The 115343-nt window shown below is 41.5% G+C and carries 99 protein-coding genes, 1 other RNA gene and 1 riboswitch (1 of these 101 cut by a window edge); of the genes, 79 read left to right on the top strand and 21 right to left on the bottom strand.

From position 1 onward, the window contains the following. The first annotated feature begins 36 nt into the window (after positions 1-36). The 6 genes from HMPREF1125_RS04845 to HMPREF1125_RS04820 all read left to right on the top strand — a co-directional run bounded on the left by HMPREF1125_RS04845 (position 37) and on the right by HMPREF1125_RS04820 (position 5925). Positions 37-1737: an acetolactate synthase large subunit gene (locus tag HMPREF1125_RS04845; protein WP_000411741.1), complete on the top strand. Its 1701-nt coding sequence runs from the start codon at positions 37-39 to the stop codon at positions 1735-1737. After that, complete coding sequence (gene ilvN / locus HMPREF1125_RS04840) at positions 1730-2206, top strand: acetolactate synthase small subunit (RefSeq protein ID WP_001253813.1); 477 nt, start codon at positions 1730-1732, stop codon at positions 2204-2206. Before HMPREF1125_RS04845 ends, ilvN begins: the two co-directional genes overlap by 8 nt. 65 nt (positions 2207-2271) lie before the next feature. Further along, on the top strand, positions 2272-3294 hold the full coding sequence (gene ilvC / locus HMPREF1125_RS04835; protein WP_000290683.1) for a ketol-acid reductoisomerase: 1023 nt from the start codon (positions 2272-2274) through the stop codon (positions 3292-3294). Positions 3295-3373: 79 nt separating this feature from the next. Further along, positions 3374-4624, top strand: a complete 1251-nt coding sequence (gene ilvA / locus HMPREF1125_RS04830; RefSeq protein ID WP_000947306.1) for a threonine ammonia-lyase IlvA — start codon at positions 3374-3376, stop codon at positions 4622-4624. Between the two features lie 82 nt (positions 4625-4706). Next, positions 4707-5603, top strand: coding sequence for an SPFH domain-containing protein (locus tag HMPREF1125_RS04825; protein WP_000244063.1), 897 nt, complete (start codon positions 4707-4709; stop codon positions 5601-5603). 106 nt (positions 5604-5709) lie between these two features. Beyond that, positions 5710-5925 carry a hypothetical protein gene (locus HMPREF1125_RS04820; protein ID WP_000241003.1) on the top strand — a complete coding sequence of 72 codons (216 nt, stop codon included), beginning with the start codon at positions 5710-5712 and terminating at the stop codon, positions 5923-5925. A gap of 92 nt (positions 5926-6017) precedes the next feature. On the opposite strand, the gene HMPREF1125_RS04815 is transcribed toward HMPREF1125_RS04820, so the two are convergent. Together HMPREF1125_RS04815 and HMPREF1125_RS04810 are read right to left on the bottom strand one after the other, a co-directional pair. After that, positions 6018-6758 (bottom strand): amino acid ABC transporter ATP-binding protein, encoded by a 741-nt coding sequence (locus tag HMPREF1125_RS04815; RefSeq protein WP_000193353.1) that lies wholly within the window; start codon positions 6756-6758, stop codon positions 6018-6020. After that, entirely contained in the window at positions 6755-8323 is a 1569-nt protein-coding gene (locus tag HMPREF1125_RS04810; protein WP_000732037.1) for an ABC transporter substrate-binding protein/permease, read from the bottom strand. The genes HMPREF1125_RS04815 and HMPREF1125_RS04810 overlap by 4 nt, the downstream gene beginning before the upstream one ends. Before the next feature lie 132 nt (positions 8324-8455). Between HMPREF1125_RS04810 and HMPREF1125_RS04805 the strand changes: the two genes are divergently transcribed. Beyond that, on the top strand, positions 8456-10345 hold the full coding sequence (locus HMPREF1125_RS04805) for a DUF2207 domain-containing protein (RefSeq protein ID WP_000750669.1): 1890 nt from the start codon (positions 8456-8458) through the stop codon (positions 10343-10345). A 59-nt stretch (positions 10346-10404) separates the two neighbouring features. After that, on the top strand, positions 10405-11250 hold the full coding sequence (locus HMPREF1125_RS04800) for an undecaprenyl-diphosphate phosphatase (protein WP_000280789.1): 846 nt from the start codon (positions 10405-10407) through the stop codon (positions 11248-11250). A gap of 33 nt (positions 11251-11283) precedes the next feature. On the opposite strand, the gene dinB is transcribed toward HMPREF1125_RS04800, so the two are convergent. Next, complete coding sequence (gene dinB, locus HMPREF1125_RS04795) at positions 11284-12345, bottom strand: DNA polymerase IV (RefSeq protein ID WP_000904544.1); 1062 nt, start codon at positions 12343-12345, stop codon at positions 11284-11286. 236 nt (positions 12346-12581) lie between these two features. On the opposite strand from dinB, the gene pflB reads away from it, so the two are divergent. Then, the gene (gene pflB / locus HMPREF1125_RS04790; RefSeq protein WP_025172329.1) at positions 12582-14897 is read left to right on the top strand and encodes a formate C-acetyltransferase; all 2316 of its coding nucleotides are present in this window, start codon (positions 12582-12584) and stop codon (positions 14895-14897) included. 393 nt (positions 14898-15290) lie between these two features. Further along, positions 15291-17396 carry an ATP-dependent Clp protease ATP-binding subunit gene (locus tag HMPREF1125_RS04785; protein WP_001063358.1) on the top strand — a complete coding sequence of 702 codons (2106 nt, stop codon included), beginning with the start codon at positions 15291-15293 and terminating at the stop codon, positions 17394-17396. A gap of 57 nt (positions 17397-17453) precedes the next feature. Here the strand turns inward: HMPREF1125_RS04785 and HMPREF1125_RS04780 are convergent, their stop codons facing one another. Further along, positions 17454-17936, bottom strand: coding sequence for an S-ribosylhomocysteine lyase (locus tag HMPREF1125_RS04780; protein WP_000032557.1), 483 nt, complete (start codon positions 17934-17936; stop codon positions 17454-17456). A 263-nt stretch (positions 17937-18199) separates the two neighbouring features. Between HMPREF1125_RS04780 and HMPREF1125_RS04775 the strand changes: the two genes are divergently transcribed. The 5 genes from HMPREF1125_RS04775 to HMPREF1125_RS04755 are packed head-to-tail and all read left to right on the top strand — an operon-like array spanning position 18200 to position 22128. Beyond that, entirely contained in the window at positions 18200-18907 is a 708-nt protein-coding gene (locus HMPREF1125_RS04775; RefSeq protein ID WP_000400708.1) for an ABC transporter ATP-binding protein, read from the top strand. 1 nt (position 18908) lies between these two features. After that, positions 18909-19697 (top strand): ABC transporter permease, encoded by a 789-nt coding sequence (locus HMPREF1125_RS04770; protein WP_000665374.1) that lies wholly within the window; start codon positions 18909-18911, stop codon positions 19695-19697. Continuing rightward, positions 19697-20419, top strand: a complete 723-nt coding sequence (locus HMPREF1125_RS04765; protein WP_000588283.1) for a lantibiotic ABC transporter permease — start codon at positions 19697-19699, stop codon at positions 20417-20419. The genes HMPREF1125_RS04770 and HMPREF1125_RS04765 overlap by 1 nt, the downstream gene beginning before the upstream one ends. Positions 20420-20431: 12 nt before the next feature. Further along, complete coding sequence (locus HMPREF1125_RS04760) at positions 20432-21130, top strand: response regulator transcription factor (protein ID WP_000404917.1); 699 nt, start codon at positions 20432-20434, stop codon at positions 21128-21130. After that, positions 21097-22128, top strand: a complete 1032-nt coding sequence (locus tag HMPREF1125_RS04755; protein WP_001007867.1) for a sensor histidine kinase — start codon at positions 21097-21099, stop codon at positions 22126-22128. The genes HMPREF1125_RS04760 and HMPREF1125_RS04755 overlap by 34 nt, the downstream gene beginning before the upstream one ends. A 134-nt stretch (positions 22129-22262) precedes the next feature. On the opposite strand, the gene HMPREF1125_RS04750 is transcribed toward HMPREF1125_RS04755, so the two are convergent. After that, positions 22263-23747 carry a DUF1846 domain-containing protein gene (locus tag HMPREF1125_RS04750; protein ID WP_000743587.1) on the bottom strand — a complete coding sequence of 495 codons (1485 nt, stop codon included), beginning with the start codon at positions 23745-23747 and terminating at the stop codon, positions 22263-22265. Positions 23748-23899: 152 nt separating this feature from the next. On the opposite strand from HMPREF1125_RS04750, the gene HMPREF1125_RS04745 reads away from it, so the two are divergent. From HMPREF1125_RS04745 to rfbB, 23 genes are all read left to right on the top strand, one after another. Further along, positions 23900-25510: a glycoside hydrolase family 13 protein gene (locus HMPREF1125_RS04745; RefSeq protein WP_001156796.1), complete on the top strand. Its 1611-nt coding sequence runs from the start codon at positions 23900-23902 to the stop codon at positions 25508-25510. A gap of 169 nt (positions 25511-25679) precedes the next feature. Then, the gene (locus HMPREF1125_RS04740) at positions 25680-27647 is read left to right on the top strand and encodes a peptide ABC transporter substrate-binding protein (protein ID WP_001256758.1); all 1968 of its coding nucleotides are present in this window, start codon (positions 25680-25682) and stop codon (positions 27645-27647) included. Between the two features lie 147 nt (positions 27648-27794). After that, positions 27795-29756, top strand: coding sequence for a peptide ABC transporter substrate-binding protein (locus tag HMPREF1125_RS04735; RefSeq protein WP_000571828.1), 1962 nt, complete (start codon positions 27795-27797; stop codon positions 29754-29756). A gap of 191 nt (positions 29757-29947) precedes the next feature. Beyond that, on the top strand, positions 29948-31393 hold the full coding sequence (locus HMPREF1125_RS04730) for an LCP family protein (protein WP_000091228.1): 1446 nt from the start codon (positions 29948-29950) through the stop codon (positions 31391-31393). Position 31394: 1 nt separating this feature from the next. Continuing rightward, on the top strand, positions 31395-32126 hold the full coding sequence (gene cps4B / locus HMPREF1125_RS04725; protein WP_000565339.1) for a capsular polysaccharide biosynthesis protein Cps4B: 732 nt from the start codon (positions 31395-31397) through the stop codon (positions 32124-32126). A gap of 8 nt (positions 32127-32134) precedes the next feature. Then, a complete protein-coding gene (gene cpsC / locus HMPREF1125_RS04720) occupies positions 32135-32827 on the top strand; it encodes a capsular polysaccharide biosynthesis protein CpsC (RefSeq protein ID WP_000664131.1) in 693 nt (230 codons plus the stop codon). A gap of 9 nt (positions 32828-32836) precedes the next feature. Beyond that, the gene (locus tag HMPREF1125_RS04715; RefSeq protein WP_001142497.1) at positions 32837-33520 is read left to right on the top strand and encodes a tyrosine-protein kinase; all 684 of its coding nucleotides are present in this window, start codon (positions 32837-32839) and stop codon (positions 33518-33520) included. 22 nt (positions 33521-33542) lie between these two features. Next, positions 33543-34910, top strand: a complete 1368-nt coding sequence (locus HMPREF1125_RS04710; RefSeq protein ID WP_000391465.1) for a sugar transferase — start codon at positions 33543-33545, stop codon at positions 34908-34910. A gap of 3 nt (positions 34911-34913) precedes the next feature. Next, positions 34914-35315, top strand: a complete 402-nt coding sequence (gene tagD / locus HMPREF1125_RS12720; RefSeq protein ID WP_000756020.1) for a glycerol-3-phosphate cytidylyltransferase — start codon at positions 34914-34916, stop codon at positions 35313-35315. A gap of 22 nt (positions 35316-35337) precedes the next feature. After that, the gene (locus HMPREF1125_RS04705) at positions 35338-36159 is read left to right on the top strand and encodes a LicD family protein (protein ID WP_000129020.1); all 822 of its coding nucleotides are present in this window, start codon (positions 35338-35340) and stop codon (positions 36157-36159) included. Positions 36160-36188: 29 nt separating this feature from the next. After that, the gene (gene pssD / locus HMPREF1125_RS0102160) at positions 36189-36638 is read left to right on the top strand and encodes a PssD/Cps14F family polysaccharide biosynthesis glycosyltransferase (protein ID WP_025172328.1); all 450 of its coding nucleotides are present in this window, start codon (positions 36189-36191) and stop codon (positions 36636-36638) included. Then, a complete protein-coding gene (locus HMPREF1125_RS04700; protein WP_000578431.1) occupies positions 36638-37117 on the top strand; it encodes a glycosyltransferase in 480 nt (159 codons plus the stop codon). Before pssD ends, HMPREF1125_RS04700 begins: the two co-directional genes overlap by 1 nt. A gap of 31 nt (positions 37118-37148) precedes the next feature. Further along, the gene (locus HMPREF1125_RS04695; protein WP_000697446.1) at positions 37149-38240 is read left to right on the top strand and encodes a glycosyltransferase family 1 protein; all 1092 of its coding nucleotides are present in this window, start codon (positions 37149-37151) and stop codon (positions 38238-38240) included. A gap of 7 nt (positions 38241-38247) precedes the next feature. Continuing rightward, a complete protein-coding gene (locus tag HMPREF1125_RS0102155; RefSeq protein ID WP_001027045.1) occupies positions 38248-39174 on the top strand; it encodes a glycosyltransferase in 927 nt (308 codons plus the stop codon). Between the two features lie 48 nt (positions 39175-39222). Continuing rightward, a complete protein-coding gene (locus HMPREF1125_RS04690; RefSeq protein WP_152904969.1) occupies positions 39223-40398 on the top strand; it encodes a hypothetical protein in 1176 nt (391 codons plus the stop codon). Continuing rightward, positions 40370-41098: a glycosyltransferase family 2 protein gene (locus HMPREF1125_RS04685; RefSeq protein ID WP_000624386.1), complete on the top strand. Its 729-nt coding sequence runs from the start codon at positions 40370-40372 to the stop codon at positions 41096-41098. The genes HMPREF1125_RS04690 and HMPREF1125_RS04685 overlap by 29 nt, the downstream gene beginning before the upstream one ends. Then, entirely contained in the window at positions 41098-41853 is a 756-nt protein-coding gene (locus HMPREF1125_RS04680; RefSeq protein ID WP_000453238.1) for a DUF4422 domain-containing protein, read from the top strand. Before HMPREF1125_RS04685 ends, HMPREF1125_RS04680 begins: the two co-directional genes overlap by 1 nt. A 119-nt stretch (positions 41854-41972) precedes the next feature. Then, complete coding sequence (locus tag HMPREF1125_RS04675) at positions 41973-43388, top strand: flippase (RefSeq protein ID WP_000698079.1); 1416 nt, start codon at positions 41973-41975, stop codon at positions 43386-43388. Position 43389: 1 nt separating this feature from the next. Next, positions 43390-44388 carry an acyltransferase gene (locus HMPREF1125_RS04670; protein WP_001234099.1) on the top strand — a complete coding sequence of 333 codons (999 nt, stop codon included), beginning with the start codon at positions 43390-43392 and terminating at the stop codon, positions 44386-44388. Positions 44389-44401: 13 nt separating this feature from the next. After that, positions 44402-45502 carry a UDP-galactopyranose mutase gene (gene glf, locus HMPREF1125_RS04665; RefSeq protein WP_000272523.1) on the top strand — a complete coding sequence of 367 codons (1101 nt, stop codon included), beginning with the start codon at positions 44402-44404 and terminating at the stop codon, positions 45500-45502. A gap of 27 nt (positions 45503-45529) precedes the next feature. Next, positions 45530-46399, top strand: coding sequence for a glucose-1-phosphate thymidylyltransferase RfbA (gene rfbA / locus HMPREF1125_RS04660; RefSeq protein ID WP_000676129.1), 870 nt, complete (start codon positions 45530-45532; stop codon positions 46397-46399). Then, positions 46400-46993, top strand: coding sequence for a dTDP-4-dehydrorhamnose 3,5-epimerase family protein (locus tag HMPREF1125_RS04655; protein ID WP_000131474.1), 594 nt, complete (start codon positions 46400-46402; stop codon positions 46991-46993). Between the two features lie 18 nt (positions 46994-47011). Next, complete coding sequence (gene rfbB / locus HMPREF1125_RS04650) at positions 47012-48058, top strand: dTDP-glucose 4,6-dehydratase (protein ID WP_000141512.1); 1047 nt, start codon at positions 47012-47014, stop codon at positions 48056-48058. Between the two features lie 60 nt (positions 48059-48118). Here the strand turns inward: rfbB and rfbD are convergent, their stop codons facing one another. Continuing rightward, entirely contained in the window at positions 48119-48973 is an 855-nt protein-coding gene (gene rfbD, locus HMPREF1125_RS04645; protein WP_000600922.1) for a dTDP-4-dehydrorhamnose reductase, read from the bottom strand. Between the two features lie 249 nt (positions 48974-49222). Here rfbD and HMPREF1125_RS04640 point away from each other — a divergent pair, with 249 nt between their 5' ends. The 3 genes from HMPREF1125_RS04640 to HMPREF1125_RS04630 all read left to right on the top strand — a co-directional run bounded on the left by HMPREF1125_RS04640 (position 49223) and on the right by HMPREF1125_RS04630 (position 66332). Further along, positions 49223-51205: a peptide ABC transporter substrate-binding protein gene (locus HMPREF1125_RS04640; protein WP_000842598.1), complete on the top strand. Its 1983-nt coding sequence runs from the start codon at positions 49223-49225 to the stop codon at positions 51203-51205. A 269-nt stretch (positions 51206-51474) separates the two neighbouring features. Next, positions 51475-57942 carry a SpGH101 family endo-alpha-N-acetylgalactosaminidase gene (locus HMPREF1125_RS04635; RefSeq protein WP_000360686.1) on the top strand — a complete coding sequence of 2156 codons (6468 nt, stop codon included), beginning with the start codon at positions 51475-51477 and terminating at the stop codon, positions 57940-57942. Positions 57943-58082: 140 nt separating this feature from the next. Further along, entirely contained in the window at positions 58083-66332 is an 8250-nt protein-coding gene (locus tag HMPREF1125_RS04630) for an SIALI-17 repeat-containing surface protein (protein WP_000373812.1), read from the top strand. Positions 66333-66499: 167 nt separating this feature from the next. Here HMPREF1125_RS04630 and pbp1a read toward each other — a convergent pair whose 3' ends face one another. Both pbp1a and recU read right to left on the bottom strand, forming a co-directional pair. After that, the gene (pbp1a, locus tag HMPREF1125_RS04625) at positions 66500-68674 is read right to left on the bottom strand and encodes a penicillin-binding protein PBP1A (RefSeq protein ID WP_001041851.1); all 2175 of its coding nucleotides are present in this window, start codon (positions 68672-68674) and stop codon (positions 66500-66502) included. Then, the gene (gene recU / locus HMPREF1125_RS04620; protein WP_000248754.1) at positions 68671-69267 is read right to left on the bottom strand and encodes a Holliday junction resolvase RecU; all 597 of its coding nucleotides are present in this window, start codon (positions 69265-69267) and stop codon (positions 68671-68673) included. The genes pbp1a and recU overlap by 4 nt, the downstream gene beginning before the upstream one ends. Before the next feature lie 66 nt (positions 69268-69333). Here recU and HMPREF1125_RS04615 point away from each other — a divergent pair, with 66 nt between their 5' ends. The 17 genes from HMPREF1125_RS04615 to tig all read left to right on the top strand — a co-directional run bounded on the left by HMPREF1125_RS04615 (position 69334) and on the right by tig (position 85120). After that, positions 69334-69861, top strand: coding sequence for an SLOG family protein (locus HMPREF1125_RS04615; protein ID WP_000205318.1), 528 nt, complete (start codon positions 69334-69336; stop codon positions 69859-69861). 69 nt (positions 69862-69930) lie between these two features. Next, on the top strand, positions 69931-70257 hold the full coding sequence (gpsB, locus tag HMPREF1125_RS04610) for a cell division regulator GpsB (RefSeq protein WP_000146528.1): 327 nt from the start codon (positions 69931-69933) through the stop codon (positions 70255-70257). A 23-nt stretch (positions 70258-70280) separates the two neighbouring features. Continuing rightward, positions 70281-70662, top strand: an RNA gene (gene rnpB, locus HMPREF1125_RS12490) — RNase P RNA component class B. A gap of 83 nt (positions 70663-70745) precedes the next feature. Then, positions 70746-71903, top strand: a complete 1158-nt coding sequence (locus HMPREF1125_RS04605) for a THUMP domain-containing class I SAM-dependent RNA methyltransferase (RefSeq protein ID WP_000662903.1) — start codon at positions 70746-70748, stop codon at positions 71901-71903. A gap of 12 nt (positions 71904-71915) precedes the next feature. Continuing rightward, entirely contained in the window at positions 71916-73340 is a 1425-nt protein-coding gene (gene mapZ, locus HMPREF1125_RS04600) for a cell division site-positioning protein MapZ (RefSeq protein ID WP_000039113.1), read from the top strand. Between the two features lie 75 nt (positions 73341-73415). Then, positions 73416-74840 carry an NADP-dependent phosphogluconate dehydrogenase gene (gene gndA, locus HMPREF1125_RS04595; RefSeq protein WP_000158772.1) on the top strand — a complete coding sequence of 475 codons (1425 nt, stop codon included), beginning with the start codon at positions 73416-73418 and terminating at the stop codon, positions 74838-74840. A gap of 11 nt (positions 74841-74851) precedes the next feature. Continuing rightward, positions 74852-75541 (top strand): response regulator transcription factor, encoded by a 690-nt coding sequence (locus HMPREF1125_RS04590; RefSeq protein ID WP_000518005.1) that lies wholly within the window; start codon positions 74852-74854, stop codon positions 75539-75541. Between the two features lie 98 nt (positions 75542-75639). Next, complete coding sequence (cbpF, locus tag HMPREF1125_RS04585) at positions 75640-76677, top strand: choline-binding protein CbpF (protein ID WP_000713619.1); 1038 nt, start codon at positions 75640-75642, stop codon at positions 76675-76677. A gap of 116 nt (positions 76678-76793) precedes the next feature. Then, positions 76794-77672 (top strand): mevalonate kinase, encoded by an 879-nt coding sequence (mvk, locus tag HMPREF1125_RS04580; RefSeq protein ID WP_000163309.1) that lies wholly within the window; start codon positions 76794-76796, stop codon positions 77670-77672. Then, positions 77654-78607, top strand: a complete 954-nt coding sequence (gene mvaD, locus HMPREF1125_RS04575; RefSeq protein ID WP_000375377.1) for a diphosphomevalonate decarboxylase — start codon at positions 77654-77656, stop codon at positions 78605-78607. Before mvk ends, mvaD begins: the two co-directional genes overlap by 19 nt. Next, positions 78594-79601 (top strand): phosphomevalonate kinase, encoded by a 1008-nt coding sequence (locus HMPREF1125_RS04570; protein ID WP_000562390.1) that lies wholly within the window; start codon positions 78594-78596, stop codon positions 79599-79601. The genes mvaD and HMPREF1125_RS04570 overlap by 14 nt, the downstream gene beginning before the upstream one ends. Beyond that, positions 79585-80586 carry a type 2 isopentenyl-diphosphate Delta-isomerase gene (gene fni / locus HMPREF1125_RS04565; RefSeq protein ID WP_000210641.1) on the top strand — a complete coding sequence of 334 codons (1002 nt, stop codon included), beginning with the start codon at positions 79585-79587 and terminating at the stop codon, positions 80584-80586. The genes HMPREF1125_RS04570 and fni overlap by 17 nt, the downstream gene beginning before the upstream one ends. Before the next feature lie 166 nt (positions 80587-80752). Beyond that, positions 80753-81451, top strand: coding sequence for a cell wall-active antibiotics response protein LiaF (gene liaF, locus HMPREF1125_RS04560; protein ID WP_000714494.1), 699 nt, complete (start codon positions 80753-80755; stop codon positions 81449-81451). Further along, positions 81448-82443, top strand: a complete 996-nt coding sequence (locus HMPREF1125_RS04555; RefSeq protein ID WP_000744933.1) for a sensor histidine kinase — start codon at positions 81448-81450, stop codon at positions 82441-82443. Before liaF ends, HMPREF1125_RS04555 begins: the two co-directional genes overlap by 4 nt. Positions 82444-82456: 13 nt before the next feature. Continuing rightward, positions 82457-83089, top strand: coding sequence for a response regulator transcription factor (locus HMPREF1125_RS04550; RefSeq protein ID WP_000698404.1), 633 nt, complete (start codon positions 82457-82459; stop codon positions 83087-83089). Continuing rightward, positions 83090-83746 carry a DNA alkylation repair protein gene (locus HMPREF1125_RS04545; RefSeq protein ID WP_000050037.1) on the top strand — a complete coding sequence of 219 codons (657 nt, stop codon included), beginning with the start codon at positions 83090-83092 and terminating at the stop codon, positions 83744-83746. It abuts the gene before it with no gap. A 90-nt stretch (positions 83747-83836) separates the two neighbouring features. Beyond that, a complete protein-coding gene (gene tig, locus HMPREF1125_RS04540) occupies positions 83837-85120 on the top strand; it encodes a trigger factor (protein ID WP_000116507.1) in 1284 nt (427 codons plus the stop codon). Between the two features lie 47 nt (positions 85121-85167). Here the strand turns inward: tig and HMPREF1125_RS04535 are convergent, their stop codons facing one another. The 3 genes from HMPREF1125_RS04535 to rnhC form a co-directional block, all read right to left on the bottom strand. Then, positions 85168-87537 (bottom strand): ATP-dependent RecD-like DNA helicase, encoded by a 2370-nt coding sequence (locus tag HMPREF1125_RS04535; RefSeq protein WP_000454459.1) that lies wholly within the window; start codon positions 87535-87537, stop codon positions 85168-85170. Between the two features lie 128 nt (positions 87538-87665). Next, entirely contained in the window at positions 87666-88280 is a 615-nt protein-coding gene (gene lepB, locus HMPREF1125_RS04530) for a signal peptidase I (protein WP_001083990.1), read from the bottom strand. A gap of 3 nt (positions 88281-88283) precedes the next feature. Beyond that, positions 88284-89165 (bottom strand): ribonuclease HIII, encoded by an 882-nt coding sequence (gene rnhC / locus HMPREF1125_RS04525; protein WP_000146844.1) that lies wholly within the window; start codon positions 89163-89165, stop codon positions 88284-88286. 87 nt (positions 89166-89252) lie between these two features. Between rnhC and zapA the strand changes: the two genes are divergently transcribed. The 6 genes from zapA to HMPREF1125_RS04495 all read left to right on the top strand — a co-directional run bounded on the left by zapA (position 89253) and on the right by HMPREF1125_RS04495 (position 95908). Beyond that, on the top strand, positions 89253-89555 hold the full coding sequence (zapA, locus tag HMPREF1125_RS04520) for a cell division protein ZapA (RefSeq protein WP_000002028.1): 303 nt from the start codon (positions 89253-89255) through the stop codon (positions 89553-89555). After that, positions 89552-90100, top strand: coding sequence for a CvpA family protein (locus HMPREF1125_RS04515; RefSeq protein WP_000623527.1), 549 nt, complete (start codon positions 89552-89554; stop codon positions 90098-90100). Before zapA ends, HMPREF1125_RS04515 begins: the two co-directional genes overlap by 4 nt. A gap of 113 nt (positions 90101-90213) precedes the next feature. Next, positions 90214-92550 (top strand): endonuclease MutS2, encoded by a 2337-nt coding sequence (locus HMPREF1125_RS04510; protein ID WP_001092927.1) that lies wholly within the window; start codon positions 90214-90216, stop codon positions 92548-92550. A gap of 168 nt (positions 92551-92718) precedes the next feature. Further along, a riboswitch (glycine riboswitch) is annotated at positions 92719-92807 on the top strand. Between the two features lie 89 nt (positions 92808-92896). Next, positions 92897-94219 (top strand): alanine/glycine:cation symporter family protein, encoded by a 1323-nt coding sequence (locus HMPREF1125_RS04505; protein ID WP_000891443.1) that lies wholly within the window; start codon positions 92897-92899, stop codon positions 94217-94219. Positions 94220-94350: 131 nt separating this feature from the next. Beyond that, complete coding sequence (locus HMPREF1125_RS04500) at positions 94351-94899, top strand: carboxymuconolactone decarboxylase family protein (RefSeq protein WP_000206777.1); 549 nt, start codon at positions 94351-94353, stop codon at positions 94897-94899. 109 nt (positions 94900-95008) lie between these two features. Beyond that, on the top strand, positions 95009-95908 hold the full coding sequence (locus HMPREF1125_RS04495; protein ID WP_000735938.1) for a TDT family transporter: 900 nt from the start codon (positions 95009-95011) through the stop codon (positions 95906-95908). Positions 95909-95931: 23 nt separating this feature from the next. Here the strand turns inward: HMPREF1125_RS04495 and serS are convergent, their stop codons facing one another. The 3 genes from serS to HMPREF1125_RS04480 form a co-directional block, all read right to left on the bottom strand. Then, positions 95932-97206: a serine--tRNA ligase gene (gene serS, locus HMPREF1125_RS04490; RefSeq protein ID WP_000884210.1), complete on the bottom strand. Its 1275-nt coding sequence runs from the start codon at positions 97204-97206 to the stop codon at positions 95932-95934. Positions 97207-97419: 213 nt separating this feature from the next. Continuing rightward, complete coding sequence (locus tag HMPREF1125_RS04485; protein ID WP_000079373.1) at positions 97420-97791, bottom strand: DUF956 family protein; 372 nt, start codon at positions 97789-97791, stop codon at positions 97420-97422. A gap of 2 nt (positions 97792-97793) precedes the next feature. Further along, positions 97794-99158, bottom strand: coding sequence for an aspartate kinase (locus HMPREF1125_RS04480; protein WP_000864451.1), 1365 nt, complete (start codon positions 99156-99158; stop codon positions 97794-97796). Positions 99159-99440: 282 nt separating this feature from the next. Here HMPREF1125_RS04480 and HMPREF1125_RS04475 point away from each other — a divergent pair, with 282 nt between their 5' ends. The 15 genes from HMPREF1125_RS04475 (at position 99441) to HMPREF1125_RS04400 (ending at position 111080) form a co-directional block, all read left to right on the top strand. Beyond that, positions 99441-100226, top strand: coding sequence for an enoyl-CoA hydratase (locus HMPREF1125_RS04475; protein ID WP_001015589.1), 786 nt, complete (start codon positions 99441-99443; stop codon positions 100224-100226). A gap of 90 nt (positions 100227-100316) precedes the next feature. Further along, positions 100317-100751 carry a MarR family winged helix-turn-helix transcriptional regulator gene (locus tag HMPREF1125_RS04470; RefSeq protein WP_000386336.1) on the top strand — a complete coding sequence of 145 codons (435 nt, stop codon included), beginning with the start codon at positions 100317-100319 and terminating at the stop codon, positions 100749-100751. Further along, positions 100751-101725, top strand: a complete 975-nt coding sequence (locus tag HMPREF1125_RS04465; protein ID WP_000852967.1) for a beta-ketoacyl-ACP synthase III — start codon at positions 100751-100753, stop codon at positions 101723-101725. The genes HMPREF1125_RS04470 and HMPREF1125_RS04465 overlap by 1 nt, the downstream gene beginning before the upstream one ends. Before the next feature lie 56 nt (positions 101726-101781). Next, entirely contained in the window at positions 101782-102006 is a 225-nt protein-coding gene (locus tag HMPREF1125_RS04460) for an acyl carrier protein (protein ID WP_000257840.1), read from the top strand. Positions 102007-102123: 117 nt separating this feature from the next. Then, on the top strand, positions 102124-103098 hold the full coding sequence (gene fabK, locus HMPREF1125_RS04455) for an enoyl-[acyl-carrier-protein] reductase FabK (RefSeq protein WP_000857447.1): 975 nt from the start codon (positions 102124-102126) through the stop codon (positions 103096-103098). Beyond that, positions 103091-104011, top strand: a complete 921-nt coding sequence (gene fabD, locus HMPREF1125_RS04450) for an ACP S-malonyltransferase (RefSeq protein WP_000167617.1) — start codon at positions 103091-103093, stop codon at positions 104009-104011. Before fabK ends, fabD begins: the two co-directional genes overlap by 8 nt. 44 nt (positions 104012-104055) lie before the next feature. Then, positions 104056-104787: a 3-oxoacyl-[acyl-carrier-protein] reductase gene (fabG, locus tag HMPREF1125_RS04445; protein ID WP_001176202.1), complete on the top strand. Its 732-nt coding sequence runs from the start codon at positions 104056-104058 to the stop codon at positions 104785-104787. 28 nt (positions 104788-104815) lie between these two features. After that, positions 104816-106051 (top strand): beta-ketoacyl-ACP synthase II, encoded by a 1236-nt coding sequence (gene fabF / locus HMPREF1125_RS04440; protein ID WP_000774046.1) that lies wholly within the window; start codon positions 104816-104818, stop codon positions 106049-106051. 2 nt (positions 106052-106053) lie between these two features. Beyond that, complete coding sequence (gene accB / locus HMPREF1125_RS04435) at positions 106054-106542, top strand: acetyl-CoA carboxylase biotin carboxyl carrier protein (RefSeq protein ID WP_001052310.1); 489 nt, start codon at positions 106054-106056, stop codon at positions 106540-106542. Further along, positions 106539-106961 (top strand): 3-hydroxyacyl-ACP dehydratase FabZ, encoded by a 423-nt coding sequence (fabZ, locus tag HMPREF1125_RS04430; RefSeq protein ID WP_000565515.1) that lies wholly within the window; start codon positions 106539-106541, stop codon positions 106959-106961. Before accB ends, fabZ begins: the two co-directional genes overlap by 4 nt. An 11-nt stretch (positions 106962-106972) precedes the next feature. Beyond that, the gene (accC, locus tag HMPREF1125_RS04425) at positions 106973-108340 is read left to right on the top strand and encodes an acetyl-CoA carboxylase biotin carboxylase subunit (RefSeq protein WP_000488665.1); all 1368 of its coding nucleotides are present in this window, start codon (positions 106973-106975) and stop codon (positions 108338-108340) included. A gap of 35 nt (positions 108341-108375) precedes the next feature. Continuing rightward, positions 108376-109242 carry an acetyl-CoA carboxylase, carboxyltransferase subunit beta gene (gene accD / locus HMPREF1125_RS04420; protein WP_001173374.1) on the top strand — a complete coding sequence of 289 codons (867 nt, stop codon included), beginning with the start codon at positions 108376-108378 and terminating at the stop codon, positions 109240-109242. Beyond that, complete coding sequence (locus HMPREF1125_RS04415; protein ID WP_001017379.1) at positions 109239-110006, top strand: acetyl-CoA carboxylase carboxyl transferase subunit alpha; 768 nt, start codon at positions 109239-109241, stop codon at positions 110004-110006. The genes accD and HMPREF1125_RS04415 overlap by 4 nt, the downstream gene beginning before the upstream one ends. 160 nt (positions 110007-110166) lie before the next feature. Then, positions 110167-110352: a biofilm-regulating peptide BriC gene (gene briC, locus HMPREF1125_RS04405; RefSeq protein WP_004181710.1), complete on the top strand. Its 186-nt coding sequence runs from the start codon at positions 110167-110169 to the stop codon at positions 110350-110352. A gap of 17 nt (positions 110353-110369) precedes the next feature. Further along, the gene (locus tag HMPREF1125_RS04400) at positions 110370-111080 is read left to right on the top strand and encodes a CPBP family intramembrane glutamic endopeptidase (RefSeq protein WP_025172327.1); all 711 of its coding nucleotides are present in this window, start codon (positions 110370-110372) and stop codon (positions 111078-111080) included. Positions 111081-111129: 49 nt separating this feature from the next. Here the strand turns inward: HMPREF1125_RS04400 and nusB are convergent, their stop codons facing one another. From nusB to gatB, 7 genes are all read right to left on the bottom strand, one after another. Next, a complete protein-coding gene (gene nusB, locus HMPREF1125_RS04395; protein WP_000203659.1) occupies positions 111130-111552 on the bottom strand; it encodes a transcription antitermination factor NusB in 423 nt (140 codons plus the stop codon). Further along, positions 111545-111934, bottom strand: coding sequence for an Asp23/Gls24 family envelope stress response protein (locus tag HMPREF1125_RS04390; protein WP_000510584.1), 390 nt, complete (start codon positions 111932-111934; stop codon positions 111545-111547). The genes nusB and HMPREF1125_RS04390 overlap by 8 nt, the downstream gene beginning before the upstream one ends. A gap of 21 nt (positions 111935-111955) precedes the next feature. Beyond that, on the bottom strand, positions 111956-112516 hold the full coding sequence (gene efp, locus HMPREF1125_RS04385; protein ID WP_000568642.1) for an elongation factor P: 561 nt from the start codon (positions 112514-112516) through the stop codon (positions 111956-111958). Between the two features lie 81 nt (positions 112517-112597). Then, complete coding sequence (locus HMPREF1125_RS04380; protein WP_000505811.1) at positions 112598-113725, bottom strand: SPFH domain-containing protein; 1128 nt, start codon at positions 113723-113725, stop codon at positions 112598-112600. Positions 113726-113733: 8 nt separating this feature from the next. Continuing rightward, the gene (locus tag HMPREF1125_RS04375) at positions 113734-114678 is read right to left on the bottom strand and encodes a zinc-ribbon domain-containing transport protein (protein WP_000715059.1); all 945 of its coding nucleotides are present in this window, start codon (positions 114676-114678) and stop codon (positions 113734-113736) included. A gap of 99 nt (positions 114679-114777) precedes the next feature. Beyond that, complete coding sequence (locus tag HMPREF1125_RS0102150; protein WP_001031997.1) at positions 114778-115173, bottom strand: hypothetical protein; 396 nt, start codon at positions 115171-115173, stop codon at positions 114778-114780. A gap of 57 nt (positions 115174-115230) precedes the next feature. Further along, positions 115231-115343, bottom strand: the 3' portion of a protein-coding gene (gene gatB, locus HMPREF1125_RS04370) for an Asp-tRNA(Asn)/Glu-tRNA(Gln) amidotransferase subunit GatB (protein WP_001008635.1). 1333 nt of this gene lie beyond the right edge of the window; the window shows 113 of its 1446 coding nt (coding positions 1334-1446); its start codon lies off the right edge, out of view; the stop codon is at positions 115231-115233.

Below are 115343 nucleotides of genomic sequence, written 5' to 3'. Positions count from 1 at the left end.
TAACAAGCTATTTTTAAGAGAAGAGAAAGGGGAACAATGGAGAAAATCAGTTTAGAATCTCCTAAGACGGGGTCAGACCTAGTTTTGGAAACACTTCGTGATTTAGGAATTGATACCATATTTGGCTATCCTGGTGGTGCAGTCTTGCCTTTGTATGATGCGATATATAATTTTAAAGGCATTCGCCACATTTTAGGACGCCATGAGCAAGGTTGTTTGCACGAAGCTGAAGGATATGCCAAATCAACTGGAAAGTTGGGTGTTGCTGTCGTCACGAGTGGACCGGGAGCTACAAATGCCATTACAGGGATTGCAGATGCCATGAGTGATAGCGTTCCCCTTTTGGTCTTTACAGGTCAGGTGGCGCGTGCAGGGATTGGGAAGGATGCCTTTCAGGAGGCAGACATCGTGGGCATTACCATGCCAATCACTAAGTACAATTACCAAGTTCGTGAGACGGCAGATATTCCTCGCATCATTACGGAAGCTGTCCATATCGCAACGACAGGTCGTCCAGGGCCCGTCGTGATTGACCTACCAAAAGACGTATCTGCCTTAGAGACAGATTTCATCTATTCACCCGAAGTGAATTTGCCAAGTTATCAACCAACGCTAGATCCGAATGACATGCAAATCAAGAAAATTTTGAAGCAATTGTCTAAGGCTAAGAAACCTGTTTTGTTAGCAGGTGGTGGTATCAGCTATGCGGAAGCTTCTGAAGAGCTTAATGAATTTGCAGAACGTTACCAAATTCCGGTCGTGACTAGTCTTTTGGGACAAGGTACCATTGCAACGAGTCATCCGCTCTTCCTAGGAATGGGAGGGATGCATGGTTCTTTCGCAGCTAACATTGCCATGACGGAAGCGGACTTTATGATTAGTATTGGTTGCCGTTTCGATGACCGCTTGACTGGAAATCCTAAGACCTTTGCTAAAAATGCTAAGGTTGCTCATATCGACATTGATCCAGCCGAGATTGGTAAGATTATCAGTGCAGATATTCCTGTGGTGGGCGATGCTAAGAAAGCCTTGCAGATGCTTCTGGCAGAACCAACTGTTCATAACAATACTGAAAAATGGATTGAAAAAGTCACCAAGGACAAGAATCGAGTTCGTTCTTATGATAAGAAAGAACGTGTGGTCCAACCGCAGGCAGTTATTGAACGTATCGGCGAGTTAACGAATGGGGATGCCATTGTGGTAACTGACGTAGGTCAACACCAAATGTGGACAGCTCAGTATTATCCTTACCAAAATGAGCGTCAGTTAGTTACTTCAGGTGGTTTGGGTACCATGGGATTCGGAGTGCCCGCAGCTATCGGTGCCAAGATTGCTAATCCAGAAAAAGAGGTTATTCTCTTTGTCGGTGATGGCGGCTTCCAAATGACCAACCAAGAACTAGCCATCCTAAACATCTACAAGGTACCCATTAAGGTCGTGATGCTGAATAACCACTCACTAGGAATGGTTCGTCAGTGGCAGGAGTCCTTCTATGAGGGTAGAACTTCAGAGTCAGTCTTTGATACCCTTCCTGACTTCCAGCTGATGGCACAGGCTTATGGCATCAAAAACTATAAATTTGATAATCCAGAGACGATAGAGAAGGATCTAGAAGTCATTCTGGAGGATGTGCCGATGTTTATCGAGGTGGATATTTCTCGTAAGGAACAGGTCTTACCGATGGTACCAGCTGGTAAGAGCAATCATGAGATGTTGGGGGTGAAGTTCCATGCGTAGAATGTTAACGGCTAGATTGCAAAACCGTTCAGGAGTTTTGAATCGTTTTACAGGAGTCCTTTCTCGTCGCCAAGTCAATATTGAGAGTATCTCAGTTGGTGCGACGGAGAATCCCAATGTATCTCGCATTACCATCATTATCGATGTGGCCTCTCATGATGAAGTAGAGCAAATTATTAAACAACTCAATCGTCAGATTGATGTAATTCGCATTCGAGATATCACAGACAAACCACACTTGGAAAGAGAAGTTATCTTGGTGAAGGTATCTGCTCCTGCTGAAAAGCGTGCAGAAATCTTGGCCATTATCCAACCTTTCCGTGCAACGGTAGTAGATGTGGCTCCAAGCTCCATCACTATCCAGATGACTGGAAATGCTGAGAAGAGTGAAGCTTTATTGCGAGTGATTCGACCATACGGTATTAAAAATATCGCTCGTACGGGTGCAACTGGATTTACCCGCGACTAAAAATCCAACTTAAATTTGTTAAACCAGCCTATGAGGCAATAAAAAATAGAAAAGAGAGAAAAACTATGGCAGTTCAAATGGAATACGAAAAAGATGTTAAAGTAGCAGCGCTTGATGGTAAAAAAATCGCCGTAATCGGTTATGGTTCACAAGGACATGCGCATGCGCAAAACTTGCGTGACTCAGGTCGTGATGTCATCATCGGTGTACGTCCTGGTAAATCTTTTGACAAAGCAAAAGAAGATGGATTTGACACTTATACAGTGGCAGAAGCAACTAAATTGGCTGACGTTATCATGATCTTGGCACCAGATGAAATCCAACAAGAATTGTACGAAGCAGAAATTGCTCCAAACTTGGAAGCTGGAAATGCTGTTGGATTTGCACATGGTTTCAACATTCACTTCGAATTTATCAAAGTTCCTGCAGATGTTGATGTCTTCATGTGTGCCCCTAAAGGACCAGGACACTTGGTACGTCGTACTTACGAAGAAGGATTTGGTGTGCCAGCTCTTTATGCAGTCTACCAAGACGCTACAGGAAATGCTAAAAACATTGCTATGGACTGGTGTAAAGGTGTTGGAGCAGCTCGTGTTGGTTTGCTTGAAACAACTTACAAAGAAGAGACTGAAGAAGATTTGTTTGGTGAACAAGCCGTACTTTGTGGTGGTTTGACTGCCCTTATCGAAGCAGGCTTTGAAGTCTTGACAGAAGCAGGATACGCCCCAGAATTGGCTTACTTTGAAGTTCTTCATGAAATGAAATTGATTGTTGACTTGATCTATGAAGGTGGATTCAAGAAAATGCGTCAATCAATTTCTAACACTGCTGAATACGGTGACTATGTATCAGGTCCACGTGTGATTACTGAGCAAGTCAAAGAAAATATGAAAGCTGTTTTGGCAGATATCCAAAATGGTAAATTTGCAAATGACTTTGTAAATGACTACAAGGCTGGACGTCCAAAATTGACTGCTTACCGTGAACAAGCAGCTAACCTTGAAATTGAAAAAGTTGGTGCTGAATTGCGTAAAGCAATGCCTTTCGTTGGTAAAAACGACGACGACGCATTCAAAATCTATAACTAATTCTTGTGAAGAAAAACAGAAGGCGAGTTGGGGGTACCTGACTCGCTTTTTATCTTAAAAAGTATTTGAGGAGGAGACAATGCTAAGTGCAAAAGACGTGGTGAAAGCCCACAAAGTATTGAGTGGTGTAGTAGTCAATACTCCACTTGATTATGATCATTATTTATCGGAGAAGTATGGTGCTAAGATTTATTTGAAGAAGGAGAATGCCCAGCGTGTTCGTTCCTTTAAGATTCGCGGAGCCTATTATGCCATTTCTCAATTAACAAAAGAAGAACGTGAGCGTGGTGTAGTCTGTGCCTCTGCAGGAAATCACGCCCAAGGTGTCGCCTATACTTGTAATGAGATGAAAATTCCTGCAACCATCTTTATGCCCATCACAACACCTCAACAAAAGATTGGACAGGTCCGCTTTTTTGGTGGTGATTTTGTGACAATTAAGTTAGTTGGGGATACCTTTGATGCTTCTGCTAAGGCAGCACAAGAATTTACAGTTTCTGAAAGCCGCACCTTCATTGATCCTTTTGATGATGCGCATGTTCAGGCTGGTCAAGGAACAGTAGCTTATGAGATTCTTGAAGAAGCCCGTAAAGAGTCTATTGATTTTGATACAGTACTTGTACCAGTAGGCGGTGGCGGATTGATTGCCGGTGTTTCTACTTATATTAAGGAAACCAACCCGACTATTGAAGTGATTGGGGTAGAAGCCAATGGAGCCCGCTCTATGAAAGCTGCCTTTGAGGCTGGGGGACCAGTTAAACTCAAAGAAATTGATAAGTTTGCTGATGGGATAGCTGTACAGAAAGTTGGACAATTAACCTATGAAGCGACCCGTCAGAATGTTGAAACGCTGATTGGGGTGGACGAGGGCTTGATTTCTGAAACCTTGATTGATCTTTATTCCAAACAAGGAATTGTAGCAGAACCAGCCGGGGCTGCTAGTGTTGCAGCCTTGGAAGTTTTATCAGACTATATCAAAGGCAAGACGATTTGTTGTATTATTTCTGGAGGAAATAACGATATCAACCGCATGCCAGAGATGGAAGAACGTGCCTTGATTTACGATGGAATCAAGCATTACTTTGTAGTGAATTTCCCACAGCGTCCAGGAGCTCTCCGAGAGTTTGTAAATGACATTTTGGGGCCAAATGATGACATCACTCGTTTTGAATATATCAAACGAGCAAGCAAGGGGACAGGCCCTGTATTGATTGGGATTGCTCTTGCCAATAAGCATGATTATGCTGGATTGATTCATCGTATGGAAAAGTTTGACCCGTCTTATATTAATTTGAATGGAAACGAAACATTGTATAACATGTTAGTTTAAACTAAAATAAAATTATTATCATATTATTTGCGTAATGATAACGATGGTGTTATAATGAGGGTGATGAAAGGGGGAGATTCCCATGGTTTTACAAATTTTACTTGTTTTATTGTTTTTAGTGGTGATTGCATCAGTGATTACGATTAGTTCTGTATATGTGGTTCGACAACAATCTGTCGCTATCATAGAACGCTTTGGTAAATACCAAAAGTTGAGCAATAGTGGTATTCATTTGCGGGCTCCCTTTGGGATTGATAGGATTGCGGCAAGAGTTCAACTACGCTTGTTGCAAAGTGAGATTGTTGTAGAGACAAAGACGCAAGATAATGTATTTGTGACGATGAATGTGGCAACTCAGTATCGAGTGAATGAAAATAACGTCACAGATGCCTATTATAAATTGATGCGTCCAGAAGCCCAAATTAAATCCTATATTGAAGATGCTTTGCGTTCATCTGTACCAAAGCTAACCCTAGATGAGTTGTTTGAGAAGAAGGATGAAATCGCCTTAGAAGTTCAAAAACAAGTGGCTGAAGAAATGTCTACGTATGGGTATATCATTGTCAAAACGCTGATTACTAAGGTTGAACCTGATGCTGAAGTAAAACAATCCATGAATGAAATTAACGCAGCTCAACGTAAGAGAGTTGCAGCGCAAGAACTTGCTGAAGCAGATAAGATTAAAATTGTGACCGCAGCAGAAGCAGAAGCAGAAAAAGATCGCCTACATGGTGTAGGGATTGCAGAGCAGCGTAAAGCAATTGTTGACGGACTAGCTGATTCTATCAAAGAGTTAAAGGGAGCTAATGTTGAGCTAACTGAAGAACAAATCATGTCTATCCTATTAACGAACCAGTATTTAGACACATTGAATAATTTTGCAGAAAAAGAAGGAAATAATACAATCTTCCTACCAGCAAATCCTAATGGAGTTGAAGATATAAGAACTCATATATTATCGGCTTTAAAAGCCAAATAAAAATATGCAGAATAATATAGTTGTGACGAATATATGTTTTTTTATTGACAGATAAAATAAAAACGTATACAATTAGGAATTGTAAAGAATAATTCAGGAGAAGAACATGGTTAAGTCAAACTTTGAAAAGGTAGAAGCAGTTGTTGGCTGGGTTCGTGATAAGAAGATCACAGGTTACCGTATCTCTAAAGAAACGAATGCGCGTGAAATGTCTATCATTGCCCTAGCGCAAGGACGCGCAAAAGTTAAAAATATTTCATTTGAAACAGCTCTTAGTTTAATCGATTTCTATGAAAAAAATCATGAAAAATTTGAAGATTGAACTGTGGTTACAGGCAGATTTCTGAATCGAGTCTGCCTTTCCTTTACAATTACAAACTAAAAAGACTGCATTCTGTATGCAGTCTTTATTTATTAATTGAGATAACGCTGAAGGAATTCTTTTGTCCGTTCTTCTTTAGGGTTCGTGAAGAGTTCTTCAGGTTTACCTTCTTCTGCAATGATTCCCTTGTCCATGAAGATGACACGATGGGAGACGTCGCGAGCAAATTCCATTTCGTGGGTTACAACAATCATGGTCAAGCCTTCTTGAGCTAGGTCCTGCATAATTTTGAGGACTTCTCCGACCATTTCGGGGTCAAGGGCAGATGTTGGTTCGTCGAAGAGAATGGCGTCAGGATTCATGGAGAGTGCACGAGCGATAGCTACACGTTGCTTTTGTCCACCTGAAAGTTGCTTCGGCTTGGCTTGCCAGTAACGTTCTCCCATACCAACTTTTTCAAGATTCTCTTTGGCAATTTTTTCAGCTTCAGAGTGGTCACGTTTGAGTACTGTCGTTTGGGCGACGATGGTATTTTCGAGGACATTCAGATTTTCAAAGAGATTGAAAGATTGGAAAACCATACCGAGCTTTTCACGATAATGGGTGAGGTTATAGCCTTTTTCCAGGACATTTTCTCCGCGATAGAGAATCTCTCCTCCTGTAGGTGTTTCTAGTAAATTAATCGAACGAAGGAAGGTTGATTTTCCGCTTCCCGAGCTTCCGATGATGGAAATAACCTCTCCTTTATGGACGGTGAGAGAAATGTCTTTTAGCACTTCATTTTGTCCATAGGATTTTTTTAGGTGTTTGATTTCAAGGATTGGTTGTGTCATTTTTTCAAATCCCCCGTTTGCATTTGGTTAGCACCTGTAGTGTAAGTGTCCATGTCCATATAGCGTTCGATAAAACGTAGGACACGGGTCACAGTGAAGGTGAGGACAAAGTAAATCACTGCAATGATGGTAAAGGTCTGGAAGTATTGATAGGTTTGAGTCGCTACAGTATTTCCTGAGAAATAAAGCTCGACAACTGAAATAACGTTCAATACAGAGGTATCTTTGATATTGATGACAAACTCATTACCAGTAGCAGGTAGAATATTACGGACAACCTGAGGAAGGACAATCTTACGCATGGTTTGATTGTGGGTCATACCAAGAGCAGTTGCAGCTTCGAACTGTCCCTTGTCAACTGCTAGAATACCACCACGAACGATTTCTGTCATGTAGGCACCCGTGTTGATTGAGACGATAAAGATAGCAGCCAGTGTCCGGTCGAGATTGATACCGAAAGCTTGAGCAGTCCCATAGTAGATAACCATGGATTGAACAATCATCGGTGTACCACGGAAGATTTCAATATAGACATTGAGGATCCAGCCGACTAGTTTTTGTAGGCTGTAAATGGCTTTGTTTTCCGAGAGAGGAGCAGTACGGAAGACACCAATGGCAAGACCGATAATGAGACCTACGATAGTTCCGATGATTGAGATTAAAAGAGTGACTCCTGCACCACGCAAGAGCTGTTGCCAGTTTTCAGAAAGAATTTTAGCAACTTGGTTGAAGAAATTACTGCTGCTTTCTTCAGTCGTTGTGGCTTCGGCAGGTTGCTCCTGAATCATACGATCCATCAGAGCAACTTGTTCATCTTTGGAGATGGTTTCAATACTAGCATTGATTTGGCTGATGCGGCTGTCATCTTTACGAAGTCCAATGGCGATAGCTGTATCTTCTTCTCCAGTTTTGAAACCGGGTTCTACTTGGACCATCTTGAACTTAGAGTTAGCGGCTTCAGCAGTCAGTGCTTCGGGGCGTTCCGAAACATAGGCATCAATGACACCGGCTTCCAGAGCTTGACGCATTTGAGCGAAGTCGCCCATAGCTGTTTCTTTTTTGGCACCTGGAATTTGAGAAATCAAATCATAAAGGTAAACACCTTGTTGAGACGTGATTTTTGCTCCGCTAAAATCTTTCAAAGATTTGGCATTCGCGTAGGCAGAGTCCTTTTTGACCAATAGAACTGGCTCGCTAGTATAGTAACTGCTTGAAAAAGCAATTTCTTGTTTGCGTTCAGCGGTTGGGCTCATACCGGCAATGATCATATCGATTTTGCCAGAAGTAAGGGCTGGAACAAGTCCTTCCCACTTGGTTTTCACGACCAAAGGTTCCTTACCCAGATCTTTGGCAATCTTTTTAGCGATTTGAACATCATAGCCGTTGGCATATTGGTTGGTACCGTCGATTTTAACAGCACCATTACTATCGTCGTCTTGGGTCCAGTTAAAGGGAGCGTAAGCTGCCTCCATCCCGATGCGTAAATATTCGTCGGCTTGGACTTGGCTAGCTAGTCCTAATATAAGGGCTAGGCTAGCAAGAATAGATAAGCATAATTTTTTCATGTTTTCTCCTATTTCTAGTCTAAAAATGACTTCTCTCTATTGTATCTAAAAATGGTGAGATTTTCAATACAAGTAAGCCTTTACTTATAAAAAATGATATAATGATAGCAAAGATAAAAAGGGGATTGTGTTATGAAAAAGACTTTTTTCGTGCTTTTATTTAGCTTGTTTTGTATTTTACCACTCTCTGTTTTTGCGGTTGATTTTAAGATTCGCTCTTATCAAGGTGATTTGTATATTCATGCAGATAATACGGCAGAATTTAGGGAGAAAGTAGTCTATTATTTTGATGAAGACTTTAATGGACAACTAGTAGGACTTGGCCGTTCTGGTAAGATGCCAAAGGGCTTTGAAATAGATCCCAGTCCGAAGGTTCAGGTATGGAAAAATGCTAGCGCCATTGAAAATGTCAATAGTGAAGTAATAGAAGGAACAGAAGGGTATACTGTAAAAGTGTATAATCCAGGCCAAGAAGGGGATACCGTTGAAGTGGTAATCACATGGCAACTAAAAAACCTCCTATTTCTATATGATGATATCGCGGAACTTAATTGGCAACCCTTGACAGATAGTTCAGAACCTATCGAAAATTTTGAGTTTCGGGTAACAGGCTTTAATGGAGCTGAAAAACTTTTCTTTCATACAGGGAAACTCTTTACAGAGGGCAAGGTAGAGAAGACAGGTGGTGATTATCGTGTTCATTTGCAGAACCTACCTCGTCAGCGTGGGGTTGAATTGCATGCCTATTGGCCTAGAAAAGATTTTGGAACTGATTTGAATCAGGGATTGAAGGGCAATCGTTTAGCAGAATTTAAAAAAATAGAGGAATCCATTACTGCTGAAAAAGCTCAAAGTAAAGCTCTGGTTACGTGGATTATCCCTTTGCTACTCTCGCTTTCTTTAGTCTTTAGTGTTATTTTCTACTGCATTTACAGAAGAAAAACCTCCCCATCGAAGAAATATGCCAAAAATCACCGTCTCTATGAACCGCCAATGGACTTAGAACCGATGGTTTTATCGGAAGCTGTTTACTCCACTTCTTTAGAGGAAGTCAGCCCCTTGACCAAGGGAGGAGGGAAGTTCACTTTTGACCAACTCGTTCAGGCAACTTTATTGGATGTGATCGACCGTGGAAATGTTTCGATCATCTCAAATGGAGATGAGGTCCGTCTAAAAGTCATAAAAGAAAAAGGATTGGAAAGTTTTGAAAAAGATTGCCTTAATTTGGCTTTTTCAGGAAGAGAAGAAGTGCTTGTTTCAGATTTGTTTGCAGATTACCAAGTGTCAACTAGTCTTTACCAAGGTGCAAAAGCAGCTGATGAAAAACGAATTCAGAAAACAGGACGTAAGCTTAAGTCGTCTTTTGAGCAAGCTCTGAAGCAGATGCAGGATGGAGTGAGAAAGCGGGTTTCCTCTTTGCAACTTCCAGATTATTATCGTTCACTGAGTAATGGTGAAAAAATCCTGCGATTGACGATAGGTGTCTTTACGATTTTACCTGCTTTCGTTGGTTTTGGCTGGTTCTTGTATAGTTTGGATGCCCACGGGTATCTTTCTCTGCTACTTCTTATCCTTGGATTTGCAGGCTTGATGTTAGCTGTCGTCTATTATTGGACAACCCGATTTGATACTCGTGATGGTGTTTTAAATGAAGATGGACTAGAAGTGTACTATCTCTGGACTAGTTTTGAAAACATGCTTCGCGATATCGCCCATCTAGACAAGGCAGAATTAGAGAGTATTGTTCTTTGGAATCGCCTCCTTGTCTATGCTACTTTATTTGGTTATGCGGACAAGGTGAGTCATTTGATGAGATCTTATCAGATTCAGGTCGAGAACCCAGATATCAATCTTTATGTAGCTTATGGCTGGCACAGTATGTTTTATCATTCAACTGCTCAAATGAGCCACTATGCTAGTATTGCAAACACAGCTAGCAACTACTCCGTATCTTCTGGAAGTGGTTCTTCAGGTGGAGGATTCTCAGGAGGCGGAGGCGGTGGTAGCATCGGTGCCTTCTAAAAAACCTATCGCAGAATCTGAAATTATGTTATAATAGAGGACAGAAAAAGGAGTAATACATGTATCTTATTGAAATTTTGAAGTCGATCTTTTTTGGGATTGTTGAAGGAATTACAGAATGGTTGCCCATTTCAAGTACGGGTCACTTGATCTTGGTTGAAGAATTTGTACAATACAAGGACCAAAATGAAGCCTTCATGTCCATGTTTAATGTTGTCATTCAGCTCGGTGCTATCTTAGCGGTTATGGTGATTTACTTTAACAAGCTCAATCCGTTCAAACCTGGCAAAACTAAGGTGGAAGTCCGTCGAACTTGGCAATTGTGGTCAAAAGTCCTCGTTGCGACCTTGCCTTTGCTATTGGTCTTTAAATTAGATGATTGGTTTGATGCCAACTTCCATAACATGGTTTCAGTTGCGATTATGTTGATTATCTATGGTGTTGCCTTTATCTATCTCGAAAAACGAAATAAGGCGCAAGCCATTGAACCAACAGTAACAGAGCTAGACAAGTTGCCTTATAAAACAGCTCTTTACATCGGACTCTTTCAAGTCCTCGCCCTCTTCCCAGGAACGAGCCGTTCTGGTGCAACTATCGTTGGTGGTTTGTTAAATGGAACGAGTCGCTCTGTCGTAACAGAGTTTACCTTCTACCTTGGAATTCCTGTGATGTTTGGAGCCAGTGCTTTAAAGATTTTCAAATTTATAAAAGCAGGCCAACTCTTGAGTTTTGGACAACTGTTCTTGCTTTTGGTTGCTATGGGAGTAGCCTTCGCGGTCAGCATGGTTGCTATTCGCTTCTTGACCGGTTATGTGAAGAAGCACGATTTTACCCTCTTTGGTAAATACCGTATCGTACTCGGTAGTGTCTTGTTGCTCTATAGTTTTGTGCGTTTATTTGTATAAGAAAAAGCTTGAGGGAATCTTCCTTCAAGCTTTTTAAAATCCTGTTACTGTGACTCCTAGCAAACGAATGCCTTTTTCTTTTTCAGCTAGTTCTTCGTAGAGTTGAAGGGCAGTTTGAGAAATCTGACTAGCATCCTGTGTTGCTTGTGGGAGGCTTTTTCGTCTAGTTAGAGTAGAGAAGTCAGCATATCGTATTTTTAGGATAATGATTTTTCCAGCTTTGCCTTGTTGGCTGAGATTGTGAGCTACCTTTTCTGAGAGAAGAGTCAGCTCTTTTTTGATGTCTTCTTCTACGCGCAGGATTTTTCCGTAGGTTTTTTCCTTGCCAATAGACTTTCGAATACGATTAGCCTTGACCGGTGAATTATGAATGCCCCTAGCCTTTCGATAAAGATCAAAACCGAGTCTGCCAAACCGATCGATTAAAGTGACTTCAGAAACAGCCAATAAGTCTTCACCAGTATAAATGCTCATTTCATGAAGCCGTTCAACTGTTTTTTTGCCCACACCGTGAAATTTAGCAATGTCCATTTGTTTGAGAAAATCCTCAGCCTGATCTGGGAGGATGACTGTTAAACCATGTGGTTTTTGATAGTCACTAGCCATTTTAGCTAAAAATTTGTTATAAGAGACGCCTGCAGAAGCAGTCAGATGTAGCTCCTGCCAGATATCTTGTTGGATGAGGCGGGCTATTTTGACAGCTGACTTGATACCGAGTTTATTTTCCGTTACATCCAAGTATGCCTCGTCAATACTCATAGGTTCGATCAAATCAGTGTAGCGTTTAAAAATAGCACGAATCTCAAGTCCCACAGCCTTATACTTTTCATAATTTCCTGAGATAAAGATAGCTTGGGGACAGCGCTCATAAGCTTCTTTAGAGCTCATGGCTGAATGAACGCCAAAAGCTCGTGCCTCGTAGCTACAGGTAGAAACGACACCTCGACCACCTGTTTGTCTGGGATCACTCCCAATGATAACAGGTTTGCCCTTTAACTTGGGATTATCTCTGATTTCCACCGCAGCAAAAAAGGCATCCATGTCGATATGGATGATTTTTCTGGACAAATCATTTATCAATGGAAATATGAGCATTCCAATCCCTTTCTAGAGTCATTTTCTATTTATTATACCCTTTTTTCTGAAAAAATGGGAAAGTTCAACCTGACTTTCAAAAATATAATACAGATTAGAGCAAAAAAGGGGCTGTAGTATAAAAGAAAGCGTCTAAAATGCCGGTTTTCTCTTGTTGAAATCGGTTACTGTATGGTATACTGGTCTCATGAATGTAACAGATGACTGTTGCTAGAAAGAAAAATGAGGACATTAACATGGTTGTTAAGACAGTTGTTGAAGCACAAGACATTTTTGACAAAGCTTGGGAAGGCTTCAAAGGCGTAGATTGGAAAGAAAAAGCAAGCGTTTCTCGCTTCGTTCAAGCTAACTACACACCTTACGATGGAGATGAAAGCTTCCTTGCTGGACCAACAGAACGTTCACTTCACATCAAAAAAATCGTAGAAGAAACTAAGGCTCACTACGAAGAAACTCGTTTCCCAATGGACACTCGTCCAACATCTATTGCTGATATCCCTGCTGGATTTATCGACAAAGAAAACGAAGTTATCTTCGGTATCCAAAACGATGAACTCTTCAAATTGAACTTCATGCCAAAAGGTGGTATCCGTATGGCTGAAACTACTTTGAAAGAAAATGGATACGAACCAGACCCAGCTGTTCACGAAATCTTTACTAAATACGTAACAACAGTTAACGACGGTATCTTCCGTGCCTACACTTCAAACATTCGTCGCGCTCGTCACGCTCACACTGTAACTGGTCTTCCAGATGCATACTCACGTGGACGTATCATCGGTGTTTACGCACGTCTTGCTCTTTACGGTGCAGACTATTTGATGCAAGAAAAAGTAAACGACTGGAATGCAATTAAAGAAATTGATGAAGAAACAATCCGTCTTCGTGAAGAAGTAAACCTTCAATACCAAGCATTGCAACAAGTTGTTCGCTTGGGTGACCTTTACGGAGTTGATGTTCGCAAACCAGCGATGAACGTTAAAGAAGCGATCCAATGGGTTAACATCGCCTTCATGGCTGTCTGCCGTGTGATCAACGGTGCTGCTACATCTCTAGGGCGTGTGCCAATCGTACTTGATATCTTTGCAGAACGTGACCTTGCTCGTGGTACATTTACTGAATCAGAAATCCAAGAGTTCGTTGATGATTTCGTTATGAAACTTCGTACAGTTAAATTTGCTCGTACAAAAGCTTATGACCAATTGTACTCAGGTGACCCAACCTTTATCACAACTTCTATGGCTGGTATGGGTAACGACGGTCGTCACCGTGTTACTAAGATGGACTACCGTTTCTTGAACACTCTTGACAACATCGGTAACTCTCCAGAGCCAAACTTGACAGTTCTTTGGACTGACAAATTGCCATACAACTTCCGTCGCTACTGTATGCACATGAGCCACAAACACTCTTCTATCCAATACGAAGGTGTAACAACAATGGCTAAAGATGGATACGGAGAAATGAGCTGTATCTCATGCTGTGTGTCACCACTTGACCCAGAAAACGAAGATCAACGCCACAACATCCAGTACTTCGGTGCTCGTGTAAACGTTCTTAAAGCCCTTCTTACTGGTTTGAACGGTGGTTACGACGATGTTCACAAAGACTACAAAGTATTTGACATCGATCCTATCCGTGACGAAGTTCTTGAATTCGAATCAGTTAAAGCGAACTTTGAAAAATCTCTTGATTGGTTGACTGACACTTATGTAGATGCTTTGAACATCATCCACTACATGACTGACAAGTACAACTATGAAGCTGTTCAAATGGCCTTCTTGCCAACTAAACAACGTGCTAACATGGGATTCGGTATCTGTGGATTTGCCAACACAGTTGACACATTGTCAGCGATCAAATACGCTACAGTTAAACCAATCCGTGATGAGGATGGCTACATCTACGATTACGAAACAATCGGTGAATACCCACGTTGGGGTGAAGATGACCCACGTTCAAACGAATTGGCAGAATGGTTGATCGAAGCTTACACAACTCGTTTACGTAGCCACAAACTTTACAAAGACGCAGAAGCTACAGTATCACTTTTGACAATCACATCTAACGTTGCTTACTCTAAACAAACTGGTAACTCACCAGTCCACAAAGGTGTATACCTCAACGAAGATGGTTCTGTGAACTTGTCTAAACTTGAATTCTTCTCACCAGGTGCTAACCCTTCTAACAAAGCTAAAGGTGGATGGTTGCAAAACTTGAACTCACTTGCTAGCCTAGACTTTGGTTACGCAGCTGACGGTATCTCATTGACAACTCAAGTTTCTCCACGTGCTCTTGGTAAGACTCGTGATGAGCAAGTTGATAACTTGGTAACAATCCTTGATGGTTACTTCGAAAACGGTGGACAACACGTTAACTTGAACGTTATGGACTTGAACGATGTTTACGAAAAGATCATGTCAGGTGAAGATGTTATCGTGCGTATCTCTGGATACTGTGTAAACACTAAATACCTCACTCCAGAACAAAAAACTGAATTGACACAACGTGTCTTCCACGAAGTTCTTTCAATGGATGACGCATTGAGCTAATATTCAATTAGAATAGAAAGAAAGCCAGTCGATATGACTGGCTTTTTTGTCTTTCAAAAAAATTTTTTAAAATAGTCAAATTTGGTCAAAAAATTATTGACTTTTACTGACTAATGTGATATAGTAGAAACATAAGGAAAATGAATTCCTTAAAAAGCTTATTTTCAAGAAATTAGTCTTTGAGAATGAGCTATAGAATCCCAAGAAAGGGGTGAGGCCTATGTTAAATCTAACAGACTTTGAAAAGAAAATGATAAAAGGCTTATTTAAAAAAGAAAAACCAGAAATTATTCTTAGGGTAGCAGGTTAGCTAGTCTAAAATTTTTAAAACAAAGGTCAAAGATAGTCAATATCAGAGATCGCAAATAATTAACAATAAACGAGGTAAAGAATATGAATAACAACTTTAATAACTTTAACAACATGGATGATTTATTTAACCAATTGATGGGTGGTATGCGAGGATATAGTTCTGAAAACCGTCGCTACTTGATTAATGGACGAGAAGTGACACCTGAGGAATTTGCTCATTATCGTGCAACTGGTCAATTACCAGGAAATGCAGAATCTGATGCGCAAATGCAACAACACGCTTCAGGTATGAAACAAGACGGTGTCCTTGCTAAACTAGGTCGAAACTTGACCGCAGAAGCTCGCGAGGGCAAGTTGGATCCTGTTATCGGACGAAACAAGGAAATTCAAGAAACAGCTGAAATCCTCTCACGTCGTACCAAGAACAATCCTGTACTTGTCGGAGATGCAGGTGTTGGTAAGACAGCCGTTGTCGAAGGTCTAGCACAAGCTATTGTGAATGGAGATGTTCCAGCTGCCATCAAGAACAAGGAAATTATTTCTATTGATATCTCAGGTCTTGAGGCTGGTACTCAATACCGTGGTAGCTTTGAAGAAAACGTTCAAAACTTGGTCAATGAAGTAAAAGAAGCAGGAAATATTATCCTCTTCTTTGATGAAATCCACCAAATCCTTGGTGCTGGTAGCACTGGTGGAGACAGTGGTTCTAAGGGGCTTGCGGACATTCTCAAGCCAGCCCTCTCTCGTGGTGAATTGACCGTTATTGGAGCGACAACTCAAGACGAATACCGTAACACTATCTTGAAAAATGCAGCTCTTGCTCGTCGTTTCAACGAAGTGAAGGTCAATGCTCCTTCAGCAGAGGATACCTTTAAAATCCTTCAAGGAATTCGTGACCTCTATCAACAACACCACAATGTCATCTTGCCAGATGAAGTCTTGAAAGCAGCAGTGGATTATTCTGTCCAATACATTCCTCAACGCAGCTTGCCAGATAAGGCTATTGACCTTGTCGATGTAACGGCAGCTCACTTGGCAGCTCAACATCCAGTAACAGATGTTCATGCTGTCGAACGGGAGATTGAGGCAGAAAAAGACAAGCAAGAAAAAGCAGTTGAAGCAGAAGACTTTGAAGCAGCTCTCAATGCCAAGACACGCATTGCAGAATTAGAAAAGAAAATCGAAAACCACACAGAAGATATGAAGGTGACTGCAACTGTCAATGATGTGGCCGAGTCCGTAGAGCGTATGACCGGTATTCCAGTATCACAAATGGGAGCGTCAGACATCGAACGTCTCAAGGATATGGCTCATCGTTTGGAACACAAGGTTATCGGCCAAGATAAGGCAGTAGAAGCAGTGGCTCGTGCTATCCGTCGTAACCGTGCTGGTTTTGATGAAGGCAATCGCCCAATCGGTAGCTTCCTCTTTGTAGGGCCTACTGGGGTTGGTAAGACGGAGCTTGCTAAGCAATTGGCGCTCGATATGTTTGGAACCAAGGAGGCTATCATTCGATTGGATATGTCTGAATACAGTGACCGCACAGCTGTTTCTAAATTGATTGGTACAACAGCTGGTTATGTGGGTTATGATGACAATAGCAATACCTTGACAGAACGTGTTCGTCGCAATCCTTACTCTATCATTCTCTTGGACGAGATTGAAAAGGCTGATCCGCAAGTAATCACCCTTCTCCTCCAAGTCCTAGATGATGGTCGTTTGACTGATGGTCAAGGAAATACCGTTAACTTTAAAAATACTGTCATTATCGCGACATCAAATGCTGGATTTGGCTATGAAGCCAACTTGACAGAAGATGCGGACAAACCAGAATTGATGGATCGTTTGAAACCATACTTCCGTCCAGAATTCCTTAACCGCTTTAACGCAGTTATCGAGTTCTCACACTTGAACAAGGAAGACCTTTCTAAGATTGTGGACTTGATGTTGGCTGAAGTCAACCAAACCTTGGCTAAGAAGGACATTGATTTGGAAGTCAGCCAAGCAGCTAAGGACTTTATCACAGAAGAAGGTTATGACGAAGTTATGGGTGTTCGTCCTCTCCGTCGCGTGGTTGAACAACAAATTCGTGATAAGGTGACAGACTTCCACTTGGATCATCTAGATGCCAAACATTTGGAAGCAGATATGGAAGATGGCGTTTTGGTCATTCGTGAAAAAGCCTAACTCGAGATTTTGAGAATAAAAAATAAGGAACTAGCTAAAAGCTGGTTCCTTTTGTGTTTAGATGACATGGCGCTCAAAGGCATCATCTGAGATTCCTTGTTCCAAGATGAGTTTTGCCCATTCTTTAGCAGAAAAGAGGCTGTGGTCCTTGTAGTTTCCGCAAGATTCGATGGTTGTTCCAGGGACATCTTCCCAAGTAGTGGTCTCAGCAATTTCCTTGAGCGAATCTTTGATAACAGCTGCAATTTCAGCGCTAGTATGGCGTCCCCACATAATCATATGGAAGCCTGTACGGCAACCAAATGGTGAACAGTCAATCATGCCGTCAATACGGGTACGAATGAGTTTGGCTAAGAGATGCTCAATGGTGTGAAGGCCAGCGGTAGGGATTGAGTCTTCGTTTGGTTGCACCAAGCGAATATCAAAGTTGGAGATGACATCTCCCTTTGGCCCTGTTTCTTCCCCAATCAAGCGGACATAGGGTGCTTTGACAATGGTGTGGTCAAGTTCAAAACTTTCAACAATAACTTCTTTTGACATGATAGTTCCTTTCAGTTTTCTTCTTTCATTATATCATAAAGACTGCTCTTGATGAAGTTTGATAAATGACTTTTTGAGACTAGCATTATAACAAAGTCTCCATACAAAACTCGCAGAATTATAAAGAAAAACTGAGTTCTTTCTAATGAAGCTAGAGCGACTTTTGAAAGGTGGAGTCAACATTTAGAATTTTTGCTTGATTTCTGAACTAATTCTGAACTAGATTGGATATACTGTAGAAAATAAAGATAAAGGAGTTCAGTATGGAACATATGGTGAAAATAGAAGGCGTTTGCAAAAAGCATGGCAGTAAGCAGATTTTAGAAGATATTTCTTTTACAGCTAGAAGCGGGCGGATTACAGCTTTTTTGGGCCCGAATGGTGCAGGGAAAAGTTCGACCTTGAGGATTCTCTTGGGGTTAGATCGGGCGACAGCAGGAGCGGCGACTTTTGATGGGCAAACCTATCAGTCAATGATCTATCCGCTCAGAACGGTAGGTGCAGCCTTTGACGGCATTGGCGGTTTGCCAAATCGAAAGGTCTATGACCACTTGAGAATTATTGCGGCGAGTAATGCTATTCCCAAGTCTCGGATTGATGAGGTTTTGGAGATGACTGGAATCGCTCATAAGAGGAAGGAGCTCTTGTCAAGCCTGTCTCTGGGGGAGGGTCAGCGGTTGGGTTTGGCAGCAGCTTTGCTAGGTGATCCTCAGTTTCTTATATTAGATGAACCGACCAATGGACTGGATCCAAGTGGGATTAAGTGGTTTAGAAAGTTCATCCGTCAGCAGGCTGATTTAGGGAAAACGGTACTTCTATCATCCCACATCCTGTCAGAGGTGCAAATGGTGACAGATGATGTGGTCTTGATTCATCATGGGCGAATTATTGAGCAAGGACGATTGGAAGAGGTGCTGCAAGATTCAGACAGTCTAGAAGATCTCTTCTTTGATTTGACAGAGGAGGTTTAAGATGAAAGAAACGATGTCTTTATTGCATTCAGAATGGTTGAAAATCCGCTCAATCAAGGCTTTCAAAGTGAGTGTGGCCTTCATGCTGCTATTGGTGCCTATCGTATCCTGGTTGGAGGGCCGACAGTATCTGTCTATCGGCTTGGATGCTACGCCTGAGACGGTTCCTAATCTGATAAATGCCATTGATCCGCTGGAATATCTAGGTCTCAACGGGGCTTCTATGGCGGTCATGGTTTTGGTCATTTTAGCTGGAATTTTGGGAGCTATGGAATTTCAGTCTCATAGCTTGAGAACCAGTCTCTTGGCCTGTAATAACCGCCTGAAGTTGCTTGTGGGGAAACTCATGACCTTTACTTGCTTTTCTCTTGCCACTAGCTTTTTATCAATCTACTTTAGTTATATGGTCATGCATCTCGCTTTAGGAAAGGAAGGACTTGATCCGATTCTGCTCAATCAGGCAGCTTGGAGTTTGATTTTGTGGAAAACCTTATCTCTGACCTTATTGGGAATCCTTTCGTTTTTGTTAGGTTTATTGGCTCGGACCATGCTAGTTCCTCTGCTTTTTCTCGTACCACAGATCTATAATCTGGGAAACTACCTGGCAGCTCACACGAGTTGGGGGACTTATTTGCCACAGCCAGCAGGAGAGTTGTTTGCTGCAACGCCAACTTCCCAATATGCTAACAATCCCTTGCAAGGGCTGTTGATACTTGGTGCATGGTTGCTAGTCATCGGCGGCATGGCTTCTCTGCGCTTTTTGAAGACGGATTTAGGAGGGCGATACTGATGATAAAAGCTCTGCTTAGAAGTGAATGGATTAAGTTCCGTTCTTATTATCTCGCTCTTGGTGCAGCCTTAGTGGCTATGGTAGCTGTTCCATTTTTTCTGATGAATCTTGACTACAGTCAGACAGCAGTTGGTCAGACGAAGGCTCTGAGCGAGGTTTTGCATGCCCTCTATCTGGCGCAGTCTGTCATCGTCATCTTTACTTCTCTCTATTTTGCCCAGGAGTTTGTCAAGTCTGGGATGCGAACGAATTTTCTAACCGTATCAAATAGAAAGGCTTGGTTGGCTGGAAAATTCCTCTTTCTGGACTTGCTGCTCTTGGTTCTCTACAGTGTCATGATAGGCAGCTGTTTCCTTGTTATGCTGGCTCGTTTTGACCTAAGCTTTAGCTGGTCCTTACTAGAGAAATTCCTCTATTACAGCTCTTTTGGTCTTCTCAGCAATATTTTTCTGGCTTTTTTAACTGCTGGCCTCGCTTTGCTATTTCAATCTTGGGTTGTGCCGGTGTCGGTGCTCTTTCCTCTCTTGATTGGCCTCAGCCGTTTATTGGCGACTTTCATCAAAGAAGCAAAATACCTGCCCGATCTGGCTACGCTAAATCTTTTTGAGTATGAAGGACTTCAGCATTCAATAGATCTCTCAGGGCTGGGAATACAGCTGTTATGGTTAGCTTTGGTTTGGAACTCTGCTATATTCTTAACCTTGAAACGAGATGTTCGCTAGAGGTATGCTATAATGGAAATCATGAGACAGTATCGTATTTTGGTGGTTGATGACGACCAGAGCATTTTGAAGCTGGTGAAAAACGTCCTAGAGCTAGATGCTTATGATGTGACGACGCTTGATCGGATAGAAGACCTAGAGCTGACGTATTTTGTAGAATATGACTTGATTCTGCTGGATGTGATGATGGAGCCTGTTAATGGTTTTGAGCTGTGTTCCTACATTCGTCCTCATCTTTCGTGTCCAATCATCTTTCTGACGGCTAAGGAATTGGAGGCGGACAAAGTGGAAGGGCTCTTTCGCGGAGCAGATGACTATATTGTCAAGCCTTTTGGAACCAAAGAATTGCTGGCGCGTGTCAGAGCTCATCTTCGGCGGGAGGAAAGACGTGAGGAGCGATATTCTGAAATTGCTTCTTGCCAATTTTATCCAGAGCGCTACGAAGTTGCCTGTTTTAGTAAAGTCTTGAAATTTTCAGAGCGGGAGTTTAAGCTGCTGCATTTACTAGCTAGCAATCCCAAGCAGACCTTTTCAGCTGAACGTCTTCATACCTTGCTTTATCCAGAAAGCTCAGAAACACAGCTTCGATCCATCTCAGAATACGTATATCAGATTCGTCAAAAATGTAAACAAGAAGGGCTACGAGCAATCGCAACAGTGAGAGGAGTAGGCTATAGATGGCAATTAGAACCCTTAATTTCAAAAGCCTAGTCTGGACAACCAGTTTAAAAATCGTCTTTTTCCATGTTTTGATTTTTGTGCTTATAGGTTATGAATTTACGCAAGGAAGTGATCACGTTCTTTTCACCTTGTTCTTTTGGGCAGGGAGCTTGCTGCTGATTACTTTTTATCATATTTTGAAATTGCTCCGAAAAATCGACAGGGAAATCAAAATGCTAACGAGCAAGAAGCTTTTAGAAGAAAATCAAAGCCAGCTTTTTCGGATCGAGGAAATGCTCGAAGTCTATAGCGATTTACGGAGCAGCCACCAAGAAAATGCTCGTCTTCTAGAAAAAGAGCAGCAGCATAATCAGGAGTTGATTTTACAGCTATCAGCGACATCGCACGATTTGAAAACGCCCCTAACTGTGATTAAGGGTAATGCTGAGCTCTTGGAAATGGCGCAGTTAGGCCAGCCACAGGCAGACTATGCTGCTGAGATTTTGCAGGCTAGTTACAAGATGGAAGAATATTGTGGCTCTCTTATTGATTACGCTAAGGCTTTTCAGATTGATTCTAATCAGTTCAGTCAGCTTTCCTTAGAGGACTTTTTGGCCTATCTCCAGGACGATTGGGCACTGTTCAGTAAACAGGAAAGCTATCGTTTTTATCTCCAAGAAGATTGTGATCTTAGTCTGATTTTGTCGATTCATTTGGACTATCTCAAACGGGCTTTGCTCAATATTTTACTGAATGCGCTTGAACATGCAGACCAGGATCAAAAGGAAGTCAAGCTAACGGTATCAGTGCAGCAGGACCAGTTGGTTTTTGCTATCTGGAATAACGGCCCTTCATTTTCAGAGGAGATGCTGCTGGGAGCGGAACGGCTCTTTTATCAGAGTGACCAAAGCCGCAATTCAGCTAATCCCCATCATGGTATCGGCTTAGCCTTTTCTAAGCAGGTCGCTCTCTTGCATGGTGGTTGTCTAACCCTGCTCAATCCAGCCCAAGGAGGAGCCTGTGTCGAGTTGACAATTTCATTGAAATAAATGAGAATGGAAAATCATAAAAACGCATAATACCAAGTGTCCAAAAGACTTGATATTATGCGTTTGATTTTTTTATTATGTAAAGATTTACTGGATTTTTCTCTCAAATTGAGTTTTTGTCCAGCCTTGTTTATTTACTTACGATACAAGCGATCGTATTGGTAGTAAGGGTCGAAGGTTACGTTGATGCCTAGTTTGCGAAGGACGTTCTTGTCTTCATCGGTCAAGATGATGGTTGAGTGGGCTTCGCTTCCTTTGAGATTGCCAAGTTCTTCCATGGCACGCGCAGCATCAGGATTTTCCATAGCTGTGATGGCTAGAGCAATCAAAATTTCATTTGAGTGGAGGCGCGGATTGCGACTGCCTAGATGGTTAATCTTGAGACCTTGAATTGGTTTGACGACTTCAGGCTCGATTAATTTTACTTCCTTAGCGATGTCAGCTGATTTTTTGATGGCGTTGATCAAGGCGGCAGCTGTAGGGCCAAAGAGTTCTGAGTTTTTACCAGTGACAATGTCACCAGATGGCAATTCGAGAGCAAGGGCAGGCCCGCCGGTTTCTTCAGCTTTTTGACGTGCAGCGACAGCAACCTGACGGTCTGCAGGTGTGATACCGAGGTCGTTCATGAGCAACTCGATTTTCTTGACAGCAGATTCCCCAACTTTTTCGGCTTTGAAATCAAGAACTGTCTGATAGTAGCGGCGGATGATTTCTTGTTTTGAAGCTTCGATAGCAGCTTCGTCATCAGTAATAGCGAAACCAACCATGTTGACACCCATGTCTGTTGGTGAAGCGTATGGAGATTCACCGAGAATGCGCTCCAACATACGTTTGAGCACCGGGAAAATTTCGATATCACGATTGTAGTTGACAGTGGTTTCTCTGTAGGTTTGGAGATGGAAGGGGTCAATCATGTTGACATCATCAAGGTCTGCTGTGGCAGCTTCATAAGCCAAGTTGACTGGATGATGAAGGGGAAGATTCCAAACTGGGAAGGTTTCAAATTTAGCGTAGCCAGACTTGATGCCGTTGATTTGGTCGTGGTACATATTGGACATACAAGTTGCCAATTTTCCAGACCCAGGTCCAGGAGCGGTTACGACAATCAAGTTGCGACTGGTTTTGATGTAGTCGTTTTTCCCCATACCCTCTGGAGAAATGATGTGGTCCATATCAGTCGGGTATCCTTTGATCGGATAATGAAGATAGGAATCAATCCCGTTTTTATCTAACTGGTTGCGGAAGGCATCTGCAGCGGGTTGGCCAGCGTATTGTGTGATGACAACCGAACCAACAAAAATTCCCAGCTCATTGAATTTGTCAATCAAACGAAGAACTTCTTGGTCATAAGAAATGCCTAGGTCGCCACGTGCTTTGGAATGCTCGATATTGCTAGCATTAATAGCAATCACAACCTCAACCTGTTCTTTCAATTCTTGCAAGAGCTTGATTTTATTGTCAGGCTCATAACCAGGAAGTACACGAGCAGCGTGGAAATCTTCTAACATTTTGCCGCCAAACTCCAGGTAAAGCTTGCCATCAAATTGGTTAATGCGCTCTAAAATGTGGTCGCGCTGTAGATTCAAATATTGTTCAGAACTAAAAGCTTGTTTTTTCATTTTTTTACCTCTGACCTCTATTATAATAAAAAATTGGAAGTTAGGAAACTATGGAGTTAAAAAAGAAATTAAAAAGATTAAGCAAACGCTTGCACAAAATTTTAAAAAGCGCTATCATAGAGTATAGATTATTAAAATAATGAGGTAAACAGATGCAAGAAAAATGGTGGCACAATGCCGTAGTCTATCAAGTCTATCCAAAGAGTTTCATGGACAGTAACGGAGATGGAATTGGCGATTTGCCAGGAATTACTAGTAAGTTAGACTACCTAGCTAAGTTAGGAATTACAGCGATTTGGCTTTCTCCTGTTTATGACAGTCCTATGGATGATAATGGCTATGATATTGCTGATTATCAAGCGATTGCAGCTATTTTTGGGACTATGGAGGACATGGACCAACTCATCGCAGAAGCTAAGAAGCGGGATATTCGAATTATCATGGACTTGGTGGTCAATCATACCTCGGATGAACACGCCTGGTTTGTTGAGGCCTGTGAAAATCCTGGCAGCCCCGAGCGAGACTACTATATCTGGCGGGATGAGCCCAATGATTTGGAGTCTATCTTTAGTGGGTCTGCCTGGGAATACGATGAAAAATCGGGTCAGTACTATCTCCACTTTTTCAGCAAGAAACAGCCTGATCTCAACTGGGAGAATGAAAAACTTCGCCAGAAAATTTACGAGATGATGAACTTCTGGATTGATAAAGGTATCGGTGGTTTCCGTATGGATGTCATTGATATGATTGGTAAGATTCCTGATGAGAAAGTAGTCAATAACGGTCCTATGCTCCATCCCTATCTCAAGGAAATGAATCAGGCGACCTTTGGAGATAAGGATCTCTTGACAGTAGGGGAGACCTGGGGAGCAACGCCCGAGATTGCTAAGCTCTACTCTGATCCAAAGGGACAAGAATTGTCTATGGTCTTCCAGTTTGAACACATCTGTCTTCAGTATCAGGAAGGGCAACCTAAGTGGCACTACCAAAAAGATTTAAATGTAGGGAAGTTAAAAGAAATCTTCAACAAATGGCAGACAGAGTTAGGAGTTGAAGACGGCTGGAATTCCCTCTTCTGGAACAATCATGACCTCCCTCGTATCGTCTCTATCTGGGGAAATGACCAAGAATATCGTGGGAAATCTGCCAAAGCCTTTGCAATCCTACTTCATCTTATGAGAGGGACTCCTTATATCTACCAGGGTGAGGAGATTGGGATGACCAACTATCCGTTTGAAACCCTGGATCAAGTAGAAGATATTGAATCCCTCAACTATGCGCGTGAGGCTCTTGAAAAAGGCGTTCCGATTGAAGAAATCATGGACAGCATCCGTGTCATTGGTCGTGATAATGCCCGTACCCCAATGCAATGGGATGAGAGTAAAAACGCTGGCTTCTCAACAGGTCAACCTTGGTTGGCAGTTAATCCAAACTACGAAGAAATCAACGTTCAAGAAGCACTGGCAAATCCAGATTCTATTTTCTATACCTATCAGAAGTTGGTTCAAATCCGTAAGGAGAACGGCTGGCTGATTCGAGCTGACTTTGAATTGCTTGATACAGCTGACAAGATCTTTGCTTATATCCGTAAGGACGGTGACCGTCGTTTCTTAGTTGTGGCTAACTTGTCCAATGAAAAACAAAACTTTTCAGTAGAAGGAAGAGTTAAGTCAATCTTGATTGAAAACACTACTGCTAAAGAAGCAGTTGAAAAACAAACCTTGGCTCCATGGGATGCTTTCTGTGTGGAACTAACGGATTAAAATAAGTGAACCTCAAGTCTTTGATGCTTGAGGTTCTTTTACTAAAAAAATATGTAGAAAAGTCTTTAAAAATATTTGTTAGAATTTTCTAAAAAATCTGTCGAAAGCCCTTGCTTTTATGAAAAAATAGGGTATAATGGTGAAAATACTATCTTAAAGGAGATTACTTATGAGATCGAAAAAGTGGCTCTTAGGAGCAGGTGCCGTCCTGAGCACAGCCCTTCTTTTAACTGCTTGTGGGCAAAGTGAAAAGAAGGCTGATGCACCCAAGACATTCTCTTATGTCTATGCTATGGATCCATCATCTTTGGACTACAGTGTGACGAGCAAGAGTTCAACTTCTGATGTTATAGCGAACGTTGTCGATGGCCTTTTGGAAAATGATAAGTATGGAAACTTAATTCCGTCGCTTGCAGAAGACTGGTCCGTTTCTAAAGATGGCTTGACCTATACCTACAAACTTCGTAAGGGTGTAAAATGGTATACTTCTGATGGAGAAGAATACGCTGAAGTTAAGGCCAAAGACTTTGTTACTGGGCTTAAACATGCTGCTGACGGGAAATCAGATGGTCTTTCTTTGATTCAGGATTCTATCAAAGGTTTGGCAGAGTATGTTAGTGGTGAGAGCAATGATTTCTCTACCGTAGGAGTTAAGGCTGTTGATGATTATACGGTAGAATACACGCTCAACAAACCAGAAAGTTTCTGGAACTCTAAGGTCACAACTGCAACCATGCTTCCAGTTAATGAAGAATTTTTGAATTCTAAAGGGAGCGACTACGGTGCACCAACCCCATCAGGTATCCTATATAATGGTCCTTATTTCTTGAAATCATTGACTTCAAAATCAGTCATTGAATATGAAAAGAATCCAAACTACTGGGATAAGGACAATGTTAAGATTGACAACATTAAACTAACTTTCTACGATGGGTCTGACCAAGAATCTCTGATTCGTAGCTTTACACAAGGTGCTTATACAACAGCCCGTCTCTTCCCAACAAGCTCAAACTTTGAGTCAACTAAACAAGAGTACGGCGATAAGATTGTCTACAGTCCACAAGAAGCGACTAGCTACTACCTCACTGTTAACGTAAACCGCCAGTCTTACAATAAAACAGCCAAAACAGACGAAGCTCAAAAAACTTCAACAAAAGAAGCTCTTCTCAACAAGAACTTCCGTCAGGCGCTGAACTTTGCTCTTGACCGTCACTCTTACACGGCTCAGTTGAATGGTGAAGAAGGTGCAGACAAGATTATCCGTAATAGCCTAGTGCCTCATGACTACGTTCAAGTAGGTGAAAAAACTTTTGGAGAGTTGGCTCAGGCAGAGCTCGTTTCATATGGAGACCAGTGGAAAGATGTAGCTCTTACAGATGGCAAAGATACGATTTACAGTCCTGAAAAGGCTAAGGCAGCCTTTGCTAAAGCTAAGACAGAATTGCAAGCCAAGGGTGTTACCTTCCCAATCCATTTGGATATTCCGGTTGAACAAACAGATGTAATCGCGGTTCAGCAAACCAATTCACTCAAGCAGTCAATCGAATCATCACTTGGTACAGAGAATGTCATTGTCGATGTCCTTCAAATGACCGATAATGAAAAAATGAGCATTACGTCTCAAGCCAAGGTGCCATCTCAAAAAGACTATGATTTGAACGGAACTGGTTGGGGACCAGACTATCAAGACCCAGCTACCTACCTAAACATTCTTGATGCCAAGAAGGGTTCTGCCCTTAAACACTTGGGAATCACTCGCGGAAAAGATCCAGAAGTGATGGCTCAAGTTGGACTGGACGAATACAAGAAACTCTTGGATGATGCTGCAGCTGAAACTAGCGACCTCAATAAGCGTTATGAAAAATACGCCAAAGCTCAAGCTTGGGTGTCTGATAGCTCGCTCTTGATTCCAGTTGCTTCTTCAGGTGGTTCTCCAACTGTTAGCCGAACTGTACCATTCACAAAAGCATACTCTCAAGTCGGAATCAAGGGAGACCCATTTGTGTTCAAAGGTTTGGAATTGCAAAAGGATGTTGTGACTGCAAAAGAATACGAAGAAGCCTTCAAGAAATGGCAACAAGAAAAAATCGAAACAAATGCCAAATACCAAAAAGAACTTGAAAAACACGTCAAGTAATCTATAAACAGAAAAGGAAGTTGCAGGAAACTGTGCTTCCTTTTTTGTTTTGAGACACCAGTTGTCATAAAAGCAGTAACTTTACATTTTTGAATAAATTTGATAAAATACGGCTATGTTATAAAAAGTGACATAAAGGAGTGAATGATGATCGAAATGAAAAAAAGACTAATTGGAACAGGTCTTGTCTTAGCGACAGGGATTTTGCTTTCGGCATGTGGACAGTTCAACACAAATACTAGCACTTATTCATCAACATTTAGTGCAAATCCAACAACTTTCAACTATCTTCTAGATTATTATGCAGATAACACTGCCGTTATTACCAATCTCGTAGATGGTTTGTTAGAGAATGACAGCTATGGGAACCTCGTACCTGCTCTTGCGGAGGATTGGTCCGTTTCATCAGATGGTTTGACCTATACCTACAAACTCAGAAAAGATGCCAAATGGTATACAGCTGATGGTGAGGAATATGCATCAGTCAAGGCTCAGGATTTTGTCGCTGGGATCAAATATGCCGCGGACAACAAGGGGCAAGCCATGGATCTGATCCAAAATTCAATCAAGGGATTAGATGACTATGTGACGGGTGTGACCAATGACTTTTCAACTGTTGGTGTGAAGGCTTTGGATGACTACACAGTCGAGTACACTTTGACTCGACCAGAACCGTATTGGAATTCAAAAACAACGAATAGTATCCTTTTTCCAGTCAACGAAGAGTTCTTGAAATCAAAGGATAAAGATTTTGGTACCTTGACACCAGACAGTATCCTTTATAACGGTCCGTATTTGTTAAAGGATTTTACATCAAAATCTTCGATCGAGTATGTGAAGAATCCACACTATTATGACCATGATAAAGTAACTATTGAAAAAGTTAAGTTAGCCTACTTTGATGGGTCAGATCAGGAGATGACCATTCGAAACTTTGAAAATGGTGCCTACTCAATTGCGGGAGTCTATCCAAATAGTTCGAACTATGCCAAGACAAAAGAAAAATACCAAGATAATATCGTTTATAGCTTACAAGACAAGACATCTTGGTACTTTAACTTTAACGTCAACCGTAAGACCTATAATCATACTGCTAAAACAACGGACGAACAAAAGAAATCAGCTCAAACAGCTATCTTAAATAAAAACTTCCGTCAGGCTATCAACTTTGGTATTGATCGAACAGCCTACTCGGCTCAATCTAACGGTGAAGAAGCAGCGAGCAAAACCCTTCGTAATACTCTGGTTCCCCCAACATTTGTTCAGGTGGGAGATAAGACCTTTGGAGAAGTAACAGCTTCTAAGCTTGTGAACTACGGAACTGAGTGGTCAGGTATCAATTTGGCAGACGCTCAAGATGCTTACTTTAACAAGGAAAAGGCCCAAGCAAAATTTGCGGAAGCTAAAAAGGAATTGGAAGCTCAAGGTGTGGCTTTCCCAATCCATTTGGATATCCCTGTTGATCAGACAAATAAAAATGCGGTTTCTGGTATGAACTCAGTTAAACAAACCCTTGAAACAGTACTAGGTTCTGACAATATCGTCATTGATGTTCAACAGCTTTCTACAGATGACTTTGGAAATATCGCCTTCCTAGCGCCAAATCCAGCAGCTCGTGACTACGACTTAAACTTTGATGGTTGGGTTGGTGATTACCAGGATCCATCAACTTATCTAGACCCCTTCAATGCTGAAACTGGCTTCTATCTCAAGATTTTTGGCCTTGATGCCAAGGAAGACCAAGAGATCATCAAGAGTTTGGGGCTCGATACCTATACACAACTCCTGAAAGAAGCAGATGCCGAGAACAAAGATGTCGCTAAGCGTTATGAAAAATACGCCGAAGCCCAAGCTTGGATGATTGACAATTCTCTAATCATGTCTGCTATGTCAAATGGCGGTACAGCCTCTGTAACTAAGGTAACTCCGTTTACACGTGCCTACTCCCTAGTGGGTATCAAGGGTGACGGAAATAATTATAAGTACATGAGACTGCAAAAAGACCCTGTTACCAAGAAACAATTTGACGAAGCCAAGGCTAAGTGGGAAGAAGAAAGTAAAAAGGCTATCGAAAAGAGCCAAAAAGAGTTTGAAAACCATATCAAATAAAAACAGAAATGGGGCCCCATAATAAGGGGTCTTGTTTTTGTTTTATCAAGGATTCTGTTAATGGAAGTCATAAATTCAAAATATAGCTAAGAAAAAATGAATGAAAACGCTGATAATAGCAGGAATGGATGGAATTTCTTTCATGATTGTGATATAATAATTATAATTATTAACGTGTATAGGGGATTACCATGAGTAGACGTTCAAAGAGAAATCGTTCAGGAAATGTGAAACGAAATATTAATATAGTTTTATTAGCCATTTATTTATTATTGAGTGGCTCTTTGTTGTTCTTAATTTTTAGACATAACATCTTAGCCTTTAGACATCTCAATATCTTAGCTACAGTTCTAGTTTTACTATCTGCTGTCGCAGCTCTACTTTTAATAGTATATAAGAAAGCCGAAAAGTTCACGATTTTCTTTTTGGTACTTGCGGTGCTGACTAGTTCGGTTTCGCTATTTGCTTTGCACCAATTTGTGGGCTTGACTAATCACATCAATGCGACATCAAACTACTCAGAATATTCGATGAGTGTTGTGGTTTTAAAAGATAGTGAAATCAACAACGTTACCCAGTTGGAAAGTGTGACAGGTCCGACTGAAACGGATAATGACAATATCCAAAAATTGATAGCGGATATTAAGACGACTCAGAGCAAAGACTTGGCGGTTGAACAAAGTGCATCTTACTTAGCAGCCTATAAGAGCTTGATTTCAGGTGATGCGAAAGCGATTGTCTTGAACAGTGTCTTTGAAAACATCATTGAAGCGGAGTATCCAGATTATGCTTCAAAGATTAAGAAAATCTATACGAAAAAACTAACCAAGGATGTTGCGGCACCAAAGGTATCTAAGAATCAATCCTTTAATATTTATATCAGTGGTATTGATACCTACGGACCTATCAGTTCAGTTTCGCGTTCAGACGTCAACATCTTGATGACTGTAAATCGAGATACTAAGAAAATCCTTCTTACCACAACACCTCGAGATTCTTATGTTCCGATTGCGGACGGAGGAAATAATCAAAAGGATAAATTGACTCACGCGGGGATTTATGGAGTGGACTCATCAATTCATACCTTGGAAAACCTATATGGAGTTGATATTAACTACTATGTTCGTTTGAATTTCACCTCTTTCTTGAAATTGATTGACCTTCTAGGTGGTGTGGATGTTTATAATGACCAAGATTTCACTTCTTTGCATGGGCAGTACCATTTTCCTGTCGGGAATGTCCATCTAGACTCTGAAAGAGCCCTTGGTTTTGTCCGCGAACGCTACTCTCTAGCGGATGGAGACCGCGACCGCGGTCGGAACCAGCAAAAAGTCATTGTTGCCATCATTCAGAAGCTAACCTCGACAGAGGCTTTAAAGAATTATGACAACATTATTCAAGGATTGCAAGATTCTCTTCAAACCAATATGCCTTTGGAAACCATGATGGACTTGATTAATACACAGTTGGATAATGGTGGTCAGTATAAGGTTAATTCCCAAGACTTAAAAGGAACTGGTAGAACGGATCTTCCATCCTACGCTATGCCAGATAGCAACCTCTATATGATGGAAATTGATGAAAGTAGCTTGGCTGCAGCCAAGGCAGCTATCAAAGATGTGATGGAGGGGAAGTAGCATGATAGACATCCATTCACACATCGTTTTTGATGTGGATGATGGTCCAAAGTCGATAGAGGAGAGTAAAAGCCTTTTAAGAGAAGCCTATAGTCAAGGGGTTAGGACCATTGTTTCTACGTCTCATCGTCGGAAAGGGATGTTTGAGACACCAGAAGAGAAAATAGCAACTAACTTTTTGAAAGTTCGCGAAATGGCCAAGGAGGTGGCAGATGATCTTGTCATCGCCTATGGCGCAGAAATATACTATACGCCAGATGTTGTCGAAAAATTGGAAAAAAAATTGATTCCAACCCTTAATGATAGTCACTATGCTTTGATTGAGTTTAGTATGAATACACCCTATCGAGATATACATAAAGGACTGAGTGATATTCTCATGTTAGGGATCACACCAGTTATTGCCCATATTGAGCGTTATGATGCTCTAGAAAATAATGAAAAGCGAGTTCAGGAGCTGATTGATATGGGGTGCTATACCCAGGTCAATAGTTCTCATGTCTTGAAACCAAAACTCTTTGGAGAAACCTACAAATTCATGAAAAAGAGAGCTCAGTATTTCTTGGAACGTGATCTAGTTCATGTCATTGCTAGCGATATGCATAATTTGGATCGTAGACCACCTCATATGAAAGAAGCCTATGAGATCATTGCTAAAAAGTATGGCGAAGATAAGGCAAAGGAACTTTTCAAAGATAACCCACGAAAAATAATAATGGATCAATTGATTTAGGAGAAACAATGAAAGAACAAAATATGATGGAAATTGATGTATTTCAATTGCTTAAAATTCTTTGGAAACGGAAATTTCTAATTGCACTGGTAGCAATCGTAACTGGGGTAGTAGCCTTTGCCTACAGTAGCTTTATCGTAAAACCTGAATATACCAGTACGACACGTATCTATGTAGTTAATCGTAATCAGGGAGATAAGCCTGGATTGACAAACCAAGATTTGCAGGCAGGGTCTTACTTGGTTAAAGACTATCGAGAAATTATTCTTTCGCAAGACGTTTTGGAGAAGGTCGCAACGGATTTGAAACTGGATCTTCCTTCAAAAGGTTTGGCTAGTAAAATCAAGGTGACCGTACCGGCTGATACACGTATCGTATCTATCTCTGTTACAGATCGTGCGCCTGAAGAAGCAAGTCGTATCGCCAACTCATTGAGAGAGGTTGCAGCTCAAAAGATTATTAGTGTTACACGGGTTTCAGATGTGACGACACTCGAAGAGGCTCGCCCAGCAACCTCACCATCTTCACCAAACATTCGTCGTAATACCATGATTGGATTTCTAGCTGGAGCGGTTGTGATGATTGTCACGGTTCTCCTTATTGAACTCCTAGACACACGCGTTAAACGACCAGAAGAAGTTGAAGATGTTATGCAAATTGCATTATTAGGAGTTGTTCCAAATTTGGATAAATTAAAATAGGAGAGAAAAATGCCAACGTTAGAAATCGCACATAAAAAATTGGATCAGGCAAGAAAAGCAGAGGAATATTACAATGCGCTTCGTACCAATATACAATTGAGCGGAAATAACTTAAAAGTTATTTCAATCACATCCGTAAAACCAGGGGAAGGGAAGTCAACTACTTCTACCAATATTGCTTGGGCTTTTGCGCGTGCTGGATATAAGGCGCTTTTAATAGATGCCGATATTCGTAATTCTGTCATGTCAGGTGCTTTTAAATCGCGTGAAAAGATTACAGGTCTAACAGAGTTCTTATCTGGGACAACAGATTTATCACAAGGGTTATGTGATTCGAATATTGAGAATTTGTTTGTCATTCAAGCCGGCTCCGTTTCTCCCAATCCAACAGCTTTGTTGCAAAGTGAGAATTTTAAGACTATGCTTGATACTTTGCGAAAGTACTTCGATTACATCATTGTGGACACCGCTCCTATCGGGGTTGTGATTGATGCAGCGATTATCACGCAACAGTGTGATGCCTCTATATTGATAACTGCTGCTGGTGAAACAAATCGTCGTGACGTCCAAAAAGCTAAAGAACAATTGGAACAAACAGGTAAACCATTCTTAGGGATTGTATTAAATAAATTGAATACCTTAGTTGAAAAATATGGATCATATGGAGCTTATGGCTCTTACGGGAAAAAATAAGAGATAGCTTGGGGAAGATATTATGGAAGAAAAAGGATTGAAGATTACTTTGGCGGCAATCCAGAGTCTTCTTGTCATTATATTAGCTTATTTACTTAGTTTTGTTAGAGAAACAGAGATTGTGAACACCTCTGTTATCATCTTGTTCATTCTGCATTTTGTTGTTTTTAACATTAGTGATTATGAGCGTGATTTTTTTAAAAGGGGTTATTTGGCTGAGTTTATCAGCACTACAAAATATATCGTTTTCTTTGCTTTAGCCATCAGTATTTCAAACTTCTTTTTAGAAGATCGTTTTAGTATCTCTAGACGAGGTATGATTTATTTTTTGACAATACATTCTATTTTGTTGTATTTGTTGAATCTGTGTATTAAACGCTATAGGAGACGTATATTTCCAAATTTCAAGGGGAGTAAAAAGATATTCTTGATAACAGCTACTTCCAGAGTTGAGAAAGTTGTAGATAGACTGATAGAGTCGGGAGAGATTTTTTGGGAATTGGTGGCGGTCAGTGTTTTGGATCAGCCTAATTTTCAGCATGCATCCGTAACCGTTGTACCTGCAGAGAACATCTTAGACTTTGCTACCCATGAAGTTGTTGATGAAGTTTTTATCAATTTACCAAGTGAAGAGTATGACATCGGGGAGTTCATCTCTCTTTTTGAAACAATGGGAATTGACGTGACAGTCAACCTGAATGCTTTCAATAACTATCTAGGTAGCGATAAAAAGATTCGCGGAATGGCAGGCTTGAATGTTATTACATTTTCTACAAAATTTTATAAGACAAGCCACGTCATTGCTAAACGCTTCATTGATATCATAGGTTCAATTATCGGACTACTTATTTGTGGCTTGGTGAGTATTGTTTTGGTTCCGGTGATTCGAAAAGATGGCGGACCCGCTATTTTTTCTCAAACTCGTATCGGAAAAAATGGTCGACATTTCACTTTCTATAAATTTAGATCTATGTGCGTGGATGCTGAGAAAAAGAAACAAGAGCTCCTTGCACAAAATACCATGCAAGGTGGTATGTTTAAAGTTGATTATGATCCTCGTATAACAAAGATAGGGAGATTTATCCGTAAGACTAGTCTAGATGAACTCCCTCAGTTTTGGAATGTTTTAATGGGAGATATGAGTTTGGTTGGGACACGTCCCCCAACAGTTGATGAGTATGAAAAATATACTCCTGAACAGAAACGTCGTCTTAGTTTTAAGCCTGGAATTACTGGTCTATGGCAGGTGAGTGGTCGTAGTAAAATCACGGACTTTGATGATGTTGTCAAGCTGGACGTAGCTTATATTGATGATTGGACTATCTGGAAAGATATTGAAATATTGTTAAAGACCGTCAAAGTGGTATTTATGAGAGAAGGGGCGAAGTAAGAAATGAAAAAAGTCATAACATATGGAACATTTGATTTGTTGCACTATGGCCATATTAATCTTCTTAAAAGGGCTAAATCGTTAGGCGATTATTTAATTGTTGTGATTTCAACTGATGAATTCAACTGGAATGAAAAACAAAAAAAATGTTATTTTACATATGAACAAAGAAAAACACTCGTAGAGGCTGTTAGATATGTTGATTTAGTAATACCCGAAGAATCCTGGGAACAAAAGGTGACAGATGTCCATGAATATCACATAGATACCTTTGTTATGGGAGATGATTGGAAGGGGAAATTTGATTTTTTAGAGAAGGAAGGAGTTGAAGTGGTCTATTTACCACGAACTCCTGAAATCAGTACAACTGAAATCAAGAATTCATTGGCAACTAGAGAATATTAAAAACGGAGTTTGAGATAACTATATGACAGATGAATTAGAACAGTTACATAACTTAGAACTTTTGTTAGCTTCAGAAGTGTTAAAAATATGTGAAAAATATAATTTAAAAATCGTGATGCTAGCAGGAACTTTTCTAGGGGCTATACGCCATAATGGATTCATCCCGTGGGACGATGATATGGATTTTGGTATGCCAAGAGAGGATTTTGAAAGATTTAAAGAATTATGTGTTTCGGATTTGGACAGGGAAAAATATTTTCTACAGACAGATCAAACAGATTTGAATTATCCATTTAATTTTGTGAAACTACGTCTCAATAACACACATGTTTCTGAGGAATTTTCTTTAGATGCAAATGTTCATGATGGAATTTATATTGATATTTTTCCGATTGATGATATCTGTCCCAAGCCTTTTAGACGATTCATTCAACTTAAAGGATTTTGGTTATTCCGAAATCTATTATGGATAAAATGTGGATATGGGGACAACGATAGAAAAAAACGATTAGCGTATAAGCTAGCTAAGCTTGCCACACATGTGTTCTCAATATCTTTTTTGAAAAAGATGAAGGAGAAGTGTATATTACTAGGGCAGAGTACCAATGCTGATAATGTAGTGGTTAGTGATGGTAGTTATGGAATAAAGAAAGAAACTTTTCCAAAAGTGTGGTTAGACGAAGTTGAAAGTTATTCCTTTGATGATATAAAATTATGGGGAATGAAGAATTATAGAGCATACTTAAAACATATGTATGGTGACTATATGCAGCTTCCACCTGAGAATCAACGAAATCATCACAAACGAATTAAAATTGATTTTGGCCCATACGTAGAAAAATAGGAGAATTCATAACTTTGTCTAAAAAAGAGATAAAACTTTGTCTAGTAGGATCTAGCGGTGGACATTTAAATCATCTCTATCTATTGAAACCATTTTGGCAGGATAAAGATAGACTATGGGTTACTTTTGATAAAGAAGATGCCCGAAGTATTTTATCAAATGAAAAATGTCATTATTGCTATTATCCGACTAATCGTAATATAAAAAATCTAATAAAAAATACATTTCTTGCTTTAAGAATATTATATAAAGAAAGGCCAGATGTTATCATTTCATCCGGAGCAGCGGTTGCAATACCGTTCTTTTATTTAGGTAAAATATTTGGTGCTAAAACCGTTTATATAGAAGTATTTGATCGTGTAGACGCTCCGACAATGACTGGCAAAATAGTATACCCTGTTACAGATAGATTCATTGTCCAATGGGAAGAAATGAAAAAAATCTATCCCAAGGCAATCAATTTGGGAGGAATTTTCTAATGATTTTTGTAACTGTCGGTACGCATGAGCAACAATTTAATAGACTAATAAAAGAGATTGATGAATTGAAAGCAGAGGGAGTTATTACGTCGGATGTATTTATCCAAGTTGGTTTTTCAGACTATCAACCTCGATTTTGCAGATGGGAACGTTTTCTTTCGTATGATGAGATGAATAATCTAATGGAAGAAGCGGATATAGTTATTACTCATGGTGGTCCTGCTACATTTATGAATGTTATTGCTAATGGGAAAAGACCAGTAGTTGTTCCGAGAAGAAAAAAATTTGGAGAACATGTGAATGACCATCAGTTAGATTTTTGTAATAGGATTGTTCAGGAGGGATATGATTTAGTAGTCATAGAGGATATTAAAAAAATCCGAGAATACCTGAATCCATCTAGTAGTATTGCCGTTAAATCTAATAATGAATGCTTTGTACAACATTTTTCAAATTTGATTGCAGAATTAGTTGAGTAAAAATGACGAAGAGCATAGAAGGAGACACTTGATGAAAATTTTGCATATTCCAACAGGAGGTTTGTTTTCTGATGGGATTGGAACATTTATATATTCATACCTCGAATACATGGACTTGAGTGAAATTGAAGTGACGATTCTAGCTACCAATAAACCGTTGTTAGAAGATAAATTAAAATTTCAAGTATTAGGTGTTCAGATTGTAGAAATTGAAAGAAAGAAATCCTCAATACTGGCATATATGAGAGAATTCCTTGAACTCTTAAAAGTGGGAAAATACGATGTTGTACATGTTCACGGGAGTAGTGCTCTTATGTCAATTGAATTGTTTATAGCAAAAATCATGGGAGTTCCTGTAAGAATAGCGCATAGTCATAATACAACGTGTAATCATATTCTACTAGATAGAATGTTACGTCCTTTTTTTTACACTTTATATACTCAATCTTGGGCGTGTGGTGAAAAGGCAGGAGAATGGCTTTTTAAGGATAAACGATTTAAAGTTATACATAATGCCAGGGATGTAGAAAAATATAGTTTTAATCCTCATCTTCGCCGAGTATTTCGGACAACACATTCATTAAAAGAAAATACACTTGCATTAGGACATGTAGGCAGATTCAATATTCAAAAAAATCATACATTTCTTCTGGATTTAATGGATGAAATGAAATGTAAGCAGAAGGATGTAAAATTGTTTTTGGTCGGTGAAGGAGAAAAAGTAGAAGATGTTAAGAGATATGTAAAAGAACGAAAATTGGAAAATTCAATTGTTTTTTTGAATCGGTATTCGGATATGCAATCGTTTATTTCTGCTATGGATATAATGTTATTACCGAGTTTATACGAGGGGTTACCTTTAGTTGCTATTGAGTGGCAAATTAATGGAATTCAATCTATTCTTTCGACGACAATTTCTGATGAGTGCATCTTCACAAACAGTATCCAACAATTACCAATTGACAACGTAAGTACTTGGATAAAAGCTATTGAAGATTTTTCATATATAAACAGATTGGAAAAATCTAGAGAAAATATTGACCTAGCTCAAAAATCAAACTATGATATCAGAATTGAGGCTAAAAATTTAGAGAATGAGTATAAAAAGTTGATTGGGGAGTAAGAATACAATGAATATATCAATTGTATTATCAACATTTAATGGTGATGAATATATTGTTGAACAGTTAGATACTCTAAGAAATCAAACGCGCCTTGCTGAGGAAGTCTTGATTAGTGATGATGCATCTACAGATGATACTGTTCAAATAATTGAAGATTATATTGCTAAATATAAGTTGGATAATTGGTCTATAAAAAAAAATAAAGAGAATCAAGGATGGAAGAATAATTTTGCCATGTTATTAGAGGATGCGAAAGGAGATATCGTTTTTCTTTGTGATCAAGATGATATTTGGCATTTAGATAAAATTCAAAAAATGTCTAAGATTATGGAAAATAATGATAAGATTTTGTTGTTAGCCTCTAATTACACACCTTTTTATGTTGGTGATGGCGTCAAGATTAAATTGGATAAAAGTGATTTGGATAATAGTGAGGCAGTGTATCAACCAAATTTTTTAGATAACTTCTTTCATATTAGAAGGCCAGGGTGTGTTTATGCGGTGAACAAAAAGATTATTCCATATTTTTTAGAAATCCGAAGTAACGAAGATGCACATGATGCCTTGTTATGGAGGCTAGCTTCGCTTCTTAATGGGTTATATATTTACTCCTACTCTACTATCGATTTTAGAAGACACGGTAGCAACGCGACTGGTAGCAGAGAGAGAAGTTTCCTAAGGAGAAAAGAGCAAGTTATTTATTATGATGATTTGCTTCAGAGATTAGATAAATTTAGTAAACAACATGATTTATCACTTTCAAATGAACAAATTAGTGTTTTGAACGACTACATTCTATGGGGAAAAAATCGAAGAGAATTATTTATGAAAAAGAATGTATTTATATTTTTTAAATTATTTAAATATCATAAGTTGTATTGGTCGTTTAGGTCATATATTACTGATTTTATAGTGTTATATATGAAGGAGTAATTCTAGTAATGTTAAAGAGTATTAGTGAAAGTAAAGGGGGGATTCAAAGTGAGTCCATCAAGAGTTAAAACTGATGTAAAATTGAATGAGTTTCTTTTTGGATTAGCTTTTTATCCTTGGCTAATAGCATGGCTGTTTACTTCGACCTTTTATAAAGATTTTATACATCCTTATGGAATAATAAAAATTTGGGAGTATGTGGGATTATTTTTTCTATTACTTAAATTTATGTTAGGTAAATCTAAGATAAAATCGATAATCATTACTCCAATTATACTTCTTATAGGTTTTATTGTAAGTTATGATAATGGTAACGCCTCCTTTGTAGCATATACTTTGACTCTTATATATTCTTCAAGGGATATTAATTTTCGTAATTTGGTAAGGAATACAATGTTCTGCCAGATTGGAGTTGTAGGAACTGTTATAGTAAGCTCTTTACTTGGTATTATTCCTAACGAGCTAACCTTAACATATTCAGGAGGTGTGATCCGCTCACGGTATGGACTAGGTTTTAACTACACATCATTTACTCCGAATTATTTCCTGAGTATATTACTGGAATATGTGTATTTAAAAGGTGAAAAATATTGGACAATAAAAGAGCTTTTTATTTGTGTACTATTAAATATAGTTATTTATAAATACACAGATACCCGTCTTACTTTTATTATGGTATTTATCCTTCTTTTGATATCGTTTTCGAGAAGATTTATATCAATCAATATGAATTTTAAATTTCTAAAATATTTACTTACTCTTATTTATCCAATTATGGCGTACATGACTTATTGGCTGACAGCAAGATTTGATAGTAGAAATAGTTTATTATCTTTAATAAATAATTTATTGAGTCAAAGGTTGAGATTCGGTCAAGAAGGTTTAAGGAGATACCCTCTAAGATTATTTGGAACTCATGTTCAATGGGATACTTCGGCGAATTCTTATTTTTATGTAGATTCGTCGTACATTAATATACTTATAAGCTATGGAACAATAATTTTTTTCCTTACGTTAATAAGCTATTCAATTATAATGAAAAAAGTTATAATTAATCGAAATAAAACTTTATTGATTGTGTTAATTTTTTGGTCAGTAAGAGCTTGTATTGACCCACAATTATTTTTATTGTGGTTCAATCCATTTTTGTTTTTAATTGCGAGAACGTTTTTAGATGAAAGAGAGGGAATTGGAGATGATATCACTTATATGCGTATCGAATAATTACGATAAGTTAAATACAATTCTTAAATCATCTTTATCTAGACAAAAAGATGTTAATTATGAACTTATTATAGTGGATTCTAATAAATATGGATTTAATTCTGCTGCTGAGGCTTTGAATTTTGGAGGCAAACAAGCAAAAGGTGATTATCTATTTTTTGTTCATCAAGATATTAGTTTTCAAGATGACTTTGAGTTAGCAAAACTAGAATCTTATTGTAGAAATTTCATATTTGGAGTAGCAGGAGTAGCAGGGGTAAAGAATATTGAGGGAAAGGTCGTCAGTTTTTCAAATATTTTTCATGGGGACCCGAAAACAAAGGCGGCTAGTAAATCTATAAGTACCCCTGTTGAAGTTGATGCAATTGATGAGTGTTTGATTATTATTCCGAAAAAAGTTTTTAGTACGAATCAATTTAGTATAATCGGTCCTACCTGGCATTTATATGGAACAGACTATGCATTACAGATGAAGTTAATCAATTTGCCAGTATTAGTTTTTCCAAGTGAGTTATGGCATGTGTCAGATGGGAAATCTTTAAACCTTAATTATTTTGATGCGATACAATGGTTATTGAAAAAATACTCTAAAAATTATTCAGTAATATACACTTTTTTTGGAGTTTGGCCAAGTAATCCTATTCTATTAAAATTTAAATGTCTTTATAGGAAATTAAGGTTTTATATTAAGGGAGTGTAATGGAAGTGAAGCTATACGTCGCAACACATAAATCTTATAATCAAGTTCAAGACCAGGACCTATATATCCCTATATTGGTGGGCGCGAATAAGAATATTGGAGAAAAGAATTATTTAAGAGATAATCAGGGAGATAATAATATTTCTGATAGAAACTTTACATTTTGTGAATTAACAGGATTGTATTGGATTTGGAAAAATTCTAAAGATGATATTGTTGGTTTATGCCATTATAGACGTTATTTTGGGAAAAACAAGCGTTTTTTTAAACAGAATTCTATTTTAACAAAGAATGATATTCTAAAACAATTAAATGATTATGATGTGATATTACCATCAAAGGGTATGAACGAGTATAACGGGTATACTGCTGAAGAGTTTTTTAACAAGAATCACGATCATAAAGTTTGGGAAATGTGTAGACAGATTATTTCAGAAAACAATAAAGATTACCTTGATGCTTTTAATTGGTTTTCTAAAGAAAAAACAGGATACTGTTATAATATGTTTATAATGTCTAGAGAAATGATGGATGAATATTGCAGTTGGTTATTTCCGATTCTTTTTGAACTAGATAAGAAGATTGATTATTCAAGATATGATAGTTACAATACTCGTATGATTGGTTTTGTTGCCGAACGTTTAATTAACGTATGGGTACATAAGAAACAACTAACTGTAAAAGAGTTTCCAGTTTTTTCAACAGAAGAACCAGGATTCTTACAAAGAATTCAGAAGAAATTATTTAATAAGTAGTAGTTTATTTATAAAAGTAGATTGTTAATAAATCTTTCAAGGTGCTATTTCCTCTTTTCTAAATAAGTTTTATTGCACTGTCTTTATAAATACTCCTAGAAAGACTAAGTTAATTAAAGATGAAGATTTTAAAGAATTATGTTTATAATTTGTCATATCAGATACTAGTAGTTGTTCTCCCAATAATAACTACACCCTATATTACTAGAATCTTTAGTTCTCAAGAGTTAGGTGATTATGGATATTATAGTTCTATAGTAACTTACTTTATATTGCTCGCTACTTTAGGTGTCGCCAACTATGGGACTAAGGTGATTTCTGGACATCATAATGAGATTAATAAAAACTTTTGGGGTATCTACTCTTTACAATTAGGTGCTACAATCCTTTCAATCTCCTTATATTGTATTTTTTGCGTTAACCTTCCTTCAATGCAAAACCCAGTAGCCTATATTTTGGGATTGAGTTTAGTTTCTAAAGGTTTAGATATTTCCTGGCTTTTTCAAGGGTTAGAGGATTTTCGTAAAATTACTGTTCGAAATATTACGGTAAAACTCGTTGGGGTAATCTCGATTTTCCTGTTTGTCAAATCTACTAACGATCTTTACCTTTATGTGTTCTTATTAACAATATTTGAGCTATTGGGACAATTAAGTATGTGGTTGCCGGCCCGAGAGTTTATTGGTAAGCCCCATGTTGATTTAGAATACGCTAGGTACCATTTGAAACCAATTATTTTTTTATTTCTTCCTCAGATAGCAATCTCTTTATACGTTACTTTAGATCGTACGATGCTTGGAGTTTTAGCCTCTACAAAAGATGTAGGAATCTATGATCAGGCACTTAAATTGGTGAATATTTTATTAACCTTGGTAACGTCATTGGGGAGCGTCATGTTGCCTCGAGTTGCTAATTTATTAGCAACAAACAATCATGAAGAAGTCAATAAGATGCATGAGATTTCATTCCTAGTTTATAATTTGATTATTTTTCCGATTATGGCAGGTATGTTGATTGTTAATGACGATTTTGTTCAATTTTTCCTTGGTCAAGATTTTCAAGATGCACGTTTCGCGATAGCAATCATGATCTTTAGGATGTTCTTTATCGGCTGGACCAATATTATGGGAATCCAGATTTTAATTCCACATAATAAAAATAAAGAATTTATGATTTCAACAACGGTTCCCGCAATTACCAGTGTGGGATTAAATTTGTTGTTTCTTCCCAAACTTGGTTATATGGGGGCTGCAATTGTCTCGGTCTTGACTGAAGCCTTTGTTTGGGCAATTCAACTGTTCTTTACTCGCAAATATATAAAAGATGTTCCGATTATCGGATCGATGATGAAGATTATTCTAGCATCAGCTATTATGTATGGCCTCTTGCTAGTTTCAAAAACAGTCATACATTTTTCGCCAACCATAAATGTTTTAGCATTTGCTGTGATTGGTGGAATCATTTACCTTTTTGCGATTCTATCTCTAAAAGTGGTAGATGTGAAAGAATTAAAACAAATAATTAGGAAAAATTAGAATGCGCAAATATCGAAATATTAACTTAGATCTACTAAAAGTACTTGCATGTGTTGGGGTTGTTCTACTCCATACAGCGATGGGTGGATTTAAAGAGACAGGTTCATGGAATTTTTCGACATATTTATACTACTTAGGAACCTATTCTATCCCTTTATTTTTTATGGTTAATGGTTATTTATTGTTAGGAAAGAGAGAGATTACCTATTCCTATATACTGCAGAAAGTAAAATGGATTCTAATAACAGTATCGTCATGGTCCGTAATCATTTGGCTTTTTAAACGAGATTTTACAGTTAATCCAATTAAAAAAATTGTAGGTTCTTTGATACAAAAGGGGTATTTCTTCCAGTTTTGGTTTTTTGGTGCACTCATAATTATTTATATATGTTTGCCTGTTTTGAAAAAATTCCTTAATTCAAAAAGAAGTTATTTATACATTCTATCTGTATTGCTAGTTGTTGGTTTGATTTTTGAGTTAACAAATATTGTACTTCAAATGCCAATACAAACATATGTTATACAAACCTTTAGGTTATGGACTTGGTTTTTCTATTATCTTTTAGGTGGCTTTATAGCTCAATTTGACAAAGATATTATCAAAAATAGGTTTAAGAGATGGATGAAAATAACCGTAGTACTTTTGTTCCTGGTTTCGCCTTTAATATTATTTTTCTTAGCAAGAACCACTTACCATAATTCTTTTGCTGAATATTTTTATGATCTTCTATTTGTAAAAGTTGTAAGTTTAGGAATTTTTCTAACCATATTCTCACTTGCATTGAATCAAGATAACAACAAATGGATTGTTTTTCTTTCTAATCAAACCATGGGAGTTTTTATAATACACACTTACATTATGAAGTTGTGGGAAAAACTATTTGGTTTTAGTTTTGTAGGAGCATATTTACTTTTTGCTATATTTACCTTATGTGTTAGTTTTATTATTGTTGGAATGTTAATGAAAATCCCTTATTTCAATCGAATTGTTAAATTATAAAAAGGAGAAAAAAATGTACGACTATCTAATCGTTGGTGCTGGTTTGTCGGGAGCAATTTTTGCTTATGAAGCGACCAAGCGTGGGAAAAAAGTAAAAGTGATTGATAAGCGTAATCATATTGGTGGTAATATCTACTGTGAGGATGTTGAAGGTATCAACGTTCACAAGTACGGTGCCCATATTTTCCATACTTCAAACAAAAAAGTCTGGGATTATGTAAATCAATTTGCTGAATTTAACAACTATATCAACTCGCCTATAGCCAATTATAAGGGCAGTCTTTACAATCTTCCTTTTAACATGAATACTTTCTATGCTATGTGGGGAACCAAGACTCCTCAAGAAGTGAAAGATAAGATAGCTGAACAAACGGCTCATATGAAAGATGTTGAGCCTAAAAACTTGGAAGAACAAGCTATTAAGTTGATTGGTCCGGATATCTATGAAAAGTTGATTAAGGGATATACTGAAAAACAATGGGGACGTTCTGCGACAGACCTCCCACCATTTATCATTAAACGTCTACCAGTTCGTTTAACCTTTGATAATAATTATTTTAATGACCGTTATCAAGGGATTCCAATTGGGGGTTACAACGTTATCATCGAAAATATGCTGAAGGATGTAGAAGTAGAACTTGGCGTTGACTTTTTTGCCAATCGTCAAGAATTAGAGACTTCTGCTGAAAAAGTTGTCTTCACAGGGATGATTGACCAATACTTTGATTATAAGCATGGTGAGTTAGAATACCGTAGTCTTCGTTTTGAGCATGAAGTTCTAGATGAAGAAAACTATCAAGGAAATGCAGTTGTTAACTATACAGAGCGTGAAATTCCTTATACTCGCATCATTGAACACAAGCACTTCGAATACGGAGCGCAACCAAAGACAGTTATTACGCGTGAATATCCTGCTGACTGGAAGCGAGGTGATGAGCCTTATTATCCAATCAATGATGAGAGAAATAATGCTATCTTTGCTAAATATCAAGAAGAAGCAGCACAGAATGATAAGGTGATTTTCTGTGGACGTTTAGCAGATTATAAATACTATGATATGCATGTGGTAATCGAGCGTGCTCTGAATGTGGTAGAGGAAGAGTTTAGTAATTGAAAAATAACGAAGAGAGGTTATTCTATTATGAAAGGTATTATTCTTGCGGGTGGTTCAGGTACCCGATTGTACCCACTTACTCGAGCTGCGTCAAAACAGCTGATGCCAGTTTATGATAAACCCATGATTTACTATCCTTTGTCAACCTTGATGTTGGCTGGGATTAAGGACATTTTGATCATCTCAACACCACAGGATTTGCCCCGCTTTAAGGACTTGCTCTTGGATGGTTCCGAATTTGGGATTAAACTTTCTTATGCGGAACAGCCAAGTCCAGATGGACTTGCTCAGGCTTTTCTTATCGGTGAAGAATTTATCGGTGACGATAGTGTTGCTTTGATCTTGGGAGATAATATCTATCATGGACCTGGTTTGAGCAGAATGCTTCAAAAGGCAGCCCAGAAAGAGAAGGGTGCGACTGTTTTTGGTTATCAAGTGAAGGACCCAGAGCGTTTTGGTGTGGTCGAGTTTGATGAAAACATGAATGCCATTTCCATAGAAGAAAAACCGGAGCATCCTCGCTCTAACTATGCAGTGACAGGTCTTTATTTCTATGATAATGATGTTGTGGATATTGCCAAACAGATCAAACCAAGCGCACGTGGTGAGTTGGAAATCACAGATGTCAATAATGCTTATTTGAAGCGTGGGGATTTGTCTGTTGAGGTGATGGGGCGTGGTTTTGCCTGGTTGGATACAGGGACGCATGAGAGCTTGTTAGAGGCTTCCCAATATATCGAAACGGTTCAACGAATGCAGAATGTTCAGGTTGCCAATCTGGAAGAAATTGCCTATCGTATGGGTTATATCAGTCGTGAAGATGTACTGGAATTGGCGCAACCTCTTAAGAAGAATGAATACGGGCAATACTTGCTCCGTTTGATTGGAGAAATCTAGATGACTGATAATTTTTTCGGCAAGACACTTGCAGTGCGCAAGATTGATGCCATTCCAGGTATGTTAGAGTTTGATATTCCAGTTCATGGTGACAATCGTGGCTGGTTTAAGGAAAATTTCCAGAAGGAAAAGATGGTGCCACTTGGTTTTCCTGAAAGCTTCTTTGCTGAAGGGAAACTGCAAAATAACGTCAGCTTTTCTCGCAAAAATGTTCTTCGAGGCCTCCATGCTGAGCCTTGGGATAAGTACATCTCTGTTGCAGATAATGGGAAGGTTCTAGGATCTTGGGTGGACTTGCGTGAGGGTGAGACTTTTGGAAATGTTTATCAGACCGAGATTGATGCAAGTAAGGGAATCTTTGTCCCTCGTGGCGTAGCCAATGGTTTCCAAGTCCTCTCAGATACAGTTGCTTATAGCTATCTTGTCAATGACTACTGGGCACTTGAACTCAAGCCTAAATATGCCTTTGTCAACTATGCAGACCCAGCCTTGGGAATCGAGTGGGAAAACCTAGAAGCAGCAGAAGTCTCAGAAGCTGATAAACATCATCCATTACTTAAGGATGTAAAACCACTAAGAAAAGAAGATTTGTAAAAAAGTTAAGGAATAAAAATGACTGAATACAAGAATATTATCGTGACAGGTGGGGCTGGTTTTATCGGTTCTAACTTTGTTCATTATGTTTACAAGAACTTTCCAGACGTCCATGTGACAGTGCTGGACAAGCTGACTTATGCGGGTAATCGTGCCAATATTGAAGAAATTTTAGGTGATCGTGTTGAGTTGGTTGTTGGAGATATTGCTGATGCAGCCTTGGTAGACAAGCTGGCGGCTGAAGCGGATGCTATCGTTCATTACGCTGCAGAAAGCCATAATGACAACTCTCTCAATGACCCGAGCCCCTTTATCTACACTAACTTCATCGGGACCTACACTCTATTGGAAGCAGCTCGTAAATATAACCTTCGTTTCCACCATGTGTCGACTGACGAAGTCTATGGTGATCTGCCTCTGCGTGAAGATTTACCAGGTCATGGAGAAGGTCCAGGTGAGAAATTTACCGCTGAAACAAAGTACAATCCAAGCTCGCCTTATTCATCAACTAAGGCAGCTTCAGACTTGATTGTCAAAGCTTGGGTGCGCTCATTTGGTGTCAAAGCGACTATTTCTAACTGTTCAAACAACTATGGTCCTTATCAGCACATCGAGAAGTTCATTCCGCGCCAGATCACCAATATCCTGAGCGGTATCAAGCCAAAACTCTACGGTGAAGGTAAAAACGTCCGTGACTGGATCCACACCAATGACCATTCATCAGGTGTTTGGACGATTCTGACCAAAGGTCAAATCGGCGAAACCTACTTGATTGGTGCGGATGGCGAGAAGAACAACAAGGAAGTGCTGGAACTCATCCTCAAGGAGATGGGGCAACCAGCTGATGCTTATGATCATGTGACGGACCGAGCTGGTCACGACCTTCGCTATGCCATTGACGCTAGCAAGCTTCGTGATGAACTAGGGTGGGAGCCAGAGTTTACCAATTTTGAAGCAGGTCTCAAAGAGACTATCAAATGGTACACAGACAACCAAGACTGGTGGAAATCTGAAAAAGAAGCAGTCGAGGCTAACTATGCCAAGACGCAACAAGTAATTAACTAAATGCATACTAAAAAGCAAGAGAACTCAAAGTCTCTTGCTTTTTATGTATGTTGTAAACTTTTATTTTCTTACTTCTTGTTTATAAAACTCTTTAAGTGCATCTTGCCAGGTTGGAATGACGAAACCTGTTGCCTTCGCTTTGGCTAAACTCATGGTTGAGTTGAAGGGGCGTTTAGCCTTAGCAGGGAACTTGCTGGAGTCTACTGGTACTACTTCAACATCACTGTTCTTAAGAATTTCAACAGCAAAGTCATACCAAGTGGTGTCTTCAGTTGAGTCATTTGATAAGTGGTAGTAGCCAAATTCTTTTTGATTTTCAGTCAAGTAGGTCATGAACTCAGCCAAGGTACGTGTCCAGGTTGGGCGACCGTGTTGGTCGTTGACCACTGTGAGTGTTTTATGGGATTTGGCTAGATTTTGCATTGTAAAGACAAAGTTTTTACCATAATTTCCAAAGACCCAAGCAGTACGGATGATGTAATGCTGTGACGTAAGGGTTTCAACAAGTTCTTCCCCCATTCGCTTGGTACGCCCGTACTCTGTCTGCGGATCAGGTAGGTCATCGACTTCCCATTCTTGTCCAACGTTTTTTTTCCCATCAAAGACATAGTCTGTTGAGATATAGACCAGGGTAGCTCCGTATTTCTCAGAGGCCTTGGCTACATTTTCAGTTCCAGTTACGTTGATGGCAAAATCCAGTTCTTTCCCCTCGTCTTCAGCCGCATCCACAGCAGTGTAGGCTGCACAATGATAGACCAGAGTTGGCTTGACCTCAGCAAATACCTTATCAACCATTTCAGTATTAGTGATATCCATTTCGGTCACATCCACTGCAACATAGTCCACATTTCGTTCATCTAGTAAATAACGTAGTTCGGTACCTAGCTGACCATTTGCACCTGTAATTAATATCATTGTCTCCTCCTCAGCTTTTCTTCTATGTTAATCATAGCAAAAAAATGATAAAAAATCTGATTTTTACCTTTGGTTTGACCGTTTGTATTTTGGAAATCGTAAGTTATACAAATTGGAATTTAATACTATGGCTATCTATCAAAAAAATTTTTTCAGAAAATGCTAAAATCATTCAAAAATTCTGAAAATTCTGTTGACAACTTTCTGAAAAGGGTCTATAATGGGATGTAAATTTTAAAGGAGAAAATGATGAAAAGTTCAAAATTACTTGCCCTTGCGGGTGTGACATTATTGGCAGCTGGTACTCTGGCTGCGTGCTCTGGATCAAGTTCAAGTGCTAAAGGTGAGAAGACATTCTCATACATTTATGAAACGGATCCTGATAACCTAAACTATTTGACAACTGGTAAGGCAGCTACAGCAAATATTACGAGCAACGTTATCGATGGCTTGCTCGAAAATGACCGCTATGGTAACTTTGTACCATCTATGGCTGAGGATTGGTCTGTATCTAAGGACGGCTTGACTTACACATATACGCTTCGTAAGGATGCAAAATGGTATACCTCTGAAGGTGAGGAATACGCAGAAGTCAAAGCTCAAGACTTTGTAACAGGACTTAAATATGCTGCTGATAAAAAATCTGATGGTCTTTATTTAGTTCAAGAATCAATCAAAGGATTGGACGCCTATGTGAAAGGAGAAATTACAGACTTCTCTCAAGTAGGAATCAAGGCACTTGATGATTATACAGTTCAGTACACATTGAACAAGCCAGAAAGCTTCTGGAATTCTAAGACAACGATGGGAGTTTTGGCTCCAGTAAATGAAGAGTTCTTGAACTCTAAAGGGGATGACTTCGCTAAGGGAACTGATTCAAGCAGTATTCTCTACAATGGTCCGTTCTTACTCAAATCAATTGTTGCTAAATCTTCTGTCGAATTTGCGAAAAATCCTAACTACTGGGATAAGGACAATGTCCATATCGATAAGGTTAAATTATCATTCTGGGATGGACAAGATACCAACAAACCAACTGAAGCTTTCAAAGACGGTAGCTTTACAATGGCTCGTCTCTTCCCAACAAGCGCTAGCTACACAGAGACTGAAAAGGCATTTAAAGACAATATCGTTTATACACAACAAGACTCTACTACTTATTTAGTCGGTACGAATATCGATCGTCAGTCTTATAAGTACACTTCTAAGACAACCGATGAAGAAAAAACATCAACCAAGAAAGCTCTTCTAAACAAGGACTTCCGTCAAGCTCTTGCTTTTGGTTTCGATAGAACGGCCTATGCTTCTCAAGTAAATGGTGCAAGCGGGGCAACTAAACTGCTTCGTAACTTGTTTGTTCCTCCTACATTTGTACAGGCAGATGGAAAGAACTTTGGCGAAATGGTCAAAGAAAAATTGGTGACTTATGGTGACGAGTGGAGCAACGTGAACTTGGATGATGCTCAAGATGGACTCTACAACCCAGATAAGGCCAAAGCAGAGTTTGCTAAAGCTAAGACAGCTCTTCAAGCGGAAGGTGTGAAATTCCCAATCCACTTGGATATGCCTGTAGACCAAACCAATACAACAAAAGTTCAACGTGTCCAATCTTTTAAACAGTCAGTTGAAGAAAACTTAGGATCTGATAATGTGGTTGTCGATATCCAACAACTTCAAAAAGACGATGTCTTGAACATCACTTACTTTGCTGAAACTGCGGCTGGAGAAGACTGGGATATCTCAGATAACGTGGGTTGGTCTCCAGACTTTGCAGACCCTTCTACCTACCTTGATATTATCAAACCATCTGTAGGGGAAAATACAAAGACTTACCTAGGATTTGACTCAGGAACAAACAACGCTGCTGCCAAGCAAGTTGGTTTGGAAGACTACGAAAAAATGGTTGTGGAAGCTGGGGAAGAAACTACTGACGTTTCAAAACGTTATGAAAAATATGCTGCTGCCCAAGCTTGGTTGACAGACAGTGCCTTGCTCATCCCAACAACTTCTCAAACTGGTCGTCCAATGTTGTCTAAGATGGTACCATTTACACTTCCGTTTGCATACTCTGGTAACAAGGGTATGAGCGAAGCCCTCTTGTATAAATACCTAGATGTACAAGATAAGGCGGTAACAACAGAAGAGTACCAAAAAGCTCAAGAAAACTGGTTGAAAGAAAAAGAAGAGTCTAATAAGAAGGCTCAAGAAGACCTCGCAAACCATGTGAAATAAATTTTACAGGATATGAGAAAGGATTTAGTATTCCTCTTGGATGCTAAGTCCTTTTTATATCTTTAAAGCGAGCTTTTAAATTTGGGGTGTCTTGAGAAATTTTTGCGAATTTTCCTTTTTCCTATTGCTTTCTTAGATATTATTTGTTATATTAAAAGCATAATTATTTTTTTATTTATGACAGTTAAGCACGGTACTTTCAAAGAAAGGAGTATTTTTAAAAAAAGAAATGTAAACGCTTACTGTTAAGTGAAAGGATTAAGGAGTTTATGGATAAACAATTTTTTGAAAAACGCTGTAAGTTTAGTATTCGTAAGTTTACGCTTGGGGTAGCTTCGGTGATGATTGGAGCGACTTTCTTTGCGACTGCCCCAGTATTGGCTGATCAAGCAAGGGTTGGTTCAACAGATAATTTGCCAAGTGAATTGGCTGATTTGGATAAGAAGGCTAGTGATGAGGGGCACGATTTCGACAAGGAAGCTGCCGCTCAGAATCCTGGTTCAGCTGAAACCACTGAAGGCCCTCAAACAGAAGAAGAGTTGTTGGCTCAAGAAAAAGAAAAGTCTGAAAAGCCAAGCAATTTGCCAAAAGAATTAGAAGATAAGTTGGAGAAAGCTGAAGACAATGGGCGCGAAGTTGACAAGGATCAGTTGGCCCAAGATACTGGGAAACTCGTCCCAGAAGATGTGGCTAAGACTACCAATGGGGAATTAAACTACGGCGCGACTGTTAAGATTAAGACGCCATCAGGAGAAGGTAGCGGTATTGTCGTTGCTAAAGACCTTGTCTTGACGGTGTCTCATAACTTTATCAAGGACAGCCAAGACGGCAATATCCGTAAGGTTGTGGATAATGACCAAGGGGATGGAGATATCTATAGCATCTCATATCCAGGATTACCAGATGTCAAGTTTAGCAAGAAAGATATCATTCATTGGGATCGTGAAGGCTACCTGAAGGGCTTCAAAAATGATTTGGCCCTAGTGAGATTGCGTACAGTTCTCGAAAATACTCCTGTTGAAGTAACCAAAAAGCCAGTAGTTAAGAAAATCGGAGATAAACTCCATGTCTTTGGTTATCCAGAAGGGAAATTGAATCCGATTGTCAATACTACAGTTGATTTTGCGGAACCATACGGAGAAGGTGCCCAAGGGATTGGTTACCAAGGAGGGAAACCAGGCGCTAGTGGTGGCGGTATCTTTGATACAGAAGGCAAACTAGTCGGTGTTCACCAAAATGGTGTAGTTGGAAAACGGAGCGGAGGCATTCTCTTCTCACCAGCTCAACTAAAATGGATCCAAGACCACATGCAGGGGATTTCAAGTGTGAAACCAGCAGACTTGGAAGAGAAAGAAAAACCGGCTGAAGAAAAACCAAAAGAGGATAAACCTGCAGCTGCTAAACCTGAAACACCTAAGACAGTAACCCCTGAATGGCAAACAGTAGCGAATAAAGAACAACAGGGAACAGTTACGGTTCGTGAAGAAAAAGGTGTCCGCTACAATCAATTGTCTTCAACTGCACAGAACGACAATGGCGATAAACCAGCCTTGTTTGAAAAACAAGGATTGACAGTTGATGCTAATGGAAATGCGACGGTTGATTTAACCTTCAAAGATGATTCTGAAAAGGGCAAATCACGCTTTGGTGTCTTCTTGAAATTTAAAGATACCAAGAACAATGTTTTTGTTGGTTATGACAAAGATGGCTGGTTCTGGGAGTATAAATCTCCAACCGATAGCACCTGGTATAAGGGGGGGCGTGTAGCGGCGCCTGAGACAGGATCAATTAACCGCCTATCAATTACCCTCAAGTCAGATGGACAACTCAATGCAACGAATAATGATGAGAAACTCTTTGATACGGTCACTTTGCCAGCAGCTGTTAATGAAACTCTCAAAAATGAGAAGAAAATCGTCCTAAAAGCTGGTTCCTATGGCAATGAGCGTACAGTTGTCAGCGTTAAAACAGACAATCAAGAAGGCGTGAAAGCAGATGATACTCCTGCCCAGAAAGAAACAGGTCCAGTTGTTGACGATAGCAAGGTGACTTATGATACGATTCAGTCTAAGGTCCTCAAGGCAGTAATCGACCAAGCCTTCCCACGTATTAAAGAATATAGTTTGAATGGTCATACTTTGCCAGGACAGGTGCAACAGTTCAATAAAGTATTTATCAACAAACACGAAGTCACCCCTGAAGTTACCTACAAAAAAATCAATGAGACAACAGCAGAGTACTTGATGAAGCTTCGCGATGATGCTAATCTTATCAATGCGGAAATGACAGTACGCTTGCAAGTTGTGGACAATCAATTGCACTTTGATGTGACCAAGATTGTCAACCACAATCAAGTCACTCCAGGTCAAAAGATTGATGATGAAAGAAAACTGCTTTCTTCCATTAGTTTCCTTGGCAATGCTTTAGTGTCTGTTTCGAGTGATCAAGCTGGGGCTAAGTTTGACGGGGCAACCATGTCAAACAATACCCATGTCAGCGGAGATGATCATATCGATGTAACCAATCCAATGAAGGATTTGGCTAAGGGTTACATGTATGGATTTGTTTCTACAGATAAGCTTGCTGCAGGTGTTTGGAGCAACTCTCAAAACAGCTACGGTGGTGGTTCGTATGATTGGACTCGTTTGACAGCCTATAAAGAAACAGTCGGAAATGCCAACTATGTCGGAATTCATAGCTCTGAATGGCAATGGGAAAAGGCATATAAGGGCATTGTCTTCCCAGAATACACGAAGGAACTTCCAAGTGCCAAGGTTGTTATCACCGAAGATGCCAATGCTGACAACAAAGTCGACTGGCAAGATGGTGCCATTGCTTATCGTAGCATCATGAACAACCCTCAAGGTTGGGAAAAGGTTAAGGATATCACAGCTTATCGTATCGCGATGAACTTTGGTTCACAAGCCCAAAACCCATTCCTCATGACCTTGGATGGTATCAAGAAGATCAATCTCCACACAGATGGTCTTGGGCAAGGTGTTCTCCTTAAAGGATATGGTAGTGAAGGTCATGACTCTGGTCACTTGAACTATGCTGATATTGGTAAACGTATCGGTGGTGTTGAAGACTTCAAGACCTTGATTGCGAAAGCGAAGAAATATGGAGCTCATCTAGGTATCCACGTTAACGCTTCTGAAACTTATCCTGAGTCTAAGTACTTCAATGAAAAAATCCTCCGTAAGAATCCAGATGGTAGCTACAGCTATGGTTGGAACTGGCTGGACCAAGGTATCAACATTGATGCTGCTTATGACCTAGCACATGGACGCTTGGCTCGCTGGGAAGACTTGAAGAAAAAACTTGGTGAAGGTCTCGACTTTATCTATGTGGACGTTTGGGGCAATGGTCAATCTGGTGATAACGGTGCCTGGGCTACCCACGTTCTTGCAAAAGAAATCAACAAACAAGGCTGGCGCTTTGCGATTGAGTGGGGCCATGGTGGTGAGTACGACTCTACCTTCCATCACTGGGCAGCTGACTTGACCTATGGTGGCTACACCAATAAAGGTATCAACAGTGCCATCACGCGCTTTATCCGCAACCATCAAAAAGATGCTTGGGTAGGGGACTATAGAAGTTATGGTGGTGCAGCAGATTACCCACTTCTAGGTGGCTACAGCATGAAAGATTTTGAAGGATGGCAAGGACGGAGTGATTACAATGGCTATGTAACCAACTTATTTGCCCATGACGTCATGACTAAGTACTTCCAACACTTCACTGTAAGTAAATGGGAAAATGGTACGCCAGTTACCATGACCGATAATGGTAGCACCTATAAATGGACTCCAGAAATGAAGGTTGAGCTAGTCGATGCAGCAGGTAACAAGGTTGTTGTGACTCGTAAGTCAAATGATGTCAATAGCCCGCAATATCGCGAACGTACAGTAACGCTCAATGGACGTGTCATCCAAGATGGCTCAGCTTACTTGACTCCTTGGAACTGGGATGCAAATGGTAAGAAACTTCCTACTGATAAGGAAAAAATGTACTACTTCAATACGCAAGCTGGTGCAACAACTTGGACACTTCCAAGCGATTGGGCAAATAGCAAGGTTTACCTTTACAAGCTAACTGACCAAGGTAAGACAGAAGAGCAAGAACTAACTGTAAAAGATGGCAAGATTACCCTAGACCTTCTAGCAAATCAACCATACGTTCTCTACCGTTCAAAACAAACCAATCCTGAAATGTCATGGAGCGAAGGCATGCACATCTATGACCAGGGATTTAACAGCGGTACCTTGAAACACTGGACCATTTCTGGTGATGCTTCTAAGGCAGAAATTGTCAAATCACAAGGCGCAAATGAAATGCTTCGTATCCAAGGCAATAAGAGCAAGGTCAGCCTTACTCAGAAACTGACTGGCTTGAAACCAAATACCAAGTATGCGGTTTATGTCGGTGTTGATAACCGTAGTAATGCTAAGGCAAGTATCACAGTGAATACTGGCGAAAAAGAAGTGACTACTTATACCAATAAGTCACTCGCTCTCAACTATATCAAAGCTTATGCTCATAACAATCGTCGTGAAAATGCTACAGTTGACGATACAAGTTATTTCCAAAATATGTACGCCTTCTTTACAACTGGATCGGACGTATCAAATGTTACTTTGACATTGAGTCGTGAAGCTGGTGATGAAGCAACTTACTTTGATGAAATTCGTACCTTTGAAAACAATTCAAGCATGTACGGAGACAAGCATGATACAGGTCAAGGAACCTTCAAACAAGACTTTGAAAATGTAGCTCAAGGAATCTTCCCATTTGTAGTGGGCGGTGTCGAAGGTGTCGAAGACAACCGCACTCACTTGTCTGAAAAACACGATCCATATACACAGCGTGGTTGGAATGGTAAGAAAGTCGATGATGTTATCGAAGGAAATTGGTCATTGAAGACAAATGGACTAGTGAGCCGTCGTAACTTGGTTTACCAAACTATTCCGCAAAACTTCCGTTTTGAAGCTGGTAAGACTTACCGTGTAACCTTTGAATACGAAGCAGGCTCTGACAATACCTATGCCTTTGTAGTCGGTAAGGGAGAATTCCAGTCAGGTCGTCGTGGTACTCAAGCTAGCGACTTGGAAATGCATGAATTGCCAAATACTTGGACGGATTCTAAGAAAGCCAAGAAGGCAACCTTCCTCGTGACAGGTGCAGAAACAGGCGATACTTGGGTAGGTATCTACTCAACTGGAAACGCAAGCAATACTCGTGGAGATTCTGGCGGAAATGCCAACTTCCGTGGTTACAACGACTTCATGATGGACAATCTTCACATCGAGGAAATTACGCTAACAGGTAAGATGTTGACAGAAAATGCTCTCAAGAACTACTTGCCAACGGTTGCCATGACCAACTACACGAAAGAGTCTATGGATGCTTTGAAAGAGGCGGTCTTTAACCTCAGTCAGGCAGATGATGACATTAGCGTGGAAGAAGCGCGTGCTGAAATTGCCAAGATTGAAGCTCTGAAGAATGCTTTGGTTCAAAAGAAGACAGCCTTGGTAGCAGAAGACTTTGAAAGTTTGGATGCGCCAGCTCAACCAGGTGAAGGTATTGAGAATGTCTTTGATGGCAATGTGTCTAGTCTATGGCATACATCTTGGAATGGTGGAGATGTAGGCAAGCCTGCAACCATGGTCTTGAAAGAACCAACTGAAATCACTGGACTTCGCTATGTTCCACGTGGCTCAGGATCGAATGGTAACTTGCGTGATGTGAAACTGGTTGTCACAGATGAGTCTGGTAAAGAACATACCTTCACCGTGACAGATTGGCCAGATAACAACAAGCCAAAAGACATTGACTTTGGCAAGACAATCAAGGCTAAGAAAATTGTCCTTACAGGTACCAAGACTTACGGAGATGGTGGCGATAAATACCAATCTGCAGCGGAACTCATCTTTACCCGTCCACAGGTAGCAGAAACACCGCTTGACATGTCTGGCTATGAAGCAGCTTTGGCTAAGGCGCAGAAATTAACAGACAAGGACAATCAAGAGGAAGTGGCTAGCGTTCAGGCGAGCATGAAATATGCGACGGATAACCATCTCTTGACGGAAAGAATGGTGGCCTACTTCGCAGACTATCTCAACCAATTAAAAGATTCTGCTACGAAACCAGACGCTCCAACAAGTAGCAAGGGGGAAGAACAACCACCAGTTCTTGATGTACCTGAGTTCAAAGGCGGCGTCAATGCAGCAGAAGCAGCTGTCAATGAAGTCCCAGAGTTTAAGGGCGGTGTTAATGCAGCAGAAGCAGCTGTACATGAGGTTCCAGAATACAAAGGTGGCATCAATGCAGCAGAAGCAGCTGTACATGAAGTTCCTGAGTTCAAGGGAGGAGTTAATGCGGCAGAGGCAGCTGTACATGAAGTCCCTGAGTTCAAGGGTGGGGTTAATGCAGTTGAAGCAGCTGTCAATGAAGCCCCAGAGTTTAAGGGCGGCGTCAATGCGGTTCAAGCCTTGGTAAACGAGAAACCAGCCTACACAGGTGTATTGGCTACCGCTGGAGATCAAGCAGCTCCAACAGTTGAAAAACCTGAGTACCCGCTCACTCCAAGCCCAGTATCTGATACCCAAACTCTGGAAGATAAAGAAGAGAAACTTCCTGCTACAGGAGAACATGGTTCAGAAGCTGCCCTCTTCTTAGCAAGTGTGAGTATCGCTTTATCTGCTGCGGTCCTTGCGTCAAAACGTAAAGAAGATTAATGGGATTTGATTTCAGCTGTTCAAAGCAACTCGAATCAAAAAGGAACAAACAGCCGGAGAGGACCTCTTGGTTCTCTCCTTTTTCAAAGGAGAAATGATACCGCTTACCCATGTATGCGGATGAAAGGAATAGGAGAAAGATGGATAGACATTTTTTTGAGAAACGCTGTCACTATAGTATAAGAAAATTTGCAATCGGTGCAGCCTCCGTTATGATTGGTGCTAGTATCTTTGGCGCCAATATGGTTCAGGCGGCAGAAACAGCAACACCTTCAGAGACAGAGGGAAGTATTACTCATGTTCAAGCCTTGGATAAGTTACCAGATGATTTAGCCGCTGCGCTTGAAAAGGCGGATGCAGAAGCTACAACAGAAACAAGTCATGAAGAAACTCCAGCGACTGATGAGGGAACCAATCCTGCAGCAAGTGAAGAGGCAAAACCAGAGACAAGTCCTGCAAGTCCCAAGCCAGCAGAAACGCCCAAACCGGTTGAAACACCAAAGGCAGACAATCAACCTGCGGAAACCACTACACCAGCAGAAAAACCAGCTGAAAAGACAATCGAAGATAGAGAAGATGTCAACCATCTCGAGGGTGCTACTGCCCAGGTGAGCAACCATGAGACTGGGACAAACTTTACTGCAGATAAGGCCATTGATGGAGATGACAATACTCGTTGGGCAACAGATAGAGATGTACCAAAACCAACCTTCGAATTAACTCTTCCAAAAACTACCCTCATCAAGCATGTAGAAATAGACTGGGATCGTCGTCTTCGTAATGGGCAAAATGATCCCAATATCAAATCTTGGAGTCTCTACTACGCAGGTCAAGAAGACGTGGGCGCTAACGGAGAAAAACAATGGAAACTCGCTCATACCAAAACCGGAGAACCTGTTTTAGACGAGAAAGTTGACCTAGCTGACAGTATCCAAGCTAAGTACCTCAAATTGGAGGTCAATGATTACCAAGCTGGCACAATGGGTTGGAGAAATGTTGGAATCCAAGAAATTCGAGCTTATTCAAACGTTCCGGACCATAGTAAGGTAACGGATATCCGCCAAGTAACCGAACTAACAGTAGCAGAAGACGGACAGTCGCTTGTTCTACCAACTTTACCAGGGAAAGTTAGCCTTATAGGAAGCAACAAGCAAGGTGTGATTGACCTTCAAAATCACATCTATAAGCCTTTGACAGACCAACGCGTTAAGGTTATGGTGCAGCAAATCAAAGACAGCCATACTTTCACTAAGGAATTTGAAGTAGTCATCAAGGGTCTACATCAGGACGAGGGTGTAGGTGTCAAACCAAAAGTAGCACCAGCTGTTCAACAATGGTATGGGAAAGAAGGCCAATCTTCTATCACTTCAGATACAGTCCTTGCGACAGGAGATTCAGGATTTGATCAGGCAGCAACCTTCTACCAGTCAGACCTTGCCAGCCGTGGATTGGAACTAGCAACAGGTGACAAGCAAGCTCAAAAACGAATCGAATTTAAAAAGGTTGAAAACAAGGGTTATGGTAAAGAAGGGTATGGCATCACTATCCAAAATGATGTGATTACCATCGAAGCTGCCACAAACACAGGAGCCTTCTACGCCACTCGTACTCTTCTTCAAATGGGAGAAAGTAACCTCCAAAATGGCGAAATTCGTGATTTCCCAAGCTTCAGTCACCGTGGCTTTATGCTAGATACAGGTCGTAAATTTATCCCTTATGACACCCTTGTAGACATCATGCTCAACATGGCTTACTACAAGATGAATGACTTGCAGTTGCACCTCAACGATAACTATATCTTCCTAAAGGAACACTTGGCAGGTAAGAATCTAACACAAGAAGAAGAGCTTAAGTATGTTCTAGAACATGCTAAGACAGGTTTCCGTGTGGAGACAGACATTGTCGGTAAGAATGGACAAAAACTGACATCAGACGAGCATTATACCAAGGAAGAAATGCAAAATCTGATTAAACTTGCTAAGGCCTTGCATATCAACCTAGTTCCAGAAATTGACACGCCAGGTCATGCTTTATCATTTGTCAAAGTCCGTCCAGATCTCATGTATCAAGGAAGTCTGAGCGATTACAGAGGTAAACATAACGTAGAACGCGTAGCCATGCTCGACCTAGATAATAAATACGATGAAACGCTAGCTTTTGTCAAATCAGTTTATGACAAACTCCTCGATGGTCCAGATGCACCACTTCATGGGGTATCCACTGTTCATATCGGAACGGATGAATACTATGGCAGCAGAGAAAGTTATCGTCGCTATGTCAATGACCTTATCAAATACATTAAAGGAAAAGGCTATACCCCTCGTATCTGGGGTTCGCTCAGTGCGAAACGAGGGAACACCCCTGTTGATTGGAACGGAGTAGAAGTTGATATCTGGAGCATCGGATGGCAACGACCAAATGAAGCCATTGCTCAGGGAGCTAAGATTATCAATATCACGGATGTACCGACCTATAGTGTGCCAAGTGGAAGCAATAGTCAAGCAGCCTACGGGGACTATGCTAACTACGAACGTCAGTACAATAGCTGGACACCAAATGATTTTAGAACAGGTGGAGGTCCACTTCTACCAGCTTCTCATCCAAGTATCCTTGGTGGTGGTCACGCAGTTTGGAATGATAATATCGACCTTCATGAGACAGGTTTGACCTCTTATGATATCTTCAAACGCTTCTTCAAGAGCATGCAAACCACTGCAGAACGCACCTGGGGATCTGACCGTGCAGCTGCGACCTTTGCAGAACGCACCCTACCAACGAGCCCTTATGCGCCACAGTCAAATCCTGATAAAGAGATTGATCAAAGCGACTTGTTTACCATCAATTCTGAAACAGTCAAGAACTATGCAAGTAAGAAAGTGAAGGCAAGCGAACAGGGATTGGATTTTGAGAAAGATAGCAGTATCGAAGGCTTGGCTGGTGATGTTGGTCCAAGTCACGTCTTGAAGTTTGATGTAACTGTCACTGGAGACGGGGAACAAACCTTCTCAACAAGTGGGGACAATCGTATCTATCTAGCTGATAAAGATGGTTATCTTGCTTATCAATTTGAACAGTTCCATATTCAATTCAATAAAAAACTTGAAAAGAACAAACGTTATCAAATCTCTATCGTGACCAAACCACAATCAACCGAAGTCTATGTGGATGGTGAAAAGATTGAGCGTATTGCAAATCCAGCCCACCCTCGCTTTGCCCACAATAGCTTGGTACTACCGCTTGAAAGCATCGGTGGTTTCAAAGGAATCTTGCATAATGCAGAGTTGTCAGACAAACCATTTGTAAATCCTCGTTTGATTTCAAATGATAAGATTACAGCAACCGCAAGCAGTCAGCAACTTCCAGGAAGCGCGACTGAAGGCGCTGTTGAAAAGGCCTTTGACAATGATCCAAATACCTTCTGGCATACTAAATGGACTGGTGACACTGCGCCATACACTCTTACTATGACCTTGAAAGAAGCAGAAAAAGTCAATGGCTTGACTTATCTCCCACGCCCAGGTGGTGGAAATGGTGTTGTGACGCGCTACGAAATCTACGCACAAAAAGATGGCCAAATGGTCAAGGTTTCAGAAGGAAACTGGGACAACAACGCCCAAGAAAAAACAGTCAACTTTGCGGCGGTAGATACCAATAAGATTGAGTTGAAAGTATTGGAAGGCGTTGGTGGTTTTGCAAGTGCAGCTGAAGTTCATCTATTAAAACCTGTGAAAGAAGAGCAAGAAACGCCTGCACCAAGTCAACCAGAAAAACCAACTACACCTGAAAAACCAAATGTAGACCAAACTGGTGATGGAACAGTTGAATTGGCAGCTCAATTCACTGCAAGTAAACCAGCTAGCGAAGACAGCATTGTGGCTGCCAGCAAGAGCGCAGACTATCTCAAGAAAGAGTACAAGGTCTTCCCAACTCCACAAAAAGTAACCTATGGCGAAGGTGTTACAGCCCTTCGCAAGCAAGTCAATCTGGTCATGGGCGATCAACTCGATATCTATACTCGCAATCGCTTGAAGAGTGTCTTGCAGGACAATCAAGTATCTTATACAACTGGTAAGGCAGCAATCGCTGGTGCAACCAATATCTATCTTGGAGTGCACGGACAAGGTTCACAAGCAGAGCAAAACTTGTCCAATGTTTCAGCAGGTCTCTTTGACAAGATTGACGCCTATGTCTTGAGCATCAAGGATAACTCGATTTCCATCGTCGGAAAAGATACAGATGCGGTCTTCTATGGTTTGACAACCTTGAAACACATGCTCAAGGAAAGCCAAGTGCCAGTCCTTCGCAATGTGACAGTAGAAGATTACGCAGAGCTCAAGAACCGTGGTTTCATAGAAGGTTACTATGGAAATCCATGGTCGAATGCCGATCGTGCAGAGCTCATGCGTTACGGCGGCGATTTGAAATTGAACCAATACTTCTTTGCACCAAAAGATGATCCATACCACAACAAGAAATGGCGTGAACTCTATCCAGAAGAAAAACTAGCTGAAATCCGTGAACTTGCTCGTGTCGGAAATCAAAGTAAAACTCGCTATGTCTGGACTATCCATCCATTCATGAACAACCGCATCCGCTTTGGCAATGAAGCGCATTACCAAGAAGATTTGGCAACCATCAAGGCTAAATTTACCCAGTTGATGAAAGTGGGTGTCCGCGAATTTGGTATCCTTGCAGATGATGCTCCAAGCCCAGTCGGAGGCTACAATAGCTACAACCGCTTGATGCAAGATATGACCAAGTGGTTGACTGAAATGCAGGGAACTTACAGCGGTCTTCGTAAAGAAATGATCTTTGTTCCTGGCCAGTATTGGGGTAATGGACGTGAGGATGAGTTGAAATCCCTCAATGAAAATCTCCCAAGTTCAACATCTATGACCTTGACGGGTGGTAAGATTTGGGGTGAAGTCTCTGAAAGCTTCCTTTCAACTCTCAAGAACAATCTATCCGCAGGTGGCAAGACTTATCGCCCAGTTTCACTTTGGATTAACTGGCCTGTAACAGATAACTCTAAACAACACTTGATTCTAGGTGGTGGTGAGAAATTCCTTCATCCAAATGTAGATCCAAGCTTGCTATCTGGTATCATGTTGAACCCAATGCAACAGTCTGAACCATCTAAGATTGCCCTCTTTTCAGGAGCTCAATACTCGTGGAAACAGTGGAAATCAGAAGAAGAAGCTAAGAAAATCAATGACATTGCCTTCAACTTTGTAGAAAATGGTCATTTTGAAGATAGCAAGGTATCAGCAGCCTTCCGCGAACTTGGTAAGCACATGATCAATCAAAACATGGATAATCGTGTCGTCAAACTGGAAGAATCAGTTGAATTGGCTCCAAAATTGACAGACTTCATGACCAAGCTCAAAGCAGGTAAGGATGTGACTGCCGAACGTACAGCCTTGCGTGCAGAATTTGCCAAGATTAAAGAAGCAGCCGAACTCTATAAAGCATCAGGCGATAAAAAAATGGTCGCCCAAATCCACTATTGGTTGGATAATGCAATCGATCAAATGAATGCTCTCGATGCCTTCCTTACAGGAACTGAAGCCATGGCTACAAACGATGCAGCCAAACTTTGGGATAGCTACTATAAAGGTTTGAAATTGTACGAACAGTCTCAAACTCACACTTTCCATTATGTAGACCATATGGAAAAAGCTGAATTGGGTGTTCAACATATTCGTCCATTTATCCTATCCTTGAAAGAAGTTCTAGCGTCTGAAGTTCAAAAAGTCTTGCATCCAGACCAAATCATCAGCACCTTTATCACCAATCGAACAGGTGTAGAAGGTGGTTTGGCAGAAGTGACGGATGGCGACTTGGCAACCCATGCGATTATTAAATCACCAAACAGTATCAAGACAGGTGATTATATCGGTATGAAATTCAACAAGCCGGTATCAATCCAAACCTTGACCTTTGCAATGGGAACGCAGGCAAATCCACGTGATACCTTTAGTAAGGCAGAAGTGCAGTATCAAGATGAAAATGACAATTGGGTAACCTTGAAAGAGCCAAGTTATGTCGGAAATGAATCCCTTCTTAAGTTTGAAAATCTCAATATCAAGGCTAAGGCAGTTCGCATGATTGCGACAGAGAATCGCGAGAACACCTGGTTTGCAGTTCAGGAAATTGCAGTTAACCGTCCAGTTGAAAAAGCTCGTAGCCAACAAGCAACGACAGTTAGTCTAAGCTCAAACTTAGTTTACAAACTAAATACCTCAGCCCGTCAAATCACTGATGGCAAGGACAATACAGAAGCCATGATGGCAAACGCTGACGGTAGCAATACCACTCCAGTAGATGCTTGGGCACAACTTGACCTCGGTGAAGTCAAGTCAGTCACTAAAGTTCGCCTTCGCCAAGGAACGGGTGATAAGCTTGCTGCAGGTGTACTTGAGTACTCTACAGATGGAACTGCATGGCAAGAGTTGGATCGCCTATCAGGAGAGCAAACCAAGGAAGTGACCAGAGCGATCAATGCTCGTTACATCCGAGTCCGCAATACCAAGGCTCTCGACCTCTGGTGGCGTATCCAGAACTTCTCTGTTGAGACACGCTCTGGAAATAGTGAGTTAACAGACACCAACGTGGAATCATTGAAGGAAACGCCGGTAGTGGATAGCTTAGGCAGTTACGAGCTTCAAATTCCAGCTGGAACCAAACTCCCTGCTCATAGCTATCTAGGTATGAAGCTTGACCGTATCCATCAGATCAAGAGCATCCAGCACCAAGGCCAAGTCAATCCAGCTCTTAGCCTTGAGTACTCTGCAAATGCGCAAGAATGGACGCCGGCTAGCCAGTTGACAGACAGAACTGTCGCAACCCACTTGGTTCGTTATGTGCGTCTGGTCAATAAAACAGATCAGGAACAAGCTGTGACAGCCACTTCTTTCCTTGTGACAACCAAAGAAGTGCAACCGACCAAACTAGAATCTACAACTATGGGAATTCACCCAACATACGGAAGCAATGATGTTCGTAAACTGAACAACCTAGATCAACTATTTGACGGTGTTTACAACAACTTCGTTGAGTTTTCAGACTACGCCCATAAAGATGGTCACGTAACCTTGAAACTTGGTAGCGAACGTACCATCAAGAAGATTAGAGCTTACATCCAAGACGGAACTCAAAACTATCTTCGTGATGGTAAGATTCAAGTCAGCCAAGATGGTAAAACTTGGACAGATGTCGTGACAGTAGGAGATGGTGTGGCCAATAGCCAACACGATGATTCATTGACAGATGGTTGGACACATGATTCTAAGATGCCAGGAAATCGCTACATCGAAGGTGAATTGACGACACCAGTCAAAGCTAACTATCTCCGTGTCCTCTATACGGCAGACTATGATGCCCGTTTTGTAGGTTTTACAGAATTGGTCATCAACGATGGTGAATTTGTCAAACCAAACAATGATCCAACAGTAGAAGGAAGTAGTGGAGAAAGCCAAGGCAACCTTTATAATAATCTTGTAGACGGCAAAGTCTTGACCAGCTACAAGTCTGAAAAAGACAAGGGCGAATTGGTGTATCACTTGTCTGAGCCAACTAATGCCAACCATCTTCGTCTTGTCTCTAGTCTTCCTGAAGGAGCGAAAGCACGCATTCTTGCTAGAACACTCAAGGATGGTCAAGACAGCTGGACAGACCTTGGTGCCATTACATCTAGTCTCCAAACCTTCGCTATCCGAAATGGTGGCTCTCTTCTAGACGTCAAATTAGCCTGGGAAGGTGGCAAGGCCGAGTTTTATGAATTGGCGAGCTTCTATCAAGAATTAACAGAAGAACCGGTTCAATCAAGTAAGGGTGAAGAGCCAGCACCCGTTCTTGAGGTTCCTGAATTCACAGGTGGTGTGAATGCGGTTGAAGCGGCAGTGCATGAGGTACCAGAATACACAGGCCCACTTGGAACAGCCGGAGACCAAGCCGCTCCAACTGTAGAGAAACCTGAGTTCAAGGGCGGTGTCAATGCAGTTCAAGCCTTGGTACATGAGCTTCCAGAGTACACGGACCCAGTAGCAACAGTAGGCGACCAAGCCGCTCCGACAGTAGAGAAGCCTGAGTTTAAGGGTGGTGTCAATGCAGCTGAAGCCTTGGTACATGAGCTTCCAGAGTACACAGGACCATTATCGACAGTAGGCGATCAAGCCGCTCCAACTGTAGAGAAACCTGAGTTTAAACTTAGCTCTTTAGCTTCCGATCAAGGTAAGACGCCAGATTATAAGCAAGAAATAGCTAGACCAGAAACAGCTGAACAAATCTTGCCAGCAACTGGTGAGAGTCAATCTGATTCGGCCCTCTTCCTAGCAGGTGTTAGCCTAGCCCTATCCGCTCTCTTTGTAGCAAAAACAAAGAAAGACTAGTATTCAACAAAACCTCTTAACAAGATTACAAAATCAGTTTCTCATCTTTTCCAATGAGGTTTATAGTACGCAGAAAGCCTGAGAAGATTTCTTCTCAGGCTTTTGCTAATCATATAAATACGATACTGCTATGAAAAAATCACCCAGAATACTCTGGGTGATAAATGTTATGGTTGTGCTGGTTGCGGATTCTGGTTTTGTTGGCCAGGGGTTGTATTTGATTGTTGCGTATTATTGTTAGGATTGGTAGTCGTACTATTATTTGTGCTTGTATTTGTGCTTGGAGTAGTTGAGCTTGACTGAGAAGTCGAGCTCTCAGATGTTGAGCTAGAACTTTCAGGTGTTGGGGCTTGCTGAGGAGCAGGTGTAGTCCATGTAGAACGAGCACCATTTTTAAAGACAAATTCTCCACCTCTGTAGAGTCCTTCTGGCATAGTCCAGTCACCAGGATGATCATCTTCAGATAGATAAGTTATCATCGAACGGTAAACCTTAGCAGCAACATAGAAGCCATCACCAACGATAGGAGTAAGGCGGTTCGAGTAACCAGTCCAAACGGCCATTGAATATTTACGAGTATAGCCAACGAACATTTCGTCCGGAGCTACATAACCCGTATTTTTAATGTAGTTTTCAATCTCATCATCTGTATAGTTTGACGTACCAGTTTTACCAGCTTGTGGTAGCCAAGGGAGGTAGGCTCCTCGACCAGTTCCGTATGCCAAAACGGTTTTCATCATATCTGTCATCATATAGGCTGTCGTTTCTTTCATAGCACGTGTACCAGAATCAGAGAATTCTTTTGAACTGCCATCACTAAAGACAATCTTATTGATATACATAGGTTTGCGGTAGATACCGCCATTGGCAAAAGCAGCATAAGCCGCAGCCATCTTCTCGCTGCTTGCTCCATACTTTTTGTCAGATTCGGTTGTATTACTTGAAATAGCATTAGCATAGTGTATGCTTGGGTAGTCAATACCGAGTCCATTTAGAAACGTCTTGGCACGATCGAGCCCTACTTTCTCTAGCGTTTCTACAGCCGGTACATTCCGTGATTGCTGGAGAGCATACTGGAGTGTTATGTTTCCAAAGTAACTCTTATCCCAGTCATAGACAGGGGTAGAGGTTCCGGGGTAATTATAAGGACTATCGTGAACAATCGAAGCAGTTGAATCATAAACGCCGTATTCCAAAGCAGGAGCATAGTCTGTAATAGGCTTCATGGTAGAACCCCAGTCACGGTTAGTTTCTACAGCCTGGTTTATTCCAAAGGAAACGTTACTTGATTGGTGGCGAGCACCTAATTGGGCAATGACTTTCCCGTTTGTGACATCAACGATAGTAGAGGCCACCTGTAACTCATCATCTGGATAGTTGACATACTCGTCCGTATTGTAAATATCCCAGAGACGTTGTTGGACCTTAGAATCAACGTTTGTGTAGACTTCCATACCCGTAGTTAAAAGGTTGTAACCTGTTTCCTGTTCAACTTGGTCAATCACCTCTTTGAGGTAATTATCCATGTATGGAGGATAACTGTTAGCTGATTTTAGGCTTTGAAGTCCATCTGTAATCGGAGTATTAATCGCTTTTTCGTATTGTTCGGCTGTAATGTAACCTTGCCCCTTCATCTCAGAGAGGACGAGATTACGGCGTTCTTGGGCGGCTTCCGGATGCGAGTATGGATCATACTGGTTTGGAGCCTGAGGCATTCCGGCAAGGAGGGCCAATTGAGGGATACTCAAATCTTTGAGGTCTTTGCCATAGTAACTTTGAGCAGCCGTTTGCATTCCGTAGTTCCCGTTTGACATGTAAACCTTGTTGATGTAGTAGGTCAAGATTTCTTGTTTAGTCGCTTTTTGTTCTAGCTGGACGGCGAGCCATGCTTCCTGAGCCTTACGAGAAAGGGTTTGGTCAGAAGTTGACGTAGAGAAATAGGTTAACTTGATCAACTGCTGCGTCAAAGTTGAAGCTCCTTGAAGGCCTCCGCCACCACGAAGATTTCGTAGGGTAGCACCTAGGATACGGATAGTATCGATTCCTCGGTGATTAAAGAAGCGATGGTCTTCAATCGAAACAATAGCGTTGACCAAATCGGTCGGTATTTCGTTTGCTTGCGCATTGACTCGACGTTCTGATCCAAGATCAGCGATGAGTTCATCGTTATTGTCATAAATTTTGCTGGACGTTGTAGCGACCAGTTTACTTTCAGATAGGGCTGGAGCATTGCTAACATAGTAGAGAAAGAGACCTCCGCCCAGCATAATAGCTGCGATAAATACAGTTAAGAAGCAGATACTGATATATTTAGCTATTCGCAGGATAGTTTGTTTGTTCATCTTGTTTTACCACCTAGTAAATGTTCTTTGATAATATCGAGATAGGGAATCTGGGGAAAGGCACCCAGCTCAATCCTGTATCCATTTTCTCGAATATATCCAAGTGGCATTGACTTTTGTCCCTTATCTTGATGATAGAAACGAATCAGGTCAACAGCCGGCAATAAATAAGTTTCTTGCTGAGAAGCAAAGTGAAGAAGGACAAAGCAGATTCCTCGCTGGGCAAGGACCTGTTCCATATGCTGAATCTGATGGTGATGGAAATTCTTCATCGGAATCGCATGTTTTTGCCTAGTTTCCTTTGCTTCAAAGTCGATGTAATATCCATCATAAACCCCTGAATAGTCTGTGGTTGAAGCTTGTCTGAAGTAGGCTTCAACGATCTTGGCTCGACTTCGTTGGGGATAATCGACACGTACGATTTGGATGGGAGTCGGTTTCTTGTGAATCACTGCTAACCCATGCGACAAGTAATAATCGTTCGTAGCATTAATCATCTTTTCAAAAGACATTCCCCGATTTGCGAAATTTTTAGTTTGTGACGGGGGAGCTAGTCTCTTCTGTGATGAAATTTTATGTGGATAGTTGACCATAATTCTCCTTATTGGTACAATAACATCACTCTATTATATCATAAATTTACAAAGAAAGGGTTAAAAATGACAACAGCCTTGATTTCAGGTTATTCTGCCTTCGACCTTGGTCTCTTTAATGACAAGGATATTCGCGTTGATATTATCAAAACAGCTATTCGGAGAGACCTGGAGCGTCTAGCAGAGGAAGGGGTGACCTGGCTTGTCTTTACTGGGGCTCTGGGCTTTGAGTACTGGGTACTTCAGGTGGCGAAAGACATGAAAATAGACTATGGATTTCAGCTGGCGACCATTTTTGATTTTGAAACCCATGGTAGTAACTGGAATGAAGCCAATCAAGTGAAGTTGAGCGAATTCAAGCAAGTTGATTTTGTTAAATATGCCTATCCACAATATGAACACAAGGGACAACTACGTGATTATCAGAAATTTTTACTGGAGAACACAGATATTTGCTATCTTTTTTATGATGAAGAAAACAAAACTAAGTTACAATATTTTTACCAAATGATGAAAAATCAAGCGGACTATGTTACAAGGCAATTAACATTTGAGGACTTGAATGAACTAGCAGAAAATTTTTCTGAAAAGTAACCCTTTGACCTTGATTTTTACTTGTCTTTTTTTATATAATAATACTAGTAACCCAGAATGGAGAGAGACATGGCAAGTATTATATTTTCAGCGAAAGATATTTTTGAACAAGAATTTGGACGTGAAGTACGTGGATACAGCAAAGCAGAGGTAGATGAATTCCTCGATGATGTGATTAAGGATTATGAAACCTACGCAGCTTTGGTCAAATCCCTTCGTCAAGAGATTGCCGATTTGAAGGAAGAATTATCTCGTAAACCACAGGTGGCTCCAACTCAACCAGACTCTATTGAAGTAACAGCTTCTACTTCAATGACAAACTTTGATATTTTGAAACGCTTAAATCGTCTCGAAAAAGAAGTATTTGGTAAGCAAATCTTAGACAACCAAGATTGATAATTGACTAAGGAATGAGTGCAATTTTTGGATAATCGCGTGAAGAGGTTCTCTTTTCATGAGGAAAGTCCATGCTAGCACAGGCTGTGATGCCTGTAGTGTTTGTGCTAGGCGAATCCATAAGCCTAGGGACGAGTGATCGTTACGGCAGTCGAAATGGCTAAGTCTTCGGATAGGTCAGAATAGGCTTGAAAGTGCCACAGTGACGGAGTCTTTCTGGAAACGGAGAGAGTGGAACGCGGTAAACCCCTCAAGCTAGCAACCCAAATTTTGGTCGGGGCATGGAGTGCACGGAAACGAACGTAGTACTCTGACTGCTGGCAGCTTCATGCTGTTAGCGGTAGACAGATGATTATCGAAGGAAGTGGTCCTAGTCACTTCTGGAACAAAACATGGCTTATAGAAAATTGCATATAGGTTGGGGCTGAGAAATCTTTCTCAACCTCATTTTTTAAAGTGAACAAGAGAAAGGTCTTGCAAGACTAGAAATGAAAGAACAATTTAATTTAATCGCAACTGCTGCGGCGGGTCTTGAGGCTGTCGTTGGACGTGAGGTGCGAGATCTTGGTTATGATTGTCAGGTTGAAAATGGGCGTGTCCGCTTCCAAGGAGATGTGAAGGCAATCATTGAGACCAATCTTTGGCTTCGCGCAGCGGATCGCATCAAGATTGTAGTCGGAAGTTTTCCAGCTAAGACTTTTGAAGAGCTTTTTCAAGGCGTTTTTGCTCTAGATTGGGAAAACTATCTCCCGTTAGGAGCACGTTTCCCGATTTCAAAGGCCAAATGTGTTAAGTCTAAACTTCATAACGAGCCCAGTGTTCAGGCTATTTCTAAGAAAGCTGTCGTGAAGAAATTACAAAAACACTATGCCCGCCCAGAAGGAATTCCCTTGATGGAAACTGGTCCTGAGTTTAAGATTGAGGTATCTATTCTGAAAGATGTGGCAACTGTCATGATTGACACGACAGGTTCTAGCCTTTTTAAACGAGGTTATCGTACGGAAAAGGGTGGAGCGCCAATCAAGGAAAATATGGCAGCGGCCATTTTACAACTATCTAACTGGTATCCAGACAAGCCCTTGATTGATCCGACCTGTGGTTCAGGAACTTTCTGTATCGAGGCGGCTATGATTGCCAGAAAGATGGCACCAGGCCTTCGCTGTTCCTTTGCTTTTGAGGAATGGAACTGGGTCAGCAATCGGTTAATCCAAGAGGTCCGTACTGATGCTGCTAAGAAAATTAATTGTGAGATAGAACTGGATATCATGGGCTGTGATATTGATGCTCGTATGGTAGAAATTGCCAAGGCAAATGCCCAAGCAGCAGGTGTTGCAGGAGATATCACCTTTAAACAAATGCGGGTACAAGATTTGCGCACTGACAAGATCAATGGCGTTATCATTTCCAATCCACCATATGGGGAGCGTTTGTCCGATGATGCAGGAGTTACGAAACTTTATGCTGAGATGGGACAGGTCTTTGCACCACTGAAAACCTGGAGTAAGTTTATCCTGACGAGTGATGAAGCTTTTGAAAGTAAGTACGGAAGTCCAGCGGATAAAAAGCGAAAACTCTATAACGGGACCTTAAAAGTAGATTTGTATCAATACTTTGGTCAGCGTGTGAAACGCCAAGAGGTAAAATAGAAAGGTAAAGTCATGAGCAAGAAAAGACATGATCGTCATAAAAAAGAACAGCAAGAGCCACAATTCGACTTTGACGAAGCAAAAGATTTGACTGTTGGTCAAGCAATTCGTAAGAATGAGGAGGTTGAGGCTGGAGTATTGCCTGAAGACAATATCTTGGACAAATACATCAAACAGCACCGCGAAGAGATCGAGGCAGATAAGTTCGAAACTCGTCAGTTTGAAAAAGAAGAGTTGGCTTCTACTCAAAACTTAGAGGAATTGATCCAAGAAGTTCGTGAAACAAGTGAACTTTCTGGAGAGGTAGAAGAGTCAGATGTAGTTATTGAGAAATCTATTGAAGAGATAGACAATGAAGAAACTACTCAGTTTGTTCCCCCACTTCAAGATGAAGAAAGTGCTGAAATAGAGCCTCTTATTTTAACAGAAACAGCATCCAAGGAAATGAATGAGGAAAATGAGGAACAAGAAGAAACCTATACTTCCCTATCACGATCAGTACAGACGGAACCTGAAACAGGCCCTAAAAAGAAACGTGTGATTACCATCGTTTCTGTGGTAGCTGCAATTCTTGTTCTTGCTGGGACGTATTATGTTTACCGTCAGGTATCTCGTTCGAACCAAGAAATCCAGTCTTCTCAATCATCCTCAGGAAATCAAGAATCGCAAGAGTTCAATACGCTTTATGATTCCTTCTATACGGATGCCAATAAGACTGCTTTAAAAAATAGCCAGTTCGATAAGTTGAGCCAGCTAAAAATCTTGCTAGATAAGTTAGAAGGTAGCCGTGATTACACACTAGCTAAGTCAAAATACGATAGCCTAGCAACTCAAATCAAGGCCATTCAAGATGTCAATGCCCTCTTTGAAAGTCCAGCTATTACTGATGGTGTCTTGGATACCAATGCTAAAGCCAAGGCGGATGCTAAGTTCACGGAAGTTAAAACGGGAAATACAGAGCTTGATAAACTGTTAGCTCAGGCGATTAGCCTTGGTAAGAGTCAACAAACAGCTCCTTCAAGTTCTAGCACGAGTCAAGCAAGCTCAAGTTCAGCTACAGAAAGCAGTGCAAGTAGTACGACACCTTCAACAAGTACCACAGCACCAGCTAGAGATACAAATGGTGGTTTATCTGGCGATGGGGTTAATCTTCAAAGAAGTGTTAGTCGTGTACCCTACAACCAATCAGCTGTAGACGATAGCAATAACCCTGCTTGGACGTTTGCAGATGGTGTATTGGAACAAATCCTAGCAACCTCACGTGCTCGTGGCTATATCACTGGCAACCAATACATTCTCGAACGTGTCAATATTGTAAACGGAAACGGCTATTACAACCTTTACAAACCAGATGGAACCTATCTTTTCACTCTTAACTGTAAGACTGGATACTTTGTCGGTAATGGAGCTGGTCACGCAGATGATTTGGATTACTAGGAGTCCGTTACAAAATTCTTTCCTTTCATAGGTAAAAATGATAAAATAAAACATATTAAACAAGAGGAGTGTCACATGACAAAAGCTAACTTTGGTGTCGTTGGTATGGCCGTAATGGGTCGTAACCTTGCCCTAAATATCGAATCTCGTGGTTATACAGTTGCCATTTACAACCGTAGTAAAGAAAAAACAGAAGACGTAATTGCCTGCCATCCTGAAAAGAACTTTGTGCCAAGCTATGACGTTGAAAGCTTTGTAAACTCAATCGAAAAACCTCGTCGTATCATGCTGATGGTTCAAGCTGGACCTGGTACAGATGCAACTATCCAAGCTCTTCTTCCACACCTTGATAAGGGTGATATCTTGATTGATGGAGGAAACACTTTCTACAAAGATACCATCCGTCGTAATGAAGAACTAGCAAACTCAGGGATCAACTTTATCGGTACTGGAGTTTCTGGTGGTGAAAAAGGTGCCCTTGAAGGTCCTTCTATCATGCCTGGTGGACAAAAAGAAGCCTACGAATTGGTTGCGGATGTTCTTGAAGAAATCTCAGCTAAAGCACCAGAAGATGGCAAACCATGTGTGACTTACATCGGTCCTGATGGAGCTGGTCACTATGTGAAAATGGTCCACAACGGTATCGAGTATGGTGACATGCAATTGATCGCAGAAAGCTATGACTTGATGCAACACTTGCTTGGCCTTTCTGCAGAAGACATGGCTGAAATCTTTACTGAGTGGAACAAAGGTGAATTGGACAGCTACTTGATCGAAATCACAGCTGATATCTTGAGCCGTAAAGATGATGAAGGTCAAGATGGACCAATCGTAGACTATATCCTTGATGCTGCAGGAAACAAAGGAACTGGTAAATGGACTAGCCAATCAGCACTTGACCTTGGTGTGCCATTGTCACTGATCACTGAGTCAGTATTTGCCCGCTACATCTCTACATACAAAGAAGAGCGTGTACATGCTAGCAAGGTCCTTCCAAAACCAGCTGCCTTCAAGTTTGAAGGTGACAAGGCGGAGTTGATCGAAAAGATCCGTCAAGCCCTTTACTTCTCAAAAATCATCTCATACGCACAAGGTTTCGCCCAATTGCGTGTAGCTTCTAAAGAAAATAACTGGAACTTGCCATTTGCGGACATCGCATCTATCTGGCGTGATGGCTGTATCATCCGTTCTCGTTTCTTGCAAAAGATCACAGACGCCTACAACCGTGATGCAGACCTTGCAAACCTTCTCTTGGATGAGTACTTCTTGGATGTTACTGCTAAGTACCAACAAGCAGTGCGTGATATCGTAGCTCTTGCTGTTCAAGCAGGTGTACCAGTGCCAACCTTCTCAGCAGCCATCACTTACTTTGATAGCTACCGTTCAGCTGACCTTCCTGCTAACTTGATCCAAGCACAACGTGACTACTTTGGTGCCCACACTTACCAACGTAAAGACAAAGAAGGAACATTCCACTACTCTTGGTATGACGAAAAATAAGTAGGTCTGCCATGGGGAAACGGATTTTATTACTTGAGAAAGAACGAAATCTAGCTCATTTTCTCAGTCTGGAACTTCAAAAAGAGCAATACCGAGTCGATTTGGTAGAGGAGGGGCAAAAAGCCCTCTCCATGGCTCTCCAGACAGATTATGACTTGATTTTACTGAATGCTCGTCTGGGGGATATGACAGCCCAGGATTTTGCAGAGAGGCTTAGTCGGACAAAACCAGCCTCAGTGATCATGGTCTTGGACCATCGCGAAGAATTGCAAGACCAGATTGAGACAATCCAGCGCTTCGCCGTTTCTTACATCTATAAGCCAGTGATTATTGATCAGCTGGTGGCTCGTATTTCAGCGATTTTCCGAGGTCGGGACTTCATTGACCAACACTGTAGTCAGATGAAGGTCCCAACGTCTTACCGCAATTTGCGTATGGATGTAGAACATCATACCGTTTATCGTGGCGAGGAGATGATTGCTCTGACGCGCCGTGAGTATGACCTTTTGGCCACTCTCATGGGAAGCAAGAAGGTCTTGACTCGTGAGCAGTTGTTGGAAAGTGTTTGGAAGTACGAAAGTGCGACAGAGACCAATATCGTGGATGTTTATATCCGTTATCTACGTAGCAAGCTTGATGTAAAAGGTCAAAAAAGCTACATTAAAACCGTGCGTGGTGTCGGTTACACCATGCAAGAATAGAAAGCAGTTGCAGTTTTGTAACTGCTTTTTTTGAGAAGTTTCTATATATTGACATACAATAAAGTCTTTGCTACAATCAGTTATGGAGGAAAGATCTAATGAAAAAATTTAAAATAATGATGCAAGTTGGACTAGCCGTCTTTTTCTTTGCTTTGCTGGCGACAAGCACAGTATTGGCGGATGATGCTTATTCAGAAGGCTGGCAATTTGTCCAAGAAAATGGTAGAACCTACTACAAGAAGGGGGAACTCAAAGAAACCTACTGGCGAGTGATTGATGGTAAGACCTATTATTTCGATCATGTATCAGGAGAGATGGTTGTCGGCTGGCAATATATCCCGTTTCCATCTAAAGGTAGTACAATTGGTCCTTACCCAAATGGTTTAAGATTAGAATATATGCCAATGCCAAAATGGTATTACTTTGGTCAAGATGGGGTACTACAAGAATTTGTTGGCAAGCAAGTTTTAGAAGCAAAAACTGCTACAAATACCAACAAACATCATGGGGAACAATATGATAGTCCAGCAGAGAAACGAGTCTATTATTTTGAAGATCAGCGTAGCTATCACACTTTAAAAACCGGTTGGATTTATGACGAGGGTCATTGGTATTATTTACAGAAGAGTGGTGGCTTTGATGCTCGTATCAACAGTTTAACGGTTGGGGAGCCAGTGCGTGGTTGGGCCAAGGATTATTCTCTTCTATATGATGAAGAGGAAATAAAAGCGGCTCCATGGTACTACCTAGACCCAGAAACTGGCATTATGCAAACGGGTTGGAAACAACTTGGCAATAAGTGGTACTACCTCCGTTCATCAGGAGCCATGGCAACTGGTTGGTACCAGGAAGGCTCAACTTGGTATTATTTAGACGAGCCAAATGGCGATATGAAAACGGGCTGGCAATACCTTGGGAACAAGTGGTACTATCTCCGTTCATCAGGATCTATGGCAACTGGTTGGTATCAGGAAGGTTCGACTTGGTACTACTTACATGCAAGTAATGGAGATATGAAGACAGGCTGGTTCCAGGTCAATGGCAAATGGTACTACGCTTACAGCTCAGGTGCTTTAGCAGTGAATACGACCGTAGAAGGCTATTCGGTCAACTATAATGGCGAGTGGGTTCAATAATGAAAGAGGCGATTGTGAAGGAAACAATCGCTTTTTTTGTGAAAATATAATAAAATAGATAGGAGAAATACTACTGTATGAAATGAGACGGTCTTTTCGTCTGGTTAAAGGAAAACATGACAAAAAAAGTTGGTGTCGGTCAGGCACATAGTAAGATTATTTTAATAGGGGAGCATGCGGTCGTATACGGCTATCCTGCCATTTCCCTGCCTCTCTTAGAGGTGGAGGTGACATGTAAGGTGGTCCCTGCTGAAAGTCCGTGGCGTCTCTATGAGGAGGATACCTTGTCCATGGCGGTTTATGCTTCGCTGGAGTATTTGGATATCAAAGAAGCCTGCATTCGATGTGTGATTGACTCGGCTATCCCTGAAAAACGGGGAATGGGTTCGTCAGCGGCTATCAGCATAGCAGCCATTCGAGCTGTTTTTGACTACTATCAAGCCGACCTGCCTCATGATGTACTAGAAATCTTGGTCAATCGGGCTGAGATGATTGCCCATATGAATCCAAGCGGTTTGGATGCTAAGACCTGTCTCAGTGACCAGCCCATTCGCTTTATCAAGAATGTTGGTTTTACAGAACTTGAGATGAACCTATCTGCCTATTTGGTGATTGCAGATACAGGTGTGTATGGTCACACTCGTGAAGCCATCCAAGTGGTTCAAAGCAAGGGGAAGGATGCTCTGCCGTTTTTGCATGCCCTGGGAGAATTGACCCAGCAGGCAGAAGAGGCAATTAGACGAAAAGATGCTGAGGGACTGGGACAAATCTTCAGTCAAGCGCATTTACATTTAAAAGAAATTGGTGTTAGTAGCCCTGAGGCAGACTCCCTCGTTGAAACGGCTCTGAGCCAGGGTGCTCTAGGTGCCAAGATGAGTGGTGGTGGGCTAGGAGGCTGTATCATAGCCTTGGCAACCAATTTGACTCAAGCTCAAGAACTAGCAGAAAGATTAGAAGAGAAAGGAGCTGTTCAGACATGGATCGAAAGCCTGTAACAGTACGTTCCTACGCAAATATTGCCATTGTCAAATATTGGGGAAAGAAAAAAGAAAAAGAGATGGTTCCTGCTACTAGCAGTATCTCTTTGACTTTGGAAAATATGTACACAGAGACGACTTTGTCGCCTTTACCGACGGATGCGACTGCTGATGCCTTTTATATCAATGGTCAACTTCAGAATGAGGATGAGCATGCCAAAATGAGCAAAATCATTGACCGTTACCGCCCAGAAGGTGAGGGTTTTGTCCGTATTGATACCCAAAACAACATGCCTACCGCAGCGGGCTTGTCCTCAAGTTCCAGTGGTTTGTCCGCCTTGGTCAAGGCCTGTAATGCTTATTTCCAGCTTGGTTTGAATCAGAGTCAGTTGGCGCAGGAAGCTAAGTTTGCCTCAGGTTCTTCCTCTCGGAGCTTTTATGGACCACTAGGTGCCTGGGATAAGGATAGTGGGGAAATTTACTCTGTTGATACAGACCTGAAACTAGCTATGATTATGTTGGTGTTAGAGGATAAGAAAAAACCAATTTCTAGCCGTGATGGAATGAAACTTTGTGTGGAAACCTCGACGACCTTTGATGATTGGGTTCGTCAGTCTGAGAAGGATTATCAGGATATGCTGGTCTATCTCAAAGAGAATGATTTTGCCAAGGTTGGGGAATTAACGGAGAGGAATGCCCTTGCTATGCACGCTACGACGAAAACAGCATCGCCAGCCTTTTCATATCTGACGGATGCGTCCTATGAAGCCATGGACTTTGTCCGCCAACTTCGTGAGCAAGGGGAAGCCTGCTACTTTACCATGGACGCCGGTCCCAATGTCAAGGTCCTCTGTCAAGAGAAAGATTTGGATCATCTATCTGAAATCTTCGGTCAACGTTACCGCCTGATTGTGTCGAAAACAAAGGATTTGAGTCAAGATGATTGCTGTTAAAACGTGCGGGAAACTCTATTGGGCAGGTGAATATGCTATTCTAGAGCCAGGGCAGTTAGCCTTGATAAAGGCCATCCCCATCTATATGAAGGCTGAGATTGCTTTTTCTGAGAACTATCGTATCTACTCAGACATGTTTGATTTCGCAGTGGACTTGACGCCAAATCCTGACTACAGCTTGATTCAAGAAACGATTGCTCTAGTGGAAGATTTCCTCGTTTATCGTGGGCAAGCCTTGCGACCTTTTTTCTTGGAAATCCGTGGCAAAATGGAACGAGAAGGGAAAAAATTTGGTCTGGGTTCTAGCGGTAGCATCGTTGTCTTGGTGATCAAGGCCCTGCTAGCTCTGTATGATATTTCAGTTGATCAGGGTCTCTTGTTCAAGCTGGCAAGCGCGGTCTTGCTCAAGCGAGGCGACAATGGTTCCATGGGAGACCTTGCCTGTATTGTGGCAGAGGATTTGGTTCTCTACCAGTCTTTTGATCGAAAGAAGATAGCTGCTTGGTTGGAAGAAGAAAACGTGGCGACAGTTTTGGAGCGTGACTGGGACTTTTCCATCTCACATGTAAAACCTGCCCTAGAATGTAATTTCCTAGTGGGATGGACCAAGGAAGTAGCTGTGTCTAGTGACATGGTCCAGCAAATCAAGCAAAACATAGACCAGAACTTTTTAAGTTCCTCAAAAGCAACGGTGTCTGCTTTGGTAGAAGCCTTGGAGTTGGGGCATGCAGAAAAAATTATCGAGCAGCTGGAAACAGCCAGTCAACTTTTAGAAGGTTTGAGCCCAGATATTTACACGCCTTCACTGAGACAGTTGAAAGAAGCCAGTCAAGATTTGCAGGCTGTTGCCAAGAGTAGTGGTGCTGGTGGTGGTGACTGTGGGATTGCCTTGAGTTTTGATGAGCACTCAACTGAAACCTTAAAAAATCGCTGGGCCGATCTGGGGATTGAGCTCTTATATCAAGAAAGGATTGGATATGACGACAAATCGTAAGGACGAGCACATCCGCTATGCCCTTGAGCAAAAAAGTTCTTATAATAGCTTTGATGAGGTGGAGTTGATACATTCTTCCCTACCCCTTTACGACCTGGATGAGATTGATTTGTCTACAGAGTTTGCAGGTCGCAAGTGGGACTTTCCTTTTTATATCAATGCCATGACGGGTGGAAGCGATAAGGGGAGAGAAATCAATCAAAAGCTGGCTCAGGTGGCGGATGCCTGTGGGGTTTTGTTTGTGACGGGCTCTTATAGTGCAGCCCTCAAAGATCCAACAGATGATTCTTTTTCTGTCAAATCTAGCCATCCAAAGCTCCTCCTTGGAACCAATATTGGATTGGACAAGGCTGTTGAGTTAGGCCTTCAGACTGTAGAAGAGATGAATCCTCTTCTCCTGCAAGTGCATGTCAATGTCATGCAGGAATTACTCATGCCAGAGGGAGAAAGGAAGTTCAGAAGCTGGTATTCGCATCTGGCAGACTATAGCAAGCGGATCCCTGTTCCAATCGTTTTAAAGGAAGTGGGCTTTGGGATGGATGTGAAGACTATCGAAAGAGCCTATGAACTGGGTGTTCGAACGGTTGACCTGTCGGGTCGTGGTGGTACTAGCTTTGCCTATATCGAAAATCGTCGCAGTGGTCAGCGTGATTACCTCAATCAATGGGGCCAGTCCACCATGCAGGCCCTTCTCAATGCCCAAGACTGTAAAGACAAGGTCGAACTCTTGGTCAGTGGAGGCGTTCGAAATCCGCTGGATATGATTAAGTGCCTGGTCTTTGGTGCCAAGGCTGTAGGACTGTCACGAACCGTTCTGGAATTGGTTGAAACCTACTCGGTCGGGGAAGTGATTAGCATTGTCCAAGGATGGAAAGAAGATCTGCGTTTGATTATGTGTGCCCTTAATTGTGCCACCATAGCGGATCTGCAAAACGTAGACTATATTCTTTATGGCAAATTAAAAGAAGCAAAAGATCAGATGTAGAGAGGTCGGGACAAGAATCCCGCCCTTTTTTGTAGCCTTTTGTCAACTGTGGTGGGCTGAAAGAACCTAGCTTGTAAGAGCGATTTCTGTCCTATCTCCTTTTTCCATCCTCAGACCGAGGTGACTTTTTTGAATTGTGATAAAATAGTAGGGAGAGGATGCATCTATGAAAAAATTTCAAATCTTTTTATTTATCGAATCCTGTTTATTGACGGGAGCTCTGATTTTGATGGTATCAGAGCATTTTTCACGTTTCCTGCTGATTTTATTCCTCTTTTTGCTCTTGCTCCGCTATTATACAGGTAAAGAAGGCAACAATGTTTTCCTCCTTATGGCGACTATTCTTTTCTTTTTCATCGTCATGCTCAACCCCTTCGTGATATTAGCTATCTTTGTAGCGGTCATATACAGTCTCTTTCTTCTCTATCCGATGATGAATCAAGAAAGAGAGGAGACCGACTTGGTCTTTGAAGAGGTGGTAACGGTTAAAAATGAACGCAATCCTTGGTTTGGCAATCTCCATCATTTCTCTAGCCACCAGACCTGCCAATTTGACGATATCAATCTCTTTCGCCTCATGGGCAAGGATACCATTCATTTGGAAAGAGTTATCCTAACCAATCATGACAATGTCATTATCCTTAGAAAGATGGTCGGAACGACTAGGATTATCGTACCTGTAGATGTGGAAATCAGCCTCAGTGTTAACTGCCTCTATGGAGATTTAACTTTCCTCCATCAACCCAAGCGAGCCCTTCGTAATGAACATTATCATCAGGAAACCAGGGACTATCTAAAGAGTAACAAGAGCGTCAAAATTTTCCTAACTACTATGGTTGGCGATGTGGAGGTGGTCAGAGGATGAAAAAGCAATCGTACCTATTAATCGGGCTGACTTCACTCCTCTTTATTCTCTTTTTGGCTAATAGTCTGCTTGATATTCTAAATCTTGATTGGTCCTATTTGCTACAGGATATCGAGAAAACAGAGAAACTCATCTTCTTGATTTTGGTCTTTAGCCTTTCCATGACCTTCTTTTTTGTCCTTTTTTGGCGCGTGATGGAAGAAATTTCTCGCAGAAAAATGCAGGTTAATCTCAAGCGGCTCCTAGCAGGAAAAGAGGTGGTTGCCTTTGCAGATCCAGATTTGGATGCCAGTTTTAAGTCCTTGTCTGGCAAGCTTAACCTCTTGACAGAGGCTGTTCAAAAGGCTGAAAATCAAGGCCTGGTCAAGGAAGAAGCAATCATCGAGAAAGAACGAAAGCGGATAGCACGTGACCTTCACGATACAGTTAGTCAGGAGTTGTTTGCGGCCCATATGATTTTATCAGGTGTCAGCCAGCAGGCTTTGAAGCTGGATAGAGAAAAGATGCAGACCCAGTTGCAAAGTGTTGCAGCCATTCTCGAAACAGCCCAGAAAGATTTGCGGGTCCTGCTCCTACATTTGCGACCTGTTGAGTTGGAAGAGAAGAGTTTGGTTGAGGGGATTCAAATCCTCTTAAAAGAGCTTGAGGACAAGAGCGAACTCAAGGTCAGTCTCAAGCAAAATGTGTCTAAATTGCCTAAGAAAATCGAAGAACATATCTTCCGTATTTTACAGGAATTGATCAGCAATACCCTTCGCCATGCCCAGGCATCTTGTTTGGATGTCTATCTCTATCAGACAGATGTTGAATTGCAGCTGAAAGTGGTGGACAATGGAATTGGTTTCCAGTTGGGGAGTTTAGATGACTTGAGTTATGGACTGCGAAACATCAAGGAGCGGGTCGAAGATATGGCAGGAACGGTTCAACTCTTGACAGCTCCAAAGCAAGGACTGGCGGTTGATATCCGTATTCCCCTGCTAGACAAGGAATGATAAAGGAGTAGAGATGAAAATTTTACTGGTAGATGACCATGAAATGGTCCGATTGGGCTTGAAAAGCTATTTTGATCTCCAAGACGATGTGGAAGTTGTGGGCGAGGCTGCCAATGGGGCTCAAGGTATTGACTTGGCCTTGGAACTGCGTCCAGATGTCATTGTCATGGATATCGTCATGCCTGAGATGAATGGGATTGATGCAACCTTGGCCATCCTCAAAGAATGGCCTGAAGCCAAGATATTAATTGTCACCTCTTACTTGGACAATGAAAAAATTATGCCAGTCTTGAATGCTGGTGCCAAAGGCTATATGCTTAAGACTTCTAGTGCAGACGAACTACTCCATGCTGTCCGTAAGGTGGCTGCTGGCGAGCTGGCCATTGAACAAGAGGTCAGCAAGAAGGTTGAATACCACCGTAATCATATGGAGCTTCATGAGGAGCTGACTGCGCGTGAGCGAGACGTACTTCAACTCATCGCTAAGGGCTACGAAAATCAACGCATTGCAGATGAACTCTTTATCTCTCTCAAGACGGTCAAGACCCATGTGTCCAACATCCTTGCCAAGCTTGAGGTCAGCGATCGCACTCAGGCGGCGGTCTATGCCTTTCAGCACCACTTGGTCGGGCAGGAGGACTTTTAGATGAGTCTTGCAGATTTACTTGAGGAGCTAGAAGCAGCAAAAGACCCTGAAAAAGCAGGCCCTATGGAAGCCTATATGCGCCATCAATTTCCCTTTCTAGGTATTGCAGGTCCTGAAAGAAATGCCCTCTATAAAAAGTATTTTCCAGAAGCGAAAAAAACAAGAGTTATTGACTGGGATTTTGTAGATATCTGCTGGGAAAAGGAGCCTAGAGAATACCAATATGTAGCTGCCAACTATTTGAAAGCCATGCAGTCTTATCTAACGAAGGATGATTTGCCTAAGCTTGAGCGTCTGGTCGTGACCAAGTCTTGGTGGGACACGGTAGATATCCTAGATCGAGTAGTAGGAAGTTTGGTAGCCGACCATCAGGAGCTTGAAGAAGTGCTTTTAAAATGGAGCCTATCAGATAATATCTGGTTGAGGCGAGTCGCTATTGACCACCAGTTGTTAAGAAAAGAAAAAACAAACGTTCAACTGATGGAAAAGATCCTGCTCAACAATCTGGACCAGACAGAATTTTTTATCAACAAAGCCATCGGCTGGGCTCTAAGAGACTACTCTAAAACCAATCCCGAATGGGTAGCACGTTTTATTGAGAAAAATAAGAAGAGAATGGCTGAACTTAGTATCAAGGAAGCGAGCAAGTACCTCTAGCACTATTGAAAAGCGCATTCATTACTTGAAAAAAGTCGCTATTATATGGTATAATGGACTGTATTAAAAATTTTAAGGAGAAATGACAGAATGTCTGTATCATTTGAAAACAAAGAAACAAACCGTGGTGTCTTGACTTTCACTATCTCTCAAGACCAAATCAAACCAGAATTGGACCGTGTATTTAACTCAGTAAAGAAAACTCTTAACGTTCCAGGTTTCCGTAAAGGTCACCTTCCACGCCCTATCTTCGACCAAAAATTTGGTGAAGAAGCTCTTTATCAAGATGCAATGAACGCACTTTTGCCAAATGCTTATGAAGCTGCAGTAAAAGAAGCTGGTCTTGAAGTAGTTGCACAACCAAAAATTGACGTGACTTCAATGGAAAAAGGTCAAGACTGGGTTATCACTGCCGAAGTTGTGACAAAACCTGAAGTTAAATTGGGTGACTACAAAAACCTTGAAGTATCAGTTGATGTAGAAAAAGAAGTAACTGACGCTGACGTTGAAGAACGCATCGAACGCGAACGCAACAACTTGGCTGAATTGGTTATCAAGGAAGGCGTTGCTGAAAATGGCGACACTGTTGTCATCGACTTCGTTGGTTCTATCGACGGTGTTGAATTTGACGGCGGAAAAGGTGAAAACTTCTCACTTGGACTTGGATCAGGTCAATTTATCCCTGGTTTTGAAGACCAATTGGTTGGACACTCAGCTGGTGAAACTGTTGATGTTATCGTAACATTCCCAGAAGACTACCAAGCAGAAGACCTTGCAGGTAAAGAAGCTAAATTCGTAACAACTATTCACGAAGTAAAAGCAAAAGAAGTTCCAGCTCTTGACGATGAACTTGCAAAAGACATCGACGAAGAAGTGGAAACTCTTGACGAATTGAAAGAAAAATACCGCAAAGAATTGACTGCTGCTAAAGAAGAAGCATACAAAGATGCCGTTGAAGGTGCAGCAATCGATAAAGCTGTAGAAAACGCTGAAATCGTAGAACTTCCAGAAGAAATGATCCACGAAGAAGTTCATCGCTCAGTAAATGAATTCCTTGGAAACTTGCAACGTCAAGGTATCAACCCTGACATGTACTTCCAAATCACAGGAACTACTCAAGAAGACCTTCACAAACAATACGAGGGAGAAGCTGAGTCACGTACGAAGACTAACCTTGTTATCGAAGCAGTTGCCAAAACTGAAGGATTTGACGCTTCAGAAGAAGAAATCCAAAAAGAAATTGAGCAATTGGCAGCAGACTACAATATGGAAGTGGCTCAAGTACAAAACTTGCTTTCAGCTGACATGTTGAAACACGATATCACTATCAAAAAAGCTGTTGAATTGATTACAAGCACTGCAACAGTAAAATAATCTTAAAAGAGAAAAAGCCCACCTGACTAGGTGGGCTTTCTGATGCACTATTTTCCAAAAATCTCTTTGAGATCTGTATCTGTAATCCCAATCATGGCTGGGATACTAGACCAGTTTTCCTCGGTGAGGATGTAGGATTGTTCAGAGTCACTTGCTGTGGCAGTTTCAGAGAAGGCTTGTTTACTTTCTTCAATATTAGTTTCAATTAAATCACTGAAGCGCTCAGTCAGATAGGTCTTGCGAGCAGTCCCGATATGCTTGACTGCATAGTCAAAGGCCTGTAACTCGCCAAGAAGGATGAGCTTGCTCTTGGCCCGTGTGATAGCTGTGTAGATGAGATTTCGCTCCAGCATGCGCTTGCTAGCACTGGTGATGGGCAGGATGACAACGGGAAACTCACTTCCCTGAGACTTATGGATACTCATGGCATAGGCTAGTCGAATCTTGTACCATTCGTTACGTGGGTAGATGACCTCATTGCCATCAAAATCAATGATAATCTCGTCTTGTTTGGACTCGGTGTATTTTCCAGGAATCAGGTCTGTGATGTAGCCTAGGTCTCCGTTAAAGACATTGACTTCAGCGTCGTTGACTAGGTGAATAACCTTGTCCCCTGTTCGATAGTGACACTGAGTTGCTTCAAAGCTAACTTGCCCCTTTTGCTGAGGATTGAGCAGGTCTTGCATGAGTTGGTTGATGGCATCAATACCAGCAGTTCCTCGATACATGGGCGCTAGCACCTGAATATCACGAGCCGGAATGCCACTTCTGAGGGCAGCACCAAGAATTTTCTCAATCGTAGCTGGGATATGGCCACTAGCGATTTCAAAGTAGGAACGGTCAGCTTTTTTCTGGGTAAAGTCAGCTGGCAAGATGCTTTGTCGAATCTGACTAGCCAAGGTGACGATAGTTGATTCTTCACTCTGACGGTAAATCCGTTCCAAGCGCGTCTGAGGTATCAGGGGTATCTGGAGCAGGTCTGCAAGGACTTGTCCAGGACTGACAGAAGGCAACTGGTCACTGTCTCCCACGATGAGAATTTTGCTGTTAGAAGAGATATTGGAGAAGAGTTGGTTGGCTAACCAAGTGTCCACCATAGAAAACTCATCCACGATGATGAAGTCGGCATCTAGATAATCTTCCAGATGACTGGTATCATCGTCTCCCGTCATCCCCAAATGACGGTGTATAGTAGCGCTAGGCAAACCTGTCAATTCATTCATGCGCCGAGCCGCTCGACCAGTTGGAGCAGCAAGAAGGATAGGTAAGTTGCTTTTTTTCCTGAGGTCAAGCCCTTCTAAAAGGGCGTAAACAGCGATGATCCCATTGATAACAGTTGTCTTACCAGTACCAGGCCCACCTGTTAGGATAAAGACCTTGTTCTGGATAGCATCACAGATAGCCTGTTTTTGAATGGTATCGTACTGAATTCCCAGTTCTTGCTCGACAGTAGAGATATGCTTGTGAATGGTTTCCAAATCCTGATTTTTCTGCTTTTCTTTTTCAAGGATACGAACCAAGTGACTGCGAATGCCTTCCTCAGCAAAAAAGAGGCTGTTATCAAAGATTTTGGTATCAATCTGCTGGACCTTGTCTTCTTCGATCAAATGAGATAATTCCTGAGCGACTTGGCTGGGATCCAGTTCCACGGGACGGGAAGATTCAAGGAGAGTAAGGGTTTGTTCCAGCAAATCTCGGGCTTCCATATAGGTATCGCCTGTATCCATACAACCTTGAAAGAGACTGTGGACAAGGCCAGCGCGGAAGCGCTCGGGAGCTTGGCTTTCAATACCTAGTTCGGCAGCTAATTGGTCAGCGATGGTAAAACCCAAGCCCTTGATATCCTCAACCAGCTGGTAGGGATAATTTTCAACCACATCAAGAGTTTCTTCCTTGTAAAAGTCTTGAATCTGAAAGGCTAGTTTATTGGGAATGCCGTAGTTGGCAAGTTTAGCCAAGACCATCTCTGTTCCATAGTTGAGACGGAGGGTGGAAACAAAAGCCTCACGGTTTTTGACAGAGAGTCCTGCAATACTTTCTAGCTTTTCAGGATGTTCCAGAATTTCGTCAATGGTATTGTCACCATAGCTATCGACGATTTTCTGAGCAGTTTTGAGACCAATTCCCTTGAAATGGCTACTGGAAAAATATTTGACTAGCCCTTTTCTAGTTGGTTTTGCCCGTTCATAACGGCTGATCTGAAGCTGTTCCCCATACTTGGAGTGCTGAACGATTTGCCCCCAAAAAGTGTAGTCTTCTCCTTCAATCACGTCCGCCATGGTTCCTGTAACGATGATTTCAAAATCATCGAAGTCCTCCGCATTGGTATCTTCGATATCTAGGAGGAGAATACGATAAAAATTACTGGGATTTTCAAAAATAATGCGTTCAATGGTGCCTGAAAAATAAACTTCCATAGGTTTCCTTTACATGAGTTCGTGAGAATTGGCCCCTTAGCTTCTTCAACAAGCTAGGAGGCTAAAAGGTCTTTTTCTCGCAATAGAAAAAGAGACTGAGACTTAGCATTCTCGGCCTCTTCCTTATCTTAAAAAGTTCCGATACGGTTAAGTGGCCAGAAACGGAATTTTGCTTCGCCCTTGATATCGCTGGCCTTGAAGGTACCAACATGGCGGCTGTCGCTAGAGACTAGACGATCGTCACCAAGGAGAAGGTACTCACCTTGAGGGACAGTAAAGCTGAAGCTGGTATTGGAATTGACATCAACTGTAAAGGCCTGCGCCTTTTGAGCAAGTTCTCTAAAGTAAACTCCCTTATTGCCTTCAAATCCTTTTCCAGTATAGGTGTTTTGCAACTTTTCTGTTTTGAACAAGTTGAGGTATTCAGCTAGGTAGGGTTCATCCGTTTCTTCACCGTTGATAAAGAGTTTGTCATTTTCATAGCGGATGGTATCTCCAGGCATACCGATGACCCTTTTGACAATGTCTTTATTTCCGTCTTCCTCATGCGCAACCACGATATCGAAACGGTCAATTGGGAGATGTTTGACAACGAAGAGAACCTCTCCGTCGGCTAGGGTAGGATCCATAGAGTGCCCTTCCACACGGACATTGCTCCAAAGGAAGATACGGCTAAGGCCGACCAGCGCGATAATCAGGAAGAAAACTCCCCATTCTTTTAGAAATGTTTTAAACGAATTCATAACTCACCTTTCTAGAAGTACTTTGGCTTTTTCAGTATTTTTAAAATGCAGTTTGGCGCAGAAATGAAGTCCCTTCATGCCATAGGCTTGAAGGATTTTGCTAGCAACCTTATCAGATGCAGTTCCAGCGCCACTTGGCAGTTGATAGCCTAGTTCCCGTCCAAGATTTTCCAAGTTTTCGAGGAAGAGATCTCGCGCGATGATAGAGCTAACTGCAACAGCCAGGTATTTGCCCTCGGCTTTTTCTTCTAAGCTAATTTTGTTTGGAAAACGGTTGGCTTCTTGCGCCAAGTACTTGTCATAGTTTTTAGGGCTTGTAAAAGCATCAATCACGATTTTTTCTGGCTGGACTCCTTTTTGAAGCAGGAGAAAGATAGCCTGGTTGTGAAGGGCAACCTTTACAGAAACAGCATTGTAGCGCTCTCCGATAACTTCGTTGTACTTGCTCGGTGAAAGGAGGAGCGCTTGGTGCTGGACCTTTTCTTTAAGGATAGGGGCAATCTGACGAATCTTTTGGTCTGTCAGAGTCTTGGAATCCCCCACACCGAGTTTTCGCAAGAAGTCATGCTGATCTGGTGTCACGAAGGAAGCCACGACAGCAAGCCCACCAAAGTAGGAACCATTACCCACCTCATCGGTACCGATCATAGGAAAATCTTGTCCACTGTTTTCTTGTTGAACTTGATAGCCAAAGAAACTAGCGTACTGTTCAGCAGCTTCGCCCTGCAGGAGGACTTTTCCAGAAGTATAGATGGAAACTGTTGCCTGAGGCAGTCTCAAAAAATAGCGAATATAAGGATTTTTACTAGGACTGAGAGCCTTTTGATACTGACTTAAAAAGCTCTGAATTTCTTGTTCACTTGGTATGAGTGTGATACTTGCCATAGTCTCTATTGTACCACAAAAGCAGGAGAATTGGTAAAAACTGACAAAGTTAGTGAAATTTGGTATAATATCGTGAGGTGAATTTTTATGGCAAATCTAAATCGATATAAGTTTACATTCGGAAAAAAGACATTAACCTTAACAACCGAGCATGACAATCTCTTTATGGAGGAAATTGCCAAGGTTGCGACTGAAAAATACCAAGCAATTAAAGAACAAATGCCTGGGGCGGATGATGAAACCATTGCGCTTCTTTTGGCGGTCAATTGTCTGTCTACACAGCTCAATCGTGAAATTGAATTTGATGACAAGGAGCAAGAGTTGTTAGAACTCCGCCACAAGTTGATTGCTGTCAAACAAGAACAGAGCAAGATTGAGGACTCCCTATGATTTCAATCCTACTCTTATTGCTTCTGGCTTGGGGCTTTTACATCGGCTACCGTAGAGGCTTGGTCCTGCAAGTTTATTATTTCCTCGTGGCAGTGATTTCAGCCTTCGTTGCGGGACAGTTTTATAAATCACTGGGCGATCATTTCCACTTGCTTGTCCCTTATGCCAATCCTCAGGAAGGACAGGGCACCTTTTTCTTCCCTTCAGACCAGCTGTTTCACCTAGACAAGGTCTTTTATGCAGGCCTAGCCTACCTTTTAGTTTTCGGAATTTGTTACAGTATCGGACGTTTTATCGGTTTGTTCCTACACTTGATTCCAACTAAAAAGCTCGATGTCAAATGGTTTCGTATGGGAGCAGGCCTATTGTCGCTATTGGTAACCTTATTTGTCTTGCAAATGGCTCTGACCATTCTTGCAACGGTGCCTCTGGCAGTCATTCAAAATTCACTCGAAAAAAGTATAGTAGCCAAACACATCATCCAAAGTGTCCCTTTTACGACAAACCTTATCAAACAACTCTGGGTGACAAATTTAATCGGATAAAAAGGGCGGGATTTTTCCTAGCCCTTTGTTTACAGATTGGACGACTAGGGTTAGGTAAAGTCCAAAAATTTCTAGGCGCTACGGTCTTGTAAACAAGCATACAAGGAAAGAATATGAATACAAAAATACTAGAAACATTAGAATTTAATAAAATCAAGGCCTTGTTTGAACCGCATCTCCTGACAGAACAAGGCCTAGAGGAGCTAAAAGGCTTGGCTCCAACTACAAAGGCGGATAAGATTAAACAAGCCTTTACAGAGATGGAGGAAATGCAAGCTCTTTTTGTGGAGCAACCTCACTTTACCATCCTAGCGACACGTGAGATTTCAGCTGTCTGCAAGCGTCTGGAGATGGGGGCGGACCTCAATATTGAGGAGTTCCTGCTCCTCAAACGAGTCTTGCTTGCTAGCAGAGAGTTGCAAGGTTTTTATGCCAATCTTGAAAACGTACGCTTGGAACAGTTGGCGAGATGGTTTGAAAAACTGCATGAGTTTCCACACTTGCAAGGAAGTCTCCAAGCTCTAAATGATGCAGGATTTATCGAAAATTTTGCCAGTGAAGAGCTAGCACGCATTCGCCGGAAAATCCATGATAGCGAGAGTCAAGTCCGAGATGTCTTGCAAGACTTACTTAAACAAAAATCTCAGATGTTGACGGAAGGCATTATCGCTAGCAGAAATGGCCGTCAAGTTTTACCAGTAAAGAACACCTATCGCAATAAGATTGCAGGTGTTGTCCATGACATCTCTGCTAGTGGGAATACGGTCTATATCGAGCCACGTGAGGTGGTCAAGCTGAGCGAAGAAATCGCTAGTCTGCGAGCAGACGAACGCTATGAGATGATTCGTATCCTGCAGGAGCTCTCAGAACGGGTCCGCCCTCATGCTGCAGAGATTGCTAATGACGCTTGGATTATCGGCCATTTAGACTTGATTCGTTCCAAGGTGCGTTTCATCCAAGAAAGACAAGCAGTGGTTCCTCAACTTTCAGAGAACCAAGAGATTCAACTCCTTCATGTTCGCCATCCTTTGGTCAAAAATGCTGTTGCAAACGATGTACACTTTGGTAAGGAATTAACGGCTATTGTCATTACAGGTCCCAATACTGGTGGGAAGACCATCATGCTCAAAACCCTGGGTTTGACTCAACTCATGGCCCAGTCAGGCTTGCCCATTTTAGCTGACAAGGGGAGCCGTGTCGGTGTTTTTGAGGAAATCTTCGCAGATATTGGGGATGAGCAGTCTATTGAGCAAAGCTTATCTACCTTCTCTAGCCACATGACCAATATCGTAGATATTCTTGGCAAAGTCAATCAGCACTCGCTCTTGTTGCTAGATGAGCTCGGGGCTGGTACCGATCCGCAGGAAGGAGCAGCGCTTGCTATGGCTATTCTGGAGGATCTTCGTCTACGTCAGGTCAAGACCATGGCGACGACCCACTATCCAGAACTTAAGGCTTATGGTATCGAGACATCCTTTGTGCAAAATGCCAGCATGGAGTTTGATACTGCGACTCTACGCCCGACCTATCGCTTTATGCAGGGAGTTCCTGGCCGAAGCAATGCCTTTGAAATTGCCAAACGCCTGGGCTTGTCAGATGTCATCGTGGGAGATGCCAGCCAGCAGGTCAATCAAGATAATGATGTCAACCGTATCATTGAACAATTGGAAGAGCAAACGCTTGAAAGTCGCAAACGCTTGGACAATATCCGTGAGGTGGAGCAAGAAAACCTCAAGATGAACCGAGCGCTCAAAAAACTCTACAACGAACTCAACCGTGAAAAAGAAACTGAGCTCAACAAGGCGCGTGAACAGGCTGCCGAGATTGTGGAACTCGCTCTAAGTGAGAGTGACCAGATTCTTAAGAACCTTCATAGCAAGTCTCAACTCAAACCCCATGAAATCATTGAAGCTAAGGCTGAGCTGAAAAAACTAGCTCCTGAAAAAGTCGACTTATCTAAAAACAAGGTCCTTCAAAAGGCTAAGAAAAAACGAGCTCCAAAGGTTGGAGATGATATCGTGGTTCTCAGTTATGGACAACGTGGAACCTTGACCAAGCAGCTCAAGGATGGCCGCTGGGAAGCCCAAGTTGGTTTGATCAAGATGACCTTGGAAGAGAAAGAATTTGACCTTGTTCAGGCTCAGCAAGAAGCCCCAGTCAAGAAAAAACAAGTCAATGTCGTCAAACGTGCTTCTGGACGTGGTCCGCAAGCCAGACTGGATCTCCGAGGCAAACGGTACGAAGAGGCCATGAATGAGCTAGATGCCTTTATCGACCAAGCCCTGCTCAATAACATGGCGCAAGTCGACATCATCCATGGTATCGGAACGGGAGTCATCCGTGAGGGCGTCACCAAATACCTACAAAGAAACAAGCATGTTAAGACTTTCGGCTATGCTCCACAAAATGCTGGAGGCAGTGGTGCCACCATTGTAACCTTTAAAGGATAGAGAGAAGAAGGATTCGCTCTTTCTGAAAAAAGAAATGAAAAGTCAAAAATTTTCATAGAATATATTGACAAAGGCTAACTTTTCTTGTAAAATAATAAAAAATTAAATACCAACACCGAATGAAGTTTAATAGAAGTGGAGAAAGGTTTGTTTTCCATGACTGTAAATGGACGGAACTCTGGAGAGACCGTAAAGGCACCGAAGGGGCAAGGCAGGCAACTGCTCAAACTCTCAGGTAAAAGGACAGAGCTAGGATAGACCGCTTTTAGGCATTTATCTAAGCATTCCAGAGTACATGTATCTTGCATGTGCTCTTTCTTTTGGGGTTGAAAGATAGGAGAAGGACATGTTAGAATTGCTAAAAGCGCTTGATGCTTTCGTTTGGGGACCTCCCCTCTTGATCTTATTGGTCGGAACGGGTATCTATTTGACCATCCGACTAGGCCTTTTGCAGGTGGCTCGTCTCCCTAAGGCCTTTCAGTTGATTTTTACCAAGGACAAGGGACATGGCGATGTGTCGAGCTTTGCAGCTCTTTGTACAGCTCTAGCTGCCACCGTTGGTACGGGAAATATCATAGGAGTCGCGACGGCCATTAAGGTTGGGGGACCAGGGGCGCTCTTTTGGATGTGGATGGCAGCCTTTTTTGGGATGGCGACCAAGTATGCCGAAGGCTTGCTGGCTATCAAATACCGTAGCAAGGATGCAAACGGCGCTGTAGCTGGAGGGCCCATGCACTACATCCTTTTGGGGATGGGAGAAAAGTGGCGCCCCCTTGCTATCTTCTTTGCCCTAGCGGGTGTATTGGTAGCCCTTCTAGGGATTGGTACCTTCACCCAAGTCAATTCGATTACAGAATCCATTCAAAATACGGCTCAAGTGGAACCAGCTATCACGGCTCTGATTTTATCCATTTTTGTAGGGATTGCCGTCTTTGGTGGCCTCAAATCCATATCAAAAGTTTCGACAGCAGTTGTTCCATTTATGGCTATTGTCTATATTTTGGGAACTCTTACAGTTATTCTCTTTAATATCGAGAAAATCCCAGCCACGCTTGCCCTCATCTTTACTTCAGCCTTTAGTCCAGCTGCTGCGGTAGGTGGTTTTGCAGGTGCCAGCATTCGGATGGCTATCCAAAATGGTGTGGCGCGAGGAGTCTTCTCTAACGAATCTGGTCTTGGTTCTGCCCCCATTGCGGCGGCTGCAGCTAAGACAAATGAGCCTGTCGAGCAAGGCTTGATTTCCATGACAGGAACCTTTATTGATACGTTGATTATCTGTACTCTGACAGGTTTAACCATCTTGGTAACTGGGGTTTGGAGTGGTGAATTGAATGGAGTTGCCTTGACCCAGTCAGCATTTTCTATGGTCTTTTCAGATTTTGGCACAATTGTCCTAACAATCTTCTTGGTTCTCTTTGCCTTTACGACAATTCTCGGCTGGAATTACTACGGGGAACGCTGTTTTGAGTTTCTCTTTGGTGTTCGTTTTATCTGGCTCTACCGTGTGGTTTTTGTACTCATGGTCTTGTTGGGAGGATTTATAGAGTTGGATATGGTTTGGATTATCGCAGACATCGTCAATGCCTTGATGGCCTTACCTAACTTGATTGCCCTTTTGGTCTTGTCCCCAGTAGTTGTTGCTGAGACTAAGAAGTATTTTAAGAACTAACCCAATCACACTTTTAGTGTGATTTTTTTCATTTCATAGACAATTCCTATCATGGCGATTGAAAATATATATTATCCAAGGGGGAAATTCTATGATAGACTAAATGACAATAAAATGAAAAGAGGTTTCTTATGACAACATTTACCATCCACACAGTAGAATCAGCACCAGCAGAAGTAAAAGAAGTTCTTGAAACAGTACAAAAAGACAACAATGGCTATATTCCCAACCTAATCGGTCTCTTGGCCAATGCCCCAACCGCGCTTGAAGCCTACCGAACTGTCGGAGCCATCAACCGTCGCAATAGTCTGACACCAGTGGAACGCGAAGTAGTGCAAATCACAGCCGCCGTAACCAATGGTTGTGCTTTCTGCGTGGCTGGTCATACTGCTTTTTCGATTAAACAAATCCAGATGAATGATGATCTTCTCCAAGCTCTCCGCAACCGTACCCCAATTGAGACAGATCCAAAACTAGATACTCTAGCTAAGTTTACCTTGGCGGTTATCAATACCAAAGGGCGTGTGGGAGATGAAGCCTTGACTGAATTTTTGGAAGCTGGTTACACGAAACAAAATGCCTTGGATGTGGTTCTCGGTGTTAGTCTTGCCAGCCTTTGCAACTATGCCAACAACCTAGCCAATACGCCTATTAACCCAGAATTGCAACCGTATGCTTAATTCATATCTGAGAAAAAATGAAGTCTGAAATAATCGAACTTCATTTTTTAAACTCTCATTTAAGCGCTTTTATGCTATACTAATAATAACATGATTATTGGAGGCTCGAATGAAAAAGCTCCCCTTGGTATTTTCTGGCTGTTTATTAGGTTTAGCAGGTGCAGGAAATCTGATTGCAGATACTTGGCCAGTTCTGTCACATTTATTTAGTTTGACTGGATTGGTCTTATGGATCTTCTTTCTCTTTCTTCATCTAGGAAATTGGTCTGAAACCAAGCGAGAATTTACCCATGCACCTCTCTTATCTGGCATGGCTACTTTTCCCATGGCTGGGATGATTTTATCGACCTATGTCTTTCGCGTATTCCCTGCTCTTCCTTTGCTAGCACAAGGGATCTGGTGGTTTTCATTTCTCTTGGATTTAGCTTTGATTGCTACTTTTACCATCAAATTTGCCTGTCCGGGTCGGAGGGTCAATGCGACTCCTAGCTGGACGGTGCTCTATGTGGGGATAGCAGTAGCAACCTTGACCTATCCCCTTGTCGGCATCATTGAAATTGCCTATGCGACCTTGAGTTTTGGTTTTGTCTTGACCTTCTATCTCTATCCCCTTATTTATAGGGATTTAAAGAAAACTCCACTCCCAGCGGCCTTGCTTGGACAGGAAGGAATCTACTGTGCTCCCTTTTCTCTACTCCTGGCATCCCTAGTTCGAGTTGGAGGAGCAGGTTTACCGACTTGGCTCTTGATCGTCATGATTTTGGCATCTCAATCCTTCTTTTTCTTTGTTTTAACTCGCTTGCCTAATATTTTAAAACAAGGATTTCAACCAGCCTTCTCAGCCCTCACTTTTCCAACAATTATCACAGCTACTTCGCTCAAGATGGCTCAGGGAATTTTGAAACTTCCATTTCTGGATTATCTGGTGTTGGCTGAAACTGTTCTATGCCTAACTATTTTATTCTTTGTATTGGGTGCTTATCTGATTTGGTTACGAAAAAAGGTCTAGCTAGAAATAGCTAGGCCTTATTGTTATGGTTTGATAACTTCAGCTCCACCCATATATGGACGAAGAACTTCTGGAATGGTCACAGAACCATCTTCATTTTGATAGTTTTCAAGAATTGCAGCCACTGTACGTCCAACTGCAAGTCCAGAACCGTTCAAAGTGTGAAGGAGTTTTACCTTGCCATCGGCTTCATCTCGGTAACGGATTTGAGCACGACGGGCTTGGAAATCTTCTGTATTTGAACAGCTTGAGATTTCACGGTAGGTATTTTGGGCTGGAATCCAAACTTCCAAGTCGTAAGTTTTGGCAGCTGAGAAGCCCATATCCCCAGTAGAGAGGGCAACGACACGGTATGGAAGATTGAGTTTTTGAAGAATATTTTCAGCGTTGGCTGTCATTTTTTCTAATTCTTCATAAGATTCTTCTGGTTTGGCAAATTTGACCATTTCAACCTTGTGGAATTGGTGCAGACGAATCAAACCACGAGTATCACGACCTGCAGAACCAGCTTCAGAACGGAATGATGGACTCATAGCGGTAAAGTAGATTGGTAGGTCTTTACCGTCAAGGATTTCATCACGGTAGTAGTTAGTTAAAGGAACTTCAGCTGTAGGAATGAGGACATAATTAGTGTCTTTCAATTCAAAAGTGTCTTCCTTAAATTTTGGATATTGACCAGTACCAAACATAGAATCATGGTTAACCATGTATGGTGTGATGACTTCAGTATAGCCCTCTTTTCCATGCTCATCCAACATAAAGTTGTAGATAGCGCGTTCCAAACGAGCACCAAGCCCTTTATAGAAGAGGAAGCGAGCACCAGTAACTTTTGCTCCACGTTCCCAGTCAAGGATACCCAAGTCTTCACCAAGATCCCAGTGAGCTTTTGGTTCAAAGTCAAACTCGCGTGGAGTCCCCCAACGGCGAACTTCCACATTGTCATCTTCATCAGCCCCAACAGGAACGCTGTCGGCAGGAATGTTTGGAAGAGTAGTGGTAAATTCTGTCAATTTAGCATCAATGTCCGCCAATTCAGCATCCAAGGCTTTGACTTCAGCAGATAGGATTTGCATTGCAGCAATCTTGTCATCGGCATTTTCCTTGTTTCGCTTGGCTTGGGCAATCTCAGCTGAAACTGTGTTACGTTCTGCCTTGAGGTTTTCAACCTTGACCAAGATGTCACGACGTTTAGCATCGATTTCTTTCATCTCATTTAAGATAGCAGCATCTACACCACGTGTAGCCAATTTTTCTGCGACAGCATCAAAGTCTGTACGAATACGTTTAATATCTAACATAAGAACTCCTTTATGAAAAAAACACACCTGACAAAGCGTTGGAGTGGCAGGGCCACGGTTCCATCCAACTTCACAGGTGTGCACTTGATTTTGTATGTAATTGTTACTAACGGTAGAATTTCACTTACCCCTCCTATCTGCTCGCAGCACCCGCAGACTTTCTGAAAGAAGGAGATAACTTACTTATCCGTTGCTATGATTATACTAAAGTTTCTACTTTTTTGCAAATAGATTTTTGAATTTTTGACCAATGGTCTGGAGTAAAGTAGGAAGTTTCACAACCTTGTCATTGCCAAGTTTTTGCCGAGCGATTTTGAGAATGGCTCCAGAGTCTTTGGAAGCAAAGAGGAATTTTCCTCGATCAGTGAAGACTTCAAAGTGGCGACTGATTTTGCGACCAGTTACGTTGGCTCCAATTCGCTGAATACTGGACCAGGGAATTTGGATATATTGTTCGACATTGACATCAGGATAAAACTCTAAGGCTTGATCCCCGACTAGAAATTTTCCGACTTTTCCAGAGATGGAGAGATAGGATGTTCCAGTGGTTTGTAGGTCAATGACTTTATTGAGTGATTGGGCCATGATTAATCTTCCTTACTTTCATCGAAAAAGGCGTGGTAGAGAGCCTTGATAGCTGCCTTTTCTTGCTCTTTATTGACAACAAACATGATGGAAACTTCACTTGAGCCTTGGGACATCATCTGGATGTTGATCTTGTTTTCAGACAGAGCGCGTGTTGCAGTAGCAGTTACACCAATGTGGCTCTTCATCTTTTCTCCGACAATCATAATGATTGAAAGGTCGTGTTCAATTTCAGCATGGTCCACTTCGGCTTTTTGAACTAACTGACGCAGAATTTCTTCCTCCTTGATAGGAGTCAATTCACGGGAACGAAGGATGATTGAAAGATCGTCGATACCTGTTGGCATATGTTCCCAACCAATGTTAAGATCTTCAAGGATCTGAAGAATCTTACGACCGAATCCAACCTCGCGGTTCATAAGGTATTTTGACATGTTGATGCTGACGAATCCAGAATCACCAGCGATTCCAACGACTGGGAATTTATCGCTACTGTGTTTCAGAACGATACGAGTTCCTGGATGATCAGGATTGTTGGTATTCTTGATGACAAGAGGGATTTTTCCGCGGTAAGCAGGTAGAAGGGCTTCATCATGAAGAACAGAAAATCCAGCGTAAGCCAATTCACGCATTTCACGGTAGGTTAACTCAGGAATGGAGTGTGGTTGATGAATAATACCAGGGTGGGCAGCAAAGATACCGTCTACGTCTGTAAAGTTTTCATAGAGATCAGCCTTGACTCCAGCTGCGATAATGGAACCAGTAATATCTGAACCTCCACGTGAGAAGGTACAGATTTGATTTTCCTTAGTTACGCCAAAGAAACCAGGGATGACAAGGACTTCATTGCTATCAGCCAAGCCCTCAATCTTGTCATAACTAGATGGGATGATACGTGCGTTTCCTGGTTCACTTGTGACAATGATTCCAGCTTCTCTTGGATGAACATAGCGTGCGTCAATGCCGTTTTGGTTAAAGTAGGCTGCAATGAGTTTGGCATTGTTATTTTCTCCAGCCGCTAGGAAGGTATCATAGAGAAATTCATTGTCTTCTATAGGAAGAGTTACCAAGGCCCGAATGCTTTTAGAAATCTTTTCTAAAACGGCAGGTTTTAGGCCTAGTTCACTAACCATAGCGGCATAACGATCAATGATCCAGCTTTGGCTAGCGTTGATATCATTTCCCACCACATAGTCGCGATAGTATTTAATCAAGGCATCGGTTACCTTGGTATCTTCAGCATTGCGTTTTCCGGGTGCAGAAACGACTACAAAACGGCGTTCCTTATCACTTTTAACGATGTTTAAAACTTTTTCTAACTGACCAGCAGAGGCAAGCGAACTTCCACCAAATTTTATAACCTTCATAAGGACTCCTCAAGTAAGTATTTTATACGATTATAGCAGAAAGAGGGGCATTTTTCAATGAAGAAAATAGCTCCCTGTTATAATAGAAGTAAATGCTAACTTATTCTGAAAAGCGACAACAGCTTAAAAGTAAGAGAGTCAAATTTTATTTACATTCATAAACGGTGGGGAAATAATCAGCTGAGACACTTTCCTTTAGTTTTTCCTTGCCTCTTTATCTAAAAAAAGGTATACTTTGATGATAAAACAATTTTATTGCCTTATAAAAGAAAAGGAGAAGCTATGAATCATATCTTATATCAGATCGTAGATGATCTTGCTATCATCACTTTGAATCGTCCCGAAGTGGCAAATGGTTTCCATATCCCAATGTGTGAGGAAATTTTAGAAGCTTTGACCCTAGCAGAGCAGGATCAAGCTGTGCAGTTCATCTTGATTAATGCTAATGGGAAGGTTTTTTCAGTTGGGGGAGACTTGGTTGAGATGAAACGAGCAGTAGACGAAGATGATATCCCTTCTTTGAATAAGATTGCAGAATTAGTCAATACAATTTCTTTTAAAATCAAGCAAATTCCAAAACCTGTTTTGATGGAGGTAGATGGAGCGGTTGCTGGTGCTGCAGCAAATATGGCAGTAGCAGTCGATTTTTGTTTGGCGACTGACAAGGCAAAATTTATTCAAGCCTTTGTCGGAGTTGGCTTGGCGCCAGACGCTGGTGGGATTCATCTCTTGAGTCGTAGTATCGGGGTAACACGAGCTGCACAACTTGCCATGACAGGAGAAGCCTTAACTGCGGAAAAAGCGCAAGAATGGGGCGTGGTTTACCGTGTTTGTGAAGCTGATAAATTAGAAAAAACAAGAGAACAAGTTCTGAAAAAATTAAGACGAGGTTCAGCAAACTCATACGCAGCGATTAAAAAGTTAGTTTGGGAAAGTCAATTTAAAGATTGGCAAGATTATGCCGAATTGGAATTGAAACTACAAGAATCGTTATCTTTAACTGAAGATTTTAAAGAAGGGGTTCGAGCACATTCTGAAAGAAGAAGACCAAAATTTTCAGGAAAATAAAAAAATACTTGCACAAATCTTTGAAGTTTGTTATACTTTTTCTATCAAATGTTTTGATTGTGAAAGTTTTTTGAGGAGGAGGGAAAAAGTTTGGACTACCAACAAGTAAATGATTATTTAACATCTATTTTCAATAACGTCCTTGTGATTGAGGAGGTTAGCTTACGAGGTAGTCGATTCAAAGACATCTCCATCAAAGAAATGCACACGATTGATGTGATTGGGAAGTTCCCTGAGGCGACGCCTAGTAAGGTTTCCAAAGAACTGATGGTGACCCTGGGAACAGTTACGACGAGCTTGAATAACCTAGAAAGAAAGGGTTACATTGAGCGTATTCGTTCTGATCAAGACCGTCGTGTGGTCTATCTGCATTTGACAAAGAAAGGTCGTTTGGTTCACCGCCTTCACAAACGATTCCACAAGGCCATGGTTGAAAGAATCATTGACGGCATGAGTCCTGAGGAAAAAGAAGTTATGGGGAGAGGCTTGACGAACCTTTATCAATTTTTGGAGGATTTGAAATAATGGCCTTTGCTAAAATAAGCCAAGTTGCTCATTATGTTCCAGAGCAAGTGGTCACTAATCATGACTTGGCTCAAATCATGGATACAAGCGATGAGTGGATTTCAAGTCGGACAGGAATTAAACAGAGACATATCTCAAAAACTGAGTCTACAAGTGACTTGGCGACAGAAGTAGCTAAGAGCTTGTTGGCTAAAGGGAGCTTAACAGCGGATAAGATTGATTTTATCATTGTAGCGACGATTACTCCAGATTCGATGATGCCTTCTACGGCAGCTCGAGTTCAGGCGAATATCGGAGCGCATAGAGCTTTCGCCTTTGATCTGACAGCAGCTTGTAGTGGCTTTGTATTCGCTCTCTCAACTGCAGAAAAGTTTTTAAGTTCTGGACAGTTCAAAAAAGGGATTGTTATCGGGGCTGAAACCTTATCCAAGGCAGTTGATTGGTCAGATCGTTCGACAGCTGTTCTCTTTGGGGATGGTGCTGGTGGGGTTCTCTTGGAAGCGAGCGAAACACGTCACTTCCTTGTGGAAAGTCTCTATACGGATGGTTCTCGGAGCGAGTGTTTGACCTATGGTCAAACGGTTTTGGCTTCGCCTTTCTCAGATCAAGAAGCAGTTCCTGCTTTTCTGAAGATGGATGGACGAGCAGTTTTTGATTTTGCAAATCGTGATGTTGCTAGATCGATCAAAGAAACCATTGAAAATGGTCCAATAGCAGCATCGGAATTGGATTATCTCTTACTTCATCAGGCAAATATCCGCATTTTGGATAAGATGGCTAAGAAAATCGGTGTAGACCGAAATAAGCTTCCTGCCAATATGATGGAGTATGGAAATACCAGTGCAGCAAGTATCCCGATTTTGCTCTCAGAGTATGTGGAGAATGGCATGATTCGTTTAGATAGTAGCCAGACGATTCTCCTATCAGGCTTCGGCGGAGGTTTGACATGGGGCACACTCATTCTTACAATCTAGGTAATCATGTGGTAAACACATAGTTATAAAATTTTATATTTTAAAGGAGTCCTATCATGGCAGTATTTGAAAAAGTACAAGAAATTATCGTTGAAGAACTTGGAAAAGACGCATCAGAAGTAACACTTGAATCTACTTTTGATGATTTGGATGCAGATTCATTGGACTTGTTCCAAGTAATCTCTGAAATCGAAGATGCTTTTGATATCCAAATCGAAGCAGAAGATAACTTGAAAACAGTTGGTGACTTGGTTGCCTATGTTGAAGAGCAAACAAAATAATTAACATATTACTAGAAGGAGTAGGGGAGACCCACTCCCTCTTGTTTAGGTAATAGTTTGAAATTCAAATGATAAACTTATCGAACTATTACGTAAGCAAGGAATGATGGAGGCACTATGAAAACACGTATTACAGAATTATTGAACATTGATTATCCTATTTTTCAAGGAGGAATGGCCTGGGTTGCTGATGGTGACTTGGCTGGTGCGGTATCAAAAGCTGGTGGTTTGGGGATCATCGGTGGTGGAAATGCACCCAAAGAGGTCGTAAAGGCTAATATCGATAAAATCAAATCACTTACGGATAAACCTTTTGGTGTCAACATCATGCTCTTGTCACCTTTTGTAGAAGACATCGTTGATCTCGTGATTGAAGAAGGGGTTAAGGTGGTTACAACTGGTGCTGGAAATCCAAGTAAATACATGAACCGTTTCCATGATGCAGGAATTACAGTGATTCCAGTTGTTCCTAGTGTTGCTTTGGCAAAACGCATGGAAAAAATTGGTGCGGATGCCGTCATTGCAGAAGGTATGGAAGCTGGTGGACACATTGGTAAATTAACAACGATGACCTTGGTTCGCCAAGTTGCTGCAGCTGTTTCAATTCCAGTTATTGCTGCTGGTGGTATTGCAGATGGTGAAGGGGCAGCAGCTGGGTTTATGCTTGGCGCAGAAGCCGTTCAAGTAGGAACTCGTTTTGTAGTCGCCAAAGAGTCTAATGCTCATCCAAATTATAAAGCTAAAATTTTAAAAGCTCGTGATATTGATACAACGATTTCAGCACAACATTTTGGACACGCAGTTCGTGCCATTAAAAACCAGTTGACTCGTGATTTCGAGCAGGCTGAAAAGGATGCCTTTAAACAAGAAAATCCAGATTTAGAAATCTTTGAGCAAATGGGTGCAGGAGCTTTAGCTAAAGCTGTTGTCCATGGTGATGTGGATGGCGGTTCAGTGATGGCCGGCCAGATTGCAGGTTTGATTTCTAAAGAAGAAACTGTTGAAGAAATCTTAAAAGATATCTACTACGGTGCAGCTGAAAAAATTCAAGAAGAAGCTGCTCGTTGGGCAGGAGTTACAAGAAATGACTAAAACAGCCTTTCTATTTGCGGGCCAAGGTGCTCAGTATATAGGGATGGGACGTGATCTCTATGACCACTATCCTATCGTCAAGGAAACAATTGACCAAGCTAGCCAAGTCTTAGGGTATGACCTTCGTGACTTGATTGACAATGATGAAGCAAAGTTAAATCAGACTCGTTACACGCAACCAGCTATTCTAGCTACATCCGTTGCTATTTACCGATTATTGAAAGAAAAAGGCTATCAGCCAGACATGGTGGCAGGACTGTCCCTCGGAGAATATTCGGCTCTTGTAGCAAGTGGTGCCTTGGACTTTGAGGATGCAGTTGCCTTGGTTGCTAAGCGTGGGGCTTATATGGAAGAGGCTGCACCAGCAGGCTCTGGAAAGATGGTTGCCGTTCTTAATACTCCAGTTGAAGTGATTGAGGAAGCTTGTGAAACAGCCTCTAAAGTTGGAGTAGTGACTCCAGCTAACTACAACACCCCAAGCCAAGTCGTTATAGGTGGTGAGGTGGTTGCGGTTGACCGCGCAGTTGAACTCTTGCAGGAAGCAGGAGCAAAACGATTGATTCCTTTAAATGTTTCTGGTCCTTTCCATACAGCCCTTCTTGAGCCAGCCAGTCAGCAACTAGCTGGAGCTCTTGAGGAAGTGAGTTTCTCTGATTTTACTTGTCCACTAGTCGGCAATACGGAGGCTACTGTTATGGAAAAAGATCGAATCCAAGAGCTCTTGACGCGTCAGGTCAAAGAACCTGTTCGTTTTTATGAAAGTATTGCTGTGATGCAGGATGCTGGGGTGACCAACTTTATTGAAATCGGTCCTGGTAAGGTCCTATCAGGATTTGTCAAAAAAATCGATAAAACTGCTCAGCTAGCTAACGTTGAAGATCAAACAAGCTTGGATGCTTTGCTAGGAAACTAGTGACCCCTTCTCCCAGAAAATACAACAGGAAACAGGAGAATAGAATGCAACTAAAAAATAAAAATATCTTTGTTACAGGTTCAAGTCGTGGTATCGGACTTGCCATTGCTCACAAATTTGCCAAACTAGGTGCGAATGTAGTTTTGAATAGTCGAGGAGCAATCTCAGAAGAATTGCTGGCTGAGTTTTCAAACTACGGCGTCAAAGTAGTACCAATCTCAGGTGATGTTTCAGACTTTGCAGATGCCAAGCGTATGGTAAATCAAGCGATTGCAGAACTCGGTTCTGTCGATGTCTTGGTCAACAATGCTGGGATCACTCAAGATACGCTTATGCTCAAGATGACAGAAGAAGATTTTGAAAAGGTGATTAAAATCAACTTGACAGGTGCCTTCAATATGACGCAAGCAGTCTTGAAACAGATGATAAAGGCACGTGAAGGTGCGATCATCAATATGTCCAGTGTGGTCGGTTTGATGGGAAATATTGGGCAGGCCAACTATGCAGCTTCTAAAGCAGGTTTGATTGGTTTTACCAAGTCAGTAGCACGTGAAGTTGCCAATCGCAATGTGCGCGTAAATGCTCTTGCACCAGGGATGATCGAATCGGATATGACTGCTGTTTTGTCTGATAAGGTCAAGGAAGCGACATTGGCCCAAATCCCAATGAAGCGTTTTGGACAAGCAGAACATATCGCAGATGCTACAGTGTTCCTGGCTGGACAGGATTATTTGACTGGACAAGTTCTCGCTGTTGATGGCGGACTTAGCATGTAAAAAATAAGGAAAGATATAGGTAAGACAGATGAAACTAAATCGAGTTGTAGTAACAGGTTACGGATTGACCTCTCCTATCGGAAATACTCCAGAAGAATTTTGGAACAGTTTGCAAACTGGGAAAATCGGAATTGGAGAAATCACTAAGTTTGACCACAGCGAATTTGCTGTGCACAATGCGGCAGAAGTTCAAGATTTCCCCTTTGATAAATACTTTGTCAAAAAAGATACCAACCGTTTTGATAACTATTCTTTGTATGCCTTGTACGCAGCTCAAGAAGCGGTGACAAATGCAAATCTTGATGTAGAAGCAATTGATAAAGATCGTTTTGGTGTCATCGTTGCCTCAGGTATTGGGGGAATTAAAGAAATCGAAGACCAAGTTATCCGTCTTCATGAAAAAGGCCCAAAACGTGTTAAGCCATTGACACTTCCAAAAGCCTTGCCAAATATGGCTTCGGGAAATGTTGCCATGCGCTTTGGAGCAAACGGTGTCTGTAAATCAATCAATACAGCCTGTGCCTCATCAAATGATGCTATTGGCGATGCCTTCCGTTCCATCAAGTTTGGTTTCCAAGATGTCATGTTAGTAGGTGGATCAGAATCATCTATCACTCCTTTTGCCATCGCTGGTTTCCAAGCATTGACTGCCCTATCAACTACAGAAGATCCAACTCGTGCTTCTATTCCGTTTGACAAAGACCGTAATGGTTTTGTGATGGGAGAAGGTTCAGGAATGTTGGTTCTTGAAAGTCTTGAACATGCTGAAAAACGTGGAGCAACTATCTTGGCTGAAGTAGTTGGTTATGGAAATACCTGTGATGCTTATCATATGACTTCACCTCATCCAGAAGGTCAAGGTGCAATCAAGGCAATTAAACTAGCTTTGGAAGAAGCAGAAATTTCTCCAGAGCAAGTGGCTTACGTCAATGCCCACGGAACTTCAACTCCTGCAAATGAAAAAGGAGAAAGTGGTGCGATCGTAGCTGTTCTTGGTAAAGAAGTACCTGTATCTTCAACTAAGTCCTTTACAGGACACTTACTTGGTGCTGCAGGAGCAGTAGAAGCCATCGCTACCATCGAAGCCATGCGTCATAACTATGTACCAATGACAGCTGGAACAAGTGAGTTGTCAGACTATATCGAAGCGAATGTCGTTTATGGACAAGGCTTGGAGCAAGAAATCCCTTATGCTATTTCAAACACTTTTGGTTTTGGTGGACACAATGCGGTTCTTGCTTTCAAACGTTGGGAGAATAAATAATTATGAATTTAAATGAAATCAAGGACTTGATGGCTCAATTTGACCAATCAAGTTTGAGAGAATTTTCTTATAAAAATGGAACGGACGAATTGCAGTTCAGTAAGAATGAAGCAAGAATGGTTTCTGAAGCACCAGCTCAAGTTGTTCCAGCGCCAGCTGCAGTAGCTGCAAGTCCAGTAGTTTCGGCCCCTTCAACTCCAGTAGAGAGTGCAGTGGAAGAAGCTCCAGCACCAGCTGAAACGACGGTTGCTCCAGAGGGTGATGTCGTTGAAAGTCCACTTGTAGGGGTGGCTTACTTGGCTGCTGGACCAGATAAACCTGCCTTTGTCACAGTCGGAGACAGTGTTAAAAAAGGTCAGACTTTGGTGATTATAGAAGCCATGAAGGTTATGAATGAAATTCCTGCACCTAAGGATGGTGTGGTGACAGAAATTCTCGTTTCAAATGAAGAAATGGTTGAATTCGGTAAAGGATTGGTACGTATCAAATGATCGATATTCAAGGAATCAAAGAAGCTCTACCCCATCGCTACCCTATGCTCCTAGTGGATCGTGTCTTGGAAGTGAGCGAGGATACCATTGTTGCCATTAAAAATGTGACCATCAACGAACCTTTCTTCAATGGTCATTTTCCACAATACCCAGTCATGCCAGGTGTTCTTATCATGGAAGCCTTGGCTCAGACTGCTGGTGTCTTGGAATTGTCCAAACCTGAAAATAAAGGGAAACTGGTCTTCTACGCTGGCATGGATAAGGTTAAGTTCAAGAAGCAAGTTGTACCAGGTGACCAATTAGTCATGACGGCTACTTTTGTTAAACGTCGTGGTACGATTGCTGTGGTTGAAGCAAAGGCTGAAGTAGATGGTAAGCTTGCAGCGAGTGGTACTCTTACCTTTGCAATTGGAAACTAAGGAGGTTCTCCATGTTTCGTAAAATTTTGATTGCCAACCGTGGTGAGATTGCGGTTCGCATTATTCGAGCTGCGCGTGAATTGGGCATTGCGACCGTAGCAGTTTATTCAACTGCTGATAAGGAAGCTCTTCACACACTCCTAGCGGATGAAGCTATCTGTATCGGACCTGGTAAGGCGACAGAGTCTTATCTCAATATCAATGCAATTTTGTCTGCTGCAGTCTTGACAGAAGCAGAAGCCATCCACCCAGGTTTTGGTTTTCTTAGCGAAAACTCCAAGTTTGCCACGATGTGTGATGAAGTGGGGATTAAGTTTATCGGCCCTTCTGGCGCTGTAATGGATACCATGGGTGATAAGATAAATGCGCGAGAGCAAATGATCAAGGCTGGGGTTCCAGTTATTCCAGGATCTGATGGTGAAGTTCATACGGCTGAAGAGGCCCTTGCAGTTGCAGAAAAGATTGGCTACCCAGTCATGCTTAAGGCATCGGCAGGTGGTGGTGGAAAGGGAATTCGTAAGGTTGAAAAGGCAGAAGACCTGGTCGCAGCCTTTGAGACAGCATCCAGTGAAGCCAAGGCCAACTTTGGAAACGGCGCTATGTATCTTGAGCGTGTGATTTATCCAGCTCGTCATATCGAAGTTCAGATTCTTGCAGATCAAGAGGGTCATGTTGTCCATCTTGGTGAACGGGACTGTTCACTTCAACGGAATAACCAAAAGGTCTTAGAAGAAAGCCCATCCATTGCGATTGGCAAAACCCTTCGTAATGAAATTGGTGCTGCAGCCGTTCGTGCAGCAGAGTCTGTAGGCTATGAAAATGCAGGGACGATTGAATTTCTTCTCGATGAAGCGAGTGGCAATTTCTACTTCATGGAAATGAATACTCGTGTGCAAGTTGAACACCCAGTCACAGAGTTTGTTTCAGGTGTTGATATCGTCAAGGAGCAGATTCGCATTGCTGCCGGGCAACCTTTACCTTTCAAACAAGAAGATATCGTCCTACGAGGTCATGCTATCGAGTGTCGGATCAATGCGGAAAATCCTGCTTTTAACTTTGCTCCAAGTCCAGGTAAAATCACCAACCTCTATCTTCCAAGTGGGGGAGTTGGCTTGCGTGTGGACTCTGCAGTCTATCCAGGCTATACCATTCCCCCCTACTATGATAGTATGATTGCTAAAATCATTGTTCATGGGGAGAATCGTTTTGATGCCTTAATGAAGATGCAACGGGCACTTTATGAACTTGATATTGAAGGAGTGCAAACCAATGCAGACTTCCAGTTGGATCTGATTTCAGACCGCCGAGTTATCGCTGGTGACTACGATACTTCCTTCTTGATGGAAACTTTCTTGCCAAAATACCAAGAAAAAGAATAGACTTTCAAACAGCATGAGAACTAAAAGGGGGAGTTATGGCTCTATTTAGTAAAAAGGATAAGTATATTCGGATCAATCCTAACCGTTCCGTAAGGCAGAAACCACAAGCCAAGCCTGAGGTTCCGGATGAACTCTTCTCCCAGTGTCCTGGTTGTAAACACACCATTTATCAAAAGGACCTTGGGAGTGAGCGCATTTGTCCCCATTGTAGCTATACTTTCCGTATTTCAGCTCAGGAACGCTTGGATTTGACGATTGATTCTGACAGCTTTGTGGAGATGTTTACGGGTATTGAAACTCAAGATCCATTAAACTTTCCTGGCTACCAGAAAAAATTGGCTACTATGCGTGAAAAGACAGGTTTGGATGAAGCAGTACTGACTGGTACAGCTAGTATCAAGGGACAAAAAGTTGCCCTTGGGATCATGGATTCAAATTTTATCATGGCTTCTATGGGAACCGTTGTGGGTGAAAAAATCACGCGCTTGTTTGAGTATGCAACGGTAGAAAACTTGCCAGTCGTTCTCTTCACAGCTTCTGGTGGAGCCCGTATGCAAGAAGGAATCATGAGTTTGATGCAGATGGCTAAAATTTCTGCGGCAGTTCAACGTCATTCCAAGGCAGGACTTTTTTACCTAACTATCTTAACCGATCCGACAACAGGTGGGGTGACTGCTTCTTTTGCTATGGAAGGTGATATTATCCTAGCGGAGCCACAGAGTTTGGTTGGGTTTGCTGGACGTCGTGTTATCGAAAATACAGTTCGTGAGACCTTGCCGGATGACTTCCAAAAGGCAGAATTTCTACTTGAACATGGATTTGTTGATGCAATTGTTAAACGGAGAGAATTGCCTGAAACAATTGCTAAATTAGTGAGATTGCATGGAGGAAGTCGCGGATGAATATTGCAAAAATAGTCAGAGAGGCACGCGAGCAGAGTCGCTTGACTGCACTTGATTTTGCCAATGGAATCTTTGACGAGTTTATCGAATTGCATGGAGATCGCTCTTTCCGTGATGATGGTGCGGTTATCGGTGGAATTGGCTGGTTAGGTGAACAGGCAGTAACTGTCGTTGGTATCCAAAAGGGAAAAAGTCTTCATGACAACCTCAAACGAAATTTTGGGCAACCTCATCCAGAAGGCTATCGTAAGGCTTTGCGCCTAATGAAACAGGCAGAAAAGTTTGGTCGTCCAGTTGTGACCTTTATCAATACGGCGGGTGCTTACCCAGGTGTTGGAGCCGAGGAACGTGGACAAGGTGAAGCAATCGCCCGAAACCTGATGGAAATGAGTGACCTCAAGGTTCCAATCATTGCGATTATTATCGGTGAAGGTGGATCTGGTGGGGCCCTAGCTCTAGCCGTAGCTAACCGTGTCTGGATGTTAGAAAACTCAATCTACGCAGTACTTAGCCCGGAAGGATTTGCCTCTATCCTTTGGAAGGATGGAAGTCGTGCTATGGAAGCGGCGGAGTTGATGAAAATCACTTCACATGAACTTCTAGAAATGGGAATCGTAGATAAGGTAATCTCAGAAGCAGGGCTGTCAAGTAAAGAACTGCTAGGATGCATTAAAAATGAATTGCGTGCAGAACTAGATAGGTTGAAAGAACTACCACTCGACCAACTTATCGAAGAACGTTACCAACGCTTTAGAAAATATTAAGAATGACTAAATGAGACTAGAAAGGTCTCATTTTTTTCTAGAGACCATACATTTCAGGACGAAAAATTAACAGTTGAGGAGATAGACTATAAAATAGACAAAAAAAGAAATATACTATAAATGTGAGCCTACAACAATCTATTTTAAGAAGGTACTTGCAGTGACAGGTACAGAAACATTTACAGTTCTTTCGTCAGAAGACTTAGAACAAATCTCAGGTGGTCTTGCTGTTTGGGAAGATGGATATGGTAGATGGTTATATTATAGAGAATTTGCTCTCTATATTGGGCAAGGGGCACTTAATTCTTATAGAGATGCTTGGAAGTACGGCTTCCGAGCAGGATAATCTTTCAAAAAAGTACGATGAGAAACACAAAGAAACTAAGACAATTTGGAATATTTTTGCTTATTATTTTACTATCTACCTATTTACCACAAACAATTGTATTGTATGTGACAATCATTTTAGGGTTAGGAGCTGATGTCTATTCTCTTATTTTAACAATGGGATTAGTGGGAAGTTCCCTTCTATTAATTTGGTGGTTAAAAAAGAAAAAGATGCTCTTTATCTTTGAGAAAAAGAGCTGGAACTGGTCATTTGTCTTCTACTTATTTGCAACTTATGTGGTTTATCAGATTCTCGGTAATTTTTGGGCACGCTATGCTCATTTGATTAATCATAGGAATATTCATGATGAGTATTTTACCGTGGTTCTTTCAAATGGACAACCAACTTTTTTATCGACTATCTTATCTTTTGTCCTGTCTGTAATCATCGGTCCTGTTTTTGAGGAGACAATCTATAGAGGTTATTTTATGAATACCTTCTTTCCGAAGTCGGAATTTTATTTGGATGTGATCTTGTCTTCTTTCATCTTTGGGCTCAGTCACTTAGTTCTATCGCATCGTGATCCCATCAGTCTCCTAATGTATAGTATTCTTGGTCTTCTATTTGCAGTCGCTTATCGAGTTACGGGTAGTCTTCGATTTACCATTGTTTGTCATAGTTTCTATAATGTTATTCCCTATGCTCCGTCGATCTTATTTTATATTTATTATTTGATTTTGAGATAGTAGGAAGTAAAGAAAAAGTGTTTGATAATTGTCAAACACTTTTTTCTTTTTACTGTTCTTCTGTTACAAACTGGCTGAGCAGTCCGTTGATAAAACGGGCAGATTTTTGATCTGAGAAGTCCTTTGCAAGCTCGATAGCTTCATTAACCGCAACCAGCTGTGGAGTGTCAAATGAAGTGATTTCAAAGACTCCCAAGCGAAGGAGGTTTCTCTCCACGAGTGTTAAACGCTCGATGGTCCAACCTGCTTTTAAATGCTGTGTGATTTGCTTGTCTAGTTCTTCCTTTTTAGCCTGAACACCAGAAACTAGCTCTGTCAAAAAGGCTGGAAGTTGCACATCCGTATCTTCACGATCATGAGTATAGGCGAAACGACAAGCAGTTTCGACATCCGTACCGAATTCAAGGCTCATGAGAGCTTGAAAAGCGCATTTACGGAGTTGGCGTCTAGATTCTAATAGTGGACTAGTCATTGAGGAAGTCCTCGTCAAATAGATCTTTCAATTCTGGTTTTGGTGTTTTATCTGGGACGATACCTGCAACGTGGATATTGATAGCAGCGAGTTCTACATCAGCCATATTGCGGACTGCATCTTTGACAGCTTTCTGGATAGCAACCGCTACCTTAGGAACTTTTACTCCGTACTCAAGGTAGAGATAGATATCTGCTGTGAGCTCTTCGTCCACGTTTTTAAGATAAACACCACGGCCAAGAGAAAGTTTTGAAAGGGTGTCAGATACTGATTTATTTGAAAAAGAGTGAACACCCTCTACTTTTGCAGTAGCAATAGCAATGATTTTTTCAAGTACACGTGGGGCGATAACGATTTCGCCAAGTTGTTCTTCAATTCCCATAGAATGACCTCTTTCTAGAGATTAGGCACGAGAAACGTAAGTTCCTTCTGCAGTGTTGATAACGAGTTTTTGTCCTGCTTCGATGAAGTCTGGAACGTTTACGACAAGTCCAGTTTCCATCGTTGCTGGTTTACCAGAACCTGTAACAGTAGCACCTTTGATAGATGGTTGAGTTTCTGCAACTGTCAACTCAACAGTAGTAGGAACGGTAACACCAATCACTTCAGTTCCGTAGAATTGGATCTTCACTTCTGAGTTTTCAAGGATGTAAAGCAACTCGTTTTCAACGTTGACTACAGGAATTTCGTATTGGTCGTAAGTTTCTGTGTTCATGAAGTAGGCTGTGTCATCCATTTTGTACAAGTATTGAGCTGGGACAGTCTCGATGATGGCTTGTTCAAATTTTTCCTCTGGACGGTAGCTTGTGTCAAATGTAGAACCAGTACGGACATCACGTAATTTCATACGCATGATTGTGTTTCCTTTACCTGGTTTGTGGTGGCTAGCTTCCAAAACGCGGATCAATTTTCCGTCAGCTGTTTCAAAGGTCATACCAGCCTTTAATTTACTTGCTTCAATCATGTTTTTACCTCTTTAATAAAATAATTTACTCTTTATTGTACCATAAAAGACAACATTACTCAAATGTCAGAAGGAGCTTAATTAGTTGACTGGTACGATATTTCCATCTTCGTCTTTGGTAACGAGGACGTATTTTCCATCGACTTCGATGTAAAAATTCTTGCTGGCAGTTTGTCCAGTGTTTTGAGCAGGTGCTTGATTTTGGACTTGTTGGCTTAGTTGACCACCGAGAGTTTGGCCAAGATTCATGCCCATAAACATGTTCATCCCATTGCCATTTCCTTCGTTGGCAGCTGCAGCAATAAGGGCTTCGTTACGAGCACGGCGTTCTTCGATTTCAATCGTGTTGTACTTCATTGCCACGAGCTCACTATCAAGCTTGCGAACGATATCAAGACTTTCTTGATCGTAGCTGAGGTCTTCAAGCAAGATATTAGTTGCTTCAATTCCGTAGAGGCCTGTCCAAACCTTGTTGACCTCTTGTTTAGCGAGTTCGTTAAAGGTATCTTGGTTGGCATTGAGGCTATAGATATCAACCTTGTTTTCGTTGGTATATTTGGCGATGGCAATCGCAATTTTTGGTGCGATATTTTGACGGAGCGTTCCTTGAGCTACATCTTGGATAGTAAATGGCTGTCCGTCAGTAATTTGACGGCTAACAGAACTCACGTAGAAGAGGACTGGATCTGCTATTTTTACATCAAACAAGCCATAGAAACGGATGTTGAGCAGTTGTTGGTAACGTTCGCTGAAGTATTCGACCGCATTTTGTGTGCCGAACTTATTGCCCGCGATGGGTTGCATGCGGATAAAGATAATTTCCTGTTGGGTGATGACTTGTCCACCAAAAGAGAAACGGTTTTTAAAGTTTTCCCAAGTGCCTTTTAAACCACCTTTTTCAAGGAGCCAGGCGTTATCACCAGCTTGCCATTCGTGGCTACCAGCTTCGAGAACTTCACCAAGGAAGGTACCGTTGTTTACCAAAACAGCGCTATAGCCTTGAGGAACGATAACTATACTGCCATCTGACAAGAGGCCTGTATTTTGATTGCTGTGACGAGAACGTCCATCTGGGTCTTTTGTGAGCAATTGCCCCTTGATGGCCAGGGCGTCGCCAGAGACATTATCTGGAAGGACAATGGCTTCCTTGAATTTACTATCATTAAAACTATTTAAGCCTGCTGATAAGGCTGCACGTATAAATCCCATAATTCCTCCTAATTATAAAGCTCGTCTTCATCCACAACATCATAGGTATCGAGTACCCATTGGTTTGGACTGCGAGAGAGATTGGCACCACAGTAGTCGCATTCGCTAACCGCAGAGATTTTCAATGGGGCGCCACAGTTTGGACAGTGGTCGCTCACAACTTGGTCTGGATTGACTGCTTGCGTTTGGCTACCGTGTTGACGGATAAAGTTCAATTGATACACGGTGAAGAGATCTTTTTCAGGGTCTCCTTCAATGACACGGCGAGTCTCATCGTCAATGACATAGTCTCGTAAAATTGATGATAGAATCACCACTAAGGTATCGTTTCCATCAGGATTTTCAATAAACTCCTTGATGCGAACATTTTCGATACAAACTTTCTCTAAAACATTGGTTGTTTTAGCACGAATATGGTCTTCGAGTTGGGCACTGTGTTGGGAGTAGAGACTGGTACTTTCTAAAGCGCGGACAGAGTTCCAATTTTTCTCAGTCCAGGCAACCTGCAATTTAAGGTAGACTTCCTTAACCCAAGATGTGAAAGCTTCCGCGTCAAAGTTTGGATCCCCGTATTTCACAAGACTAATGGCCCGTGTGTTGTGTTCAACTCGACGATGGAGCGTTTGAGAATCATTACTAGTGTCTGTTGAACTTGAATCTTCTGAGTTATTCTTCGAGGCTTTAAAGATACTAACTAGGAAAACTCCTGCGACAATCAGGAATACCAATCCCATTTCGAATGAGTTGGTAGAGCTACTAGAGGATGATCCATATCCAGAGCGGTAGTAGTGGTATGATGATCCGCCAGAACGACTTCCACCTCCACTTGAGCGGCTACTACTGCGGCTGCTCCCTCCACTTCTGGAATGTCCGACACCCGCATCAACGATTTGAGGCACGGATAGAAAAATAAGTAATAAACAGGTCATTAAAAGAGCATAAAACTTTTTCATGTGTCTCCTAACTATATGATTGGAAAGGTAGAATTCTGAATTCGAATGATTATTAAACTATTTAATAACCTTTAAAAATCATCTAAGATATACTAGGCGTTATTTACTAGCATTTAGCTTCTTTATGGAATGGCGTTCGATGAGCCATCCCACAATCCATCCTATTGCTAGCAAGTAATTTTCAAAAGCACCGATAGCATTTACAGGAGAGTGATACTCCATATAATTGAGTAAGTGATTTGTTCCTATTCCAATTCCGCCAATAATGAGAGCAAGAAGTGCGATTCGTAGATAGAACCAATCGTATTTAATATTGACAGCGAGAATAATAATCAATACAGCTAAATTCCATATTCCAATTTCTCGTTGCCGACCAGCAGATATTCCGTACCCGGAGTGGCTTCCCATGTACGATGGAAAGAAAATTTGTAGTATAGAAGCGCCTAACATAGCGATGATGACTAAGACAAATAGCAATCGTAAAAATTTGTTCATTTATTCTCCTTGTCTCATTCTCGTTTTAAAAGTAGAAAAAAGTGTATAAAGAGTAAATTACTCACTTTCTTTCAACTTCGCCAATTCCTGTGCAAGCAGTTTAAGGGCAACTTGTGGATTGGCTTGCCCTTTGGTTGCCTTCATAAGGAATCCTGTGAAGGCCTTGTCTG

This window comes from Streptococcus oralis SK304, assembly GCF_000287715.1.
GTDB lineage: Bacteria > Bacillota > Bacilli > Lactobacillales > Streptococcaceae > Streptococcus > Streptococcus oralis_Y.
This window is presented reverse-complemented; position numbering and strand designations above follow the sequence as displayed.

Excerpts from the sequence above, each read along its gene's own strand:
- HMPREF1125_RS04845 (WP_000411741.1), top strand. The coding sequence starts at position 37 with ATGGAGAAAATCAGTTTAGAATCTCCTAAGACGGGGTCAGACCTAGTT.
- ilvN (WP_001253813.1), top strand. The coding sequence starts at position 1,730 with ATGCGTAGAATGTTAACGGCTAGATTGCAAAACCGTTCAGGAGTTTTG.
- ilvC (WP_000290683.1), top strand. The coding sequence starts at position 2,272 with ATGGCAGTTCAAATGGAATACGAAAAAGATGTTAAAGTAGCAGCGCTT.
- ilvA (WP_000947306.1), top strand. The coding sequence starts at position 3,374 with ATGCTAAGTGCAAAAGACGTGGTGAAAGCCCACAAAGTATTGAGTGGT.
- HMPREF1125_RS04825 (WP_000244063.1), top strand. The coding sequence starts at position 4,707 with ATGGTTTTACAAATTTTACTTGTTTTATTGTTTTTAGTGGTGATTGCA.
- HMPREF1125_RS04820 (WP_000241003.1), top strand. The coding sequence starts at position 5,710 with ATGGTTAAGTCAAACTTTGAAAAGGTAGAAGCAGTTGTTGGCTGGGTT.
- HMPREF1125_RS04815 (WP_000193353.1), bottom strand. The coding sequence starts at position 6,758 with ATGACACAACCAATCCTTGAAATCAAACACCTAAAAAAATCCTATGGA.
- HMPREF1125_RS04810 (WP_000732037.1), bottom strand. The coding sequence starts at position 8,323 with ATGAAAAAATTATGCTTATCTATTCTTGCTAGCCTAGCCCTTATATTA.
- HMPREF1125_RS04805 (WP_000750669.1), top strand. The coding sequence starts at position 8,456 with ATGAAAAAGACTTTTTTCGTGCTTTTATTTAGCTTGTTTTGTATTTTA.
- HMPREF1125_RS04800 (WP_000280789.1), top strand. The coding sequence starts at position 10,405 with ATGTATCTTATTGAAATTTTGAAGTCGATCTTTTTTGGGATTGTTGAA.
- dinB (WP_000904544.1), bottom strand. The coding sequence starts at position 12,345 with ATGCTCATATTTCCATTGATAAATGATTTGTCCAGAAAAATCATCCAT.
- pflB (WP_025172329.1), top strand. The coding sequence starts at position 12,582 with ATGGTTGTTAAGACAGTTGTTGAAGCACAAGACATTTTTGACAAAGCT.
- HMPREF1125_RS04785 (WP_001063358.1), top strand. The coding sequence starts at position 15,291 with ATGAATAACAACTTTAATAACTTTAACAACATGGATGATTTATTTAAC.
- HMPREF1125_RS04780 (WP_000032557.1), bottom strand. The coding sequence starts at position 17,936 with ATGTCAAAAGAAGTTATTGTTGAAAGTTTTGAACTTGACCACACCATT.
- HMPREF1125_RS04775 (WP_000400708.1), top strand. The coding sequence starts at position 18,200 with ATGGAACATATGGTGAAAATAGAAGGCGTTTGCAAAAAGCATGGCAGT.
- HMPREF1125_RS04770 (WP_000665374.1), top strand. The coding sequence starts at position 18,909 with ATGAAAGAAACGATGTCTTTATTGCATTCAGAATGGTTGAAAATCCGC.
- HMPREF1125_RS04765 (WP_000588283.1), top strand. The coding sequence starts at position 19,697 with ATGATAAAAGCTCTGCTTAGAAGTGAATGGATTAAGTTCCGTTCTTAT.
- HMPREF1125_RS04760 (WP_000404917.1), top strand. The coding sequence starts at position 20,432 with ATGGAAATCATGAGACAGTATCGTATTTTGGTGGTTGATGACGACCAG.
- HMPREF1125_RS04755 (WP_001007867.1), top strand. The coding sequence starts at position 21,097 with ATGGCAATTAGAACCCTTAATTTCAAAAGCCTAGTCTGGACAACCAGT.
- HMPREF1125_RS04750 (WP_000743587.1), bottom strand. The coding sequence starts at position 23,747 with ATGAAAAAACAAGCTTTTAGTTCTGAACAATATTTGAATCTACAGCGC.
- HMPREF1125_RS04745 (WP_001156796.1), top strand. The coding sequence starts at position 23,900 with ATGCAAGAAAAATGGTGGCACAATGCCGTAGTCTATCAAGTCTATCCA.
- HMPREF1125_RS04740 (WP_001256758.1), top strand. The coding sequence starts at position 25,680 with ATGAGATCGAAAAAGTGGCTCTTAGGAGCAGGTGCCGTCCTGAGCACA.
- HMPREF1125_RS04735 (WP_000571828.1), top strand. The coding sequence starts at position 27,795 with ATGATCGAAATGAAAAAAAGACTAATTGGAACAGGTCTTGTCTTAGCG.
- HMPREF1125_RS04730 (WP_000091228.1), top strand. The coding sequence starts at position 29,948 with ATGAGTAGACGTTCAAAGAGAAATCGTTCAGGAAATGTGAAACGAAAT.
- cps4B (WP_000565339.1), top strand. The coding sequence starts at position 31,395 with ATGATAGACATCCATTCACACATCGTTTTTGATGTGGATGATGGTCCA.
- cpsC (WP_000664131.1), top strand. The coding sequence starts at position 32,135 with ATGAAAGAACAAAATATGATGGAAATTGATGTATTTCAATTGCTTAAA.
- HMPREF1125_RS04715 (WP_001142497.1), top strand. The coding sequence starts at position 32,837 with ATGCCAACGTTAGAAATCGCACATAAAAAATTGGATCAGGCAAGAAAA.
- HMPREF1125_RS04710 (WP_000391465.1), top strand. The coding sequence starts at position 33,543 with ATGGAAGAAAAAGGATTGAAGATTACTTTGGCGGCAATCCAGAGTCTT.
- tagD (WP_000756020.1), top strand. The coding sequence starts at position 34,914 with ATGAAAAAAGTCATAACATATGGAACATTTGATTTGTTGCACTATGGC.
- HMPREF1125_RS04705 (WP_000129020.1), top strand. The coding sequence starts at position 35,338 with ATGACAGATGAATTAGAACAGTTACATAACTTAGAACTTTTGTTAGCT.
- HMPREF1125_RS04700 (WP_000578431.1), top strand. The coding sequence starts at position 36,638 with ATGATTTTTGTAACTGTCGGTACGCATGAGCAACAATTTAATAGACTA.
- HMPREF1125_RS04695 (WP_000697446.1), top strand. The coding sequence starts at position 37,149 with ATGAAAATTTTGCATATTCCAACAGGAGGTTTGTTTTCTGATGGGATT.
- HMPREF1125_RS0102155 (WP_001027045.1), top strand. The coding sequence starts at position 38,248 with ATGAATATATCAATTGTATTATCAACATTTAATGGTGATGAATATATT.
- HMPREF1125_RS04685 (WP_000624386.1), top strand. The coding sequence starts at position 40,370 with ATGATATCACTTATATGCGTATCGAATAATTACGATAAGTTAAATACA.
- HMPREF1125_RS04680 (WP_000453238.1), top strand. The coding sequence starts at position 41,098 with ATGGAAGTGAAGCTATACGTCGCAACACATAAATCTTATAATCAAGTT.
- HMPREF1125_RS04675 (WP_000698079.1), top strand. The coding sequence starts at position 41,973 with ATGAAGATTTTAAAGAATTATGTTTATAATTTGTCATATCAGATACTA.
- HMPREF1125_RS04670 (WP_001234099.1), top strand. The coding sequence starts at position 43,390 with ATGCGCAAATATCGAAATATTAACTTAGATCTACTAAAAGTACTTGCA.
- glf (WP_000272523.1), top strand. The coding sequence starts at position 44,402 with ATGTACGACTATCTAATCGTTGGTGCTGGTTTGTCGGGAGCAATTTTT.
- rfbA (WP_000676129.1), top strand. The coding sequence starts at position 45,530 with ATGAAAGGTATTATTCTTGCGGGTGGTTCAGGTACCCGATTGTACCCA.
- HMPREF1125_RS04655 (WP_000131474.1), top strand. The coding sequence starts at position 46,400 with ATGACTGATAATTTTTTCGGCAAGACACTTGCAGTGCGCAAGATTGAT.
- rfbB (WP_000141512.1), top strand. The coding sequence starts at position 47,012 with ATGACTGAATACAAGAATATTATCGTGACAGGTGGGGCTGGTTTTATC.
- rfbD (WP_000600922.1), bottom strand. The coding sequence starts at position 48,973 with ATGATATTAATTACAGGTGCAAATGGTCAGCTAGGTACCGAACTACGT.
- HMPREF1125_RS04640 (WP_000842598.1), top strand. The coding sequence starts at position 49,223 with ATGAAAAGTTCAAAATTACTTGCCCTTGCGGGTGTGACATTATTGGCA.
- HMPREF1125_RS04635 (WP_000360686.1), top strand. The coding sequence starts at position 51,475 with ATGGATAAACAATTTTTTGAAAAACGCTGTAAGTTTAGTATTCGTAAG.
- HMPREF1125_RS04630 (WP_000373812.1), top strand. The coding sequence starts at position 58,083 with ATGGATAGACATTTTTTTGAGAAACGCTGTCACTATAGTATAAGAAAA.
- pbp1a (WP_001041851.1), bottom strand. The coding sequence starts at position 68,674 with ATGAACAAACAAACTATCCTGCGAATAGCTAAATATATCAGTATCTGC.
- recU (WP_000248754.1), bottom strand. The coding sequence starts at position 69,267 with ATGGTCAACTATCCACATAAAATTTCATCACAGAAGAGACTAGCTCCC.
- HMPREF1125_RS04615 (WP_000205318.1), top strand. The coding sequence starts at position 69,334 with ATGACAACAGCCTTGATTTCAGGTTATTCTGCCTTCGACCTTGGTCTC.
- gpsB (WP_000146528.1), top strand. The coding sequence starts at position 69,931 with ATGGCAAGTATTATATTTTCAGCGAAAGATATTTTTGAACAAGAATTT.
- HMPREF1125_RS04605 (WP_000662903.1), top strand. The coding sequence starts at position 70,746 with ATGAAAGAACAATTTAATTTAATCGCAACTGCTGCGGCGGGTCTTGAG.
- mapZ (WP_000039113.1), top strand. The coding sequence starts at position 71,916 with ATGAGCAAGAAAAGACATGATCGTCATAAAAAAGAACAGCAAGAGCCA.
- gndA (WP_000158772.1), top strand. The coding sequence starts at position 73,416 with ATGACAAAAGCTAACTTTGGTGTCGTTGGTATGGCCGTAATGGGTCGT.
- HMPREF1125_RS04590 (WP_000518005.1), top strand. The coding sequence starts at position 74,852 with ATGGGGAAACGGATTTTATTACTTGAGAAAGAACGAAATCTAGCTCAT.
- cbpF (WP_000713619.1), top strand. The coding sequence starts at position 75,640 with ATGAAAAAATTTAAAATAATGATGCAAGTTGGACTAGCCGTCTTTTTC.
- mvk (WP_000163309.1), top strand. The coding sequence starts at position 76,794 with ATGACAAAAAAAGTTGGTGTCGGTCAGGCACATAGTAAGATTATTTTA.
- mvaD (WP_000375377.1), top strand. The coding sequence starts at position 77,654 with ATGGATCGAAAGCCTGTAACAGTACGTTCCTACGCAAATATTGCCATT.
- HMPREF1125_RS04570 (WP_000562390.1), top strand. The coding sequence starts at position 78,594 with ATGATTGCTGTTAAAACGTGCGGGAAACTCTATTGGGCAGGTGAATAT.
- fni (WP_000210641.1), top strand. The coding sequence starts at position 79,585 with ATGACGACAAATCGTAAGGACGAGCACATCCGCTATGCCCTTGAGCAA.
- liaF (WP_000714494.1), top strand. The coding sequence starts at position 80,753 with ATGAAAAAATTTCAAATCTTTTTATTTATCGAATCCTGTTTATTGACG.
- HMPREF1125_RS04555 (WP_000744933.1), top strand. The coding sequence starts at position 81,448 with ATGAAAAAGCAATCGTACCTATTAATCGGGCTGACTTCACTCCTCTTT.
- HMPREF1125_RS04550 (WP_000698404.1), top strand. The coding sequence starts at position 82,457 with ATGAAAATTTTACTGGTAGATGACCATGAAATGGTCCGATTGGGCTTG.
- HMPREF1125_RS04545 (WP_000050037.1), top strand. The coding sequence starts at position 83,090 with ATGAGTCTTGCAGATTTACTTGAGGAGCTAGAAGCAGCAAAAGACCCT.
- tig (WP_000116507.1), top strand. The coding sequence starts at position 83,837 with ATGTCTGTATCATTTGAAAACAAAGAAACAAACCGTGGTGTCTTGACT.
- HMPREF1125_RS04535 (WP_000454459.1), bottom strand. The coding sequence starts at position 87,537 with ATGGAAGTTTATTTTTCAGGCACCATTGAACGCATTATTTTTGAAAAT.
- lepB (WP_001083990.1), bottom strand. The coding sequence starts at position 88,280 with ATGAATTCGTTTAAAACATTTCTAAAAGAATGGGGAGTTTTCTTCCTG.
- rnhC (WP_000146844.1), bottom strand. The coding sequence starts at position 89,165 with ATGGCAAGTATCACACTCATACCAAGTGAACAAGAAATTCAGAGCTTT.
- zapA (WP_000002028.1), top strand. The coding sequence starts at position 89,253 with ATGGCAAATCTAAATCGATATAAGTTTACATTCGGAAAAAAGACATTA.
- HMPREF1125_RS04515 (WP_000623527.1), top strand. The coding sequence starts at position 89,552 with ATGATTTCAATCCTACTCTTATTGCTTCTGGCTTGGGGCTTTTACATC.
- HMPREF1125_RS04510 (WP_001092927.1), top strand. The coding sequence starts at position 90,214 with ATGAATACAAAAATACTAGAAACATTAGAATTTAATAAAATCAAGGCC.
- HMPREF1125_RS04505 (WP_000891443.1), top strand. The coding sequence starts at position 92,897 with ATGTTAGAATTGCTAAAAGCGCTTGATGCTTTCGTTTGGGGACCTCCC.
- HMPREF1125_RS04500 (WP_000206777.1), top strand. The coding sequence starts at position 94,351 with ATGACAACATTTACCATCCACACAGTAGAATCAGCACCAGCAGAAGTA.
- HMPREF1125_RS04495 (WP_000735938.1), top strand. The coding sequence starts at position 95,009 with ATGAAAAAGCTCCCCTTGGTATTTTCTGGCTGTTTATTAGGTTTAGCA.
- serS (WP_000884210.1), bottom strand. The coding sequence starts at position 97,206 with ATGTTAGATATTAAACGTATTCGTACAGACTTTGATGCTGTCGCAGAA.
- HMPREF1125_RS04485 (WP_000079373.1), bottom strand. The coding sequence starts at position 97,791 with ATGGCCCAATCACTCAATAAAGTCATTGACCTACAAACCACTGGAACA.
- HMPREF1125_RS04480 (WP_000864451.1), bottom strand. The coding sequence starts at position 99,158 with ATGAAGGTTATAAAATTTGGTGGAAGTTCGCTTGCCTCTGCTGGTCAG.
- HMPREF1125_RS04475 (WP_001015589.1), top strand. The coding sequence starts at position 99,441 with ATGAATCATATCTTATATCAGATCGTAGATGATCTTGCTATCATCACT.
- HMPREF1125_RS04465 (WP_000852967.1), top strand. The coding sequence starts at position 100,751 with ATGGCCTTTGCTAAAATAAGCCAAGTTGCTCATTATGTTCCAGAGCAA.
- HMPREF1125_RS04460 (WP_000257840.1), top strand. The coding sequence starts at position 101,782 with ATGGCAGTATTTGAAAAAGTACAAGAAATTATCGTTGAAGAACTTGGA.
- fabK (WP_000857447.1), top strand. The coding sequence starts at position 102,124 with ATGAAAACACGTATTACAGAATTATTGAACATTGATTATCCTATTTTT.
- fabD (WP_000167617.1), top strand. The coding sequence starts at position 103,091 with ATGACTAAAACAGCCTTTCTATTTGCGGGCCAAGGTGCTCAGTATATA.
- fabG (WP_001176202.1), top strand. The coding sequence starts at position 104,056 with ATGCAACTAAAAAATAAAAATATCTTTGTTACAGGTTCAAGTCGTGGT.
- fabF (WP_000774046.1), top strand. The coding sequence starts at position 104,816 with ATGAAACTAAATCGAGTTGTAGTAACAGGTTACGGATTGACCTCTCCT.
- accB (WP_001052310.1), top strand. The coding sequence starts at position 106,054 with ATGAATTTAAATGAAATCAAGGACTTGATGGCTCAATTTGACCAATCA.
- fabZ (WP_000565515.1), top strand. The coding sequence starts at position 106,539 with ATGATCGATATTCAAGGAATCAAAGAAGCTCTACCCCATCGCTACCCT.
- accC (WP_000488665.1), top strand. The coding sequence starts at position 106,973 with ATGTTTCGTAAAATTTTGATTGCCAACCGTGGTGAGATTGCGGTTCGC.
- accD (WP_001173374.1), top strand. The coding sequence starts at position 108,376 with ATGGCTCTATTTAGTAAAAAGGATAAGTATATTCGGATCAATCCTAAC.
- HMPREF1125_RS04415 (WP_001017379.1), top strand. The coding sequence starts at position 109,239 with ATGAATATTGCAAAAATAGTCAGAGAGGCACGCGAGCAGAGTCGCTTG.
- HMPREF1125_RS04400 (WP_025172327.1), top strand. The coding sequence starts at position 110,370 with ATGAGAAACACAAAGAAACTAAGACAATTTGGAATATTTTTGCTTATT.
- nusB (WP_000203659.1), bottom strand. The coding sequence starts at position 111,552 with ATGACTAGTCCACTATTAGAATCTAGACGCCAACTCCGTAAATGCGCT.
- HMPREF1125_RS04390 (WP_000510584.1), bottom strand. The coding sequence starts at position 111,934 with ATGGGAATTGAAGAACAACTTGGCGAAATCGTTATCGCCCCACGTGTA.
- efp (WP_000568642.1), bottom strand. The coding sequence starts at position 112,516 with ATGATTGAAGCAAGTAAATTAAAGGCTGGTATGACCTTTGAAACAGCT.
- HMPREF1125_RS04380 (WP_000505811.1), bottom strand. The coding sequence starts at position 113,725 with ATGGGATTTATACGTGCAGCCTTATCAGCAGGCTTAAATAGTTTTAAT.
- HMPREF1125_RS04375 (WP_000715059.1), bottom strand. The coding sequence starts at position 114,678 with ATGAAAAAGTTTTATGCTCTTTTAATGACCTGTTTATTACTTATTTTT.
- HMPREF1125_RS0102150 (WP_001031997.1), bottom strand. The coding sequence starts at position 115,173 with ATGAACAAATTTTTACGATTGCTATTTGTCTTAGTCATCATCGCTATG.